We start from the raw sequence: 90,262 nt of genomic DNA, 5'->3' as shown, positions 1-90,262 counted from the left end.
AGGGTGGTCAGCCTGCCGGCCGCCCGGGTCAGGGTGGCCGTCCCGGCCAGCCCGGTCGTCCCGGTCCTGCTGGTCAGCCCGGTCCTTCCGGCCAGCCCGGTCGTCCCGGTCAGGGTGGTCAGCCCGCCGCGCGTCCCGTGCAGCCGCCTGCGCGTCCGGCCCAGGGCGGTCAGCCCGGCGGCGGACGTCCGGGCCAGGGCGGCGGCGGTGTCTACGGCGCCCCACCTTCGCCCCCGCCTCAGCCTCCGCCCCCGCCGCCGACCGGCCGGCCGCAGGGTGGGGGACCACCGCGCCCGACCGGGTTCCTCGGGCAGGGTGGCGGACAGCAGGGCGGCGGCCAGCGCCCGGCCCGCCCGGACGGCGGACGCCAGGCCAACGGCATGAACAACTACGCGAACCTGAACGGTGCCCCAGGACGAGGCGACGGTCGCTTCGACAACCCGGGCCATGGCCGCCCCACGGGCGGCCGCTGAGTCAACGCTGAGCGGGTTACCAGGCCGGTGTCGCCACCTCGGTGGCAGCACCGGCCTGCTGGTTTCCGGCCGAGCCCGTGGCCCAGCCCGGCCTGGCCCAGCCCGTGGCCCGGCCCGTGGCCCGGCCCAGCCCGTGGCCTGGCCCAGGTCAGCCAGTGGCCTGGTTCCGGCCGAGCCCGTGGCCTGGCCCAGGTCAGCTCGGGGCCTGGGTCAGACCCGGCGGAGCACCGCGACCACGCGGCCCATCACCGTGGCGTCGTCGCCCGGGATCGGGTCGAAGGCCGGGTTGGCCGGCATGAGCCACACGTGCCCGTCGCGCTGCCGGTAGCTCTTCACCGTCGCCTCGCCGTCGATCATCGCGGCCACGATGTCGCCCACGTTCGCGGTGGGTTGCTGGCGGACCACGACCCAGTCGCCGTTGCAGATCGCCGCGTCGATCATCGAGTCGCCCTTGACCTCGAGCATGAAGACGTCGCCCTCGCCGACCAGCTCGCGCGGCAGCGGGAAGAACTCCTCCACCGCCTGCTCGGCCAGGATCGGCCCACCGGCGGCGATCCGGCCCAGCAGCGGCACGTACGCCGGGGTGGGTCGGGCCGAGCGCAGGGTCTCGTCGTCGACCATCTCGCTGGGCGCCCGCACGTCGACCGCGCGCGGCCTGTTCGGGTCGCGGCGCAGGAAGCCCTTCTTTTCCAGCTCCTTGAGCTGGTAGGCCACGCTGGACGGCGACACCAGGCCGACCGCCTCGCCGATTTCGCGGACGCTCGGCGGGTAGCCGTAGCGTTCCACCCAGTCGCGGATGAACTCGAGGATCCGGCGCTGGCGCGCGGTCAGATCCTTGGTGACCAGATCGGGGAACTGGCTGACCACCGGCGTCACCGCGCGCAACTGCGGCGCGTCGCCGCTGCGGGCCCGGGTCGGCGTGCGCCTGCGCATGGCCGCCTTCGTGTTCGCGGCCTCGGGCTTCGCGCTCTTCGCGTCCTGCTGGTTCTGCCGGCTCGTCCGGTCGTCGGTCGACATGTTGGCCCTCCTGTCGGCCAGTGCCTCATCGGCACGTGGTGCGCTCGCGGAGCCGGGCCTGCGTCGTGGGGATGGACTTGTGCCCGGCTGACCCCTCTTGACCGAGAACCGTAACTGCGGCGTACGACATATTCAAACATCTGTACGACTTTCTCGCGGCGTGTCGCCCGGAAGTGCTCGACTTCCGTACGCCTGTTCTGATAGACCGTCGTACGGGCGTTCTATCGAACGCCTGTCCGAGGGACGTATGCGGAGAAAGGAATATGCCGTGGTGATCACTGGTATGCGGCGGGCCGGTCAGCCGGCCCCGTTGCGGTTGACCCGGCGGGGTCGCGTCGTCGTGCTCACCTTCTTGTTCCTTCTCGCATCCTTGGCGAGCGCCGTGTTGTGGACCACTGCCTCCCGGGCCGACGATCCCCCCGCCGGCCCGCCGCCTACGGTCGTGGTCCAGCCGGCGGACACGCTGTGGGCGATCGCCGCGCGCACGTCGCCGGGTCGCAGCCCGCACGTCGTCGTCGCGGAGATCCGCCGGCTCAACGGTCTGGGCCGCGATGACATCGCCATCCACGTCGGTGACACTCTCGTCGTCCCCCGGGGGCGTTGATCCACTGCGTTGATCATGATGTTTCGGTGCTGGCCGTGACCGGCGCGGCACCCGTCGTGTTGAGGTAGAAAATACGGCGCGCCGACGCGCCGGTGAACTTGCATCGACGTCCGCAGCGGCATAACGTCAACCCCAACATCTAGTAGTTACAAGGGTGTAAGTCATCCACAGGTTGGGGTCGGGCAGCCCCGTCATCCACAGGTTCGTCCACAGCCCCAGCGCGGGATCCTCCGCATTCGGGGCTGACTTTCGGCGTGCCTTGGCGACGGTTCGCTCCTCGCCATGGCCCGGGTGGCAGCGCCCGGCGACAGGGGGAATTTCGGTGCGGTGTCCGTACTGCCGGCATGCCGACTCGCGCGTGGTCGACTCGCGTGAGGCCGACGACGGTCAGCTGATCCGTCGTCGCCGGTCGTGCCCGGAATGCGGCAAGCGCTTCACCACGGTCGAGGAGGCCGTGCTGGCGATCGTGAAGCGCAACGGCGTCACCGAGCCCTTCAGCCGCACCAAGATCATGAGCGGCGTCCGCAAGGCATGTCAGGGCCGGCCCGTCGACGAGGACTCGATCGCGCTGCTCGCGCAGAAGGTCGAGGAGACCGTCCGGGCCAAGGGTGCGGCCGAGGTGCCCAGCCACGACGTGGGCCTCGCCATCCTGTCGCCGCTGCGGGAGCTGGATCAGGTCGCCTATCTGCGCTTCGCGAGCGTCTACAAGTCCTTCGACTCGCTCGAGGACTTCGAACGCGAGCTCGCTGAGCTGCGCGAGGCGGCGGCGGGAGCGCGACACACGGTGCCCACCCGACCCAGTGGCGGGCGCCCGGCCAAGTTCGCGGAATCCCGTACCAAATAGAGCTTTTTGACCTGGCATGGCGATAGCCGTGCCCGAATGTCGGTAACCAGATCGCGGTGGGGAAGCCGCGGTCTATCGAGGGGGAGCACGAGATGGCCGGTGACGGCATGACAGCAGGCAGGCAGCGCAGCCGCGCGAGCAACGGGGGCGCCGCGGTCGGGGGGCTGCGGATCGAGCGGGTCTGGACGACCGAGGGCGTCCACCCGTACGACGAGGTCGAGTGGGAGCGCCGCGACGTCGTCATGACGAACTGGCGGGACGGCTCGATCAACTTCGAGCAGCGCGGCGTGGAATACCCCACCGCCTGGAGCGTCAACGCGGCCAACATCGTCACCACCAAATACTTCCGGGGAGCGGTCGGCACCGACACCCGTGAGTGGTCGCTCAAGCAGCTGATCGACCGGGTCGTCAAGACCTACCGCAAGGCGGGCGAGAAGCACGGCTACTTCGCCAACCCCGGCGACGCGGAGATCTTCGACCACGAGCTGACCTGGATGCTGCTGCACCAGGTGTTCAGCTTCAACTCGCCGGTCTGGTTCAACGTCGGCACGGCCTCGCCGCAGCAGGTCAGCGCCTGCTTCATCCTGTCCGTGGACGACTCGATGGACTCGATCCTGGACTGGTACAAGGAGGAGGGGCTGATCTTCAAGGGCGGCTCCGGCTCCGGTGTCAACCTCTCCCGCATCCGCTCCTCCCGGGAGCTGCTCTCCTCCGGCGGCACGGCCAGCGGCCCGGTCAGCTTCATGCGCGGCGCGGACGCCAGCGCCGGCACGATCAAGTCCGGCGGCGCCACCCGCCGCGCGGCCAAGATGGTGATCCTCGACGTCGACCACCCCGACATCGTGGAGTTCGTCACCACCAAGGCCCGCGAGGAGGACAAGATCCGGGCGCTGCGCGACGCCGGGTTCGACATGGACCTCGGCGGCAGCGACATCGTCTCGGTGCAGTACCAGAACGCCAACAACTCGGTCCGCGTCAGCGACGAGTTCATGCGCGCGGTCGAGGAGGGCACGACCTTCGACCTGCGCGGCCGGCTGCACGGCGAGGTCATCGAGACGATCGACGCCAAGAAGCTGTTCACCGAGATCGCCAAGGCCGCCTGGGAGTGCGCCGACCCCGGTCTGCAGTACGACGACACGATCAACGACTGGCACACCAACCCGGAGACCGGCCGCATCACCGCGTCCAACCCGTGTTCGGAATACATGTCGCTGGACGACTCGTCCTGCAACCTGGCCTCGCTCAACCTGATGAAGTTCCTCAAGGCCGACGGCGGCTTCGAGGTCGAGAAGTTCGTCAAGAGCGTCGAGTTCGTCATCACCGCGATGGACATCTCGATCAGCTTCGCCGACTTCCCGACCCAGAAGATCGGCGAGACCACGCGGGCCTACCGCCAGCTCGGCATCGGGTACGCGAACCTGGGCGCCCTGCTGATGGCGACCGGCCACCCGTACGACTCCGAGTCGGGCCGCAGCGTCGCGGCGGCGATCACCTCGCTGATGACCGGCGTGGCATACCGCCGCTCGGCCGAGGTCGCCGGCGTCGTCGGCGCATACGACGGCTACGCCCGCAACGCCGACGCCCACAAGCGCGTCATGCGCAAGCACGCCGCGGCCAACGACGAGATCCGCCCGTCCGGCACGGTCGCCACCGCGATCGTCCGGGAGGCCACCAAGCAGTGGCAGCAGGGCAACAAGATCGGTGAGAAGAACGGCTGGCGCAACGCCCAGGCGTCCGTGCTCGCGCCGACCGGCACCATCGGCCTGATGATGGACTGCGACACCACCGGCGTCGAGCCCGACCTGGCCCTGGTCAAGTTCAAGAAGCTCGTCGGCGGCGGCTCGATGCAGATCGTCAACCAGACGGTCCCGCGCGCGCTGCGCAGCCTCGGTTACCCCGAGGAGCAGGTCGAGGCGATCGTCGAGCACATCGCCGACCACGGCATCGTGGTCGACGCCCCCGGCCTCAAGCCGGAGCACTACCCGGTCTTCGACTGCGCCATGGGTGAGCGATCCATCGCCCCGATGGGCCACGTGCGGATGATGGCAGCAGTGCAGCCGTTCATCTCCGGCGCGATCTCCAAGACGATCAACATGCCCGAGACGGCCACCGTCGAGGACATCGAGAACGTCCACTTCCAGGGCTGGAAGCTCGGCCTGAAGGCCCTCGCCATCTACCGCGACAACTGCAAGGTCGGCCAGCCGCTGTCGGCGGCGAAGCCGAAGGTGGCCGTCGAGACGCCCGCCGCCGTGGTGGAGCCGGTCGTGGAGAAGGTCATCGAGTACCGCCCCGTCCGCAAGCGCCTGCCGAAGAAGCGCCCGTCGGAGACGGTGTCCTTCTCGGTCGGTGGCGCCGAGGGTTACCTCACCGCGTCGTCCTACCCGGACGACGGCCTCGGCGAGGTCTTCCTGAAGATGTCGAAGCAGGGCTCGACCCTGGCCGGCGTGATGGACGCCTTCTCGGTGGCGATCTCGATAGGGCTGCAGTACGGCGTCCCGCTGGAGACGTTCGTCAGCAAGTTCACCAACATGCGCTTCGAGCCGGCCGGCATGACCGACGACCCGGACGTGCGCATGGCGGCCTCGGTGATGGACTACATCTTCCGTCGCCTGGCGCTGGACTTCCTGTCCTACGACGCCCGCGCCGAGCTGGGCATCTTCACCGCCAAGGAGCGCGCGGCCCAGATCCAGGCCGAGGCCGCCGCCGAGGCGGCCGGCGTGGACCTCGCCGGCATGGCGGCGTCCGCACCGGTCTCCGCGCCGGTCGGTGCCGCGTCGTCCCCGACGGCGACGGCCCCGGCGGCCGAAGCCGAGAAGAGCGCGCCGGCCGCGGTCGGCTCCTCGACGGAGCTGCTCGAGGTCGTGCTGGGCACCTCGGCGGACGCACCGCTCTGCTTCACCTGCGGCACGAAGATGCGCCCGGCCGGCAGCTGCTACGTCTGCGAAGGCTGCGGCTCGACCTCAGGCTGCAGCTGATTCCCGGGAATCACCCGCATCTCCGGTGAGCATACGAAGGGCGGTTCCGGCATCAACCGGAACCGCCCTTCGCTCGAATTCACGTGTGATCGCCGGCTCCGGCCGGTGAGATGGACGAGAGGGGCTCGCAGCCCGCCTGCCGGAGCCGCTCGGTACGGTGCAGCATGACGAGCACCACCCAGGACGATCGCCGGTGGCTGACCGCGGCGATCGAGCTGTCCCGCCGTTCGGCGCCGGCCCGGACCCACTACGCGGTCGGGGCGATCGTGGTCGGCCCCGACGGCACCCAGCTGGCGGCCGGTTACACGGGCGAGACCGACCCGCACCTGCACGCCGAGGAAGCCGCCCTGATGACCCAGCCGCTGCCGGGCCTCTCCCGCGCCACTCTCTACAGCTCGCTGGAGCCCTGCACGACTCGCAAGTCCCGTCCCGGCACGTGTACGGACCTGATCCTCGCCACCGGCATCAGGCGGGTGGTCATCGCGTTGCGGGAGCCGCTGATCTTCGCCGACTGCCGTGGCGTGGAGACGTTGCGCGCGGCCGGCGTCGCCGTCACCGAGATCGGCGACCTGGGTGAGCTGGTACGCCAGATCAACGCACACGTCCTGGACGGCTATCCCCGGGTGCGCTGACTCAGGACGTCCAGTGTGGGTCGCGGCCGGTCAGGCCGAGCATCCGATCCAGCGCCGGCGCGGTTCGCGGCACCGGGAATTCCGCTCCGTAGGCCCGCATCTCCCGCCCCAGCTCGGCCGTCTTCGCCACCTCGTCGTAGAGGAATTCGATCAGCGGCTCGGCCCAGGAGACCTGCTGTCCGGTGGCCCGGGCCAGGTCCCAGCCGTGCACGACGATCTCCCCGGTCGCCATCGCGCCGATCATGCGGGCCGGCAGCTCGTGCGGCCCGCCCATCGACGTCACGCCCTGCCACGCGGCGGGCACCGACCAGGCCGCGACGAGCTGGTCGATCTGCCGCTCCAGCGGATCGCCGCCCGGCTGCGCCTCGCCGTCGGAGTGCCGGCTGGCGCGGGCCAGGCTGGGCCCCCAGTGCAGCATGTGGTCGATCAGGCCCCGCACGTCGTACTCCGCGCACGGCGTCGAAGCGCCGAGCTGGTCGGCCCGGATGGCCCGGATGACCGCGAGGGTCGGGGGAGCGGCCACGGCGATGAGTTCGTGTTCCTGCATGACCGCCGACGATAGGCGGCGCTAGCGCCGCCGTCTTGAAAAAACGCGACGCTAGGCTGCGGTCATGGTCAGAGACGCGCGCGAGCTGCGCGGCGCGTGGGCCACCTTCCAAAGCCACTGGTACGGCGCCCCGAGCGCGGAACTGGCACCCTTCGTGTCCGGGTACTGGGCCGCCGAGTGGGACCTGCGCGGGCAGGAGCCGTACCGGCAGAAGATCGTCCCGTACCCGAATGTGCAGTTGACCTTCCGGGACGGCGACGCGGTCGTCCGCGGCCCGGAGCGCCGGCATGTCGTCCGGGTGCTGGCGGGCCGCGACCAGGTCTTCGGGGTGACGTTCCGGCCGGGCTGCTTCCGGCCGTTCCTGGGCGCGAGCATCTCGACGATCACCGGCCGCTCGCTGGCCGCCGCGGCCGTCTTCGGCGCCGGCCTGCCCTCGGTCACTGGCCATTCGCTGGCCGCCGCGGCCGATTTCGGCGCCGGCCTGCCCTCGGTCACTGGCCGTTCGCTGGCTGCTGCGGCCGTTTTCGGCCCTGGCCCGCCCTCGGTCACCGGCCCAAGGCCGCGACCCGAGTCGCACGCTTCGGAATCGCCGGGCCGCACGCGTGCGTGTGGTCCGAAACCGGCGGGTGCGGACGCGGACCGGCCGGTGGGCGAGGTCGGGTCGTTCGAGGACCGGGCGCAGGCGATCGCGGGGCAGGTCGAGAGCTTCCTGCGGGCCCGGCTGCCGGAGCCCGATCCGCTCGCCGAGCAGGCGGCGGCCATCGTGGCGCGGATCCAGGCCGAGCCGCAGCTCACCCGGGTCGACGCGCTCGCGCGGTCGGCCGGTCTCGGCGTGCGCCGGTTGCAGCGGCTGTTCGCCGAGTACGTCGGTCTCGGCCCGAAGTGGGTGATCCGCCGCTACCGGCTGCACGAGGTGAGCGAGCGGCTCGCCTCCGGTGCGGACATCGACTGGGTGCGGCTCGCCGGTGAGCTGGGCTACGCCGACCAGGCGCACTTCATCCGCGACTTCACCGCCATGGTGGGTGAGTCGCCGACCCACTACGCCGCGCGCTACCCGGGGCGCGGTCAAGGGGACCGTCATCACTGATCAACCGGGTTCCCGCCCGCCACTTTAACGGTTAAGTTCGAGGGTGTGATTGTTGAGGCCCCCGACCGCCCCCGCCTGGAGACCGCCAAGGTCGCCGTCGGCGTCACCTTCGGCATGAACGGCCTCGCCTTCGCCGGCTGGTTCGCCCGCATCCCCGCGGTTCGTGAGGATCTGGGCCTGAGCTCGGCCGGCCTGGGCCTGCTGCTGCTCTGCCTCTCCGGGGCGGCCCTCGCCGCGATCCCGCTCGCCGGCCCGCTGGTGCAGCGCGCCGGCCCGGGCCGGGCGGTGCTGTTCGGCAGCATGTCGGTGGCGCTGGGGCTGCTCGCCATGGCCGCGGGCACGGAGCTGGGCTCGGTGCCGCTGGCCGGCGCCGGGCTGATCCTGCTCGGCATGGGCAACAGCACCTGGGACGTGGCCATGAACGTCGAGGGGGCGGACGTCGAGCGCCGCCTCGGCCGCACCCTGATGCCCCGCTTCCACGCCGGCTTCAGCCTCGGCACCGTGGGTGGCGCGGGGGTCAGCGCGGCCGCGGCAGCAGCCGGGGTGAGCGTCTCCACGCAGCTCTTCTGCACCGCGATCGTGGGCGCGACCGTGATGCTCCTGACCGTCCGCCGGTTCCTGCCGCACACCGCCGCGACGGCGGAGCAGCGATCGAACGGCCGGGTCCGCGACGCCTGGCGCGAGCCGCGCACCCTGCTGATCGGCGTGATCATGCTGGGCTTCGGCTTCACCGAGGGCGCGGCCAACGACTGGCTGGCGATCGGCCTGGTCGACGGCTACCACGCCAGCGAGACGACCGGCGCGATCGGCTTCGGCTTCTTCGTGACGGCGATGACGCTGGCCCGGCTCTTCGGCGGCAACGCGATCGAGCGCTGGGGCCGGGTCAGGGTCCTGCGCGGTACGGCGTTGTCGGCACTGATCGGCCTGCTGCTGGTGGTCTCCGGCATCGGCGTGCCGCTGGTGCTGCTGGGCGCCCTGCTCTGGGGCGCGGGCGCGTCGCTGGGCTTCCCGGTCGGCATGAGCGCGGCGGCGGACGACCCGCTGCGCGCGGCGATCCGGGTGTCGGTGGCGGGCTCGATCGGCTACGGCGCGTTCCTGGCGGGACCGCCGCTGATCGGTTTGCTGGCCGAGCACTTCGGGGTGCTGCGCGCGCTGCTGGTGGTCGTGGCGGCCATCGGCCTGGGCCTGGCGGCCTCGGGCGCGGCTCGTCCCATCCTGCTGGGCGAAACAAAGGAACCCGAAACCGCCCCCAAGGCCTGACCCAACCCAACCCAACCCGGCCCAACCCAACCCGGCCCGGCCCGACCCAACCCGGCCCGGCCCGGCCTCCGGGCGGGCGGGTCAGTGGCCGTCGGTGAGGAAGTCGCCGATCAAGGAGGCCAGCAGCTCGGGCTGCTCGATCACCATCGCGTGCGAGGTGTCTTCGAGCTGCAGGTAGCGCATCCGCGGGTTGGCCTTGGCCGCCGCCGCGGCCTGGTTCACCAGATAGCGCCGGTGCGCCGCGTACAGCTCCGCGAACGGCTCCTGCTCCGGCAGGTCGCGGGTGGCCAGCACCGCCAGCGTGGGTGCCGGCGTCGCGGCGTACACCGGGCCCAGCTCCAGGTCGTTCATCAGCGTCCGAAGCTCGCCGGCCGTGGCGGCGGACGGCCGCATGGTCGTCTCACCGTCCTTGTGCACCAGGTTGCGCCGGAAGCCCTCGATCCACACCTTCTCGTTCGCGCCCATGTCCCGGGCCGCCATCTGCTGGCGCTCCACCAGGTCGGGCAGTTCCTCCGCGGGGATCGTGCGGCCCATCCCGGCGTGCATCTTGTCGAAGATGGACGCGAGCCGAGCCAGCTCACCCGCCGCCTTCTCCTCGTCGAGGCCGGGCAGTTGCCCGGGCCGGGTCGGCGGCGGGTTGCCGTCCAGGCTGATCACGCCGGGCGTCTCCGGGTGCCGCTGACCCCACAGCACGGCGAGCATCCCGCCGAGCGAATGCCCGGCCACCGCGGGCCGGTCCAGTTCCAGCTGAACGGTCACCGCGGCGAGGTCGCCGAGCGCCGCGTCCCAGGACCAAGGGCCGTCGCCGGAGCGCCCGTGCCCGCGCAGATCCAGGGTGATGACCCGGTGCCGGGGCCGCAGCGCCCGGGCCAGCGTGGTCAGCGTGGCGAGGTTGCCACCGGCGCCGTGCAGCAACAGCAGCGGCGGCTGCTCCCCACCAAAGTCACGGACGGCGATCGGCAGCGCCCCGGCGTCGACCAGTCGGTCGTTGATCACAACATCTCTCCCAGCACTCAGTGGTCAGCGGTCAGCAGTCAAAGCCGGCGGCGATGTCGCCGCGTCCGGTAGCGCTTTGCTCTGCTTCCCCATGGGAAACGTCTGCTTGCCGGGGGTCGGCTGAGGGGGTGTTTCCGATGGGGAAGCAGTGCAAAGCGAGGTTGGGGGTGGGGTTCTGTTTTGCCGGGGTCGGCTGAGGGTGTTTCCGATGGGGAAGCAGAGCAAAGCGACGTCGGAGGGTGCGGGGACCGGCGATCGAGGCGGCCTCGATCTGGCGTCGAGGTGTGACCCGGGACCGCGAACCGCCAGAGCAGTGTCAGTGGTCAGGGCCGGAAATCGGCCACCGAGGCCACCGAGGCCACTGCGGGCGCCGCTCATGATGCGCTGCCACGGAGGCGGTCGCGGATGGCCGCCGACGGGACCCCGCCGTCCGGGTGCCGGGGAAGCCGCCCCCGGCGGACCAGGTCGTGCACGCCCTGGCGGGTGATGCCGAGCATCGCGCCGGCAGTGGCGTACGAGACCGACTCCGCGGCTGGATGGCCGACCCGCCGCGCGACCACCCCGCCGAGCGGCGTGCGCCACCAGTCGACCGGGGGGTCGAACGCCCGGTCGTCCGGGTACAGCATGGCGATCAGCCGGATGGCGGCGCTTGCGGCGGCGATGTCGTCGCCGTCGTGCATCTGGTCGGCCCATTGCCCGGCGCGGAGTCGGAGCAGCCGGCGCAGCGCGTCCACCGCGTCGTCACCCTCCAGCAGGACCTCCAGCGGGTCCAGCAGGCGGATGTCGAGCAGCCGGACGATCTGCTCGACCAGCGCGGTCTTCGACGGCATGCGGCCCATGCTCGCGCTACTTGACGCCGAGTGTCAAGTCGCTAGGGTCGGGTGGTGGACAAGCGTGCGCTCACCGAGCCGCATCCCAGCCGGCTCGCTCCCGCTCATCCCCGCCGTGCCGAGATCCTCGCCGCCCATGCCGCTGCCCTCGCCGAGGGGCAGGCCGGGTATCTCGATCCGGAGACCGGACTGTTCGTGCTGACCGCGGGCTTCCTCGCCGGACGCGGCACCTGCTGCACCCGAGGCTGCCGGCACTGCCCATACGTCGGCAGCGCATAACCCGACCCGCGGCGGAAAGCCGATGCCCACCCGTGGCCCGAAACCCACGCCGCCCCCGGCCGAAACCCACGCCCACCCGCGGCGCGAACCCAGGCGAAGTCGTTACTTGAGCCGGCAGGCCCAGGCACAGTACGGTGTGCCCCGAATTAGTCGGGAGGACATTCGTGCGTTCGCGTCTCATCGCCCTCGGCGCCGCAGCCGCGCTGCTCGCCATGGCGGGCTGCACGGAGCAGAAGGCTGAGGCCGACGCCCTGCCTCCCGTGCCCGTCGTGCAGCTGCCCGCCGCCTCGGCCGGCGGCGCCTGCATCCTCTGGGACTACGCGTTCATCGAGCAGAAGATCGGCGTCAGCTTCACCGTCGCCGCCTCCGACCAGATCGATGACACCTCCACCTGCGTGGTGCAGACCGAGACCGCCGACTGGCCGGATCTCGCCCTCTCGGTGGTGGAGAGCACCAAGGCCGACGCCACACTGTTCACCAAGGAGCTCATGCCCAAGAAGGCCACCAAGGTCAAGGGCCTCGGCAAGGCGGGCTACCGGCTGGTGACCAAGGCCGCCGGCAAGCACGGTCCGACCGTGGAGATCGGCTGGCTCAGTGAGGCCGAGCAGCTGCAGACGTTGCGCTTCACATTTCCGAAAGATGCGAAAAGCGGCGCTGTCGACGATCTCTCGTCCAAGCTGCTCGACCTCGCGAAGGCGTTGGACACCACCGGCGGGTGACCATCGGCTCCGTCGCCGTCAGCGGGCGTCGACGAACACCCGGGAGGCCACCTCGCGCGGCAGCCGGATCTTGTCGCCGGAGCGGTCGATCGTCACGCCGTCGCGCTCCTGCGCCACGGTCACGGTCGCGCCCGGGTCGATGCCGGCCGCGTGCAGCTGACGCAGCACACCCGCGTTGGTCTGCACGCTCTCGCAGATCCGCCGCACCACCACGCTGCCGCTCAGGCCCGGGAACGCCAGGTTGCGCTCGCCCGCATTGATCACCGTCGAGCTGTCGCCCTGCAGCCCGTCGGACGGCAGGCCGAGCACCTCGAGGCCGGGGATCGGGTTGCCGTACGGCGAGCGGGTCGGCTTGTTGAGCAGCTCATAGACCTTGCGCTCGACCGAGTCGCTCATCACGTGCTCCCACCGGCAGGCCTCCTCGTGGGCCTCCTCGTAGGGCATGCCGATGACGTTGACCAGCAGGAGCTCGGCGAGCCGGTGCTTGCGCATGACCGCCACGGCGGCCACCCGGCCCTCCTCGGTCAGCAGCAGGTGCCGGTCGTTCTCAACGGTGAGCAGGCCGTCGCGCTCCATCCGGGCGACGGTCTGGCTGACGGTCGGACCGCTCTGGTGTAGGCGTTCGGCGATGCGTGCGCGGAGGGGCGGAACGCCCTCCTCCTCCAACTCGAGGATGGTGCGCAGGTACATCTCCGTGGTGTCCACGAGATCATTCAAGGTGCGGCCCTCCCAGCAGCGATATTACCTCGCAGCCGGGGCTGACTTCATGCCGACGAGGTGGGTCAGGTGGACCCTACCGGACCCGGGGATCCGCTGTTGAAGTGCAGCGTCGGCGCCCCGCCGGTTGTTCCCGCCGGCGTGGCAGCATGATGCCCATGGCGGAGCTGACGGCTGTGGTTTGGGACGAGGCGCTGCTCGCGTACGACATGGGTGACCACCCGTTGAATCCGGTGCGGGTGGAGCTCACCATGGCGCTCGCCCGCGAGCTGGGCGTGCTCGACCGCCCGGGCGTGCGGCTGATCGTGCCGAAGCCGGCCGACGACGCGGCGCTGACCCGCGTGCACCGGCCTGACTACCTGGAGGCGGTGCGGCAGGCCCCGCACGACCCGTTCTTCCGCGGTTGGGGGCTCAACACCCCGGACAACCCGGTCTTCGACGGCATGCACGAGGCCAGCGCCCGGATCTGCGGCGCCACCCTCGCCGCGGCCGAGGCCGTCTGGAGCGGCGCGGTGACCAGGGCGGTCAACGTCTCCGGCGGGCTGCACCACGCGATGGCGGCGCGGGCGTCCGGCTTCTGCGTCTACAACGACCCGGCGGTCGCCATCGCGCGGCTGCTCGACCTGGGTGCGGAGCGCGTCGCGTACGTCGATATCGACGTGCACCACGGCGACGGGGTGCAGGCGGCCTTCTACGACGATCCCCGGGTGCTCACCGTGAGCCTGCACGAGACGCCGCTGGCGCTGTTCCCGGGCACCGGCTTCCCCGACGAATCGGGTGGCCCGGGCGCCGAGGGCACGTCGGTCAACGTGGCGCTGCCACCCGGCACCGGGGACGCCGGCTGGCTGCGCGCGTTCCAGGCGGTCGTGCCGTCGGTGCTGCGGGCGTTCTCGCCGCAGATCCTCGTCACCCAGTGCGGTGCCGACGCGCACCGCCTCGACCCGCTCGCCGACCTGCGGTTGTCGGTCGACGGCCAGCGCGCCGCCTACATCGCGCTCCGGGCCCTGGCCGACGAGCTCTGCGACGGCCGCTGGGTGGCGACCGGCGGCGGCGGATACGCGCTGGTCGAGGTCGTGCCGCGGGCCTGGACGCACCTGCTCGCGGTGGCCACCGGCGCGGCGCTGGATCCCGGCACGGCCACCCCGCCGGCCTGGCGCAGGCTCGCCGCCGACCGCCGGCCCGGCTGCGACGTGCCGGCCACCCTGACCGACGGCACGCCGCCGCCGGTCGAGCGCTGGGAGCCGGGCACCACCCCGGACCCGGTCGACAAGGCGATCATGGCGACCCGGATGGCGGTCTTCCCCCTGCACGGCCTGGACCCGCACGACAGCCGGGATTGAGAGGCGATCGCGGTGACTAGAGACGCCGATGTCCTGCTATCCGATGGCAGCGCGGTGCACCTGCGCCCCATCCACCCCGAGGACGCGCCGGCCATAGTGGAGCTGCACTCCCGGATGAGCGAGCGCACCCGCTATCTCCGCTACTTCTCGCCCTATCCGCGCATCCCGGAGCGGGATCTCGCCCGCTTCGTCAACGTCGACCACCACGACCGCGAGGCCTTCGTCATCGTCAGCGGTGCGCGGATCATGGCGGTCGGCCGCTACGAGCGGCTCGGCCCGGAGTCCGAGGAGGCCGAGGTCGCCTTCGTGGTCGAGGACGCGCACCAGGGCCGGGGGATCGGCTCGGTGCTGCTCGAACACCTCGCCGACGCGGCCCGGGAGAACGGCATCACCCGCTTCGTCGCCGAGGTCCTGCCGGAGAACAGCGGCATGCTGCGGGTCTTCAGCGACTTCGGCTACCAGGTCCACCGCAAGTATGCCGACGGCGTCGTGCACCTGGGCTTCCCGATCGCACCCACCGAGAAGTCCCGCGAGGTGCAGGAAAGCCGCGAGCAGCGCACCGAGTCGCGGTCCATCGCGCGGCTGCTGCATCCGCGCGCCGTCGCGGTGTACGGCGCCAGCGCCAGTGGCCAGGGCGTTGGCGCGGCGATCCTGGGCCATCTGCGTGACGGCGGTTACACCGGCACCATCGTGCCCGTGCACCGCAGCGCGGAACGGGTGGCGGGACTGCCCGCGTACACCTCGGCGGTGGACGCCCGGGCTGAGGTCGATCTGGCGCTGATCGCCGTACCGCCGGAAGGGGTCGCGGACGCCGTGGCCGACGCGGCCGCGGCCGGCGCGGGTGGTCTCGTGGTCGTCTCCGCCGGCTTCGCCGAGGCCGGGGCGCCGGGCGCGCTCGCGCAGCGCGCGCTGATCGACGCGGCCCACGCGGCGGGCCTGCGCGTGGTCGGCCCGAACTGTCTGGGGATCGCCAACACCGACCCGACGGTACGGCTCAACGCCACGCTCGCGCCGCGACTGCCGGCCGCCGGGCGGGTGGGCTTCTTCAGCCAGTCCGGTGCGCTCGGGGTGGCGCTGCTGGCCGAGGCGGAACGGCGGGGGCTCGGGCTGTCCAGCTTCGTGTCGGCCGGCAACCGCGCGGACGTCTCGGGCAACGACCTGCTGCAGTACTGGCAGGACGATCCCGGCACCGACGCGGTCCTGCTCTACCTGGAGACGTTCGGCAACCCCCGCAAGTTCGCCCGGCTGGCCCGGCGGATGAGCCGGATCAAGCCCGTCGTCGCGGTGGCGTCCGCGACCCGGCCGGCCGGGCTCGCCGGCGACCTGCCCGGCCCGGACACCCGCGCGGTCACCGCGCTGTTCGCCCGCTCGGGTGTGATCCGGGTGGACACCGTCGCCGAGTTGTTCGACGTCGGCCTGCTGCTCGCCCACCAGCCGCTGCCGGCCGGCCGCCGGATCGCGATCGTGGGCAACTCGTCGGCGCTGTCCGGCCTGGCGGTGGCCGCCTGCCGGGCCAACGGTCTCACTGTCGCCGAGGGCTATCCCTCCGACATCAGCCCGCAGGCGGGCGCGCACGAGTTCGCCGACGCCCTGGCCGACGCCGCCGTCGACGACCGGGCCGATGCCCTGGTGGTGGTCTTCGCGCCGCCGCTGCCCGGCCAGCTCCCGGACGAGGACGCCGACTTCACGGCGGCGCTCGGCAGCGTCGCGCTGGCCGGCGAGAAGCCGACGGTGGCGACGTTCCTGCTGGGCAGGTTGCCGCCCCGGGTCCCGGCCTACCCGTCGGTGGAGGAGGCCGTCCGGGCCCTGGGCCGCGTCGCCGGGTACGCCGACTGGCTCCGCCAGCCGGCCGGCGTCCTGCCCACGCTGTCCGGAGTGGACCCGTCCGCCGCCGAGGTCGAGCGCGAGCCGGCCGACCTGCTCGCCGCGTACGGCATCACCGTCGAGCCGTCCGGCTCCGCCACCACCGTGGAGGAGGCGCTGGCCGCCGCCGGGGCGCTCGGCTACCCGGTGGCGTTGAAGGCCGCCGGTGGCGCGCTCCGGCATCGCATCGACCTGGGCGCGGTGCGGCTGGCGCTGGCCGACGAGGAGGATCTGCGCGCGGCCTACCGCGAGCTGGAGTCGGCGTTCGGCCCGCGGGTGCTGGTGCAGTCCATGGTGCCGCCGGGGGTGGCGTGCACGATCGAGGTGGTCGAGGACCCGGCGTTCGGCCCGGTGGTCGGCTTCGGCCTCGGCGGGGTGGCGAGCGAGTTGCTGGGCGACCTGGCCTGGCGGGCGGCGCCGCTGACCGACCGGGCCGCAGCCGCGCTGGTCGATGAGCCCCGGGCGGCGCCCCTGCTGCACGGCTACCGCGGCTCGGCCCCGGTCGACCGGGACGGGCTGATCGACCTGCTGCTCCGGGTGGGCCGCCTGGCGGACGAGCATCCGCGGGTCCGCGCCCTGTCGCTGAATCCGGTGCTGGCCCGCCCGGACGGCATCACGGTGCTGCACGCGTCGGTGGAGACCGGCGAGGCCGGCATCCGCCCGGACACCGGCCCCCGCCGCCTGCACAGCGCCTAGCCGACGGAAACAAGGACGCGGCCCCCGCTCAGCTGAGCGGGGGCCGCGTGTTCATTTCAGGACGTCAGCTGGCGTAGGCCTCTAGGCGCGAGGCCCGCTGCGGGTCCCGCAGCTTGGACATCGTGACCTTCTCGATCTGGCGGATCCGCTCGCGGCTCAGGCCGAACTCGCGGCCGACCTCGTCGAGCGTGCGCTGGCGGCCGTCATCCAGGCCGAAGCGCAGCCGGATCACCGCCGACTCCCGCTCGGAGAGCGTGGAGAGCACGATCTCGACCTCGCCGCGCAGTTCGCTGCGGCCCACGCTGTCGCCGGGCTCGCCGCGCGGGTCGACCGCGGCGACGAAGTCGCCCAGTGCGCTCTCGCCGTCCTCGCCGACGGCCTGGTCCAGGCTGACCGGCTCCCGGTCGTACGAGATGAGCTCGATGACCTGGAACTCCGGCACGCCCATGGCCTTGGCGATCTCGGCGACGGCGGGCTCGCGGCCCAGCGTGCTGGCGAGGTCGCGGCGGGCCCGGACCATGCGGTTGACCTGCTCGACCATGTGCACCGGGATGCGGATGGTGCGGGCCTGGTCGGCCATGGCGCGGGTGATGGCCTGGCGGATCCACCAGGTGGCGTAGGTGGAGAACTTGTAGCCCTTGGTGTAGTCGAATTTCTCGACGGCGCGGATCAGGCCGAGGTTGCCTTCCTGGATCAGGTCCAGGAACGCCATGCCGCGACCGGTGTAGCGCTTCGCGATGCTGACCACGAGCCGCAGGTTCGCCTCGAGCAGGTGGTTCTTGGCGGCACGGCCCTCGCCGATGATGATGTGCAGGAGTGGCGCCAGGTCGTCGCCCGCCGCGGGGAGCTTCTCCTCCGCGTAGAGGCCGGCCTCGATCCGCTTGGAGAGAGTCACCTCCTCGACCGCGGTGAGCAGACGCGTGCGGCCGATGCCGTTCAGGTACGCCCGGACGAGGTCGGCCGATACGCCGCGCTCGTCGATCGCGTCCAAGTCCGCCAAGGGCTCGACACCGTCAGTCATGATGTTCTCAGCAGCAACCGCCGCCGTGGACTCCGTCGCCTTCATCTGCAGGACCACCTTTCAGTCCCCTCCCCGCGTTCACCGAGTCGTGCATTCCCAGCCGCATTCGTGCCGGTGATCACTAGCTTGGCGGCAGGCGCGTTAAGCGGAGGTGAGGCAAGCGTCCAGGTGGCATGAATCGGGGAGAACCCTGAGGTCGCCAACCCGACAGCGTGCCCGGATTGGTGGGACATTTACGGAGAGTGACGCAATTTCGAATGTCCCGGAGGCGGTCGAATAAGTCGCGCGGGCGGTCGATAATCGGCGGCAGGGTCCGCAACGAGGAGGGAAAGTTCGTGGTCTTCAAGCGCATGATGCAGGCGATGGGTGTCGGGGGCCCGTCCGTGGAAACGGTGCTCGCCAACCCCAATTGCCGTCCCGGGGGCTTTCTGGAGGGACAGGTGCACGTCATGGGCGGCGACCACGCCGTCGACATCGAGTACGTCGCTGTCGGGCTGATGACCCGGGTCGAGGTGGAGAGCGGCGACAGCGAGTACAACACCGACCAGGAGTTCCACCGGCAGCGGCTGACCGGCTCGTTCAAGCTGGACGCCGGCGCCCGCCACGACATCCCGTTCCGCTTCGACGTGCCGTGGGAGACGCCGATCACCGAGGTGTACGGCCAGCACCTGCACGGCATGACCATGGGCCTGCGTACCGAACTCGAAGTGGCCCGGGCGGTCGACAAGGGCGACCTGGACGCGGTGGCCGTGCACCCGCTGCCGGCCCAGGAACGGATCCTGGACGCCTTCCTGCGGCTCGGCTTCCGCTTCAGCCGCGCCGACGTGGAACGCGGCCGGGTCTACGGCGTGCAGCAGACACTGCCGTTCTATCAGGAGATCGAGTTCTACCCGCCGCCGCAGTACGCGAGCGGCATCACCCAGCTCGAGGTCACCTTCGTCCCGACCCCGCACAACCTGCAGGTGGTCCTGGAGGTGGACAAGCGCGGCGGGCTGTTCACCGAGGGCCACGACGCGTTCGGCCGCTTCGACGTCGACTACCGCTCGGTCGACGGGGTCGACTGGGCCGCGCAGCTCAACGGCTGGCTGCAGCAGTCCGCCCAGCGCCGCGGGTTTTTCTAGACCGGCTTCTAGACCTCCAGCCAGACGGTTCGCGGGCCCACGTTCACGCTCTCCACGAGCATGTGTGCCCGGAACCGGCCGGTCTCTACCGGCGCGCCCCGCTCGCGCAGCGCCGCGACGAAGGCGCTGACCAGCGGCTCCGCCACCTCGGCCGGGGCGGCGGCGGACCAGGTCGGCCGGCGGCCCTTGCGGGCGTCGCCGTAGAGGGTGAACTGGCTGACCACCAGCAGCGGGGCCCCGGTGTCGGCGGCCGACGCGTCACCGTCGAGGATGCGCAGCTCATGCACCTTGCGGGCCAGGTTGGTGGCGATCACCGCGGTGTCGTCGTGGGTGACGCCGAGCAGGACCAGCAGCCCGTCGGAGATCTTGCCGACGACCTCGTCGTCCACTGTGACGCTGGCCCGGCTGACGGTCTGGATCAACGCGCGCATGCCCGGATCCTCCCCGCCGCCGTGCCGATCAGCCCGATCTCGGCCGCGGTCAGCGTGTCGAGCTGCCGGCTCCGGTGGAGCAGGCCGCCGAGGTATCGCATGGCGGCCGCCTCGGCGGTGACGTCGACGTTCCGCCGGTAGCGGCGCAGGACGCGCCGGTCGTCCAGCGCGTACACATCGGCCTCCCGGCCGGCGGCGAGCAGGGGTCCGGTCACCGGCCGAAGATATCCGGTCACCGGGGTCAGTAGGAGCCGGCGGCCACCGGGCTCGCCACCCGGGCCGGCTCACCGCGGTGGCGGGCGGCCAGGTCGTCCAGGATCGCCTCGGTCGCCGTGGCACCGAACCGGGTCGCGCCGGCGGCGGCCAGTTCGAGCAGGGTGTCCAGCGTGCGCACCCCGCCGGAGGCCTTGACGCTGACCTCCCCGGACACCGCCGCCCGCATCAGCCGGATGTCGGCCGGGGTCGCGCCGCTCGGTGCGAACCCGGTGCTCGTCTTGACGAACCGCGCGCCCGCCCGCTCGGCGAGCCGGCAGCCGGTGACCTTCTGCTCGTCGGTCAGGTACGCGTTCTCCAGGATGACCTTCACGCAGCGACCGTGCGCCGCCGCCACGACCTCGGCGATGTCGTCGTGCACGTAGCCCGCGTCCCCGGCGCGCAGCCGCCCGATGGCGAGCACCATGTCGATCTCGTTGGCGCCGGCCGCCACCAGCGCCCGGGTCTCGGCGACCTTGAGCGCCGTCGTGGTGCTGCCGTGTGGGAAGCCGACCACGGTGCCGACCAGCACGCCGGTGCCGGCCAGGGCCGCGGCGGCGAGCGCCACGTCGCCGGGACGGACGCAGACCGACGCGGTGCGGCGCTGGGCGGCCACCGCGCAGCCCAGCCGGACCTCGTCGGCGGTCAGCTCGGGCCGCAGCAGGGAGTGGTCGATCATCGAGGCGACCTGCTCGACGGAGGGCATCACGGGGCATCTCCTTCTCGGGGCGGCTGCACGTCGAAGGTGACGCGCAGCGAGTAACGGGAGCCGACGTACCGGCTCACGCTGTATTCCAGGGGCGCGGCGTGCTGGTCGACGATCACGCGGCTCTCCACCAGCAGCGGCTCGGCGTCACTGACCTGCAGGCGCGGGCCGTCCGGGCCGGCGGGCTGGGCGGTCAGCGTCGACGAGCCGAGCGTGGGACGCAGCCCGCGCTCGTGCAGGGCGCGGTGCAGCGAACCGGCCTCCAGGTCGGCGTCCAGCAGGGTGCTCAGGTGGGGCGGGAAGCAGGCGTACTCGACCGCCAGCGGGACGTCGTCGGCCAGCCGTACCCGGACGATCGAGACCAGGGTGGGAGCCGCGGCCGTGAGCTGCAGCGCGGCCGCCTCCTCGGCGGTCGCCGCCCGGACCTCGGCCTCGACCAGCCGGGACGACGGGGTGCGGCCCCAGCTGCGGATCTGGTCGTGGAAGCTCATCAGCGTGCCGGCGGCGCGCGGCGTCGGCCGCTGCCGGACGAACGTGCCGCGGCCCTGGATGCGCTCGACCAGCCCGTCGGCCTCGAGCGCGTTGAGGGCGGCCCGCACGGTCATCCGCGCGACGCCGAACTCCTCGGCGAGGGCGGTCTCGGCGGGCACGAGATCACCGGGCCGGGCGGCGGCGAGCCGGGCCCGTAACGCCCGCTCGATCCGCACGTACAGCGGCAGGTTCGGCACCGCGTCCTCCAGGTCGTCTAGACAACCTAGAAGTTAGCAGGCGGGGCGACGTCCCACAACCGATCGCCTAGGGTCGGTGGGGGCAAGCTTTCGTACGGCTCAGAACAGGATGAGGCCATGTCCATCGCTCTCCCGATCGCCCCGGAAGCCAACGACCTCCTCAACCGGGACCCGTTGGCGCTGACGCTCGGCATGGTGCTGGACCAGCAGATTCCGCTGGAGAAGGCGTTCAGCTCGCCGTGGGTGCTCGCGCAGCGTCTCGGTCACGCCCCCACCGTCGAGGAGCTCGCCGGGTTCGATCCCGAGGAACTCGTCGCCATCTTCGCCACGCCGCCCGCTCTGCACCGGTTTCCGAAGGCCATGGCCGGCCGGGTGCAGGAGGTCTGCCGGGTCCTCGCCGGGACCTACGACGGGGATGCCGCCGGGCTGTGGCGCGACGCCGCCGACGGCACCGAGCTGGTCAAGCGGATCGCCGCCCTGCCCGGCTTCGGCAAGCAGAAGTCGCAGATCTTCGCCGCCCTGCTGGGGAAGCAGTACGGCGTGCGGCCGCCCGGCTGGCGCGAGGCCGCCGGCGCTTACGGCGAGGAGGGCTCGCACCGCTCGGTCGCCGACATCGTCGACGCCGATTCGCTGGGCAAGGTGCGCGCCTTCAAGAAGGAGATGAAGGCTGCCGCGAAGGGCTGACCAGCAGCTCGTTCAGCTCCGCCGGGGACAGCGGCCGGGCGAACAGGTAGCCCTGGCCGATGCCGCAGCCCAGCAGTTGCAGCTCCGCCGCCTGCTCCGCCGTTTCGATGCCCTCGGCGACCGTGGTCAGGTGCAGCACCTGGCTCAGCCGCAGGATCGCCTCGGTGATGCCCGAGCCCTCCGGCGTGCCGTTCAGCTCGGCCACGAAGCTGCGGTCGATCTTCAGGATGTCGACCGGCAGCCGGGTCAGGTAGTGCAGCGACGAATAGCCCGTGCCGAAGTCGTCGATCGCCACGTGGATGCCGTGGTCGCGGAACGCGCGCAGCTTGGCGATGCCCGCGCTCTCGTCCACCAGCGCCGACTCGGTGACCTCCAGGACCAGCCGCTCCGGCGCCAGCCCGGTACGCGCCAGCACGTCGAGCACGTCCGCCACCAGCGTCTGTTCCTGCAGCTGCCGGGGTGAGAGGTTCACGCTGACGTAGCAGTTGTTCCACTCGGCGCCCTGCAGGCAGGCCGTCTCCAGCACGAACAGGCCGATCTCGGTGATCGTGCCGCTGCGCTCGGCGATCGGGATGAACTGGGCCGGCGGCACCACGCCCAGCCGCGGGTGGTGCCAGCGGACCAGGGCCTCGGCGCCGACCATCCGGGAATCCGTCAGGTCGACCAGCGGCTGGTAGAGCACGTGCAGCTCGCCGCGTTCCAGCGCGCCGGCGAGGTCCTCGCCGAGCTGGGCGTCGGCGGCCCGCCGGTCGGTCATCGACGGGTCGTGCAGCTGGACGCCGTGCGTGCCCAGGTGCTTGGCCTGGTACATGGCGATGTCGGCGCGGCGCAGCAGCTCCTTGGGAGTGTCGCCGGGCCGGCTGGTCGCCACCCCGATGCTGGCCCGGACCGGCAGCACCTCCTCGCCGACGCGGACCGGCGTCGAGGCCGCCACGGCGAGGATGCGCTGCGCCGCCGCGACCGCCTGGTCCGCGTCCGGCACGCCGGTGACCAGCACCACGAACTCGTCGCCGCCGATCCGGGCGGCCAGATCGCCGGTGCGCACCCCGGCCAGCAGGATCTGCGCGAACTCGGTCAGCACGGCGTCGCCGGCGGCGTGCCCGTGCACGTCGTTGACCAGCTTGAAGCCGTCCAGGTCGATGAGCAGCACGGCGACGTCGGCGTGCGCGCCGACCGTCTCGGTGAGCCGCGCGTCCAGGCCGGCCCGGTTGGCCAGGCCGGTCAGCGGGTCGTGCAGGGCCATCCGCTTCAGCTCGAGCTCGCGTTCGCGCAGCCGGGTCTCGACCTTCTGCCGGCGCTCGATGTCACCGCGCAGGGCGGCCGTGGCGGTGTCGACCTTGCCCATCGCGCGGTTGCGGGCGCCGGTGAGCAGGGCGACCAGCGTGGTCAGCAGCAGCGCGATCGTCATCGCCACCACGAACGTGGTCGTCACGATGCCGCGGTCGGTCTCGCGCAGCAGCCGCTCGGTGGGGTGCACCTTGAGTTCCCAGGTGCGCCGCCCGGCGACGGCGGTGGCGACCCGGTCCAGGGCGGGGGAGTAGTCGGCCGCGGGGCGCCCGGAGGTGGCGATGGTCCGCGCGCCGGGGTCGGTGGGGTCGTCCAGCTCGACGGTCACGGCACCGTGCGCCTGGGTGCGCAGCGTCGCGGTGAGCAGCTCCTGGCCGTGCACGCCCATGATGAGCCAGCCGCGGAAGGTGCCGCCGATGCGGTAGACCGGCACCGCGAACACGAACGAGAGCTGCTGCGCGGCCGCCGGCAACTCCTTGTCCTTCGGCAGCACGTACGCCCGGCTGACGGCCAGGCCGCCGGCGGCGTAGGCCTCGCGCAGGGTCTCGGCGGCCTCGGGGTCGGCGGAGAGGTCCGTGCCGGCCACCACGGGCTCCCCGTTGAAGGAGCGGGTGAACACCGCGAACGCGTGCTCCTCGCCGGTCACGGCCGCCGGCTGCAGCTTCAGGCCCGGTGAGCCGCGGGTGCGCCAGTACGACTGCAGCGCGGCGATGCCGCTCTCGGGGGTGGAGACCACGTACCGCAGCGAGGTCGCGCCGGGCAGGTGGCGGTTGCTGATCTTGTTGGTGATCCAGGTGAAGTCGCCGGCCGCCAGGTCGGACTGCGCGCCGAGGGCGAGGGAGACGTCCACCAAAGTTTCGCCGTACCGTTGGATCTGGGTGGTGATCGCCCGGCTGAGGTCGCTGGTGTAGCGGTCCATGAGCTGCGCCGCGTAGCGCTGCTCGGCGCTGCGCGCGTTGCGCGTGGCGAAGCCCGTGGTCACGCAGCCGAGCAGGGCGACCACGACGACGAGGGCGACGCCCGACCAGCGCCGCCGGTTGAGTCCGTAGGACGGCCACCGCACATCTGCATGATCGGCCGAAAGGGGAGTATCTGAAGCGTTCAGCGCGGTGCGGGCCGCGTCGACGGTGGCTAGCGGGCCGGTCGCGGTGCGAGGATGGGTTCGTCGATCGGAGTTCCAAGGTGAAGAAGCAGCCGGTGTTGATCACCAACGCCGCTCGCAGCCAGAGCGATCAGCTCCGCTCCCGCCAGATCCGCTACGTGACCATGATGAGCGCCCGCGCCGCGTGCCTGATCATCGGCGCCGTGCTGGTCAGCGTCCGCCCGCCGCTGCTCCCGCTGTGGCTCATCCTGTGCGCGGCCGGCATGATCTTGCTGCCCTGGGCCGCGGTGCTGATCGCCAACGACCGCCCGCCGAAGAGCCGGGCGCACCCGGCCGCGACCCCGGCGGTCCACCAGCAGCGGGTCCTCGAGCCGGAGGCGGCCGAGGTCATCAAGCAACGCACCATCGACGTCGAGCCCTGAGCCGCGGCCGTTGGGGCTAGCCCCGCGGCCGGGCGCCGATCGTCTGCACGGCCGCCGCGCCGAGTGCGGCGCCGGCCGCGAGCGCGGCCGCCGGGTCCGCACCGGAACACCAGGCGGTGAGCAGGCCGGCCGCGAAGGCGTCACCCGCACCGGTCGGATCAAGCGGCGGTACGCGCACACCCGCGACCGACCGCAACACCCCGTCCCGGGATGCCCAGACGGCACCGTCGGCACCGCGTTTGACGACGACGTTGCCGGCGACCGTGGTCAGCGCGGCTGCCTGCGCCTCCGGGGAGCCCGCACCCGCCAGCACGGCCGCCTCGTCGGCGTTGCACAGCAGCAGGTCGATGCCGGGCAGCAGGCCGAGGAAGGTGCGGGCGCCGAGCTGCGTCAGCGGTGCCGCGGACGCCGCGTCGACGCTGGTCGTCAGGCCGCGCTCCCGGGCCGCCGCCAGCGCCGCCAGGCCGCCGGGCCGCGACCCCGTGTGCAGCAGCGGATAGCCGGAGAGATGCAGGTGGGTGGCGCCCTGCGCGGCCTTGACGGCGGCCGTCACATCCGCCGGGTCCAGCAGCAGCGCCGCGCCGCGGTCGGTGATCATCGTGCGCTCGCCGGCCGTGCTGAGCACGACCACGCTGCCGGTCGGCACCCCGGCATGCGCGCGCACCGCGCAGCGCACGCCGGCGGCGACCAGCTCGGCGATCCGTTCCCGGCCGGCGTGGTCGTCGCCGACCGCCGCGACCAGGATCGCCCCGGCCCCGGCGTGGGCGAGCCAGGCGGCCGTGTTGGCCGCCTGCCCGCCCCCGCCGACCGAGATCCGCGCGTCGGTGTCGGAGCCCACGGCCAGCGGCCCGGCGTGCGCGACAAGCACGTCGGTCACCAGATCGCCAACGACCAGCACCGTCACGCCAGGCCCCGCTCGCAGTCGGTCATGCTGTGCCTGCCTTTGGCATGCCCTTCTGGCCCTCGCCTGCGAGGTCGCGGCGCGGTGCGGCCGGGTGCCGCTCGGTGCAGTCGGTCATGCCGGCAGCGCGAAGCCGAGCGTCGCCGGTGCCGGGGTGGCGGCCGCCGCGATCCGTGCGGCCAGGGCCGCGTTGCGCAGGATGATCTGCACGTTGACGGCCAGGCTCCGGCCCTCGGTGCTGCTGTGGAAGTGCGCCAGCAGGAACGGGGTCACGGCCTTGCCGGTGACGCCGTCGCGGGCCAGCAGCTCGAGCCCCTCGGCCAGGGTGCGGTCGTGCAGGGCCGGGTCGAGCTGCTCGTCGGCCGGCAGCGGGTTGCCCAGCACCAGCGCGCCGGCCCCGACCCCCTGGTCGGCGCGGGCGGCGATCACGTCGGCGACCTGCTTCGGCGAGTCCAGCCGCCAGTCGACGTCGAAGCCGCCGTCGGTGACGAAGAAGCCGGGGAAGCGGTGGGTGCCGTACCCGGCGACGGAGACACCGAGCGTCTCCAGGCGCTCCAGGGTCGCGCCGACGTCGAGGATCGACTTGACCCCGGCGCAGACCACGACGATCGGCGTACGCGCCAGCGTGGTCAGGTCGTTGGACTCGTCGTAGGTGCTGTTCGCCTCGCGGTGCACGCCGCCGAGCCCGCCGGTGGCGAAGACGCCGATGCCGGCCGCCGCGGCGATCGCGCTGGTGGCGGCGACCGTGGTGGCCCCGTCCGCGCCGGTGGCGGCGGCCACGGCCAGGTCGCGGACCGAGAGCTTGGCCACGCCGTCGGCGCCGGCCAGGTGCTCGATCTGGTGGTCTTCGAGGCCGACGACGAGCTCGCCACCGATCATCCCGATGGTGGCCGGGACGGCGCCGTTGTCGCGGACGGTCTGCTCGATCTCGCGGGCGACCCGCAGGTTGTCGGGCCGGGGCAGGCCGTGCGAGACGATCGTGCTCTCCAGCGCCACCACCGGGCGGCCGTCGCGGCGCGCCCGGGTCACGTGGTCGCCGTAGCGGATGGCATAGCGGCCCATCAGCCGCGTGGAATCGGTCACGATGGCAACGGTACGGTGCCCTGCTGATCCGTTGTCGTTGGACCGACCAGGCGTGAGGTGTCAGACTTGTGGGTTGGAGCTTCTTCCGCGGTGACCGGGGGGCACGCGGGCCCGGCAACAGTGTCGTTTTCTCGGCGCTGTGCCGTTGAGCACACAGTCATGAGACTCATGAAGGGCAGATGCCGTGAGCACGCAGATCCTGGAGCGTCCGGAGACCAAGGACGCCGACACCGGTCCCGAGATGTTCCACTATGTGCGCAAAGAGAAGATCGCGGAGAGTGCCGTGATGGGCAGCTTCGTGACGGCTCTCTGTGGGGAGAAGTTCCCGGTCACCAAGTCACCGAAGCCGGGCTCGCCGGTGTGCCCGCAGTGCAAGGAGATCTACGAGTCGATGAAGCTCTGACCTCCGGCCGGCCGTCGTGACCGGCAGTTACAGCCTGCTGGTCGCGGACCTGATCGGAGTGGCCGTCTTCGCGGCCTCCGGCGCCAGCGCCGCCGTCGCGAAGCGGCTGGACCTGTTCGGCGTGGGCTTCGTCGGCTTCGTGGCGGCGCTCGGCGGCGGCATCCTGCGCGATCTCGTGATCGGCGCGGTGCCGCCGCTCGCCTTCTCCGACTGGCGCTATGCCGTCACGGCCGTCTGCGCCTCCGTGGCGGTCTTCTACCTGCATCCGCAGCTCAACCGCCTGCGGCGGACCGTGCTGCTGCTCGACGGCGCCGGGCTGGGCCTGTTCACCGTCGCCGGCACGCTCAAGGCCCTGGACGCCGGCGTGCCGGCCGTCGGCGCCTGCCTGGTGGGCATGCTCACCGGCATCGGCGGCGGGCTGGCCCGCGACCTGCTGACCGGGGAGATCCCGGTGGTGCTGCAGCGCGACATCTATGCGGTGGTCGCGCTGGGCGGCGCGGGGGTGGTGACCCTGCTGGGCCGGCTCGAGCTGGCCGGGCCGATCCCGCTGGCGGCCACTGCGGCCGCGATCACCGGGGTACGGCTGCTCGCGCTGTACCGGCGCTGGTCGGCACCCGTCGCGGTGCCGTGACCACGGCGGTGCGCGCCCGCCGCTATGCTGGGTTTCGCCTCTGCGGCCGGTTGCGCAGGGGCATTTTTAATGTGGTGTGAGTCGAGAGGATCGTCGCAGCTTGAGTCCGCCCCTGCCGAACCTGGAGACCTTCCCCCCGCTGCGGGCCTGGCAGCGCAAGGCGCTGGTGGAATATCTGCGCAGGCGCAGCCCCGACTTCATGGCGGTCGCGACGCCGGGTGCGGGCAAGACCACCTTCGCCCTGCGGATCGCGGCCGAGTTGCTCGCCGACGGCACCGTCGAGGCGGTCACGGTGGTGTGCCCGACCGAGCACCTGAAGACCCAGTGGGCGTCCGCGGCGGCCCGGGTGGGCATCCAGCTGGACCCGTCGTTCCGCAACGCGGACGTGCACTCGTCCCGTGACTTCCACGGTGCCGTGCTGACGTACGCGCAGGTCGGCATGGCGCCCGCGGTGCACCGGCGGCGCACCATGACCCGCTCGACGATGGTCATCCTGGACGAGATCCACCACGCCGGCGACTCCCGCACCTGGGGCGACGGGGTGAAGTCGGCCTTCGAGGAGGCCGAGCGCCGGCTGATGCTCACCGGGACGCCGTTCCGCTCCGACGACAACCCGATCCCGTTCGTCACCTACGAGCGCGGCGAGAACGGCCTGCAGCGCTCCCGCTCCGACTCGGTCTACGGCTATTCCGACGCGCTGCGCGAGGGCGTCGTGCGGCCGGTCATCTTCCTGGCCTATTCGGGCGAGACCCGGTGGCGCACCAGCGCCGGTGACGAGCTGGCGGCCCGGCTGGGCGAGCCGATGACCAAGGACCTGGTGGCGCAGGCCTGGCGGACCGCGCTGGACCACCGCGGCGACTGGATGCCCCAGGTGCTGCGGGCGGCGGACGCGCGGCTGTCCAGGCTGCGCGAGCACGGCATGACCGACGCCGGCGGCCTGGTCATCGCGAGCGACCAGCAGACCGCCCGGGCGTACGCGAAGCTGTTGGGCGAGATCGCCGGCCAGCCGGCGGTCGTGGTCCTCTCCGACGACCAGGGCGCTTCGTCCCGGATCGCCTCGTTCGCGCTCTCCGAGGAGCGCTGGATGGTCGCGGTCCGGATGGTGTCGGAGGGCGTCGACATCCCCCGCCTGGCCGTCGGCGTGTACGCGACAAGCGCCTCGACCCCGCTCTACTTCGCCCAGGCGATCGGCCGCTTCGTCCGCGCCCGCCGCACCGGCGAGACCGCGACGGTCTTCCTGCCGAGCGTGCCGCACCTGCTGGGCCTGGCCAGCGACATGGAGGCGGAACGCGACCACATCCTGGGCGCCCCGAAGGACCCGGACGGTCTGGACGACGACCTGCTGGAACGAGCCCAGCGGGCGGAGGACGCCGAGGGCGACCTGGAGAAGCGGTTCGAGGCCCTGTCGGCGACGGCCGAGCTCGACCAGGTGATCTACGACGGCGCCTCGTTCGGCACCGGGGCCCGCACCGGCACGCCCGAGGAGGAGGAATACCTGGGCCTTCCGGGCCTCCTGACGCCCGACCAGGTCTCCGTACTGCTCAATCAGCGGCAGAGTAAGCAGATCGCCGCCCAGAAGCGGCAGAAGGCCGCTGAGCCGGTTCCGGCTCAGCGTGAGCCGGTGGTGACCCTGAGTGCTGGCGAGCGGCGCAACAGCCTTCGCCGTCAGCTGAACACTCTGGTGGCGGCGCATCATCACCGCACGAACCTGCCGCACGGCAAGATTCACGCGGAGCTGCGCCGGCTGTGCGGCGGCCCGCCGAGCGCTCAGGCGACCATCGAGCAGCTCGAGGAGCGGATCGCCACCATCCAAACCCTCTGACGGAGAGCATAAAAAGGGGCGCCCCGCCGGGGCGCCCCTTGATGCTTTCGGGGGTTAGTTGGAGTTAGACATCATGTCTGCGCCGCGCCAAGAAAACTCGGGGTCCGCCTTGTACTGGACCGTGATCTTCACCAGGTCCTCGGCATACCTGTTGGCGTGGTGTCCGCAGAACACCAGCTCGCTGCCACCAGCCAGGGTCAAACGGAGCTTTCCGGCTGCATTGCAGCGGTCGCACCGTTCATCGGCTGCTGGTCCGGCCACCGTTCCCGCCGGCGGCGTGAGAGTCGGGGTCATCGCCTTCCTCCTCTGGTCGTCACCGATGAACATGTTCCTCGGCTACTGCTCACCCATGGTGCAACACCCTTGGCCCTACCAGCCTTCCCACTGTGGCCCGGGGGGACCCAAGTCACATGTGGTCCGGCTAGTGTGCCGTGCACCAAGGGTGCCACGTCAACGATCACTTCTGCACTACGGTCCGATCACCATCGAATGATGTACGGGTGGTGACCAAACAGGCACGGATTGTTGACTGAACGGGGTCGATCCCGTCATGATCAAGCTGTCCGTGCCTGTGGAGATCGTCTTAGTCCAGGTAGTCCCGGAGGACCTGGGACCGGGACGGGTGTCGCAATTTCGACATCGTCTTCGACTCGATCTGGCGGATGCGCTCGCGGGTGACCCCGTAGACCTGGCCGATCTCGTCCAGGGTGCGCGGCTGACCGTCGGTCAGGCCGAACCGCAGCCGCACCACGCCGGCCTCGCGCTCGGACAGCGTCTGCAGGACCTGCTGCAGCTGATCCTGCAGCAGCGAGAACGACACCGCGTCGACCGCGACGACCGCCTCGGAGTCCTCGATGAAGTCGCCGAGCTGGCTGTCGCCCTCGTCGCCGATGGTCTGGTCGAGCGAGATGGGCTCCCGGGCGTACTGCTGGATCTCCAGCACCTTCTCCGGGGTGATGTCCATCTCCTTGGCAAGCTCTTCCGGAGTGGGCTCGCGGCCCAGGTCCTGGAGCAGCTCACGCTGTATGCGGCCGAGCTTGTTGATGACCTCCACCATGTGCACCGGGATGCGGATGGTGCGGGCCTGGTCGGCCATGGCGCGGGTGATGGCCTGGCGGATCCACCAGGTGGCGTAGGTGGAGAACTTGTAGCCCTTGGTGTAGTCGAATTTCTCGACGGCGCGGATCAGGCCGAGGTTGCCTTCCTGGATCAGGTCCAGGAACGCCATGCCGCGACCGGTGTAGCGCTTGGCCAGCGAGACCACGAGCCGCAGGTTTGCCTCGAGCAGGTGGTTCTTGGCCCGCTCGCCGTCGCGGCCGATCCAGCGCAGGTCCCGCTCGAAGTTGCGTTCGAGCTTCTCCTCGCCGTCGTCGCAGGCGCGCAGCCGCTCGGCGGCATACAGGCCCGCCTCGATGCGCTTGGCGAGCTCGACCTCCTGCTCCGCGTTGAGCAGGGGAACCTTGCCGATCTGCTTCAGGTAGGCGCGGACCGAGTCGGCGGACGCGGTCAGCTCGGCGTCGCGGCGCGCCTGCTTGAGCGCCTCGGACTCCTCGTCGTCCCACTCGAAGTCGCCGTCGGTCGCCGTCGCGGCCGCGTCGGTGGCGGCGGCCTGGACCAGGGCGGCCGGCTCCTCCACGACGACGTCCTCGATCTCGGCGGCGAGCGCCTCGGGATCGATCTCCTCGCCCTCGCCGGGAGCCTCGCCGGGCTTCGCGGCTTTGGCGGGGGTGGCCTTGGCGCCGGGAGCCGCCTTGCGCGGCGCGGCGGCGGCCTTCTTGGCGGGTGCGGCCTTCCTGGCGGCCGGGGACGTCGCTCCCGCGGCGTCCTCGGTGCCGGCCTGTTTGGGGGCGGGCGCGGCCTTCTTCGCCGGGGCACGGGTCGCCTTGGCGGTCGTGGCCTTGGAGGCGGGGGTCGCCGCGCGGGCGGCGGAGACCCGGCGGCGGGTGCTCGCCGAGCCGTCGACGACCACGGTGACTCCCGCGTCCACGAGGGCGCGGAGGATCTTCTTGGCCTGGGCCGGCGTGACGTCGGCGGACTCAACCGTCTGCACGACCTCGGCTGACGTGATCTGCCCGCCCGCACCCTGCGCGTGGGCGATCAGGGCCTCGGTGAGAGAGCGAACGTCGGCACCGGTCTGGTGGGCTTCTGTCACGAATGACCTTCCGGAGGGCGATGAAACACGGCCATGAACCCAGCGCAGCGCGCGGCGGAACGAGGCTGGCCGGTGTGGTGTGGGAGCCCTCGGGACGCGGACGGGCCCGCTGGCGGCTGTCCGTGAAGCGTGGGCAGGGGTGAATTGTAGCGCCGTCCGGCTAGATCCTCCCGCCGCAGCACGCCACCGGCATGCCGAGGGGTGTCCGGAGGGGGGTACCGAGGCCCCCGGAGCCGCCCGGCGGGAGAATGACAACGGCTGAAAGGACGGTCACCAGTGGCTGTTGTACCGGGGACATCGACGCCGGAGAAGTTGCTCGAGATCGCCGTACGGATCGCCCGGGAGGCCGCGGCGACCGCCCTGCGGATGCGGGCCGAGGCGATCACCGACGTGCGGACCAAGAGCACCGACACCGACGTCGTGACGGCGGCCGACCGGGCCGTCGAGCGACAGGTCGTCGCCGCGCTGGCCGCTGAGCGGCCCGGAGACGGCGTGCTGGGCGAGGAGTACGGAGACTCGGCGGCAGCGGCCACCGGGCCCGTACGGTGGATCCTGGACCCCATCGACGGCACCGTGAATTACCTCTACGGCCTGCCGCAGTACGCCGTGTCGCTCGCCGCCGAGGTGGACGGGGTCGTGGTCGCCGGAGTCGTGCACAACCCGGCGACCGGCGACGAGTGGACGGCGACGCTCGGCGGGGGCGCCTGGCGCGCCGGGCGCCGGCTGTCCGGCTCGGCCCGGACCACCCTCGACCAGACGCTGCTCGCCACCGGCTTCGGCTACGACCAGGCCCGGCGCGCGCACCAGGGCGCGGTGGTGGCCGCCCTGCTGACCCGGGTCCGCGACATCCGGCGCTTCGGTGCCGCCTCGCTGGACCTGTGCATGGCGGCCGAGGGCAGCGTGGACGCCTACTTCGAGAAGGGGCTCAACCCGTGGGACCACGCCGCCGGCGGCCTGGTGGCCACCGAGGCGGGCCTGCTGGTGTCCGGGCTGGAGGGCCTGCCGGCCGGGACGGACATGCTCGTCGCCGCCCCGCCGGCGATCTTCACCGCGCTGCACGACGCCCTCGTGGAACTGGCCGCCGCCGGTGGCCCCTAGGCGCGGGCCGTCAGGAGTCCTTCTTGGCCGGCCCCACGCAGGCGCCCGGCGGCAGCTCGGGCTCGCCCTGCGCGGCCAGCGACTGGTTGACCTCGGTGGTCGTGGCGAGCTGCGCGAAGCGGCTGCCGATGACGATGTCCACGATCTTGCCCTTGCGCTTGGGGTCGTACTGCGGGGTGGCCTCGTCCAGGAAGTACGCCCGCAGCAGCCACGCCGAGCCGACCGCCTCCGGGCCGTACCGCATGACCGCGACGCCGTCGACCTTCTTCTTGTTCTCGGCCGGCTTCTCGGTGCGGAACCGCCGGTTCTTGAACTCGTTGGAGACGGCGTCGGCCTTGCCGGCGGTATTGGTGCCGTTGTAGATCTTCACGGTCACCTGCTCGGGATCGTCCGGCAGCGTAAGGTTCGCCACCGGGGAACCGTCGGGACAGCCGCCGCCGGCGACCGCGTCGCCCTGCGTGTCGCGGACCAGGGCCACGACGACGAAGACCACCGCGGCCACGGCGAGCACGCCGACCACGACGAGTGCTCGGACGCGGGCAAAGCTCATGGAACTGGCTCCCGGGGTCAGCTCGATCGACCGCCGTCCGGTACCGGACGAGGTATGCGGTGAGGTTAGCGTCTGTGCGCCAAGCCTGCGGAAAGAGGGAATGTTCCCGGCGCGGCGACGATGATCCACGGGCTGCTACCCCTACCTTGATGTCGCCTCGGTCACATCGGGAACAATGAGCCGCCCGCGCGCGTACAAGCCACGCACGAGGGCGGTAAGGTGCCGCGTTTGCCGGGGCAGTTTCACGAGGGGGTGGGGGCGCCCCGGCGGACGGGCGATCCCTGTTTCAGATCGGGGAAAAAAGTCCGTCATACCCGGGAACCGAAACGCCGTCGCTGGCGTTACTAACGCCAAGTGACACATCGATACAGGAGAGTGAAAACCGATGGCCACCGACTACGACGCCCCGCGTCGCGACGAGGTCGACCTCGGCGAGGACAGCCTTGAGGAGCTCAAGGCCCGCCGCGCCGACTCGCAGTCGGGCGCAGTGGACGTCGACGAGGTCGAGGTGGCGGAGAGCTTCGAGCTCCCCGGTGCCGACCTGGCCGACGAGGAACTGACCGTCAAGGTGCTGCCGATGCAGACCGACGAGTTCCGCTGCGCCCGTTGCTTCCTAGTGCACCACCGCAGCCAGCTCGCGGTGGAGCGGAACGGGGAACTGATCTGCCGCGAGTGCGCCTGACCGGCGCGCCCGCGAGCAGGACACCCCCGGTCGTCGTCCGACGGCCGGGTCACGTACCGACCCCTGATGCGCCGCGCCGCCGGTTTGATCCGGCCGCTCCGGCGGGTATCAGGCTGACCGGATGACGCCAACGGCACCTTGCCGCCAGCAGACACGGGGAGGTCGACGATGAGCCGCTCAGAAGACAACTCGGCACAGTCCGCGGATCCGGGGCGTGAGCTCATCAAGGTCGACCCCGCCGAGCCTGCGGGCCACACCGACGCCGGGATCGGCGCCACCGTGGCCGCCATCACGGCCGACGACCTGGAGCCGGCCGGCCGCCGGCGCCTGCTCGGCCGGCTCGTCGGTGACGTGCGCCGGCGCGGGCTCGGCCGGCTGTTCCGGCCGCGGGCCGCCGTGCGCTGGATGGCCGACGTGGTCGCCGACGTGGCGCCGCACGTGCCGGTCCGCGACCTGGCGACCCTGCGCCGGCACTACGAAGGGCTGACCGGCGACGCGCTCGCCGAACGGCTCGTCCGCAACGCCGCCCGGGCGACCGCCGGGGTGGGCGCCGCCGGCGGTGGCGTCGCCGCCCTGGAGTGGGCGGCGACACCGTCCCTGCTCTCGGCCCCGGTCCTGCTCGCCGCCGAGACGGTCGCGGTGGTGGCCATCGAGCTCAAGCTGATCGGCGAGCTGCACGAGGTCTACGGCCAGCCGGTCGCCGGCAGCGCCGTCGAGCGCGCCTCCGCCCTGATCCAGGCCTGGGCCGGCCAGCGTGGCGTCAACCCGCTGGTGCCGGGTGTCGGCGTCGCCACCGTGCTGGGCACCGCGGCCCGCAAGGAGCTGCAGGGCACCCTCCTGCGCCGTTTCGGGCGCAACCTGACCACGCTCGGCCCGCTGCTCACCGGCGCGGCTGTGGCGAGCTACCTCAACCGCCGGGCCACCCGCAGCCTGGGCGAGAAGCTCATCAAGGACCTGCGCCGCCAGGGCCCGGCAGTGATCTCCGGCGAGCGCCGGGAGCTCAGCTCCTAGCCCTCAGCAGGGCGGTGGCCAGCTCGACCGGGTGCCGGGTGCTGACCACCCAGAACGGCGTCGGATCCGCCGGATCGTCCAGCAGCACCTGCACCGCGCCGTTGATCCACGGCCGCTGCACCACGAAGGCCAGCGGGTGTGCGCCCACGCCGAGCGCCTCGCGCTTGCCGGCGGCGTCCAGCGGCACCACGTCGGCGATCACGCTCAGCGGCAGCCGGGCGTCGTCGACCTGGAACTCCGTCGCGGTGACCGCGACCCGGATCCGGTCGGCGCGCCACAGCAGGAACACGGTCAGCGGCACCAGCACCGCGAACGGCAGCCAGGCGCGCAGGCCGGTGTTGCCCATCCAGATCTCGGCGGAGAGCAGGGCGGCCACCAGGAGCCAGCCCGGCCAGGCGAGCCACGGGACGTGCAGGCGCTCGGCGTACGCCGGACGCGGCGCTGCCGTGCGTGCGGAGGCCTCGGATGTCACCCTGGTGAGGGTACGGCGCGCCGCCGTACCCGGCGAGGGCAGGATGGCAGGGTGGGTGCCGCTCGCCCGTCGCCGAACCGTGAGGACCACTACCGTGACCGATCCCGTGGACATCCAGGTCCGCCGGCTCGACCCCGACCTGCCGCTGCCGGCCTACGCCCACCCGGGCGACGCGGGCGCCGACCTGGTCGCCGCCGAGGATGTCGAGCTCGCCCCCGGCGCCCGCGCGCTGGTGCGCACGGGCCTGGCGATCGCGCTCCCGGAGGGCTACGTCGGCCTCGTGCATCCCCGCTCCGGACTCGCCGTACGCCTCGGCGTGACCGTGCTCAACGCGCCCGGTACGGTCGACGCCGGTTACCGCGGCGAGATTCTGGTGAACCTGGTCAACCACGACCCGGCCGGCACCGCGAAGATCTCCCGGGGCGACCGGATCGCTCAGCTCGTCGTGCAGCGGGTCGAACGGGCCGTGTTCCACGTGGTCGACGAGCTTCCCGACACCCGTCGGGGCGCGGGCGGGCACGGCTCGACCGGCGGGCACGTGGCCCTGCCGGTCCCTCAGCACCAACCTTGAGAACGAAGAGTCAGAAGAAGGTGGCAACGCAGATGTTCTCCCGCAAGCGCGGCGGTCCCAAGCACGTGCGCCCGGACGACGCACCCCAGTCGGCGGCGCTCGCCAAGAGTATGGGCGACGGGCCGGCACCCGAGCACGGCCCGTACGACAGCAGGCACGCGCCCGACGGGGTGCAGCGCCTGGACCTCGGCAGCCTGCTGATCCCGGCGCTCGAGGGCGTCGAGGTGCGGGTGCAGGCGAACCCGGACGGCGGCGTCGAGCAGATCGTGCTCGTGCACGGCAACAGCGCGCTGCAGCTCGGCGTCTTCGCCGCGCCGCGCAGCGAGGGCATCTGGAACGAGGTGCGAGCCGAGATCGCCACGGCGATGACCGCCGACGGCGCCGCCCCGCAGGAGTTCGACGGGCCGTACGGCGTCGAGCTGGCCGCTCGGGTCAACACTCCCGAAGGGCCGGCGGACGTCCGGTTCGTCGGCGTGGACGGCCCGCGCTGGATGGTCCGCGCGCTGTTCCAGGGCCTGGCCGCCGCCGACCCAGGCCAGGAGGGCGTGCTCGGCGAGTGCCTGCGCGGCCTGGTCGTGGTCCGCGACGAGGAGGCCCGGCCGGTCCGCGAGGCGCTGCCGCTGCGGCTGCCGCGCGAGATGGCCGAGCACGCCGAGCGGCACGCCACCGAGGGCGAGGACCCGACGCCGCCGAACGTGGCCGCGAACGAGCAGTTCCCCGGCCCCAACGGGCGCCACGTGCATTGATCGAAAAGGCCCCCGGTGAGGTACGTCACCGGGGGCGCTTCCGGCGTACCGTGGAAGGACGGCACCTGCCCACACTGTGTGCCGTCCGCCGGCATCCATGCCGGCGTGTTTCCACGGTTCGCCGAGGAGAGGGTGGCACCGAGGTCATGTCGACCGATGAGCGCACCACCGGGCTGCGCCGGTTCTTCGAGCGGCTGACCGCCTCGGAGGCTGAGCTGGACGCGCAGGAGCTGCAGCGCGACAGCGCCAAGTGCGGCGCGATGCCGGCCGGCGAGTGCCGCCGCGGCCAGGTCGTCTCGGTGTCGGGCCGACTGCGCACGGTGGCGTACACTCCCCGCACCAACCTGCCGACCCTCGAGGCCGACCTCTACGACGGCAGCGACGTGGTCACGCTCGTCTTCCTGGGCCGCCGTTCCATCGTCGGCATCGAACCGGGCCGTCAGCTCACCGCCCGCGGCCGGATCGCCCTGCGTGACGACCGCAAGGTCATCTACAACCCGTTCTACGAGCTGGAGGCGCCCCGGTGACACCCGGCAGCGAGCCCCGTCACGCCGCGCACGAGACAGTGGAGGAGCGAGTCGCCGAGGAAGTCGTCGAGGAGCTCATCGGCGAGTTCGTCGAGGAGCTCGACCCGCCCGCCGTCAAGAAGCCGGCGGAGGCCGAGGAACCCTTCCCCTCGATGAGCGAGCAGATCTCCGAGCAGCTCGGCGGGGTCCGCGGGCTCATCGAGTCCAGCGTGCCGGTGCTCGCGTTCGTGGTGCTCAACGTGCTGCTCGGCGAGGCCGGGCTGGACCTGGGCAAGAAGACCGCGCTGTACTGGGCGATCGGCGGCAGCGTCGGCTCGGCCCTGGCAATCGGCGTCTACCGGCTGACCCGCAAGCAGCCGGTCCGGCACGCCGTCAACGGTCTCTTCGGCGTCGCGATCGGCGCCTTCCTGGCCTGGCGCACCGGCGACGCCAAGAATTTCTACCTGCCGGGCATCCTGCTGACCCTGGGCCAGGTGGTCGTGCTGATCGCGTCGGTCGCGGTCCGCCGGCCGATCATCGGGTACGTCTGGGGCGTGCTCGCCAACGGCGGCAAGCACGACTGGTTCGGCAACTCCCGCCTCTTCCGCACCTTCCAGTGGCTGACCCTGGTCTGGGCGGCGTCGCTGTTCATCCGCGCGGGCGTGCAGGGCTGGCTCTACCTGGCGGACGAGGCCAACGCGATCGGCGTGGTCCGGATCGTGATCAGCTGGCCGATCTACGCCGCGACCTTCGCCTTCACCGCCTGGGCCGTGCACCGGGTGACCGCTGCCCAGCACCTCGAAGCGGAGCGGGCCGAGGCAGAGCGGGCCGAGGCAGAGCAGGCCGAGGCGGAGCAGGGCGGCACGGCGAACTAGCGGCCCCGGGCCGCTGGACGCGTCCAGGGAACTATGCCGGACCGGAAGTGGCTACCCCTCCCGGGTGCCGAGGAGTACCGCGCGGACCGCGTCCTCGACCTCTGAGGTGCAGACGAAGATCAGCTCGTCGCCGGCCTCCAGGGAGTCGTCCGGTGTCGGCACCAGCACCCGCTTGCCGCGCAGGATGGCCACCAGGGCGGAGTCGTGCGGCATCGGCACGGAGCGCACCGGCTCGCCGACGTACGGTGCGGTGGTCGGCAGGGTGATCTCCACCAGGTTGGCCTCGCCCTGCCGGAAGGTCATGAGCCGGACCAGGTCGCCGACCGTGACCGCCTCCTCGACCAGCGCGGCCATCAGCCGCGGCTTGCTGACCGCGACGTCGACCCCCCACTGCTCGGTGAACAGCCACTCGTTCTCGGCCCGGTTGACCCGGGCCACCACCCGGCCGACCGCGAACTCCGTCTTGGCCAGCAGCGAGCAGACCAGGTTGGCCTTGTCGTCGCCGGTGGCGGCCACGACCACGTCGCAGCTCGCCACGTCGGCCTCCTCCAGGCTGCTGAGCTCGCACGCGTCGGCCAGCACCCACTCGGCCTCCGGCACCCGCTCCGGGCGCAGCTGGCGTGGCTGGCGCTCGATGAGCATCACCTGGTGGCCGTTGCCGATCAGCTCGCTGGCGATCGAGCGGCCCACGTTGCCGGCACCCGCGATGGCGATCCGCATGATCAGTGACTCCTCAGCCCGGAGCCCGCGGCGCTCGCGAGCACGTCCTCGACGATGTCGTCGGTGACCAGCATGAAGACCTGGTCACCGTCCTGCAGCACGGTGGACGGCGTGGCCAGCGAGCCGATGCCGAAGCGCATCAGGTAGGCCACCCGGGCACCGGTGGCGTCCTCCAGCGAGGTGAGCGTCTGGCCCACCCAGTCGCGGTGCAGCGGCGCCTCGACGATCGAGACCGAGCTGGTGGGGTCGCGGAACACCTCGACCGTGCCCTCCGGCACCAGGTGGCGCACCATCCGGTCGGCGGCCCAGCGGATCGTGGCCACGGTCGGGATGCCGAGCCGCTCGTAGACCTGGGCCCGCTTGGCGTCGTAGATGCGGGCGACGACCCGCGAAACGCCGAAGGTCTCCCGGGCCAGCCGGGCCGAGATGATGTTGGAGTTGTCGCCGCTGGACACCGCCGCGAACGCGTCGGCGCGCTCGATGCCGGCCGAGATCAGCACGTCCCGGTCGAAGCCGATCCCGGTCACCGTGATGCCGCCGAAGTCGGCGCCCAGCCGGCGAAAGGCGTCGGCGTTCTGGTCGATCACCGCGACCGTATGGCCGCGCGCGTCGAGCTTGTTCGCCAGCGTCGAGCCGAGCCGGCCACAGCCCATGATCACCACGTGCAAGGTTTTGCGCCTTCCCGCTGGATGCGTACCTAGGCAGAGCGTGCCATGCGGCGGCGGTCGCCGTTGGCCGGGGCGGCCGACGGCGTGGCGTGCGCAGCCGTACCCTTGGCGCTTGTGGCAAGTTCGACGTCCCTAGCGAAGCGGCTCCTGCTCGGCCGGCCCTTCCGCTCCGATCGGCTGCAGCACACCCTGCTGCCGAAGCGGATCGCACTGCCCGTCTTCGCCTCGGACGCGCTGTCCAGCGTCGCCTACGCGCCCGACGAGATCCTGCTGACGCTCTCCATCGCGGGGGCCGGCGCGTTCATCTACTCGCCGTGGATCACGCTGGCGGTCGCCGTCGTGATGGCCACGGTGGTGGCGAGCTACCGGCAGAACGTGCACGCTTACCCGTCCGGGGGCGGCGACTACGAGGTCGCGACGGTCAACCTGGGCCCGCGCTTCGGGGTGGCGGTGGCCAGCGCGCTGCTGGTCGACTACATCCTCACCGTGGCGGTGTCGATCAGCGCCGGACTGGCGAACCTGGGCTCGGTGGTGCCGTTCGTGGCCGAGCACAGGATCGGCGTCGCGCTCGCCGCCATCGCCGTGCTCACCGCGCTCAACCTGCGAGGGCTGCGCGAGTCGGGCACCGCGTTCGCCATCCCCACGTACGCGTTCATCGTGGTCATGCTCGGGATGCTCCTCACCGGCCTGGTCCGGGTCTACGTCCTCGGCCAGGACCTGCGCGCGCCCAGCGCGGACGTCGTCATCGAGGCCGAGACCCACCATCTGACCAGCTTCGCCTTCGTCTTCCTGCTGTTGCGGACCTTCTCCTCGGGCTGCGCCGCGCTGACCGGGGTCGAGGCCATCTCCAACGGCGTGCCCGCGTTCAAGCCGCCGAAGAGCAAGAACGCCGCCACCACGCTGATGCTGCTGGGCGGCATCGCGATCGCCATGCTGACCGGGATGATCATGCTGGCCCGGGCCACCCACCTGCAGTACGTCGAGGACCCGCTGGTGCAGATCGTCGGCGGCCCGGACAACTACGTGCAGAAGACGGTCGTCACCCAGCTCGGCGAGACGGTCTTCGGCAACGGCTCGATCCTGCTCTACGTGGTCGGCGTGGTCACCGCGCTGATCCTCTTCCTGGCCGCGAACACCGCGTTCAGCGGCTTCCCGGTGCTCGGCTCGATCCTGGCCCAGGACCGTTACCTGCCCCGTCAGCTGCACACCCGCGGCGACCGGCTGGCGTTCAGCAACGGCATCATCTTCCTCGCGGTCGCCGCGATGCTCCTGATCGTGGCCTTCGATGCCGAGGTCACCCGGCTCATCCAGCTCTACATCGTCGGCGTCTTCGTGTCCTTCACGCTGTCGCAGGCCGGCATGATCAGGCACTGGAACAGGCTGCTGCGCACCCAGCGGGATCCGGGCGCCCGGCGCCGGATGGTCCGCTCCCGGTCGATCAACACCTTCGGCATGGCGATGACCGGCGCGGTGCTGATCGTCGTGCTGGTCACCAAGTTCCTGCTGGGCGCCTGGATCGCGATCGTCTTCATGCTGATCCTCTACGCGCTGATGCTGGCCATCCGCAAGCACTACGTGCGGGTCGCGCAGGAGCTGGAGCCGAGCGAGGAGCGCCCGGTGCTGCCCTCCCGCAACCACGCCGTGGTGCTGGTCAGCAAGGTGCACAAGCCGACCCTGCGGGCGGTGGCCTATGCCCAGGCGACCCGGCCGGACACGCTGACGGCGGTCACGGTCAACGTCGACGACAAGGACACCCGTACCATCCAGGCCGAGTGGGAACGCCGGCAGATCCCGGTCTCGCTGACCGTGGTGGACTCGCCGTACCGGGAGATCACCCGGCCGATCATCGATTTCGTCAAGAGCGTGCGGCGCGGTTCGCCGCGCGACGTGGTCACCGTCTTCATCCCCGAGTACGTGGTCGGCCGCTGGTGGGAGAACCTGCTGCACAACCAGAGCGCGTTGCGGATCAAGACCCGGCTGCTGTTCGAGCCCGGGGTGATGGTGACCAGCGTGCCGTGGCAGCTGCAGTCCAGCCAGGACCGCGATCTCGACCGGCTGGACCGCGGCCTGAGCCGGGCGCCGGCCCGCGGTCCGCGCACCCGTCCCAGCAACGGTGTGCCGGTCGTCGTGGCCGCCGCACCTCCCACCGACCCCCCGGAAGAGCAAAAGTGAGCGACGACGAACTGTTCGAGGGCGACCGGATCGAGGTCACGGTCGGTGCTCCCGCGCACGGCGGGCACTGCGTGGCCCGGATCGGCGGCCCGCACGGGCAGGTGGTCTTCGTGCGGCACGCGCTGCCGGGGGAGCGGGTCACCGCCGAGGTGACCGAGCTGCACAAGGGCTACCTGCGGGCGGACGCCGTGGAGATCCACGAGGCCGCGCCGGAGCGGGTGACCCCGCCGTGCGCGTTCGCCCACCCCGGCGGCTGCGGCGGTTGCGACCTGCAGCACGTCTCGCCGGCCGCGCAGCTGGAGTGGAAGGCCGACGTGGTGCGGTCGCTGCTCGGCCGGATGGGCGGGCTGAGCCCCGAGCGGATCGCCGAGCTGGACGTCCGGGTCCAGCCGCTGCCGGGTGGCCCGCTGGGCTGGCGGTCGCGCGTGCGGTATGCCGTGGACGCCGTCGGCCGGCCCGGGCTGCTGAAGCACCGCTCGCACGAGGTCGTACCGGTCGACCGCTGCCTGATCGCCCACCCGGAGCTGCAGAAGCTCGACGTGACCGCCCGGCTGTGGCCGGACGCGGCCGCGGTGGAGGTGGTCGCCTCGACCGGCGGCGACGTCAGCGTCCGGGCCCGCCCGGCCGTCACCCCGCTGCTCGCGACCGCCGACGTCGCCGCGCCCGGCACCCCGGCGCCCGGCGGCGCGGGCCTGGCCGAAGGGCCGGCGGAGGTCAGCGAGCTGGCCATCGGCCGGAAGTGGCAGGTGCCGCCGGACGGCTTCTGGCAGGTGCACCCCGCCGCGGCGGACACCCTGGTGGCCGCCGTCCTGGAGCTGCTCCAGCCGGCCGAGGGGGAGACCTCCTGGGACCTGTACGGCGGTGCCGGCCTCTTCGCCGCGGCACTCGCCGAGCGCACCCGGGCCCGGACGACGGTCATCGAGTCCGCGCCGGTGGGCGTGACGGCGGCCCGCACCAACCTGGCGGACCTCAACGGCGTCGAGGTGGTGGCCGGCCGGGTGGACGTGGCCCTGGGTCGGCGCCGGGTGACCGGCCCGGTGGATCTGGTGGTGCTCGACCCGCCGCGCACGGGCGCGGGCACGAAGGTGGTCCGGGCGATCACGACGGCCCGGCCGCGCGCGGTGGCCTACGTGGCCTGCGACCCGGCCGCGCTGGCCCGGGACGTGCAGACCTTCACGGCCGAGGGCTACCGGCTGGCCGAGCTGCGGGCGTACGACTGCTTCCCGATGACCCAGCACATCGAGTGCGTCGCCCTGTTCGTGCCCGGCTACCGGCCCGCGGTTGTGTAGATATTGTGGAGGAGGTCTCTATGACCGTTTGCGCCAGATGCGCGGCAGCGTTCCGCCGATAGACTGACTCCTCATGAGCGAGCGCAGTGATCAGACGACGGCCGGCCTCCTTCCGGGCATCAAAACCCCCGGCGATCTCAAGCGCCTCGATCCTGATCAGCTCACCCTGCTCGCTGCGGAGATCCGCGACTTCCTGGTGGCGAAGGTCTCCCGCACCGGCGGCCACCTCGGTCCCAATCTCGGCGTCGTGGAGACCACCCTCGCCCTGCACCGGGTCTTCGACTCCCCGCGCGACAGGGTGCTGTTCGACACCGGCCACCAGGCATACGTGCACAAGATGGTGACCGGCCGGCAGGACGGCTTCGACCGGCTGAAGCAGCGCGGTGGCCTCTCCGGCTACCCGAGCCAGGCCGAGAGCGAGCACGACCTGATCGAAAACTCGCACGCCTCCACCGCCCTGTCATACGCGGACGGCCTGTCCAAGGCGTTCACGCTGCGCGGCGAGGAGCGGCACGTGGTGGCCGTGGTCGGCGACGGCGCGCTCACCGGCGGCATGTGCTGGGAGGCGCTCAACAACATCGCGTCGGCGAAGAACCGCCTGGTCATCATCGTCAACGACAACGGCCGCTCGTACGCGCCGACCATTGGCGGGCTCGCCGACCACCTCGCCACGCTGCGCCTCAACCCCGGCTACGAGCGGGTCCTGGATCTGGTCAAGGACGCCCTGGGCTCGACCCCGGTGGTCGGCAAGCCGGTCTACGAGGTGCTGCACGCGGTCAAGAAGGGCATCAAGGACGCGGTCAGCCCGCAGCCGATGTTCGAGGACCTCGGCATCAAATACCTCGGCCCGGTCGACGGGCACGACGTGCAGGCCATGGAGTCGGCCCTGCGCCGGGCCAAGGGCTTCAACGCCCCGGTCATCGTGCACGCGGTGACCCGCAAGGGCTACGGCTACCGCCCGGCCGAGGACGACGAGGCGGACTGCTGGCACAGCCCGGGCGCGTTCGACCCGCGGACCGGTGCGATGACCGCGAAGCCGTCGGTGAAGTGGACCCACGTCTTCGCCGAGGAGCTCGTGGCGATCGCCGACGAGCGGCCCGACGTGGTGGGCATCACCGCCGCGATGGCCGAGCCCACCGGCATCGCCACGCTGCAGAAGAAGCATCCCGAGCGGGTCTACGACGTCGGCATCGCCGAGCAGCACGCCATCACCTCGGCCGCCGGCCTCGCGATGGGCGGCCTGCACCCGGTCGTCGCCATCTACGCGACGTTCCTCAACCGCGCCTTCGACCAGGTCCTGCTGGACGTGGCGATGCACGGGCTGCCGGTGACGATCGTCCTGGACCGGGCCGGCATCACCGGCCCCGACGGCCCGAGCCACTACGGCATCTGGGATCTGAGCGTCTTCGGCGCCGTGCCGGGCCTGCGGATCGCCGCGCCGCGCGACGCCGCCACCCTGCGCGAGGAGCTGCGCGAGGCGGTCGCCGTCGACGACGGCCCGACGATCGTGCGCTTCCCGACCGGCTCGGTCGCGGCCGACCTGCCGGCGCTGCGCCGGGTCGGCCCCGTCGACGTGCTGCGCGAGGACGAGCGCAAGGACATCCTGCTGGTCGCGGTGGGCGCGTTCGGCAAGCTGGGCATGGAGGTCGCGGAGCGGGTCGCCGAGCAGGGGTACGGCGTCACGGTCGTCGACCCGCGCTGGGTCCGTCCGGTGCCGATCGAGCTCGCCGCCCTGAGCCGCGGTCACCGCCTCGTCGTGACGCTGGAGGACGGCATCCGGGCCGGCGGTGTCGGCGATGCCGTCGCCAGCACCCTGCGCGACGCCGGCGTCGACGTGCCGCTGCGTGACCTGGGGGTGCCGGCCGGCTTCCACCCGCACGGCAGCCGCGCCGAGATCCTGTCCGCGCTGGGCCTCACGGCGCAGGACATCGCCCGGGACGTGACGGAGTGGATCTCGCAGCTCGAGGAGTCGGCCGCACAGCACCAACCTCAAGGTTAGGGGCGCGAACGGGCGATTTCGTTATCTGTCCGTTACCTTTGGGGGCATGGCGGCGGAGACGTTCGGCGGCAACACGGTAATCATCGATCTCGGTCTGGCCCGGGGCGAGCCTGACGAATACGTCCGGCCGGTGCGCTCGACGATGCCGGCGTGGTTCGCCCCGGTGCTCCTCGCGGCCATCGTGCTGCTGTCGTCGGGGGCCTCGGCGGCGCCGCCACCCCCGGCGTTGTCGCCCGTGCTGAGCCTGCCGTTCGGCCCCGCCGACCCGTTCACCCTGACCGGCGACGGCGACCTGCTCGTGCAGAACTACGGGATGCTCAGCTCGTACCGCCTGGCCGACGGGCGGCTGAACTGGCAGGCCGGCTCCGCGTCGCCGACCTTCCGGCTGCGGACCGGCGGCAACCTGGTGCTGATGCGGCCGTGGAGCGGCAACCAGGGCGACCCGGGCACCACCGCCGTCTCGCTGACCAGCGGCGCCGCCCAGTGGCGGCGCTCCGGCAACGTCGTCACCATCCCGGGCTCGGAGGTCCTGCTCGCCGTCTCCGGCGTGCGCAGTTCCGGCTCCGGCCGCCGGGTGCAGCGGCACGTCGACGCGCTCGATCCGGTCGGCGGCACCACCCGCTGGCAGGTGCCGGTCCCGTCGACGGCCGTCCTGATGGGTGTGCCGGGGCCGGCCGGAAGCGGGCCGCGGATGCTGCTCATGCACGACAGTCGCACCGCCGCCGTGCACGACCTGGACACCGGTCTGCTGCTCACCCAGGCCGAACTGCCGCCCGCCGACTACGCCCCCGAGAACCCGGCCGTGGCGGGCGGGCTGCTGGTGCTGCGGCACCCGACCCCCGCCGGCCGGATGGTCAGCGCCTTCGACCCGGTGACCCTGCGGCACCGCTGGAGCCGGCCCGCCGGGTACGCGTACGAGGTCAACCCGTGCGGGCCGCTGATCTGCCTCACCGGGCCCGACGGGGTCCGCGCCCTCGACCCGGACGGCGGGGCGCAGCTCTGGTCCCGGCCCGGGTGGCGCAGCATCGAGCAGCGCGGCGCCACGTTCGTCGCGTTCGGCACCCCGGCCGGGGAGGCCGACCCCGCGGGCCTGATCGATCCGGTTACCGGCCAGGTCCTCGTCGACCTGCGTGGCTGGCGCCTGGTCTCCGGCACCGGTGGCGAGGACCACCTGCTGGTGACGCGGCTGGTCGACTCGGGGAGCCGTACCATGGTCGCCGTCGCCGCACCCGGCGGCGCGCATCCGGAGCCGCTGGCCGACCTGCCGGCCGGCACCGGCGACTGCCAATCCGTGCCCGACCGGCTCGTCTGCCGTGAGTCGACCGGCGACCTGGTGGTCTGGGCCTATCGGCGAGAGGACTGAGCGTGGCGCTGATCGAGCTGAGCCCCGAGACGCCGGCTCTGCCCGCCGCAGCCACCGCGCCGCCCGCCTATTACTACCGCCGGGCCGGAGCGGCCCTGGCAGTTCTGCTCTTGCTCGCGCTGGGCGGGGCCGCCCCGGTCACCTCGGTGCTCTGGCAGCGCGTCGGCGCCGTGCCGGTCCCCGCCGCCGCCGACTTCCAGCTGCTCGACGGCACCCTCTACCTGATGGATCTGGACGCCGAGCCGCGCGTGCTCACGGCCTGGCAGGCCCGGCCGCTCCGCCGGCTCTGGAGCTTCACGGCGGCCACGGACGGGGACCCCTTCTACGTGTACGACACCACGGCCGACTTCACGCTGGTGCGGTCCGGGCGCAGCGTCACCGTGCTCGACGCCCGCACCGGGGCGGTCCGGTGGACCTCGCCCGTGGCCGTGCAGCCGGTGAGCGACCGGGTCGCGTTCGCCGAGGAGGAGATCTTCCGGCCCGGCACCGAGTACGACACGGAGTCCGGCGACCCCGGCCAGCTCTACGGCACCAACAGCGGCGCCCTGCACACCGAGCCGGCGCAGCGCACCGAACTGCGCGGCCTCGACCTGGCCACCGGCGCGCCGCGCTGGTCGCGGTCGTTCCCGGGCTCGGTCTTCACCACCCTGTCGGACGGCCCGGAGACCGCCGTCGTGGTGCTCACCTCCGACAAACTGATGCTGCTCTCCCCGACGACCGGCGCGGTGTTGCGCGAGCGGGCCGTGCCCATGATCGACGGCGCCCGAGCCGAGGAGGGCGACGTCGTCGGTGACACGGTGCTGGTGCACTACGGCTCCTTCGGCACGGGCGGGCTGGTCACCGCCTACGGCGCGGGCACTCTCGACGAGCTCTGGCGGCAGGAGCTGCCCGATCCGGCCGGCAACTCCGCCTACTGTCCCGGGCTGACCTGTGTCAGGAGCAGTGCCGAGCTCATCGTGCTGGACCCGCGCACCGGCGCCGAGCGCTGGCGGATCGCCGACACCGACGTCTTCGCGTTCGGCGCCGACTCGGTGCTGGAGGTGCAGGGGCAGACTAGCCCGCTGCGGACCGCCGACGTCGCCACCGGACGGCCGCTGATCGACCTCGACCGGTGGGGCTTCTACTTCCCGGTCCAGGCCGGCGGCGCATACGTGTTGAGCCGCCTGGAAAGCGACCGCAGCACCGTTTTCGGCCTGCTGCGGCAGGGCGCCGCCGCGGTCCAGCCGCTCGGCCGGCTGCCGGACACGACGGTGCAGTGCCAGGCCGTGCCGGGACTGCTCGCCTGCCGGGCGACGGCCGGCGTCGAGGTGTGGGCCTACCACGCCTGACCCGCCCGATCATCGATCGACGGGCGCACAATGACGGCGTGGGCGACGTCCTGATCGACCTCGGTGAACAGCACGGCCGGTTGCCGAGCGACATCGAGGCGTCCCCCCGCCGGCCGCACTCCTTCCGGGCCACGCTGGCCGCCCTGTCCGTCGTCCTGCTGATCGGCCTGAGCGGCGCGGCGGCCGAGCTCGGCCCGGTCGGCCCGGTCATCGTGCCCGCCCGCCTCGGCGACAACATGTTCGTCGAGCAGAGCCGCCTCTACATCGTCAGCGCCGGTCCCGAACCGCGCGAGGCGGCCGTCAAAACCAAGATCGTCAGCATGTACGCGCTGCCGGGCGGCGAGCTGCTGGCACTGACCAGGGTCGCCGTCACCGGGGCGGTCGTCCAGGTCACCTCCGTGGCCGAGACGGTGCTGGTCTCGTACCAGGTCGACACCATCGGCGCCGAGGCGACGGTCGCCCTCGTGGCCGGCACCGACCGGGTGCGCTGGCGGGCCCCGGCCCGGCTGTTCGGCATCTCGCCGGCGGACGGCCTGGCCCTGCTGCGGGAGAGCAGCCCGCGGTACGGCGACCAGCACTGGTACGGCCTCGACCTGGCCACCGGGCGCACCCGCTGGTCGTTGGCGGAGCCGCTGCCGGGGTTCACCACCGAGGCCGGCTACACCGACGGCTTCCCGCATCGGCTCATCACGGCCACCACGACCGGGCACATCGAGGTCCGGGACACCGTGACCGGAACGCTGGTCCATCAGGGCGACGTGACCGCGCGGCCGGGCTGGTCCCGGCGCGGCATCACCGTCTGGCCCAGCGATGACCTGGTGCTGGTCGGCGGGCTCGGCGGGATCACCGCGTACACCCTGACCGGCCTGAGCCCGCGCTGGCACAGCACCGTGGAACTCGCCGGTCACTGGGTGCAGGAGTGCGTCGACGCCATCTGTGTCTTCGGCTACCGCGGCGGGGTGCAGGTGCTCGACCCCGGCACCGGCCGGGTGCGCTGGGCCGCGGACCGCTGGACGATGGCCGCGGAGGCCGGGCCGTATCTGCTGGTCAGCGGCGGCGAAGGGCTGGAGGGGCGGTATCCGCTCGCGGTGGTGGAGCCGCGCACCGGCGTCGTGCACGGCGACTTCGGCGCCTGGCGGATCGCCGGGCCGGCCCGCGCCGACGGCACCGTGGTGGGCCTGCGCCAGCGCATCGGCGACGACGTGGTCTTTTACGCGCTGCTCGACCCGGCCACGCTCGCCGTGCGGGTGCTCGGGACGGCCACCACAGTCTCCGGCGACTGCCGGGCGACGACCGACGTGCTGGTCTGCCGCCGGATCGACGCCACTGTTGCGATCTGGCCCCTGACCGGATAGTAACCGCCCGGTAGCCTGCACTCACGGCCTCTTTACGGGCCGGCGGCAAGGCTGTGCGGTGAGCTGACTTTTGACTGCGGAGGACCCCGGGTGCGCGTGCTGGTGGTGGAAGACGAGCGGAACCTCTGTGACGCGATCGCCCGGGGGCTGCGGCGCAAGGGCATGGCGGTCGACGTGGCATACGACGGCCTGAGCGGCCACGAGATGGCGTACGTGACGCGGTACGACGTCGTCGTGCTCGACCGGGACCTGCCCGGCATGCACGGCGACGAGATCTGCGCGGCGCTGGTCGCCTCCGGCGCGCTGACCCGGGTGCTGATGCTCACGGCCAGCGTCACCGTGGCCGACCGGGTCGAGGGGCTCCAGCTCGGCGCCGACGACTACCTGCCCAAGCCGTTCGCGTTCGAGGAACTGGTGGCCCGGGTCCAGGCCCTCGGCAGGCGAGCCACCCCGGCCGCGCCGCCGGTCCTGACCGTCGGCGACCTGATCCTCGACCAGGCCCGCCGGGTCGTGACCCGCGGCGGCGCCCCGATCGACCTGACCAACAAGGAGTTCGGCGTCCTCGAGGAGCTGCTCAAGGCCCGCGGCGGCGTGGTGTCCAGCGAGGAGCTGCTCGAACGCGTCTGGGACGCCAACACCGACCCCTTCACCACGACGGTCCGGGTCACGGTGATGACCCTGCGCAAGAAGGTGGGTGACCCGCCGCTGATCGAGACCGTGGTCGGCGCGGGCTACCGGGTGCCCGAGCCGGTCGTCGTGCTTCCCGCCGGCGGCCGGTCATGACCGACCGCACCGAGCGGCGCCGCGGTGTCGCGGGCGAGGGCCAGGAGGGCATGGCAAAGGTGGCTCAGTCATGACGGTCTATGCCGGCCGACGCGAGCGGATGGGGCTGCGGCCCACTCTGCGGCTGCGGCTCACCCTGCTCAACGGCATCCTGCTGGTCGGGGCCGGTGCCATCCTGGTGCTGCTGGCCTGGCTGCTGGTCGGCGACGCCCTGCGCCCCTCGGACAAGCTGCTGCCCGGCACCCAGGTCGTGCTCTCCGACGGGAGCCGGCTCGACGCGCTGACCTGGCAGACCGAGCTGGTCGACCGGGCCTCCCAGGAGCTGCTGGTCAAAGGCCTGATCGCGCTCTTCGCCATCGGCCTGATCGGCATCGCGGGCGCGTACGCGGTGGCCGGGCGGGCCCTGCGCCCGCTGCACTTCGTGACGGCGACCGCGCAACGACTGGGCGAGGAGACGCTGGACCAGCGCATCCGCTACTCGGGCGCCGACGACGAGGTGGCCGAGCTGGCCCGCACCTTCGACGCGATGCTGGACCGGCTGGCCGGGGCGTTCGAGTCGCAGAAACGCTTCGTCGCCAACGCGTCCCACGAGCTGCGCACCCCGCTGGCGGTCATGCGCACCGAGATCGACGTGACGCTGAGCGACGACGAGGCGGACGTGGCCGAATACCGCCGGATGGCCAAGGTGGTCCGCAACGCCTCCGAACGGGCGAACGGCCTGGTGGACGCGCTGCTGGTGCTGGCGCGCAGCGAGGCGCAATCCGGTCGGCGGCTGGTCCGCAAGGTGCCGGCCGACCTGGCGACCAGCGTCTACAACGCGCTGTCGGCGGTCCGGGCCGAGGCGGAACGGATGAAGCTCGACGTGACGACGGAGCTGGAGGCGGCGCCGGTGGTCGGCGACCCCAGCCTGCTGGACCGGCTCGCCGGAAACCTGATCGAGAACGCGATCCGCTACAACCACCTGATGGGCCGGCTCTGGCTGCGCACCGAGAACGAGGACGGATACGCCCGGCTCGTGGTGGGGAACACGGGCTACGAGGTGGAGCCGGGGGACGTGCCGGGGCTGTTCGAGCCGTTCCGCCGGGGCGGCTGGGAGCGGACCGGGTCCCGCGGGTCCGGGCTGGGGCTGTCGATCGTACGGGCCGTTTGTGACGCCCACGGCGGGACGGTTTCGGCGGTGGCTCAGCCGGGCGGGGGCCTGGAGGTCACCGTGCGGCTGCCCGCGGCCGATACGACCCCTGTCGTGGCTGCTACGGCCAGCGTGCCCCGGACCAAGGGCCTCGGCATCGCGCCTGGCTGATGTGACCTGGCTGATGTGACACAGCCGACCCCCGTCGTCGGCGGTCGGCTGCGTCACGTGGTCGGGCTCGTCAGGCGGCCAGGCGGAGGCCTTCCTGATCGGCTTCTCGGCGGATCGTGCGCCAGCGGGAGGCGCTGATGCCCAGTCGCGTCGCCAGGTCCGCCTCGGTGATGCCCGGGTGGGTGGCCTTGATCTTCGCGGCTTCCGCCAGCGTCTCGGCCGGGCTTCTGCGGGTCTTCGACGTCGGCTTGGCGGCGTTCCGCACCGGGGCGCCGGGCTGCTTGGCGGCCTTGGCGTTCGGTGACCCGCTCCGGGCCGGGGTGGTGGTCTTGGCGGGCGCGGCGTTGCCGCCGGCCGAGGCGGACACGGTGACTCTGCCCTGACGGGTCAGCGTCGGAGTGAAGGCCGAGACCTCGGCACCGCGGGTCTTGGGCAGACCGGTGCGGGGCAGGGCCGCTGCCACCTCCGCCAGCGCGGCTGCCGTCGCGGGGCTGCGCCGCGCACCGGTTGGTGCCGGCACCGGGATCAGGCCGGGCACTCTGACGTCCTCCCGGCCACCGGCCGGGGCGGGCTCCGGGCCGGCGGCAGCGGGGCGGTCGGCGACGCCGTTCGCCGTGACGCCGTCCGTGCCGGCCGCGTGGCGGGCCGCGGCGGCGACCTGGGCTGCCGACTCGGCGGCCTCGCGGGACGCCTTGGTGGTGGCTGCCGCCTCGTTCTCCAGGGTGGCGATGCGGCCGCCCAGTTCGACCAGGCAGATGCTGGCCACCACGATCAGGCCGTCCACCGACAGGGGTAGCAGGTAGGGGGAGGCGCCCGACTCACCGTAGCGGGCCGCCACGCCGGCCATGTGCCAGTAGGACACCCAGGCGGCGATGCCGGCGATCGTCGCCGTGGCGAACAGGCGGGCGAAGGCGAGGGAGCGGCGGTGTACCGGAACCCGCGAGATCAGCTCGACCGTCAGCAGCAGGGCGAGCGGCGGCCAGGCGGCGATCGCCTGGCTGATCGGGTTGTCCAGGGCGTGCAGGATGTTCGCGACCACGGAGGCTGCCACGCCCAGGACCAGGGTCGCTCGCACCGCCCAGCGGACGCGGCGAAGTTGCGGGAGTAACACCGGACGCTCCTCTGTCGGTCGAAAACGAAAAGCCGGGACCATGGCGGACCCGGCCGATCATATTGTCTTGTCGATGTTTCGGTACGGCATCGGTGTGCCCAACCGGCGAGACCGCGTCGCGTTCGTGTCGGGAGCGATACGAACGTGTGACGCGGCCGTCCGGCGTGTCAGTTTGACTTTTTCTCGACCTGGCCCCGCACCTTGATGAACTCGGCCTTGGCCTTGCTCAGCGAGGTGAAGTACCAGATCACCCAGCCGGAGCTGCCCTCGTCCGCCCACGCGCACATCGACAGGGGCGATCCGCCGCCCTTTCCCTTGGCGCATTTCGCGACGCCGCCGAGCGGGCCCGCCGGGATGCTGGTGATACCAGTCAGTTTCAGGCTGTCCACATTCGAGCCGCTGAAGGCGTTCTCCAGTTCGGTCTTCGGGTCGGCCACGAAGGACTTCGCCGCCACGACCAGGACGAGATCCTGCTTCGACGGGGTGCCGTAGACCGCTCCGACCGTCTGCGAGGCGCCGGGCAGCAGCGCCAGGCTCTTCTTGAGCTGATCGGCCGTGGCCGCGAATGTGGGGTCGGTCACCTTGGGGCGGCCACTGAGCTTTTTCGGCTCGGCGATCGTGATCGTGGGCGCGCTCGTCGCTTCCTCGGTCGGCTCGGTGCGGCCGGTCGCCCCCGGGGTCGGCGCCCCCGACGAGATGGCGTCGGCGAAGCCTTCGGCGGTGTTGCGCCCGGCCAGATAGATCGCGGTGCTGCCGCCGACGCAGACCACCAGCACCAGGGCGATCGACACCAGCGTGATCGGCAGCGCCTTGGACTTCTTCTTCGGCGCCGGCGGATAGCCCTGCATCGGCGGCCCGGCCTGGGGATAGCCCGGCTGCGGGTAACCCCCGTATTCCGGCTGCGGATATGACGGCTGCTGGACGTAGGTCGGCTGCGCGGGATAACCCGGCTGCGGCGGCACGGAGGAGGGCACGTCGGGGTTCGGCTGTCCCTGGTACGGCTGGCCGAGATATCCCGGCTGCCCCGGATAGGGCTGCCCGGGATAGCCGGGCTGACCCGGGTAGGGCTGACCTGACCCGGGCGGCACGGACCACGGCTGCTCGCCGGTCGCCGGACCGGGATAGGGCTGCCCGGACTGCTGCTGCCCCGGATAGGGCTGCCCCGGATAGGACGGGTCCGGATACGGCTGACCGGGCCACGGGTCTTCCGGGCCGGGCTGTTCGGGGTGGGGCTGGCCCGGGTAGGGCTGGTTCGGCGGCTGCGACATCAACGCTCCATCGATCGGGCTACAGCACCGGGGAGCCTAGTCGCCGCCGGTCGCGGGTGGTCAAGGGACTGCAGCGAGCCTCGCCACACCGGGCGGGCCGGGTGTGGCGAGGCTCGGGACAGGTCAGGACTTCTTCTCGACCTCGCCGCGGAGCGTGATGAACTCCTTCTCGAGGTCCGCCTTCCCCTTGAACATCATCGCCAGCATGCCGACGCTGCCGTTGTCGGACCAGATGCAGACGGCCATCGGCACGCCGGCGTTGTTGGTGTCGCCGCACTTGGCGATGCCGCCGAGCGGACCCGGGTCGGTGTCGGTGAGGTTGTCGATGTTGATGCCGCCGCTGCCCGTGCTGGTGCTCAGCTCCTTGAAGCGGTCCTCGGCCGAGCCGTTGATCGAGGAGGCCGCGGCGACCATGACGATGTCCTGGTTTTGCAGGTCGCCGTAGATCGCGCCGACGGAGCCGGTGGCGCCCGGGACGTTGGACATGATGCCGCTCAGGCCGTCGGCGCTGCTTTGCAGCGAGGGGTCGCTGGCCTTGGGGCGTCCGCCCAGCGTCGCGGGCTCGACCACGGTGATCTTGGCGGCGTCGATGACCTCGGAGACCTTGTCCTTGGCGGCGAAGAAGGCGATCGTGCTGCCGGTGACGCAGAGCAGCGCGACGACGCCGACCACGATCAGCACGATCTTCAGCGCCGACGACTTCTTCTTGGGCGCCGGGCCGGCGCCGTACTGCGGCGCGCCCTGTCCCGGGTAGCCGGCGCCGGGCGGCGGATATCCACCCTGGTCGGCGCCCGGCGGCGGGTAGGAACCCGGAGCGGCCGGCGGCGGGTAGTAACCCTGGTCGGCGGGCGGCGGCGGGTAGGAACCCTGGTCGGGAGCCGGCGGCGGATAGGAACCGGGCGGCGGCGGGTAGGCACCCTGGCCGCCGGGCGGCGGGTATGACCCCTGGCCGGGCGGTGGGTAGGAACCGGGGGCCGCCGGAGGCTGATAGCCACCCTCGGGACCGGGCTCGCCGGGGTAGGGCTGGGACGGCGGCTGTGACATGCGAACTCCAAAGCTGATGAGGTCAGCGAGCCTACCGACTCGGCGCTACCGGTGTCGTCGCCAACCTGTCACTTCTGCGACAGAGCGCCTACCCGACGGCGTCCCCGTGCCAAGGGCAGGCACGGGGACGCCGGTCGGGGACGGGGATCAGGCCGGCAGGCTGGCCACGCCCCGCGGCAGGAACCGCTTGCCGGTGACGCGCTCCGAGGTGCCGCTGCGGTCCAGGTACGGCGTCACGCCGCCCAGGTGGAAGCCCCACCCGGCGCCCAGGATCATGCACAGGTCGATGTCCTGCGCCTCGGCGACGACGCCCTCGTCCAGCATCAGCCGGATCTCCTGGGCCAGCGCGTCGAGCGCCTGCTGGCGTACCTCATCGCCGGTCAGCGGGGCGGAACCGCCCTCGACCAGCTTGACCACCTCGGGGTTGATCTCGTCGTCGGCCATCAGCGGCAGGCCGGCTTCGACGATCTTGCGCAGGTTGGGGCTGTCGCCGAAGCGGTCCGGGAACGCCCGGTGCAGGGTCTCGCCCACGTGCAGCGCGACCGCGGGGCCGACCAGCTGCAGCAGCGCGATCGGCCGCATCGGCAGGCCCAGCGGGTCCAGCGCCGTGTCGACCACCGCCAGCGGGGTGCCGGCGTCGATCGCGTTGAAGACCTCGCTGGTGAAGCGGGTCAGCAGCCGGTTGACCACGAACGCCGGGGCGTCCTTGACCAGCACCGACGACTTGCGCAGCTCCTTGCCGACGGCGAACGCCGTGGCCACCGCCACGTCGTCGGTCCGCTCGCCCTTGATGATCTCCAGCAGCGGCAGCACGGCGACCGGGTTGAAGAAGTGGAAGCCGACGACCCGCTCGGGGTGCTCGAGGTCGGCGGCCATGTCGGTCACCGACAGCGAGGACGTGTTGGTCGCCAGGATCGCCTCGGGGGCGACGATCTTCTCCAGCTCGGCCCAGATCTGCTTCTTCAGGTCGAGGTTTTCGAAGACCGCCTCGATCACGAAGTCGGCGTCGGCGAAGACGGACTTGTCGACCGAGCCGCTGACCAGGCCGCGCAGCCTGGCCGCGGTGCCCTCGTCCATCCGGCGCTTGGCGACCAGCTTGTCGATCTGGCCGCGGACGTAGTCGACGCCCTTGTCCACCCTGTTCTGGTCCAGGTCGGTCATGACGACCGGCACCTGCAGCCGGCGGGCGAACAGCAGCGCGAGCTGGGAGGCCATCAGGCCGGCGCCGACGATGCCGACCTTGGTGACCTTGCGGGCCAGCGACTTGTCCGGCACGCCCACCGGGCGCTTCGCGCGGCGCTGCACCAGGTCGAAGGCGTAGAGGCTGGCGCGGGACTCGTCGCCCATGATCAGGTCAGCGAGCGCCTGCGTCTCGGCGGCCGTACCGTCTTCGAAGGTCGCGTCCTTCGCCAGCGCGAGCAGCTCGAGGGCCTTGTTGGCCGACGGCACCGCGCCGTGCAGCCGCTCGTCAAGCTGCTGCTTGGCGAAGAAGAGCACGCCGTCCCACATGTCCTTGTCGACCTCGGGGCGCTCGACAGTCACTTCGCCCTTGACGACGCCGGCGGCCCACTCCAGCGACCGCTCCAGGAAATCGGCGGCCTCGAACAGCTCGTCGGCGACGCCCATCTCGCGGGCCTGCTTCGGCCGGAGCACCTTCTGAGTGAGCGGGTTCTGCAGGATGATCTGCGCCGCGCCGGGCACCCCGATCAGGTTGGGGAGCAGCTGGCTGCCGCCCCAGCCGGGGATCAGGCCGATCGCGACCTCGGGCAGGCCCAGCGCCGCAGCGCCGGTCGACACCGTGCGGTAGTGGCAGTGCAGGGAGACCTCGAGGCCGCCGCCGAGCGCCGCGCCGTTGATGAACGCGAACGTCGGGATGCTCGAATCCTTGAGCCGCGCGAACACCCGGTGGCCCAGCTCGCCGAGCGCGACAGCCTGCTCCCGCTGGGTGATGAACGGCATGCCGGTGATGTCGGCGCCGACGCAGAAGATGTACGGCTTGCCGGTCAGCGCGATGAACGCGGGATCGGCCTCGGTCGCGGCGGTGATCGCCTCGTCGAGCGAGCGCAGGCCGGCCGGGCCGAAGCTGTTGGGCTTCTTGTAGTCCAGGCCGTTGTCGAGGGTGATCAGCGCGGCGGGCTTGTCCAGCCCCGGCACACGGACCAGGCGGACGAGCGCCTTGGTCACGACCTCGTTCGGGTAGTCAGGCAGCACCGTCACTTCTCCGCACCTTCCCAGTTCGGGTTCTCCCAGATCACAGTGCCGCCCATGCCGATGCCGATGCACATGGCGTTGATGCCGTACCGCACCTCGGGGTGCTCGGCGAAGTGCCGGGCCAGCTGGGTCATCAGCCGGACGCCGGAGCTGGCCAGCGGGTGGCCGATGGCGATCGCGCCGCCCCACGGGTTGACCCGCGGGTCGTCGTCGGCGATGCCGTAGTGGTCGAGGAACGCCAGCACCTGCACGGCGAAGGCCTCGTTCAGCTCGAACAGGCCGATGTCGTCGATGGTCAGACCGGCCAGGCGCAGCGCCTTCTCGGTCGACGGGATGGGGCCGTACCCCATGATCTCGGGCTCGACCCCGACGAAGCCGTAGGAAACCATCCGCATCGCGACCGGCAGGCCCAGCTCGCGAGCGGTGTCCTCGCTGGCCAGGATGGCCGCGGTGGCGCCGTCGTTGAGCCCGGCCGCGTTGCCCGCGGTGACCTTGCCGTGCGGGCGGAACGGGGTCTTGAGCGTGGCGAGCTTCGCCATCGACGTCTCGCGCGGCGCCTCGTCGACCGTGGCCAGGCCCCAGCCCTGCTCGGCGTTGCGGACCGCGACGGACACCATGTCGGGCTGCAGCTTGCCGTTCGCGTAGGCCTTGGCGGTCTTCTCCTGGGACGCGAGCCCGTAGGCGTCGACGCGCTCCTTGGTGATGCCCGGCAGGCGGTCGTGCAGATTTTCCGCGGTCGCGCCCATCACCAGCGCGGACGGGTCGACCAGCTTCTCGGCCAGGATCCGCGGGTTGGGGTCGACGCCCTCGCCCATCGGGTGGTGGCCCATGTGCTCGACCCCGCCGGCGATGGCGACGTCGTAGGCGCCCATGGCGATGCCCCCGGCGACGTTGGTCACCGCGGTCATGGCGCCGGCGCACATCCGGTCGATGGCGTAGCCGGGCACGGTCTTGGGCAGCCCGGACAGCAGCGCGGCGGTCCGGCCGATGGTCAGGCCCTGGTCACCGGTCTGCGTGGTGGCGGCGATGGCGACCTCGTCCACCCGCTCGGGCGGCAGCTGCGGGTTGCGCCGCATCAACTCACGGATGCAGCGGATCACCAGGTCGTCGGCACGGGTCTCGGCATACATGCCGCCCGCCTTGCCGAACGGTGTGCGGACGCCGTCGACGAAGACGACCTCGCGGCTTACTCGGGGCACAACAAGCCTCCTTGCAGGCGAACCCAGGGAGTGAGAGTCTCATGCTACTCGTCAGTAACTTCCTTGCCTACCTTGGTGTGGTACTTCCCTCGAAGGTAGGTGGGTCGTTCTTGGTCAAGATCGAAATCAAATTCCGGTCGTGCCTGGTCGCATCGTGCTGACCGTCGCTCCCGCCGAGACCGGGCGGGGCCACCCAATCGCCTGGCGGCTCATGAACGGGTGACCCCACCTTGCCAGCTTCGTGCGTGCACAAACCCGCCAATTCGCCAGTTCGCCGATGGATGGAGACACCGGCCGCCTCCGGGGCGGTATGGCGCGGTGGCGTGATCAATCTGCCGGTGCCGCCGGGGGTGGTTCGGGGAGGACCTTGGCGATGCCGTCGGCGATCAGGCCCACCTGCCAGTTGCGGGCGCCGAAGCCGCGCAGCGTGTCCGCCACCGTCTGCGGCGACACGTCCTCCGGCGGGGACCAGGCCAGCCGGCGGATGAAGTCCGGGCTGATCAGGTTCTCCGGGGGCAGGGTGTGTGCCTCGGCCGTACCGATCACGATCTGCCGGCAGCGTTGCAGCCTGGCCGCCGCGACCGGGTCGCGTTCCGCCCAGCGGTGCGGCGGCGGTGGGCCGTCGACCGGCACGTTCACCGGCAGTTCGTCGTCGGGCAGCGCGCGGGCCGCGTCCAGCGCGTCCAGCCATACCCGGGCCAGCCGGCGCACCGAGCGGCCGCCGAAGCCCGGCAGGCTGAGCAGGGTGCGTTCGTCCTTCGGGTCGAGCTCGGCCGCGGCGATGATCGCCGAGTCGGGCAGGACCCGGCCCGGCGCCGAGTCGCGGCGGGCCGCGACGCCGTCGCGGGCATGCCAGAGGGCGCGGACCCGGGACTGGGCGCGGGCGCCGCGGACCCGGTGGATGCCCGAGGTGCGCCGCCACGGGTCGGGACGGCTGCGCGGCGGCCGGTCGGCGCTGGCCACCAGGGCCGCGAACTCCTCGGCGGCCCACGCGGACTTGCCCTGGCGCTCCAGCTCCGCGGCGAGCAGGTCGCGCAGGTCGGTCAGCAGCTCGACGTCCAGGGCCGCGTACGTCAGCCACGACTCCGGCAGCGGCCGGGTCGACCAGTCGGCGGCCGAGTGGTGCTTCTCCAATGAGTAGCCCAGCAGTTGCTCGGTGAGCGCGGCCAGCCCGACCCGCTCGAAGCCGGCCAGCCGGGCGGCCAGTTCGGTGTCGAACAGCCGGCGTGGCTTCATGCCCACCTCGGCCAGGCAGGCCAGATCCTGGCTGGCGGCGTGCAGCACCCACTCGGTCTCGGCCAGCGCCGCGTCCAGGGTGCGCAGGTCGTCCAGCGGCATCGGATCGATCAGCACCGTGCCGGCGCCGGCGCGGCGCAGCTGCACCAGATAGGCCCGCTGGGTATAGCGGTAACCGGAAGCGCGTTCGGCGTCGACGGCCACCGGACCGGAACCCGCGGCCATCCGCGCGACCACCTCGGCCAAGTCATCGGCGGACTCGACCGGCCGCGGCGTGCCGTCGCGGGGCGCGGTGAGAGGGACAGAGGTGGGGGCAGGCTCGGGCTCGGGACCGCCAGACATCGGGTCGGGCGGCACGGCGTGCGGTCCGTCCCCTGCTTGGTCCGGCGCGTCCCGACGGCGCAGGGGTGCTTCGTCGGTCACTCCGTAACCGTACGGGGGTACCGCCCCCTGCGTGCGCAGCCGGGTCCCGGCGCGTCGGCTCTCGATCCACTTGGCCCGAGCGGAGCCGTTTCAAGAAAGAGTTCAAGAGATATTTCAATTAACCTCGTGCGCGCCAGTCCGGGGGCACCCTTCCGTCCGTACTAGAGGACGGAGCGTCGATACCCGGGAGGCCCGCGCCGCATGACGACCGCCTACGACCCCTACGGGGTGCCGGGCCCGCGCCGGCTGCCACAGGACCCGCTGCTGAGCCTCCCCGACCACCCGTCGGGCGAGTGGGCCCAGGCGCCGCGGACCGCGCCCCGGTTCGGTCATCCGCGCCCGGCGAGCGAGTTCGGCGACCCGTTCCTGTCCTTGCCGACCGGCGACGCGGCGTACCCGGTGGTGGCCGATCCGGCGACCGAGCCGGCGGTGCTCAACGGCCGCGGTCGCAGCCGGCTCGCGATGATGCTGTTCGTCCTGCTCCTGCTGGTGGTCGCCGGCTGGCAGGCCTGGCGGTTGGACCGGGTCGACAACCGGCTCGGCACGAGCAACGCTCAGCTCGCCGACGCGATGCAGCGCCAGGACCAGCTCACCCAGCGGGCGGACCGGCTGGAGCAGAAGCTCGCCGCGGTCTTCGACCCCGAGGCGATCTCGTCGTCGGTGCTGCCGAGCGTCTTCCGGGTCCGGGCCGGCAACTTCACCGGTACGGCCTTCTCGGTCGGCGCCAAGGCGAAGGAGGGCGAGGCGAACCTGCTGACGAACTATCACGTGGTCGAGTCCGTCTGGGCCTCGGGCGGCCGCAAGGTCTTCCTGGAACGGGGCAAGGACGAGGTGTCGGCGACCATCGTCAAGGTCGACAAGGGCAAGGACCTCGCGCTGCTGCGCGCCACCCGCAAGATCGCCGGGCTGGACATCGCGGCCGCGACGGTCAAGCCGGGTCAGCAGGTCGTGGTGGTGGGCGCGCCGCTGGGGCTCGAGGACACCGTGACGACCGGGGTGGTCAGCGCGTACCGGCCGGACGACCCGGACGGACCGGTCATCCAGTTCGACGCCTCCATCAATCCGGGCAACTCGGGCGGACCGGTGGTGAACAGCGCGGACGAGGTCATCGGGCTGGCGACCGCCAAGGCCCGGGACGCGGACGGCATCGGTCTCGCCGTACCCATCAAGACGGCCTGCGACGAGTTCAAGGTCTGCTAGCGGCTGCGGCCCGGGCGCCGTGCTCCTAGAGTGAGTGGTGACATCGAAGCCACTCGATCTGGGGGTCAGTCCGTGAGATGGAAGATCGCCACCGCCGTTCTCCTCGCCGCCGGGCTGATCGCCACTCCGGGCGCCGCCCAGGCGGCGCACCCGGCTCCGAGCCTTACCGCGCTCACGAACACCGCGCCCATCAACACCGCGCTCACCGACACCGCGCCCACCGACCTGATCTCCGCCCGGCCCAGCCCGGCCGAGGTGGGCCGGGCCCTGGCGCGGATCGCCAAGGCCAGTGACGGGCGGGTCCGGCTCGGTGTCATCGGCCGCAGCAACGAGGGCCGGCCGCTGCGGCTGGCCACCGTGGGGCACGGCAGGACCCGCCTGCTCTACGTGACGCAGCAGCACGGCGACGAGCCGCTGGGCACCCCGGCCGCGGTGCGGGCGCTGTGGGCCCTCGGCGTGCCGAACACGCCCTGGCACCGCTGGCTGGGCAGCCAGGTGACCCTGGACGTGGTGGTGCAGGCCAACCCGGACGGCGCGGTCCGCAACCAGCGCTTCAACCATGACCCGGGCGCGTCCGGTGACTATGCGGAGCCCGGTGTCGGCTACGACATCAACCGGTTCCACAACCCGTTGACGCCGATCGAGGACAACCCCGTGCCGGAGTCCCGGGCCGTGCTGCGGCACTGGCACGCCACCCACCCCCGCGTGGTGATCGACTACCACATGCAGGGGCGTTACCTGCAGCCCGACGGGCGGGAGACGACGGCCTCGCTCCTCTGGCCGACCAGCCCGCTGGCGCCGAGTGCCGCGGTCACCGCGTCGCGGCGGCTGGCGGTGCGCGACTACGACGCGATGACGGGTTTGGCCGGGGCCAACGTCACCCGCTATCCGGGTGGTGACTACGAGGGCATCGCGCGGAACGCGTACGGCATCCTCGGCAGCGCCTCGCTCCTGGTGGAACTCTCCGACCTCCCCGCGGAGCAGGTCGAGTTCCAGATCCGCACGGCCTACCTGTCGATGATCGCGACGGCGCAGGGTGCCGCCGACGGCTCGCTGTGGCGCGCCGATCCGGCCCGCGCCGACACCGTTCCCGAGCGCGGCCCGGCGCTGCCGGGTGCCGCGTCCACACTGCTCCGGGCGGACGCCGCCTGACGTTGTGGCTAGTTCGCCCCGGCGCGCTGGCGGCTGTCCAGGGCGGTCACGCCCGGGGGCGGCAGGCCGGCCGTCGAGGCGAGCATCGTGCACCAGCCCTGCAGGTGGGCGCCCAGGTCGTCGGAGGTCGGCGTCCACGACGCGCGGATCTCCAGGTCGGCCGTCGGCACCGGCCCGGCCAGCTCGCCGAAGCGGGTCGAGGTCGTCTGGGTGATCGTGCCGCCGATCGCAGTGTAGTCCGCCGCGTGCTGCTCCAGCCCGTCGGTGAGCCAGGTCCACGCCACGGCGGGCAGCAGCGGATCGCCGGCCATGTCCGACTCCAGCTCCGCCGTGATCAGCGTGACCAGCCGCAGGTTGCCCTGCCAGGCGTCGTGCCCGGCCGGGTCGTGCAGCAGGATCAGCCGGCCGCTGGCCACCTCTTCGCCGTCGCGCAGGACGGTCGCGCTCAGCGCGAAGCCGTACGGGGCGAGCCGCTGGGGCGCGGCGATCTCCTCGAGCAGGATCTCCGCGCGCGGCGCGGCAGCCCGCAGCCCGGTGACGGCGCGGGTGAACGCCTCGGGTGCGGCGGACGTGGGACCCATGCCTCGAAGCCTATGCCGATCACCGCGAAACCGGCCCGCGCGGCGCGCCGCACGGACCCGTTCACTCACGTGGCACGATGTCGCGGGTGACCACGACTCTCCAAGATTCGGCGTTCATCCGGGCGTGCCGCGGCCTGCCGGTGCCGCACACCCCCGTCTGGTTCATGCGGCAGGCGGGGCGGTCCCTGCCCGAGTACCGCAAGATCCGCGCGGGCGTCGGGATGCTCGAGTCCTGCCGCCGGCCGGACCTGGTCACCGAGATCACCCTGCAGCCGGTACGCCGGCACGGCGTCGATGCCGCGATCCTGTTCAGCGACATCGTGGTGCCGCTCGCGGCGGCCGGCGTCGACCTGGACATCGTGGCCGGCACCGGCCCGGTGGTGGCCGAACCGATCCGGACAGCCGCGGACCTGGAGCGGTTGCGGCCGCTGGAGCCGTCCGACGTCGGCTACGTCGACGAGGCCGTGCGCATGCTGGTGCCCGAGCTCGGCCGGATCCCGCTGATCGGCTTCGCCGGGGCCCCGTTCACCCTGGCCAGCTACCTGATCGAGGGCGGACCCTCGCGGACGTACCTGAAGACCAAGGCCATGATGTACGGCGAGCCGCAGCTGTGGGACGCCCTGCTCTCCCGGCTGGCCGACATCACGCTGGCGTTCCTGCGGGTCCAGATCGGCGCGGGGGTCAGCGCGGTCCAGCTCTTCGACTCGTGGGCGGGCGCGCTGTCGGAGGCCGACTACCGCCGCCACGTCCTGCCGCACTCGGCGAAGGTGCTCGCCGGGCTGGCCGGCGCCGGCGTGCCGCGGATCCACTTCGGCGTCGGCACGGCGGTGCTGCTCAAGGCGATGGGTGAGGCCGGCGCCGACGTGGTCGGGGTGGACTGGCGCACGCCGCTGGACCGGGCCACGACGCTGATCGGCCCGGACAAGGCGGTCCAGGGCAACCTCGACCCGGCGATCCTGTTCGCGCCGTGGGAGGTCGTCGAGCGCGAGGCGACGCGGGTGCTGGCCGAGGGCAAGGCCACCCCGGGCCACGTCTTCAACCTCGGCCACGGCGTCATGCCGGAGACCGACCCCGAGGTCCTCACCCGCCTCGTAGACCTGGTCCATCGCACTTGATCGAAGTTTCGCGGTCCGGCCGTGACCCGAGTCGGATCGCGCCGTCGTTGTCGACGGCGCCGCGAACGACTAGGCGCTCTTCGCCGTGGTCGTTCTCGGTGACATCGACAACGACCTTAAGGGCGCGATCCCGCCGAGCGGAGCGAGGCCATTAGGCTCAGCGTTGTGCGGAAGCGAGTGGCAGTGATCGGCGGGGGGATCGCCGGGCTGGCCGCCGCCGTGCGGATCCGGGACCGGGCGCCCGCGGACACCGAGATCATCGTCTACGAGCAGTCCGGGCGGCTCGGCGGCAAGCTGCGCACCGGCGAGCTGGCCGGCACCACCGTCGAGCGCGGCGCCGAGTCCTTCCTGGTCGGCGGGGCGGACGGCGGGGAGTCCGCGGCCGTGCGGTTCGTGCGCCGGCTCGGGCTGGGCGACCGTCTCGTGCACCCGTCCGCGATCCCGGCCGCCCTCGCGATCGGTGGCGTGCTGCAGCCGGTGCCCAAGGGGACGCTGGTCGGCGTACCCGGGGATCTGAGCCTGCTCGGCGCGGTCGCGCAGCCGGCCGCCGGCGCCGACCCGGACGAGGGCCGCCCGCTGCTGGCGCCCGGCGCCGACGTCGCCGTCGGCGCGCTGGTCCGGGCCCGCTACGGCGACGAGGTCGCCGACCGGCTGGTCGACCCCATGCTCGGCGGCGTGTACGCCGGCCGCGCCGACCGCCTCTCGCTGGCCACCACCATGCCCGCGCTGGCCCGCGCCGCCCGCGTCGAGCACACCCTGGCCGGCGCCGTCCGGGCCGCTCAGGCCGCCGCGGTCCGGGTGCCCGGCCGGCCGGTCTTCGGCGCTGTCGACGGCGGAATGACCCAGCTCATCGGCGCCGCGGCGGGCGCCAGCGGCGCGCGGATCAGCCTCGGCCTGCCGGTCCGCGAGATCGCCCGCACCCGGCACGGCTGGCGGCTGCTGCTGGGGCCGGTCCCGGCGCCGCAGACCGACGACGTCGACGCGGTCGTGCTCGCGGTGCCCGCCCGGCCCGCCTCCCGGATGCTCGCCGGGGTCGACCTGTCCGCCGCGGCCGAGGTCGAGGCGCTCGACTACGCCAGCGTCGCCCTGATCGCGCTGGCGCTGCCGCCCGGCACCCCGCTGCCCGAGCTGTCCGGCTTCCTGGTGCCGCCGAGCGAGGGCACCCTGGTCAAGGCCGCCACCTTCGTCACGCGGAAGTGGTCGCACCTGGCCCGCGCGGACGGTCCGGTGATCATCCGGGCCTCGCTCGGCCGGGCCGGCGAGGAGGAGCGGCTGCAGCCGCCCGACCCCGTGCTCGTCCGGACCGCGCACACCGAGCTGGGCCGGCTGCTCGGCGGCGAGCTGCCGCCGGCGGCCGGGTCGTGGGTGCAACGCTGGGGCGGCGGGCTGCCGCAGTACGCGCCCGGGCACCTCGACCGGGTGGCGCTGGCCCGCGCCGCGCTCGCCGGCGCGCCCGGCCTGACCCTGGCCGGCGCCGCCTATGACGGCGTGGGCATCCCCGCCTGTGTGGCCAGCGGCGAGAGCGCCGCCGACGACGTTCTCAAATACCTGGAGGAGCAATGACCGAGCAGCAGACCAACGCCGCGCGGATCAACGAGCTGAACGCGACGATCCGCTACACGATGTGGTCGGTCTTCAAGGTCGCGTCGCCGCTGCCGGCCCTGCGCGAGGACCTGGCCGGCGAGGTCGACGCGCTGTTCGAGCAGCTGCTGGGCAAGGACGTCGTGGTGCGCGGCACGTACGACGTGGCCGGGCTGCGCGCCGACGCCGACATCATGGTGTGGTGGCACTCGGAGTCGCCGGACGCGCTGCAGGAGGCGTACGGGCTGTTCCGCCGCACCGCGCTCGGCCGCCACCTGGAACCGGTCTGGTCCCAGATGGCGTTGCACCGCCCGGCCGAATTCAACAAGAGCCACCTGCCGGCGTTCCTGGCCGGCGAGGAGGCCCGCCCCTACATCTGCGTGTACCCGTTCGTCCGGTCCTACGAGTGGTATCTGCTGCCCGACGAGGAGCGGCGGTTCATGCTGGCCGAGCACGGCAAGATGGCCCGCGGCTATCCCGACGTGCGGGCCAACACGGTCGCGTCGTTCGCGCTCGGCGACTACGAGTGGATGCTGGCGTTCGAGGCCGACGAGCTGCACCGGATCGTCGACCTGATGCGTGACCTGCGCGCCTCGACCGCCCGCCGGCACGTCCGCGAGGAAGTGCCGTTCTACACCGGCCGCCGGCGCTCGGTCACCGAGCTGGTCGCGGCGCTGCCCTAGGACTTCCTCATGGGTATGTGGGGGATGCCGTCCTCCAGATACCCGGGTCCTGCCTGTGCGTAGCCGTACCGGCTGTAGAAGCCGGTGAGGTGCGCCTGCGCCTCCAGCGTGCTCGGCCGGTTGCCGATGACCTCCAGCGCGTGCGCCATGAGCCGGCTCGCATAGCCGCCCTGCCGGGCGCTCGTCGCGGTGACCACCCGGCCGATCCGCTCGGTCTCCCCGTCGTCGAGGATCCGCAGGTAGGCGAGGATCTCGTCGCCCCGGGACAGCCACACGTGGCGGGTGCCGGGCTCGTCGTCGCGCCCGTCCAGCTCCGGGTACGGGCATTTCTGCTCCACGACGAACACGTCGACGCGCAGCTTCAGGATCGCGTACAGGGTGGTGACGTCGAGGTCGCGGAACGACGCCACCCGGATCTCTTCGCGGGGCTCCGGATGCATGAGTCGGATTTTAGGCGTCACCGAATCGCACCCTCGGGCGTTGGGGCAAGAGGAGCCGCGCACTCTGGAGGCGAAAATGATCAAGCGAAGCAAGCTCTTCGGCAACAAGACCCGGGTGACGTTCTGCCTGCCGAAGGACGCCCCCGACGGGGCGGTGAGCGTGGTCGGCACGTTCAACGACTGGGAGCCGGGGCTGCACGAGCTCAAGGACCGGCGCGACGGCACCCGGACGGTCACCGTACGGCTGGACCCGGGCCACTACCGCTTCCGCTACCTGGCCAGCGACGGCGTCTGGCTCGACGACGAGCACGCCGACGTGGTCGGGCCGCAGGGCAGCGAACTCCTGCTCTGAGCCCACCCGTACTGGTTACCTCCCTTTCGCCCCGCGCCGTCACTTGGCACACTGTGCGCGTGGTGAAAAAGTTCGAGGCTGACCTGACCAACGCCGTGTGGCGCCGCAGTGCCGGATCCACCCAGGCGGGAGCCGCCGCCGTCGAGGTAGCTCTGCTCGACGGTGGTGGCGTTGCCGTCCGCGACTCGCGTAAGCCGGACGGCGATGTGCTGTTCTTCACGCCGGCCGAATGGGACGCCTTCGTCGGCGGTGCCAAGGACGGCGAGTTCGACCTGTAGCGTGGCGAACATGGACATGGCGGTCTTTCCGGATATCAACCTGAAAAAGGTTCATTTCTGGGTAGCCTGCCGGTATGACCATTCACGAGAGTTCTGACCTGCTGAAAAAGGTGGAGCGGTACGAGGCTGCCGTGAAGGAGCTCGAGGCTGCCCACGAGGCCGTCAGGGAGGTGCTCATCGAGCCCATCCTGTTCGCCCGGTGGCAGCAGCTCGGCGCCCAGCTCGGCTTCGCGGCGGTCGACCCGGCGCGGCAGCGCGACGAGCCGAACCGTGACCTGCAGCAGCTCAACCAGCAGATCTCGGCCATGAGCGAGTCCTGGGCGCACTGACGCCGGTGTGACCACCGCCGCCCGGGGTCCTGCGGCTCCGGGCGGGCCCGAGGCGCTAGCGTGGCGCCATGGTCGACACCCAGTATGAAGAGCTGTTGCGCCGGGTTCTCGAGACCGGCACCCCGAAGGCGGACCGCACCGGCACCGGGACGGTCAGCCTCTTCGGCGAACGCCTGCGATATGACCTGTCGCAGGGCTTCCCGCTGGTCACCACCAAGCGGGTGCACTTCAAGTCGGTCGCGGTCGAGCTGCTCTGGTTCCTGCGTGGCGACAGCAACACCCAGTGGCTGCGCGAGCGCGGCGTCACGATCTGGGACGAGTGGGCCGACGAGCACGGCGACCTGGGCCCGGTCTACGGCAAGCAGTGGCGGTCCTGGCCCACGCCGGACGGCGGCCACGTCGACCAGATCACCGAGCTGCTCGCCACGCTGCGCCGCGACCCGGACTCCCGCCGCATGATCGTCTCGGCCTGGAACGTCTCCCAGCTGCCCGAGATGGCGCTCGCCCCGTGCCACGCGATGTTCCAGTTCTACGTCGCCGACGGCCGGCTCTCCTGCCAGCTCTACCAGCGCAGCGCGGACATGTTCCTCGGCGTGCCGTTCAACATCGCCAGCTACGCGCTGCTGACGCAGCTGATCGCGGCGCAGGCCGGCCTGGTGCCCGGCGACCTCATCTGGGTCGGCGGCGACTGCCACGTCTACGCCAACCACGTCGAGCAGGTGCGTGAGCAGTTGAGCAGGCCCGCGTACGACTTCCCGAGGCTGGAGATCGCCCCGGCCGAGTCGCTCTTCGACTACACCTACGAGGACCTCTCGCTGGTCGGCTACCAGCACCACCCGGCCCTGCGGGCGCCGGTCGCGGTATGACCGCCCGCACCGAGCGGCACCCGGCCGGTCAGGAGGGCACGGTATGACCATCCATCTGATCTGGGCCGAGGCGCACGACGGTGTGATCGGTGCGAAGGGCGAGATCCCCTGGCACGTGCCGGGGGAGCAGGCGACCTTCCGCGAGCGCACGATGGGCTCGACCGTGGTGATGGGGCGCGCCACCTGGGACTCGCTGCCGGAGCGGGTCCGCCCGCTGCCCGGCCGGCGCAACGTGGTGCTGACCCGGCAGCCGGGCTGGGCGGCGAACCTCGGCTCGGTCGAGGCTTTTGGCTCGGTCGAGGCGCTATTGCGGGTCCATGACGACTTCTGGGTGATGGGCGGGGCCGCGGTCTACACCGCGCTGCTGCCGCACGCCGACCACGTCGTGCGCACCCGCATCGACCTCGCGGTCCCCGGCGACACCTTCGCCCCCCGGCTCGGGCCGGAGTGGCGGCTCGCCGCCGGTGCCGAGACGCGGACGTCGGACACCGGCGTGCGATACACGGTGGAGGAGCTTATTTCGGGTCGAGCTTGATCGACAGGCTGTTCACGCAGTGCCGGGTGTTCTTCGCCGTCATCATCTCGCCCTTGAAGACGTGGCCCAGGTGGCTGTCGCACCGGGCACAGCGGATCTCCGTGCGGACCATGCCGAGGCTGCGGTCCTCGATCTCCCGGATCGCGCCGGGGATGGCGTCGTCGAAGGACGGCCAGCCGCAGTGCGAGTCGAACTTGGTGTCGCTCGGGTAGAGGGCGGCCCCGCAGGCACGGCACTCGTAGGTGCCCTCGGTCTTGGTGTCGACGTATTCGCCGCGCCAGGCCGGCTCGGTCCCGCCCTGGCGCAGCACCCGGAACTCGTCGGGGCTCAGGCGGACCCGCCACTCTTCTTCGGTGGTGGGCAGGGTGGTCTTGTCGGTTGCCATGCCTCAAAGGTACGTCGGTACGGCGGCGGCGCACCGCCAGTGCGCCGACCGGCCGGGGCGGCAGCCGTTGAGCAGTCATGGATGCAGCGCGATTCAGCCCCACCCGGCAACAGGCCCTCGCCCGTGGCACGTACCTCGGCGTGCTCGGCTCGGTGGTGGGGGTGTCGGCCGGCCTGCTCGCCATGGTGGTGGCCCTCACCGGGACGGCGGCCGCCGCACCGCCACTGTGGCTCTGGCCGGTGCTGGCGTTCGGCCCACCGCTGGCCGGCGCGCTGGCCGGGGTGCTGTTGCGGCCCCGCCTGGGCACCGAGATCGACGCGGGCGGCATCCACACCGTGACGCCGTTCGGCGTGGGCGTCGAGCCGTGGAGCCGGGTCGTGGACCTGCGGGCCGAGCGGCGCGGGGCGCGCACCGTGGTCTCGGTCTACTTCGAGTCCGGCGCGAGCGTGCAGTTGCGGGCGCCGTACACCGGGGAGCTGTTCGCCGCCGACCCGCGTTTCGAGCTCAAGGTCTTCGCCCTGTCCCACCTGTGGCGCAGCCACCGGTTCGGCGGCGTGCCGCTCTGATCCCTCTTTCGATGGGACTCCTCTCGGGCAATGCCGCCAAAACGGGCATTAGCCGCTAAGCTCCCACCGGACCAAGACGGACTTACCGCAACAGAACGGATGCCCTTCATGAGTTTGACGCGCCGGTTGGCCGCTGGACTGCCCGCGGCCGGCGTCACCGTCCTCGCCGCACTGGCCCTCACCGGGTCCCCGGCTGCCGCGACGGGCGACGAGTCCGCCGCTCGCGCCAAGCAGCCCGCCGTGATGACCACGCCGTGTTCCGAAGTGCCGCGCGGCGAGAAGTGCGACTACGGAAACGCCGGCAACCAGACGCCGGGCAGCAACGGCTCGGCACCCGCCGCCACCAGCACCGGGCCCACCCGTGGTGGCGGCGGTTACGGCGGCGAGAGCCCGACGCCGTCGCCGACCCCGTCGTCGCCGACGCCGACGGCCAGTGTCAACACCGTGCCGCCGGGTGGCGAGCTCCCGGCGACCTCGCCGGCGCCCAGCGGCAGCACCCCGGGTGGGGTCAGCGCGGGCGGCACGCTCCCGCTGACCGGCGCGCCGATGGGGCTCACCCTCGCGCTCGGCGGCCTGCTGGTCGTCGGCGGCGCGAGCGCCGTCTACTACGCGCGGCGCCGGCGCAGCGCCTGAGCAGTCGCTGCCCCGAAAGGCCGTCCCCGGGATCTTCCGGGGGCGGCCTCAGCCCTAGCGGGCTTAAGGTCTTGGCATGGCATCGTCCAAGTCACCCGCCGTCGAGGTCGAGGTCGCCGGCCGACAGGTACGGCTGAGCAGCCCGGACAAGGTCGTCTTCCCGCAACGGGGCTACACCAAGCGGGACGTGTTCGAGTACTACCTGGCGGTCGGCGACGGCATCATGCGTGCGCTCGACCACCGGCCGACGACGCTGCAACGCTTCCCCGACGGTGTCGAGGGCGAGATGTTCTTCCAGAAGCGGATCGCCACCCGGGGCGTGCCGCCGTGGGTCGAGAGCGCCACGATCACCTTCCCGAGCGGGCGTACCGCCGACGAGCTCTGCCCGGCCGACCTGGCGCACGTGGCCTGGGCGGCCCAGATGGGCACGATCGTCTTCCACCCGTGGCCGGTGCGGGGCGCGGCCCCCGACCAGCCGGACGAGCTGCGCATCGACCTCGACCCGCAGCCGGGCACCGACTTCCAGGACGTGGTCACCACGGCCGGCGTGGTGCACGAGGTCCTGGACGACCTGGGCTGGACCGGCTACCCGAAGACCTCCGGCGGCCGCGGCGTGCACGTGTACGTGCGGATCGCCCCTGCCCATTCCTTCGTGGCGGTCCGGCGGGCGGCGATCGCGCTCGCCCGTGAGGTCGAACGCCGCAGCCCCGACCGGATCACCACGTCCTGGTGGAAGGAGGAGCGCGGCGAGCGGGTCTTCCTGGACTACAACCAGACCGCCCGGGACAGGACGATCGCGTGCGCGTACTCGCTGCGGGCCAACGCCCGGGCGACCGCCTCCACGCCGGTCACCTGGGCCGAGCTGACCGAGGTCGAGCCGGACGACTTCGACCTGCGCACCGTGCCGAAGCGGTTCGCGGAGATCGGCGACCCGCACGCGGCGATCGACGACATCGCCTACGACATCGCGCCGCTGCTGGAATGGTCGGCCCGCGACGAGAAGGCGGGCCTGGGTGATCTGCCGTATCCCCCCGACCACCCGAAGATGCCGGGAGAGCCCAAGCGAGTCCAACCCTCGAAGGACCGCGACCTCAAATAGGCGATGCGCGGAAATTCGCTTTCCTCGTGTTGAGATCATTTCCTCATGAACAAGATTCCCACCCTGTTCCGCCGCGATCCGGACGACCGCAAGCGCGTCCTGCCCGAGGCCAACCCCGCCTGCCAGTGGGTCCTCGACGGCGAGGGAACGCCGACGCGCAAGTACGACGGCACCTGCGTGCTGCTCGACGAGGACGGCACCTGGTGGGCGCGGCGCGAGGTCCGGCCGGGCCGGGTGCGGCCGCCCGGCTATCGCCCGGTGGTGACGGACGAGGTCACCGGCAAGACCATGGGCTGGGAGCCGATCGGGCAGTCGGCATATGCGAAGTACCACGCCGAAGCCCTCGAGGCCGCGCCCGAGCGGCGAAACCCCGGAACCTACGAACTGATCGGCCCGAAGATCAACGGCAACCCCGAGGCGGTACGGGGCCACGAACTCGTCGCGCACGCCGACGCCGACAAGCTCGACGTGCCCCGTGACCTGGCCGGTCTCCGTGACTGGCTGCTGGCACACCCCCGCTACGAGGGCATCGTCTGGCACCATCCGGACGGCCGCAGGGCCAAGCTGAAGCACCGCGACTTCGCCTGAGCCGGCAGCCCCACCGGGTGCCCTCGCAGCGCGCCTCGGTTCGGCGTCAGAGTTTGATCTTGAAGCCTTCGTGTGAGGCCTCGAAGCCCAGCGCGGCGTAGAAGCGGTGGGCGTCCGTGCGGCGCTTGTCCGTGGTCAGCTGGGCCAGGCCGCAGCCGCGCTCCCGGGCTCGCTCCAGCGACCAGGCCATCATCGCCCGGCCGACCCCGCGCCCGCGCAGGTCGCCGCGGACCCGGACGGCCTCGATGGTCATCCGCTCCGCGCCGCGCCGGCTCAGTGACGGGGTGAACGTGAGCTGGCAGGTGCCGACCACCGCGCCGTCCTCGTCCGCCACGATCAGTTCGTTGCGCGGGTCGGCGTCGATCGCCTCGAAGGCCGCCCAGAGCGCCGCGTCCACGGATTCCGGTGTGGCGCTCCCGGGCTGCCGGGAGCGGGCGATCTCGTCGTCGGCGAGGAGTTCGAGGATCGCGGGTACGTCGGCGCGGGTCGCGCCGCGAAAGATCACGTGGGCCACGTGGTCATCCTGACACGCCCGACGGGCTGAGCCGCTGGCTGGTCACCGCGGTGCACGATGACCGAATGCGACTGCTGCTGACTCCGGCGCGGTGGGTCTATCGCGGGCTCATCTGGCTCGCCAACTCGCCGCGCACGCTGATTCTCTCCTACCTGATCCTCATCGCGACGTGCAGCGTGCTCTACCACTTCTTCGAGGAGAAGAGCTTCGGCGACGCCCTGTGGTGGGCCGTGGTCACCGCGTCGACGGTCGGCTACGGCGACATCTCACCGGTGACCTTCGAGGGCCGGCTGATGGCGGCCCTGCTCATCTCGATCATGGTGCTGATCGTCGTCCCGCTGATCACGGCGCACTTCGCCAGCAAGCTCATCGTCGATCACGACGCCTTCCAGCACGAGGAGCAGGAAGAGCTGAAGGACAACCTGCGGCACGTGCGTCAGCTGCTGGAGGAGCTGGCCGCCCGGGAGGGGATCACTGCGGCGGACAGCGCAGGCCCTCCTTCGGCACCCGCAGATCGATGAGGTAGCCGTCGACGGCGTCCACGATGCACTTGGTGCTGGGATAGGCGGTGTGCCCCTCGCCCTCCCAGGTGAGGACCTGACCGGTGCCGAGCATCTTGGCCAGCTCGGCGGTGTTCTCGTACGGCGTCGCCGGGTCGCCCGTCGTGCCGACCACCACGATCGGCGGCGCGCCGGCGGCGGCACCGGCCGGGTAGGGATCCCGCGCGCCCGGCCAGAACGTGCACGGCAGCATGCCCATCGCCAGCGCGGCGCCGAACAGCGGATATTTCTTGCGCCACTCGGCCTGCAGCTGGCGGACCTTTTCCACGGTGGGTGCGCCGGCGGTGTCCGCGCAGTTCACCGCGAGGTTGGCGTCGAACAGGTTGGAATAGCTGCCGTCCGGATCGCGGTCGGCATATTGATCGGCCAGCTTGAAGATGCCCGCCGCGTCGCCGGTCTGCAGGTCATCCACCGCCTTGGCGAGCTCCTGCCAGCCCGACTCGGTGTAGAGCGACGAGATCACCGCCACGAAGATCCACCCGGAGGTGGCGTCCCGGCCGTCGGGGCCGTCGACCGGGGAAACCGCCGCCTTGGCCAGGGCGTCGGTGACCGCGCCCCGGGCGTCCGGCGCGATCGGGCACTTGGCGGCGTTGGCCTGGCACCAGGTGCTGAAGTTGGTGAACGCGCGCTCGAAGCCCTTGGCCTGCGACTCGGAGCCGGCGACGAAGTCCTGCTTCGGGTTGATCGCGCCGTCCAGCACCAGCGCCCGGATCTTGTCCGGGAAGAGCTGGGCGTACGTGGCGCCGAGCAGGGTGCCGTAGGAGAAGCCCAGGTAGGTCGTCTTCTGGTCGCCGACCGCAGTGCGGATCGCGTCCATGTCGCGGGCCGCCTGCTCGGTGGAGAACAGCGGCAACTGGGCGCCGTATTTCTGGCCGCAGCCCTCGGCGATGCGCTTGTTGAGCGCGACGACCTCCTGGAACTCGGCGTCGGTGCGTGGATCCGGCGGCGCCGCGAACGACGCGTCCTGGTCCTTGCTGCTGATGCACTTGATCGGTGCGGAGCGCCCGACGCCGCGCGGGTCGAAGCCCACGATGTCGAACTGGTCGGTCACCTCGGTCGGCAGGCCGCCCAGCTTCTGCCCGAAGGACAGGTAGACGGCCGTGTCGATGCCGGAGGCGCCGGGGCCGCCCGGGTTGATCAGCAGCGACCCGATCCGGTCGCGTTGCGTCGCGGAGCGGATCCGGATCATCGCGACGTCGTAGGTCTCGCCGGACTGGGGGGCCGCCCAGTTGCGGGGCACGGCCACCGACGCGCAGTCGTAGGTCATGCCGGACGCGGCCTGGCCGACCAGCTTCTGCGGCACGTCGCGGCAGGGGACCCACTGCGCCTGCGTGCCGGGCACCGCGGGCGGCGCCTTGCTGCCGGTGGCGACCGGCGCGGTGCCGTCGGAGTCGTCTGGGGCGAAGACCGGCAGCGTGCAACCGGCGGTCGCGATGACCGCGACGACCAGTGCGGCCAGGACCATTCGGGGGGTACGCGGCACAGTGCGCGGCCTTTCTCGATCGGCTCTTGCTCGCACGAGGCTAGCCGAGAAGTCTGACAACCTTGCTCAGTGGCTCGTCAGCACGTCCGCGAGCTGGAACCGCACCGGCCGTTCCAGCTGCTGGTAGGTGCAGGAAGCCGGCTCGCGGTCCGGGCGCCAGCGCTCGAACTGCGCGGTGTGCCGGAAGCGCAGGCCCTCCATGTAGTCGTAGCGGACCTCGACGACCCGTTCGGGGCGCAGCGGCACGAAGGACAGGTCCTTGCCGTTGTTCCAGCGGCTGACCTCGTTCTTGCGGGGGGTGCGCTCGCCCTGCTCGTGCGCCGCCCAGTTCCACGGGTGCCCCTCGAACGTGGTGACCAGCTGCTGCATCTCGGTGAAGAGCTCCTCGCGGACCGCCATCGAGAACGAGCCGATGACGCCGACCGAGACCAGCACGTCGCGCTCGTCGTAGAGGCCGAGCAGCAGGGAGCCGATCCGGTTCTCGCCGGACTTGTGCACGCGGTAGCCGGCTACCACGCAGTCCGCCGTACGCTTGTGTTTGATCTTGGTCATGACCCGCTTGTCCGGCTCGTAGCCCAGCTCCTTGCCCTTGGCGATCAGCCCGTCCAGGCCGGCGCCCTCGAACTGGGCGAACCACCGGCGCGCCGTCGCCAGGTCGTCGGTGGCCGGGGTGACGTAGACCGGGGGCTTCGCGTCGGCCAGGCACTCGACCAGGCGGGCCCGGCGCTCGGCGAACGGCAGCGTGGTCAGGTCCTCGTCGCCCAGGGCCAGCAGGTCGAAGGCGACGAAGCCCGCCGGGGTCTGCTCGGAGAGCAGCTTGACCCGGCTCGCCGCGGGGTGGATGCGCTGCTGCAGGGCCTCGAAGTCGAGGGTGTTGCGCCCGGTGTCGGCGACGATGATCTCGCCGTCGATCACCGCGCGGGCCGGGAAGTTCGCCAGCACGGCCTCGACGACCTCGGGAAAGTAGCGGGTCATCGGCTTCTCGTTGCGGCTGCCGATCTCCACCTCCGCCCCGTCGCGGAAGATGATCGACCGGAAGCCGTCCCACTTGGGCTCGTAGAGCTGGCCGGCTGGGATGTCCGCGACGGGCTTGGCCAGCATCGGCTTCACGGGCGGGTTGATCGGCAGGTCCATCGGCCCAGTCTCCCCGTTCCCGGCCGGAAAGGAAGCCCGGACGCTCCCGGCGGGCCCGGAAGGAAGCCCGCCAGGGCCAATCCCAGCCGGCCGGAAAGGAAGAGCCGCGGGGGTCAGGCGATGGAGACGTGTGGGCGGCGCCTGAGCCGGACGGTCGCGGCGAGTGCGACCAGGGTCAGGAACACGGCCAGCGCGACGGCCGCGTGGATCGATCCGCGGACCACGTGGTCCGGGTCCGCGCCGCTCTCGACGGCGTAGACGCCGATCTCTCGGGTGAACCAGAACGGCAGGGCGTGCGCCGCCGCCTTGTCCGGATTCAGCATCATCTGCATGGCCACCACGGTGAGCAGCACCAGCATCCCCTCGAGCTCCCGGGGCAGCACCGCGGCCACGGCCAGCCCGAGCGGGGGCGCCACCGCGACGGTCAGCACCAGGATCAGGGCGATCGCGTCGTAGCGGACATCGTCCAGGTCGAAGCGGATCAGCAGGAAGTACGGCACGGCGAGGGCCAGCCCGAGCGTCCACAACGCGACCAGCCGGCCCAGGTACAGCTGATGGGTGGCGTAGCCGGACAGCCGCAGCCGGGGCTCGATGCCGCGGGCCGCGTTGCCCGCGAACAGCGCGGCGGTGCTCAGCGTCCAGCCGATGCCCAGGCTCACGAAGCGCACCGACTGCCAGTACGCCTCGCCGCGCCGGCTGTAGTAGAACGCCAGCGGCAGCAGCGCGAGCAGGACGAGCACGCCGCGGCGCCGGGAGATCTCCCGCAGCGCCATCTCGGCGACGACCAGGGTCTTCTTCATCGCGGGCCCCCGGGGGTCAGATCCAGCACGGTGTCCGCCCGCTCGAGCTCGCTGAGCCGGTGGGTGACGACGACGATCGCCTTGCCGGCGTCGCGCAGGCGCCACACCTGTTGCCAGAAGTCCAGGTAGGTGCCGTTGTCGAAGCCCTGGTACGGCTCGTCGAGCAGCAGCACGTCCGGGTCGCCGAGCTCGCCCAGGACCAGGTTGAGCTTCTGGCGGGTGCCGCCGGACAGATGCCGGGCCTCCCCGGCGCGCTCGGCGCCCGGCCAGTCGAGAGCCGCCGCGGCCGCGCGACCCTGCGCCCGGGCGGCGCCACGCGAGGCCCCGCGCCCGGCACCCACCAGCACGAAGTGCTCGTCGGCGGTGAGGAAGTCCGCGGTGCCGCCGTCCTGCGGGCAGTATCCGACCGTGCCGCTCAGCTCTACCCGGCCGGAGTCGGGGGACAGCAGCCCGGCGCAGATGCGCAGCATGGTGCTCTTGCCGCTGCCGTTGGCGCCGATCAGTGCCACCACCTCACCGGCGCGCACGCTGAGGTCGACGCCGTTGAGGACCGGGCTGCGGCCGTACCGTTTGGTGATCTTGGTGGCCCGCAGCCGGACCTCGCCGGACGGCGGCCGGCGCAGCTCCAGGGTCGCGCCCCGCAGGCTGTCCACGACGGCCGCCGCGTAGGCGACGGGTGGCCCGAAGGCCACCAGCGGCGGTCGGCCGCTGTCGCGCAGGTGCGCGGCGGCCTCGCCGACCGGGCCGGCCGGGTCGACCCGGCGGCGGCGCAACTCGGCCGCGAGTGCGGCGAGCCAGTCATCCACGGTCACGGGACCTCCAGGAAGGTGTTGACGTTGCCCACGAAGGCGGCCCAGTCGGCGCCCGCACCGCGCAGGGTCGCGGCGCCCTCGTCGCTGAGCCGGTAGTACTTGCGGGGCGGTCCGCCGGAGCCGGCCCGCCAGTCGGTCGCCAGCAGGCCGAGGCGCTCCAGCCGGAGCAGGGCCGGATAGAGCGTGCCGCCGGCGATGGTGCCGAGCCCGCCGTGCTCGAGCCGCTGGGCGATCTCGTAGCCGTAGGACTCGCCGCGGGCGAGCGCGCCCAGCACACACAGGTCGAGGACCCCGCGCAGCCATTGCGCCCGCCGTTCCATGGGCAACAAGGTAGCACCACTACCTAGTGCAGAATCGTCGGCATGCTCACGACCGGCGAGTTCGGCCGCCGATCCGGACTGTCGATCAAGGCGTTGCGGCTCTACGACCTGTCCGGCCTGCTGCCGCCGGCCGAAGTGGATCCGGTGAGCGGCTACCGCCGGTACGCCGTCGCCCAGCTCGACCGGGCCCGCCGGATCAGCCTGCTGCGCCGCCTGGACATGCCGCTCGCCGTCGTCGCCGAGGTGCTGGGCGGCTCCGACGCCGACGCGGTGGTCCGGCTCGATCGCTGGTGGGCCGCGCAGGAGCAGGCCACGGCGGCCAAGCGCGGCACCGTCGGCTGGTTGCGCGTGCAACTCGCCGCGCCGGCCCAGCCTGCCGTGCCGTATGAGGTGCGCCGGCGCGAGGTGCCGGCCGCCAAGGTCGCGTCGATCCGCCGGAACACCGACCAGTCGGGCCTCGTCGACACGATCCGCCAGCTGCAGTGGCGGCTGCGGGACCAGTTGGCCGGCGCCGCGTTCACCGCCGAGCACTGGGTGATCTACCACGGGTTCGTGACGCCGGAGAGCGAGGCGTCGATCGAGGTCTGCGTGCCGTTCGACGGCCCGGCCGAGCCCGCTGGCTCGATGGTCATCCGCCGGGAGCCCGCGCACACCGAGCTCTTCGCCACGGTCACCCGCGACGACTGCTTCTACCCCCGGATCATGCAGGCCTACGACGCCCTGGCGCGGCACGTCGACGCCGAAGGGCTGGCGCTGGCCGCGCCCGTGCGGGAGGTCTATCTCGCGCGGTGGGACGCCATCGCCGGCACCGACCCGTTCGTGCACGTCGCCCAGCCGGTGGGGGACGCCTTACCGGACGAGTAGCTCGACCAGCCGGTCCAGCTCGGCGGAGGGGTCCACGGCCAGGCCCATGTGCACCGGGCCGGCTTGCAGGATCGTGCTGCGCGGCGCGATCAGCCAGCGGAACCGCTCGCCGAGCTTCATCTCGCGGGCCGCGCCGCCGTCCGCCCCGCCGGCACAGGTGATCGCCCAGGACTGCAGCGACGCCCGGATGCCGTCCAGGTCGGCGTTCGGGTCCAGGGCGAGCAGCCGGGGCTCGTGCAGGTGCGTGCGGGCGGCCAGGAAGTCGAGCCGATGGCAGTAGAGGACCACCCCGACGTTGATCAGCTCGCCGCGCTCGACCCGGGGGACCGCGCGGATGATCGCGTACTCGTACGGGATCCTCATACTGTGCCCGCCCCCGCCCCCGGCAGCCAGGCCGACGGCTGCGCGGCGCGGGCCACCAGGTGACCGAGGTAGGCGTCGCGGGCCTGCTCGGGGCCGGCGAAGTCGAACTCCGCCAGCCACTCGTCCGGCACCAGCCCGATGACCTCTTCGAGCAGCGCGGGCGTGAGCTGGGCGGCCAGCTCGCGCCCGGCGGTCGCCAGCGCGGTCGCGTACGGCTTCAGCACGTGGTCGTCCCACCTGTACGCCCGGTGCACCACCTGCGCCGCGCGCGGCCAGTTGTGGTGGAAGTAGAGCGTCGCGCCGTGGTCGATGAGCCAGAGGCCGCCGTGCCAGATCAGCAGGTTCGGATTGCGCCAGCTCCGGTCGACGTTCTCCACGAACGCGTCGAAGGCCAGCGTGCGGGAGGCCAGCTCGGCGTCGACCGGGTGCGCCACCGGGTCGTAGCCCAGCGCGCCCGGCAGGTAGTCCATCCCGAGGTTGGCGCCGGCGCTGGCCTTGATCAGCTCCTGCACCTCCTCGTCGGGCTCGGCCCGCGCGACGACCGGATCGAGCTCGACGACGACCAGCTGCGGCACCGGCAGCCCGAGCCGCCGGGCCAGCTCCCCGGAGATCACCTCGGCGACGAGCGCCTTCGGCCCCTGCCCGGCGCCGCGGAACTTGACCACGTAGGTGCCGAGGTCAGCGGCCTCGACGATGCCGGGCAGGGAGCCGCCCTCGCGCAGCGGGGTGACATAACGGATGGCGGTGAGCTCTGACAGCACGCGCCAACCCTAGTGGTCCCCTCAGACGGTGTCGGGGCCGCGGCGGCGCAGGTCCTCGACCTTGGTCATGGCGTCGCGCAGGTCGGTCAGCCAGTCCTCGGTGTGCTCGCCGACCAGGCGCACGCACCAGGCCAGTGCCTCGGACCGGCTGCGGGCCACCCCGGCGTCGACCAGGGTGTCGAGCACCAGCCGTTCGGGCTGGCGCAGCCGGGTCATCACCGGCGCGGAGAGGTGGGTGAACAGCTCCTGGCTGTCACCGCAGCGCACGCCCCAGCTGACCTTGCGCTGGTAGCGGTGCTCCACCTGGAGGGCGACCTTGATCCGGTCGTCCCGGGTGTCCTCGCGGAACTGGTGGATCCGCCCGGCCTGCGCGGCGGACCGGTCGGCGTCGGTGGCGTCGGCGCCCAGCTCGGGCGTGGGCACCCGGCCCCAGATGATGATCTCGTCGCGGTCGACGACGACCTCGGGCGGTTCGGTGAACCAGCCGTCGGGCGCCGCCCCGGTGATCCAGGCGGCGGCGTCATCGGCGGCGGGTGGCTCGGTGCGGGCCCCTGAGGGTGGACGGAAGCGCATTTGGGAACCTCCAAGCGAAACTATGATTACATGCTTACACAGTTGCACTACTTACGCCAAGGGGGTTCGTTCAGCAGTCGTAGGTGTCCGGGTCCAGGATCCGTCGCGGCAACATGGGCCCAATGTTACGATGATAGGATGAAGCTGGTAGTGCGGGTGAAGCTCCTGCCGACGGCCGAACAGGCTGCGGCGTTGGAAGCAAGCCTGCGCGCCTGCGACACCGCTGCGTCCGTCGTGGCCGTCGTGGCCCGCGAGTCCGGCAGCCAGCGAGGAAGAGACCTGCAAACCCACCCATTGATGAGCGGGTAGTTGACCTCTCAGAGGACAAACGCGTCGGTCCAGAGCTGGCGGGTGCGGCCGGAGAGGGCGTCCATCAGGGCCACCGCCTGGCTGTCGGTCAGCGCCGCCACGAAGTCGATCACCGCGCGGCCGCGGGCCCGGTAGATCCGGTCCGGGGTGCCCTCCGGCAGCTCCGCCTCGGCGAGTTCCACCAGGTCGCGGATGCGGCGGGGGAGCCGCTCGGTCTCGTCCGGGTCGGCCAGCCAGGCCAGCAGCGACTCCACCAGCGAGCCCACCAGCCGGGCCTGGCCGCGCTGGTGCAGGGCCAGGTCCGGGCGGGCCAGCACGAACCTGTTCTGGACGAACTTGAGCACCTGCACCTCGTGCCACTGCGCCGGGGCCAGCAGCACGTGCCCCGAGCGCACCGCCGGGCTGTCGGTGACCTCGATCGAGGTCACCAGCCGCCGGGTCCAGGTCGCGGAGAAGGCCGCCACCTGGGCCTCCGCGTCCAGGGAGCCGTCGAACGCCTCGGCCAGCAGGCCGTCCACCAGCTCCGCGCGGACCTGCTCCACCGCCGCCGCGAACGCGTCGTCGTCGCTGATCCAGCTGTCCTTGCGGTGCAGTTGCCGGCGCAGCGCCTCGATCGAGCTGCCCGGGCGCCGCTGCGCGTGCGCCAGGTCCTCGTCCGGGACCGTGCGGAACGACGAGCGCTGCCACGCCGTCAGCTCCGCCGCCACCGAACCCTGCTGCAGCACCCCGACCCGGTGCACATCCTCGAGGTCGTGGATCGCGTACGCGATGTCGTCGGCCGTGTCCATCACCGAGGCCTCGGCGGTCTGCTGCCAGTCGGCGACCCGCCCGGCGAACGGCAGCCGGGCCTGCGTCATGTCCTCGACCTCGGTGGTGTACGCGCCGAACTTCAGCGAGCCGCCGTCCGGGTCGTCCGGTGGCGCCGCCGCACCGCGCGGGGGCGGGTCCATGAGCCGGGGATGCGGCGACGGGTGGGTGCGGCGGGTCCACGGGTACTTGAGGATCGCCGCGCGGGTGGCGGCCGTCAGGTTCAGCCCGATGGTGGCCTGGCCGCGGATCTCGGTGCTGGTCACAATCCGGTACGACTGGGCGTTGCCCTCGAAGCCGTCGCGCAGCCCCAGCCGCTGCCGGGCGAGCTGGTCCAGCACCCGCTCGCCGAGGTGGCCGAACGGCGGGTGGCCGAGATCGTGCGCGAGCGCGGCGGCCTCGACCACGTCCGGGTCGCAGCCGCCGAGCTTGTCCAGCACGTCGGCGTAGCGGGCGTCCGCCACGAGGCGTTCCGCGATGGCCCGGCCCACCTGGGCCACCTTCAGGCTGTGGGTGAGCCGGTTGTGCACCAGCAGCCCCACCCCGCCCGGGCTGATCACCTGGGTGACGCCGCCGAGCCGGGCGAAGAACGGAGAGCTGACGATCCGGTCCCGGTCCACTCGGTAGGGGCTGGCGGCTAGGTCACCAGGGGCGACGAGACTGTCACCGAAGAGGCGTCGGGCGCGCGGATCGTCCATGCGCCCGACGCTAATGCATCAGATCAGCGGGACTGCAGCGCGTCCAGGGCCACCGACATCGCGGCGACCAGGCGGCGGTCCAGTTGCGGGTCGTGGATCGTCACGACGTACTTGTCGCGCAGGCCCCACTTCTTGACCACCGAGAACGCCGGGCGGCCGGCCATCAGGAACTCGAAGTGGTAGGGCAGCCAGGACAGCGAGTCGACGAACCGGCGCAGGATCGCGACGGTCAGGTTGGTCTCCCGGCCGATCATCTCGCCGTAGCCGGGCTGCTCGAGGTGCCACGTCGAGCGCAGCAGCGATTCCTTGAAGTTCTTGCGGAACAGGCCGATAGGACTACCGGCGGCGTCCGTGATGTCGTAGGTGGCGCCGAGGTCGAGGACCTGACGGGCCTTGAAGCCCAGGACGGGAGTCGTCTTGGTGTCGTCGGTGTAGAGGGTCACCTGCTCCTTGAACGCCATCCGCTTCTGCTGGGCGAACGCGAGCACGCCGGCCTCGGAACCGTCGGGGGCGACGGCGTGGACCTCGTACTGGTTGACCATCAAGCGGATGCGCTGGCGCACGATGAGCTGTTGCTGGGTCTGCAGGGTGTCGACAGTCACGGCGGCAGTGTGACATACCAGCGCCTTCCTGAGGAGATCCACAGCACGACGGTGGCGCTGACCGCCCGCGGGCGGTCAGACTTGGCCGTCGGGGGACAGAGCTGACACGGAGGATGCACGGATGGCGAAACAGGCAGACGGCCGGCGGGGGCGCACCGGGGTGTGGGTTGCCCTGGCGCTGGGGGCCGCGGCGGCATGGGCAGCGCGTGACATCCCCGCGCAGATCGGCGCCCGCAAGATCGGCGCCCGGGCCGACGGGGAGCGCGGCGAGCGATACCGCCGTTCCCCGCAGTTCGCCGAGGGCAAGTTCCGCAACACCGTGCCGGCGAGCATGCTCTCGGCGGCCGCGATGCCGCGGATCCTGGCGTCGACGCTGACCGACCGCGACCGCCGGCACCCGTCCCTGCCGATCCCGCTGGTGCGGCCGGAGACCGGCGGCGACCCGGCCGGGCTCTACGTCACCTGGTACGGCCACTCGTCGGCGCTGATCGAGATCGAGGGCCGCCGGGTCCTGCTCGACCCGGTGTGGAGCGAGCGCTGCTCCCCGTCGCGGCTGAGCGGCCCGAAGCGGCTGCACGAGCCGCCGATCGCGCTGCGCGAGCTGCCGCCGATCGACGCGGTGCTGATCTCCCACGACCACTACGACCACCTGGACATGGAATCGATCCGCAACCTGGTGGACCTGCAGGCCGCGCCGTTCCTGGTGCCGCTGGGCGTCGGCGCGCACCTGGAGCGCTGGGGCGTGCCGCCGACCCGGATCATCGAGCTGGACTGGAACGAGCGCGCGACCGTGGCGGGCGTCGAGTTCATCGCGACGGCGGCCCGCCACTTCTCCGGCCGGGGCTTCTCCCGCGACGAGACGCTGTGGGCGTCCTGGGTGATCGCCGGACCGAACCGCAAGGTGTTCTACTCGGGCGACACCGGATACTTCCCGGGCTTCGCGCGGATCGGCGAGGAGCACGGGCCCTTCGACGTGACGCTGGTGCAGATCGGCGCCTACGGCGACGCCTGGCCGGACATCCACATGCTGCCCGAGGACGGCGTCGCGGCCCACGTGGACGTGCGGGGCGGGCTGATGATCCCGGTGCACTGGGCCACCTTCAACCTGGCCCTGCACGACTGGCCGGAGCCGGCGGACCGGGCGTGGCGCGAGGCGAAGGCCCGGGACGTGCGGCTGGCCGTGCCGCGCCCGGGCGAGCGGGTGGACGTCGACAACCCACCCGCGGTGGACGGCTGGTGGCAAGCGATCGCTTGATCTCGGCTCAGTCGACGTAGCAGGAGCCGGCGGCGGCCCGGGCTGTCCAGTCGCCGCCGGGCAGCGGGATCGTCAGGGAGATGTCGTCGGCGGTCGCCGCCAGGACGGGTCGGCGGGCGAGGGCCAGGCCGTCCGGGGTGACCGTGAGCGGCGCGCAGCCCTGCGGTTCGTCGAGCACGAGGATGACGATTGTGTCCCGTCCCGCGTGGCAGGCGTCCAGGTGGATGACGGTCCGGTCGGCGACGACGTCCACGAGGCGCAACCGGCCGGCGGTGAAGTCCAGCGCGTCGAGCAGCCGCCCGGCGGTGCCGACGGTGATCCGGACCGGGGTGGGCGGCACCGCGCCGGGCACCCCGGGGACGTCGAGGCGCATCTCGCGGCCGGTGCGCCGGAGGAAGGCACGGGACAGGCCGTCGTCGGTCTCCATCATCGACCGCAGCCGGCGCGCTGCGGTCCGGGACCGCAACGCTGCCGGCCGCACCCGGAAGAGCTCCGCGTTGATCCCCCGGCAGAGGGATCCCGCCGCGGCGAGTTCCCAGCGCCGCAGCTGCCCGGCGTAGCGCATCATCCGCAGCTGCCTCATGATCAGAAACTGGAGCACCTGCAGCGTGCCCGCCGGGCCGGCGGGTGATCGGTGCTCAGGAAGCTCCGGCCCGCTCTCGTAGGCGCCCGCGTCGGCGTCGCGCGCCGCCGCCGATTCGTGCCAGAGATCGTCGAGCGGATACCAGGTCACGCCCCGGGCGGCCAGCCGGAGATCCATCGGGGAAGCGGGCACACCGAGGCTGACCCCGTCCGGCGTCATCTCGACGGACGGCGGCCCGGACAACCGCACCGAGCCCCGTTCGGCATGCGGGAAGCCGAACGTGGTCGCCGTACCGAAGCGGAAGTGCAGCTCCGGCGGCGCCCCGGCGGCCGCCGGGTAGCGCCGGCCGCCCGCCGACAGCTTCAGAAATCCGCCGATCCGCGACAGGTCCGGGCCGGACAACTCCATCCGAGCGCCCTCGACGCCCCCGCCGGCCAGGTCGTAGTCGGCATTGATCAGCGCCGTGGACGCGCCGGTCAGCGGCTGCGCGGCGGGCAGGAGCCGGCCGTCCTGGCTGCGGAACGGCCGGCGATCATGCCACGCGGGACCCAGCAGCGCGCCGGGATCAAGGCCGAGGCCGTCGAGGTGATCGGCCATCCAGGCCCGATGATCGGCGCCGGCCACGAACCCGAGCCGACGCCACACCGCCCGTGCCGTGGCCCGCCGGGTGCGCAGGGAGGCGCTCCCCGCGGCCACGGCGGGCAGCAGATGGTCGTCCCAGAGATCGAACTGGCCGATCAGGAACTCCCGATCGAGCAGCCGGGGGTGCTCGGCCGCCGCGGCCGCATCGGCATAGGTCCGATCCAGCAACAACCCCAGCGCGGCGGCCTCGTCAGCCCGTCCGGTCCAAATCATGCCGGCACTCTGCCAGTTCCGTGGCCACCCGGCCACACATAGCAAACCCGACATGCGTTCGTGGTGGCCGGCGTTCTCAGTGGCTGGCGTCGTAGGCAGCGGCTGCGGCGGTGAGGAACAGGAAGAACGCTCCGAACACGAGCGGCCACGTGTGTCCCCAGGCGATCCGGCGCTTGGCCGGCAGGTCGCGCTTGGTGGAGCGGACGTCTCGCCAGGCCGCGTGGGCCCGGCCGAGGCGGTAGCCGATGACGATGACGGTGGCGGCGGTCATGACCGTTGCGACGCTCACTGCGGAACTCTGGTGGTACGGCATTGCGAACCCCCTGGAGATGCGTAGCGGTGCCCGACGCCATCAGTGTGGGGTCGCTGCACCGCTACGGACCAGGGGATTGATCGGCCTTAAGAGCTATAAACCAGAATTAGCGGTACGTAAGGTGACATGCACTTTCTGTCGCTTATCCGATTCGCTGATGGGGGACACAGACCTTGACGGCGGCCGGCGCGACCTCTACGCGGATTCTCTTGACCGCGCCCCGGGCGCCACCGTCCAACTCGTACGTCAGTGGCTTCTTCAGCTTCACGTCGATCCGCCGGGCGCGGGTCATGTGCACGAACGGCGAGTCCTCGGAACGGCCCACCGCCATCCGGCCCATCGTGCGGGCCCACTGGGTCACCCCGCGCGCGGTCGCCACCCCCACGTCCAGCCAGCCGTCGGCCGGCTTCGCGTCGTCGAAGGCCTTGATGCCGCCGGTCACCGTGCTGACGTTGCCGACCAGCACGCAGCTCGCGTGCTCGGCGAACCAGGGTGTGCCGTCCACCTTGATCGCCGCCTTCGGGGCCTCGCCGTCCAGGTGGCGCAGGCCGGTGTAGACGTACGAGAGTTTGCCCAGCCGGTCCTTCAGCTTGCCGTCCGCGTCCTGGATCATCGCGCCGTCGAAGCCGATGCCCGCCATCACCGCGAAGTGCTCGCCGTTGAGCACGCCCAGGTCGATCTTGTGCCGTTCGCCGTGGAAGGCGATCCGCACCGCCTCGGCCAGGTCGTGCGGCACGCCGAGGTTGGTGGCGAGCAGGTTCGCCGTGCCGGCCGGGATGATGCCGACCGGGACCTTCGCGCCGCCCTTGGTCCGCGCCAGGGTGTCCAGGCAGCGCTGCACCATGCCGTCGCCGCCCCAGACCAGCAGCAGGTCCGGCTCCGTCGCGAGCGCCTTGCGCACCTGCTTGGGTGCCTTGCGGCTCTTCGGCACCTCGTGCCAGGCGAGCTCGTCGACGCCTTCGTCGGTGATGAGCCGGCGCAGCTCGTCGAGCCCGCCGCCGAGCGTCTTGCGCCGGTGGGCGACCACGGCGACTTTCCGGGGAGTCCGCATGGCACCGGCGTTACCCGGTGCCAGGCATTTCTACGCCTCTCGCCTCACGACCCACGGATCATCTGGATCACGTGGTGGGCGATGGCCGCGACGGACGCCAGCAGGGAGCCGATGCCGGTGGCCAGACGAAGAACGGACCCGAATCGGGTCCGCTTCGTCGCGATCTTCTTGCTGGTGACGCCCCGCCGATGGGGGGTCAGGCGGTGCGCCTCGCGGCGGGCGAGCCTGTGCTCGACGCTGCGGGGCCGGGGCCGGTTCCGTCGTACTGACATCGGGCCGCTCCCTCCCGGATGCGCGGCACCACGATGCCCTTTTTGGCTACGTGTGACCGCTGTGTCACCCAGTTTGCGGCATCGACGGCGGTAACACAAGGCATATGGATGGTTGCTCTGTCGCTATCTGCCATATGGCACCTACAAAGAGTGAGGGACGGCCGGTGCCGGCCGCCCCTCACTTGTTGACTGGTCCGGGTCGTCCTCAGTGCACGCTTTCGCGCATGCGCTGCTCGGCGGCGGCGCTGCGGATCACCATCAGCCGCAGCTCAAGCTCGTCCGCGACCATCGACGCGAGGTGCTCCAGGGCGGTGAGCTGCCGCTTCGTCGCGTCCCGCGGGCGGTTGTCGATCACGTTGACGGTGCCCAGCCGGTAGCCGTCGTGGGTGCGGATCGGGGCCGCGGCGTAGAACCGCAGGCCGAGCTCGCCGCGGACCAGCGGGTGCTCCAGCGTCCGGGGGTCGACGGCGGCGTTGTTGATCACGTAGACGTCGTCCTGCGCGATGACCGAGGCGCACAGGCCCGGCTCCTTGCCGATCTCGCGGACGCCGGTCAGGCCCTGGCAGGCGGCGAGCCAGACGCGGTCCTGCTCCACCAGCGACACCGTCGCGATGGGAGTGTCGAAGATGGCGCCCGCCACGAAGGCGATCCGGTCGTACGCGTCCTCCACCGGCTGGTCCACGAGCCGGTAGCGGCGCACCGCCTCGAGGCGGCGCTGCTCCTCGGGGCTGACGTTGTCCAGGTATTCATAGGCCTCGCCCGACGCCGGGCTGCTGTTCGTCATGGGGGAACCACCTCACGCAATGATCGCTCGCGGTCACTGTGAGCCTAGTGAAAGTAACCAGGTCATCCGCAATGGCTACGAACGCCGAAATAGCCACGATGGTCGCGACGGGCGCGAATATCGCACAAACTGTGAGGCGGGAAAGTCAGTCCTCGTCGTCCTCGGTGGCGCGGGGGACGGCGCGCAGCCGGACCCGGGTGATCGCCCGCCCGGTCACCTCGACCACCTCGGCCGTGAACTGCGGCAGCGTCACCACCTCGCCCGGATCGGTGGGGATGTGCCCGAGCGCGGCCAGCACCATGCCCGCGATGGTCGTGTAGTCGCCCTCGTCGCCGGCCCCGTCGAACCCGATGTCGGGCAGGTCGTGGATCGGGAACGAGCCCGGCATCAGCAGCGCGCCGTCCGGCTCCTTCACCACCGACTGCACGTCCCGGTCCGTCTCGTCGTAGATCTCCCCGACGATCTCCTCGACCAGGTCCTCCATCGTGATGATGCCGTCGATGGCGCCGCGCTCGTCGACCACCAGCGCGATCTGCTGGCGCTCCAAGCGCATCTGGCGCAGCGCGTCCGAGACCCGCAGCGTCTCCGGCAGGAACAACCCCGGCCGGGCCACCGCGTCGACCGGCCCCTGCGCGCCGACCAGGTCCCGCAGGTGCACGACGCCGAAGACGTCGTCCAGCCCGGCCGGCCCGACCACCGGCGCGCGGGAGTGCCCGCCGGCGATGAGCTGGGTCAGCGCCTCCGGCGCGGCCAGCCCGGTGGCCAGGGTCAGCACGTCGCGGCGCGGCACCAGGATCTCCCGCAGGATCCGGTCCGCGATCTCGAAGGCGCCGCTGATGATGGTGCGCTGCTCGATCGAGAAGTCCTGCTGGGCCGCGACCATGTCGCGGATCTCCTCGGTGCTGACCTCCTCGCGCTGCGCCGACGGGTCACCGCCGGCCAGCCGTACGATCAGGTTGGTCGCGACGCTGAGCAGCCAGACCGCCGGGCGCGAGATCGTCGACAGGATGTCCAGCGGCCGGGCGACCAGCAGCGCCCAGCCCTCGGTGCGCTGCATGGCGATCCGCTTCGGGGCCAGCTCCCCGATCACCAGCGTGACGAAGGTCAGCACGATGGTGACGAGCACGATGGAGGCCGGTTCGGCGGCCGAGCCGAGGAAGCCCAGCGGCTCGACGAGCGGCTTGGACAGCGAGACCGCGGCGGCCGCGGAGGCCAGGAAGCCGGCCAGCGTGATGCCGATCTGGATAGTGGCCAGGAACCTGTTCGGGTCCCGGGTGAGCCGGCCCAGCACCCGGCCGCGGCGGGAATTTCGTTCCAGCTTGTGCACCTGGCTGTCACGCAACGACACCAGCGCCATCTCGCTGCCGGAGAAGACCGCGTTGACCAGCACCAGCACCAGCACGAGCAAGACCTGCCCGCCTATGCCATCCACGACAGTTTCAGCCCCTCAGGCGGTTGGGTCACAAGCCACACAGGCTATCGACACTCGGTTACGACCGCTCGGCGGCAGGCAGGAAAAACCCTGCGAACCCCCTTTCGGTGCCGAGGCGCGGGTCTCAGCTGACCTCGTCGGCCCAGACTCGCCAGTCGTCGAGGACGCCGTACAGGGCCGGGGTGAGCCAGCCGGGGGCGGAGCGCTGGAAGACGCCCGGCTCCATCGCGCCGGCGCCGTCCGGCAGCGCGCCCACCAGGTGCGGGACCAGCTCGGTGAGGTTTGCCCAGTGCACCAGCTCGGGCTCCGCGGGCCACGCGCCCAGCACCACCTTGGCCGGCACGCCGCGACGCTCCAGCGCCTCCAGCGTCAGGGCGGTGTGGTTCAGGGTGCCCAGGCCGGCGCGGGCCACCACGATCGTCTGTCCACCCAGCGTCGTGGCCAGGTCGGCCACCGTCCAGGCCGCGCCCGAGGGGCGTACGCCCATCGGCACCAGCAGGCCGCCGGCACCCTCCACGAGCACCAGATCGTGCTTGTCGGCCTCGGCCCGGACCGCGTCCACGACCTCGTAGAGCTCCAGCGGCGCCATCCCCGCCACCCGGGCCGCCGCGAGCGGGGCCAGTGGCTCCGGATACGACGCCAGGGTGCGCGTGGTGTGCGGGTGCGCCAGGCGGGTGATCAGGTCGATGTCGGTGGGGCCGCCCTCGGCGGTGCCGGTCTGGCCCGGCTTGATCACCGCGACGTGCAACCCGGCGGCCTGCGCGGCGGCGACGATCGCCGAGGTGACGATCGTCTTGCCGACGTCGGTGTCCGTGCCGGTGATCAGGACGATGCCCCGCCACTCGCCGGCCTCCGCGGGACGCGCCGTCGAGCGGGCGGCCGGCTCCGGCGCCGCCACCACAGTGGCCCGGACTGTCTCCGGGGAGTTGCCGGCTTCGGTGGCGTGGGCCGTCTCTGGGGAGTTGCCGGCTTCGGTGGCGTGGGCCGTCTCTGGGGAGTTGCCGGCTTCGGTGGCGTGGGCCGTCTCGTGGGGAGTTGCCGGCTTCGGTGGCGTGGGCCGTCGTCTGGGGAGTTGCCGGCTTCGGTGGCGTGGGCCGTCTCTGGGGAGTTGCCGGCTTCGGTGGCGTGG

General features: G+C 72.0%; 96 protein-coding genes. 49 read left to right on the top strand and 47 right to left on the bottom strand.

Annotation, left to right across the window (positions count from 1 at the left end; all coding sequences use genetic code 11):
- Both DMB66_RS09025 and lexA read right to left on the bottom strand, forming a co-directional pair.
- On the bottom strand, positions 1-449 hold a 449-nt coding region (locus DMB66_RS09025), incomplete at its 3' end, for a hypothetical protein (RefSeq protein WP_199752157.1).
- Between the two features lie 234 nt (positions 450-683).
- Entirely contained in the window at positions 684-1,490 is an 807-nt protein-coding gene (lexA, locus tag DMB66_RS09020; RefSeq protein WP_370318344.1) for a transcriptional repressor LexA, read from the bottom strand.
- 268 nt (positions 1,491-1,758) lie between these two features.
- Between lexA and DMB66_RS09015 the strand changes: the two genes are divergently transcribed.
- The 4 genes from DMB66_RS09015 to DMB66_RS09000 all read left to right on the top strand — a co-directional run bounded on the left by DMB66_RS09015 (position 1,759) and on the right by DMB66_RS09000 (position 6,545).
- On the top strand, positions 1,759-2,094 hold the full coding sequence (locus DMB66_RS09015; RefSeq protein WP_233624406.1) for a LysM peptidoglycan-binding domain-containing protein: 336 nt from the start codon (positions 1,759-1,761) through the stop codon (positions 2,092-2,094).
- Positions 2,095-2,416: 322 nt separating this feature from the next.
- A complete protein-coding gene (nrdR, locus tag DMB66_RS09010; protein ID WP_125803569.1) occupies positions 2,417-2,938 on the top strand; it encodes a transcriptional regulator NrdR in 522 nt (173 codons plus the stop codon).
- 92 nt (positions 2,939-3,030) lie between these two features.
- On the top strand, positions 3,031-5,913 hold the full coding sequence (locus tag DMB66_RS09005) for a vitamin B12-dependent ribonucleotide reductase (RefSeq protein WP_125803568.1): 2,883 nt from the start codon (positions 3,031-3,033) through the stop codon (positions 5,911-5,913).
- A gap of 164 nt (positions 5,914-6,077) precedes the next feature.
- Positions 6,078-6,545 carry a dCMP deaminase gene (locus DMB66_RS09000; protein WP_125803567.1) on the top strand — a complete coding sequence of 156 codons (468 nt, stop codon included), beginning with the start codon at positions 6,078-6,080 and terminating at the stop codon, positions 6,543-6,545.
- 1 nt (position 6,546) lies between these two features.
- Here DMB66_RS09000 and DMB66_RS08995 read toward each other — a convergent pair whose 3' ends face one another.
- Entirely contained in the window at positions 6,547-7,092 is a 546-nt protein-coding gene (locus tag DMB66_RS08995) for a TIGR03086 family metal-binding protein (protein WP_125803566.1), read from the bottom strand.
- A 64-nt stretch (positions 7,093-7,156) separates the two neighbouring features.
- Between DMB66_RS08995 and DMB66_RS08990 the strand changes: the two genes are divergently transcribed.
- Both DMB66_RS08990 and DMB66_RS08985 read left to right on the top strand, forming a co-directional pair.
- Positions 7,157-8,179, top strand: a complete 1,023-nt coding sequence (locus tag DMB66_RS08990) for a helix-turn-helix domain-containing protein (protein WP_199752155.1) — start codon at positions 7,157-7,159, stop codon at positions 8,177-8,179.
- Between the two features lie 45 nt (positions 8,180-8,224).
- Positions 8,225-9,439 carry an MFS transporter gene (locus tag DMB66_RS08985; protein ID WP_125803565.1) on the top strand — a complete coding sequence of 405 codons (1,215 nt, stop codon included), beginning with the start codon at positions 8,225-8,227 and terminating at the stop codon, positions 9,437-9,439.
- A gap of 81 nt (positions 9,440-9,520) precedes the next feature.
- Here DMB66_RS08985 and DMB66_RS08980 read toward each other — a convergent pair whose 3' ends face one another.
- Together DMB66_RS08980 and DMB66_RS08975 are read right to left on the bottom strand one after the other, a co-directional pair.
- Positions 9,521-10,435, bottom strand: a complete 915-nt coding sequence (locus DMB66_RS08980) for an alpha/beta fold hydrolase (RefSeq protein WP_125803564.1) — start codon at positions 10,433-10,435, stop codon at positions 9,521-9,523.
- Between the two features lie 374 nt (positions 10,436-10,809).
- Positions 10,810-11,265, bottom strand: coding sequence for a hypothetical protein (locus DMB66_RS08975; RefSeq protein ID WP_125803563.1), 456 nt, complete (start codon positions 11,263-11,265; stop codon positions 10,810-10,812).
- Positions 11,266-11,319: 54 nt separating this feature from the next.
- Here DMB66_RS08975 and DMB66_RS08970 point away from each other — a divergent pair, with 54 nt between their 5' ends.
- Together DMB66_RS08970 and DMB66_RS08965 are read left to right on the top strand one after the other, a co-directional pair.
- On the top strand, positions 11,320-11,544 hold the full coding sequence (locus DMB66_RS08970; protein WP_125803562.1) for a DUF5522 domain-containing protein: 225 nt from the start codon (positions 11,320-11,322) through the stop codon (positions 11,542-11,544).
- Between the two features lie 164 nt (positions 11,545-11,708).
- Positions 11,709-12,263, top strand: a complete 555-nt coding sequence (locus tag DMB66_RS08965) for a hypothetical protein (protein WP_125803561.1) — start codon at positions 11,709-11,711, stop codon at positions 12,261-12,263.
- A gap of 18 nt (positions 12,264-12,281) precedes the next feature.
- Here DMB66_RS08965 and DMB66_RS08960 read toward each other — a convergent pair whose 3' ends face one another.
- Entirely contained in the window at positions 12,282-12,980 is a 699-nt protein-coding gene (locus DMB66_RS08960) for a metal-dependent transcriptional regulator (protein ID WP_125803560.1), read from the bottom strand.
- Positions 12,981-13,138: 158 nt separating this feature from the next.
- Between DMB66_RS08960 and DMB66_RS08955 the strand changes: the two genes are divergently transcribed.
- A complete protein-coding gene (locus tag DMB66_RS08955) occupies positions 13,139-14,320 on the top strand; it encodes an acetoin utilization protein AcuC (RefSeq protein WP_125803559.1) in 1,182 nt (393 codons plus the stop codon).
- A gap of 12 nt (positions 14,321-14,332) precedes the next feature.
- A complete protein-coding gene (locus DMB66_RS08950) occupies positions 14,333-16,879 on the top strand; it encodes a bifunctional GNAT family N-acetyltransferase/acetate--CoA ligase family protein (RefSeq protein ID WP_125803558.1) in 2,547 nt (848 codons plus the stop codon).
- A gap of 64 nt (positions 16,880-16,943) precedes the next feature.
- Here the strand turns inward: DMB66_RS08950 and sigB are convergent, their stop codons facing one another.
- Positions 16,944-17,900 carry an RNA polymerase sigma factor SigB gene (sigB, locus tag DMB66_RS08945; protein WP_125803578.1) on the bottom strand — a complete coding sequence of 319 codons (957 nt, stop codon included), beginning with the start codon at positions 17,898-17,900 and terminating at the stop codon, positions 16,944-16,946.
- Positions 17,901-18,235: 335 nt separating this feature from the next.
- Between sigB and DMB66_RS08940 the strand changes: the two genes are divergently transcribed.
- Positions 18,236-19,021, top strand: a complete 786-nt coding sequence (locus DMB66_RS08940; RefSeq protein ID WP_125803557.1) for a sporulation protein — start codon at positions 18,236-18,238, stop codon at positions 19,019-19,021.
- Between the two features lie 8 nt (positions 19,022-19,029).
- Here DMB66_RS08940 and dtd read toward each other — a convergent pair whose 3' ends face one another.
- Genes dtd through DMB66_RS08920 form a run of 4 tightly spaced genes read right to left on the bottom strand, consistent with a single transcriptional unit; the run spans position 19,030 to position 21,138 of the window.
- Positions 19,030-19,452, bottom strand: a complete 423-nt coding sequence (gene dtd, locus DMB66_RS08935) for a D-aminoacyl-tRNA deacylase (protein ID WP_125803556.1) — start codon at positions 19,450-19,452, stop codon at positions 19,030-19,032.
- Positions 19,440-19,667 carry a hypothetical protein gene (locus DMB66_RS62480; protein ID WP_199752153.1) on the bottom strand — a complete coding sequence of 76 codons (228 nt, stop codon included), beginning with the start codon at positions 19,665-19,667 and terminating at the stop codon, positions 19,440-19,442. Before DMB66_RS62480 ends, dtd begins: the two co-directional genes overlap by 13 nt.
- Positions 19,668-19,693: 26 nt before the next feature.
- Positions 19,694-20,410, bottom strand: a complete 717-nt coding sequence (gene deoC / locus DMB66_RS08925) for a deoxyribose-phosphate aldolase (protein ID WP_125803577.1) — start codon at positions 20,408-20,410, stop codon at positions 19,694-19,696.
- On the bottom strand, positions 20,410-21,138 hold the full coding sequence (locus DMB66_RS08920) for a GntR family transcriptional regulator (RefSeq protein ID WP_125803555.1): 729 nt from the start codon (positions 21,136-21,138) through the stop codon (positions 20,410-20,412). Before DMB66_RS08920 ends, deoC begins: the two co-directional genes overlap by 1 nt.
- Before the next feature lie 117 nt (positions 21,139-21,255).
- Here DMB66_RS08920 and DMB66_RS08915 point away from each other — a divergent pair, with 117 nt between their 5' ends.
- On the top strand, positions 21,256-21,822 hold the full coding sequence (locus tag DMB66_RS08915; protein WP_125803554.1) for an HhH-GPD-type base excision DNA repair protein: 567 nt from the start codon (positions 21,256-21,258) through the stop codon (positions 21,820-21,822).
- Here DMB66_RS08915 and DMB66_RS08910 read toward each other — a convergent pair.
- Complete coding sequence (locus DMB66_RS08910) at positions 21,788-24,172, bottom strand: bifunctional diguanylate cyclase/phosphodiesterase (protein WP_125803553.1); 2,385 nt, start codon at positions 24,170-24,172, stop codon at positions 21,788-21,790. The genes DMB66_RS08915 and DMB66_RS08910 overlap by 35 nt on opposite strands.
- A gap of 119 nt (positions 24,173-24,291) precedes the next feature.
- Here DMB66_RS08910 and DMB66_RS08905 point away from each other — a divergent pair, with 119 nt between their 5' ends.
- Positions 24,292-24,633: a DUF3099 domain-containing protein gene (locus DMB66_RS08905; RefSeq protein WP_125803552.1), complete on the top strand. Its 342-nt coding sequence runs from the start codon at positions 24,292-24,294 to the stop codon at positions 24,631-24,633.
- 16 nt (positions 24,634-24,649) lie between these two features.
- Here DMB66_RS08905 and DMB66_RS08900 read toward each other — a convergent pair whose 3' ends face one another.
- Positions 24,650-25,531: a carbohydrate kinase family protein gene (locus tag DMB66_RS08900; protein ID WP_125803576.1), complete on the bottom strand. Its 882-nt coding sequence runs from the start codon at positions 25,529-25,531 to the stop codon at positions 24,650-24,652.
- 117 nt (positions 25,532-25,648) lie between these two features.
- Positions 25,649-26,596: a pseudouridine-5'-phosphate glycosidase gene (locus DMB66_RS08895; protein ID WP_125803575.1), complete on the bottom strand. Its 948-nt coding sequence runs from the start codon at positions 26,594-26,596 to the stop codon at positions 25,649-25,651.
- Positions 26,597-26,801: 205 nt separating this feature from the next.
- On the opposite strand from DMB66_RS08895, the gene DMB66_RS08890 reads away from it, so the two are divergent.
- From DMB66_RS08890 to DMB66_RS08880, 3 genes are all read left to right on the top strand, one after another.
- Complete coding sequence (locus tag DMB66_RS08890; protein ID WP_125803551.1) at positions 26,802-27,020, top strand: DUF3039 domain-containing protein; 219 nt, start codon at positions 26,802-26,804, stop codon at positions 27,018-27,020.
- Between the two features lie 16 nt (positions 27,021-27,036).
- Complete coding sequence (locus tag DMB66_RS08885) at positions 27,037-27,651, top strand: trimeric intracellular cation channel family protein (protein ID WP_125803550.1); 615 nt, start codon at positions 27,037-27,039, stop codon at positions 27,649-27,651.
- A gap of 100 nt (positions 27,652-27,751) precedes the next feature.
- On the top strand, positions 27,752-29,473 hold the full coding sequence (locus DMB66_RS08880; RefSeq protein ID WP_125803549.1) for a DEAD/DEAH box helicase: 1,722 nt from the start codon (positions 27,752-27,754) through the stop codon (positions 29,471-29,473).
- A 54-nt stretch (positions 29,474-29,527) separates the two neighbouring features.
- On the opposite strand, the gene DMB66_RS08875 is transcribed toward DMB66_RS08880, so the two are convergent.
- A complete protein-coding gene (locus DMB66_RS08875; protein ID WP_125803548.1) occupies positions 29,528-29,767 on the bottom strand; it encodes a hypothetical protein in 240 nt (79 codons plus the stop codon).
- A 289-nt stretch (positions 29,768-30,056) separates the two neighbouring features.
- Complete coding sequence (locus DMB66_RS08870) at positions 30,057-31,625, bottom strand: RNA polymerase sigma factor (RefSeq protein ID WP_125803547.1); 1,569 nt, start codon at positions 31,623-31,625, stop codon at positions 30,057-30,059.
- Between the two features lie 276 nt (positions 31,626-31,901).
- Between DMB66_RS08870 and DMB66_RS08865 the strand changes: the two genes are divergently transcribed.
- Positions 31,902-32,723, top strand: a complete 822-nt coding sequence (locus DMB66_RS08865; RefSeq protein WP_125803546.1) for an inositol monophosphatase family protein — start codon at positions 31,902-31,904, stop codon at positions 32,721-32,723.
- A gap of 10 nt (positions 32,724-32,733) precedes the next feature.
- Here DMB66_RS08865 and DMB66_RS08860 read toward each other — a convergent pair whose 3' ends face one another.
- A complete protein-coding gene (locus DMB66_RS08860; protein ID WP_125803545.1) occupies positions 32,734-33,273 on the bottom strand; it encodes a LytR C-terminal domain-containing protein in 540 nt (179 codons plus the stop codon).
- Positions 33,274-33,658: 385 nt separating this feature from the next.
- Here DMB66_RS08860 and DMB66_RS08855 point away from each other — a divergent pair, with 385 nt between their 5' ends.
- Together DMB66_RS08855 and DMB66_RS08850 are read left to right on the top strand one after the other, a co-directional pair.
- Positions 33,659-33,955, top strand: a complete 297-nt coding sequence (locus DMB66_RS08855) for a DUF4193 domain-containing protein (protein ID WP_023561654.1) — start codon at positions 33,659-33,661, stop codon at positions 33,953-33,955.
- 168 nt (positions 33,956-34,123) lie between these two features.
- Positions 34,124-34,966, top strand: a complete 843-nt coding sequence (locus tag DMB66_RS08850; protein ID WP_233624405.1) for a hypothetical protein — start codon at positions 34,124-34,126, stop codon at positions 34,964-34,966.
- Here DMB66_RS08850 and DMB66_RS08845 read toward each other — a convergent pair.
- Positions 34,956-35,438 carry a DUF3093 domain-containing protein gene (locus DMB66_RS08845; RefSeq protein ID WP_233624404.1) on the bottom strand — a complete coding sequence of 161 codons (483 nt, stop codon included), beginning with the start codon at positions 35,436-35,438 and terminating at the stop codon, positions 34,956-34,958. The two genes, DMB66_RS08850 and DMB66_RS08845, sit on opposite strands and share 11 nt — an antisense overlap.
- A gap of 79 nt (positions 35,439-35,517) precedes the next feature.
- On the opposite strand from DMB66_RS08845, the gene dut reads away from it, so the two are divergent.
- The 4 genes from dut (at position 35,518) to DMB66_RS08825 (ending at position 38,136) form a co-directional block, all read left to right on the top strand.
- Positions 35,518-36,009, top strand: a complete 492-nt coding sequence (gene dut, locus DMB66_RS08840) for a dUTP diphosphatase (protein ID WP_233624403.1) — start codon at positions 35,518-35,520, stop codon at positions 36,007-36,009.
- Positions 36,010-36,041: 32 nt separating this feature from the next.
- Positions 36,042-36,755, top strand: coding sequence for a DUF3710 domain-containing protein (locus DMB66_RS08835; RefSeq protein ID WP_125803542.1), 714 nt, complete (start codon positions 36,042-36,044; stop codon positions 36,753-36,755).
- Positions 36,756-36,901: 146 nt separating this feature from the next.
- Entirely contained in the window at positions 36,902-37,282 is a 381-nt protein-coding gene (locus DMB66_RS08830; protein ID WP_125803541.1) for an OB-fold nucleic acid binding domain-containing protein, read from the top strand.
- On the top strand, positions 37,279-38,136 hold the full coding sequence (locus tag DMB66_RS08825) for a DUF3159 domain-containing protein (protein WP_125803540.1): 858 nt from the start codon (positions 37,279-37,281) through the stop codon (positions 38,134-38,136). Before DMB66_RS08830 ends, DMB66_RS08825 begins: the two co-directional genes overlap by 4 nt.
- A gap of 51 nt (positions 38,137-38,187) precedes the next feature.
- On the opposite strand, the gene DMB66_RS08820 is transcribed toward DMB66_RS08825, so the two are convergent.
- Positions 38,188-38,856 carry a TrkA family potassium uptake protein gene (locus DMB66_RS08820; protein ID WP_125803539.1) on the bottom strand — a complete coding sequence of 223 codons (669 nt, stop codon included), beginning with the start codon at positions 38,854-38,856 and terminating at the stop codon, positions 38,188-38,190.
- Between the two features lie 2 nt (positions 38,857-38,858).
- Positions 38,859-39,524: a TrkA family potassium uptake protein gene (locus DMB66_RS08815; RefSeq protein WP_125803538.1), complete on the bottom strand. Its 666-nt coding sequence runs from the start codon at positions 39,522-39,524 to the stop codon at positions 38,859-38,861.
- A 114-nt stretch (positions 39,525-39,638) separates the two neighbouring features.
- On the opposite strand from DMB66_RS08815, the gene DMB66_RS08810 reads away from it, so the two are divergent.
- From DMB66_RS08810 to DMB66_RS08775, 8 genes are all read left to right on the top strand, one after another.
- Entirely contained in the window at positions 39,639-41,696 is a 2,058-nt protein-coding gene (locus tag DMB66_RS08810; protein ID WP_233624402.1) for an APC family permease, read from the top strand.
- Positions 41,693-42,985 carry a class I SAM-dependent RNA methyltransferase gene (locus DMB66_RS08805; RefSeq protein WP_125803536.1) on the top strand — a complete coding sequence of 431 codons (1,293 nt, stop codon included), beginning with the start codon at positions 41,693-41,695 and terminating at the stop codon, positions 42,983-42,985. Before DMB66_RS08810 ends, DMB66_RS08805 begins: the two co-directional genes overlap by 4 nt.
- Positions 42,986-43,058: 73 nt before the next feature.
- Entirely contained in the window at positions 43,059-44,984 is a 1,926-nt protein-coding gene (gene dxs, locus DMB66_RS08800) for a 1-deoxy-D-xylulose-5-phosphate synthase (RefSeq protein WP_125803535.1), read from the top strand.
- A gap of 46 nt (positions 44,985-45,030) precedes the next feature.
- Entirely contained in the window at positions 45,031-46,347 is a 1,317-nt protein-coding gene (locus tag DMB66_RS08795) for a PQQ-binding-like beta-propeller repeat protein (protein ID WP_125803534.1), read from the top strand.
- A gap of 2 nt (positions 46,348-46,349) precedes the next feature.
- Positions 46,350-47,675: a PQQ-binding-like beta-propeller repeat protein gene (locus tag DMB66_RS08790; RefSeq protein WP_125803533.1), complete on the top strand. Its 1,326-nt coding sequence runs from the start codon at positions 46,350-46,352 to the stop codon at positions 47,673-47,675.
- A gap of 38 nt (positions 47,676-47,713) precedes the next feature.
- Positions 47,714-49,030: a hypothetical protein gene (locus tag DMB66_RS08785; protein WP_125803532.1), complete on the top strand. Its 1,317-nt coding sequence runs from the start codon at positions 47,714-47,716 to the stop codon at positions 49,028-49,030.
- A 90-nt stretch (positions 49,031-49,120) separates the two neighbouring features.
- Entirely contained in the window at positions 49,121-49,813 is a 693-nt protein-coding gene (locus tag DMB66_RS08780) for a response regulator transcription factor (protein WP_125803531.1), read from the top strand.
- Between the two features lie 70 nt (positions 49,814-49,883).
- Complete coding sequence (locus DMB66_RS08775) at positions 49,884-51,113, top strand: cell wall metabolism sensor histidine kinase WalK (protein ID WP_125803530.1); 1,230 nt, start codon at positions 49,884-49,886, stop codon at positions 51,111-51,113.
- Positions 51,114-51,183: 70 nt separating this feature from the next.
- Here DMB66_RS08775 and DMB66_RS63550 read toward each other — a convergent pair whose 3' ends face one another.
- From DMB66_RS63550 to DMB66_RS08745, 6 genes are all read right to left on the bottom strand, one after another.
- Positions 51,184-52,224, bottom strand: coding sequence for a DUF2637 domain-containing protein (locus DMB66_RS63550; RefSeq protein WP_233624401.1), 1,041 nt, complete (start codon positions 52,222-52,224; stop codon positions 51,184-51,186).
- Positions 52,225-52,391: 167 nt separating this feature from the next.
- Positions 52,392-53,492 carry a hypothetical protein gene (locus DMB66_RS08765; RefSeq protein WP_125803529.1) on the bottom strand — a complete coding sequence of 367 codons (1,101 nt, stop codon included), beginning with the start codon at positions 53,490-53,492 and terminating at the stop codon, positions 52,392-52,394.
- Positions 53,493-53,615: 123 nt separating this feature from the next.
- On the bottom strand, positions 53,616-54,536 hold the full coding sequence (locus DMB66_RS62475; RefSeq protein WP_199752149.1) for a hypothetical protein: 921 nt from the start codon (positions 54,534-54,536) through the stop codon (positions 53,616-53,618).
- 147 nt (positions 54,537-54,683) lie between these two features.
- Positions 54,684-56,744 (bottom strand): 3-hydroxyacyl-CoA dehydrogenase NAD-binding domain-containing protein, encoded by a 2,061-nt coding sequence (locus tag DMB66_RS08755; protein WP_125803573.1) that lies wholly within the window; start codon positions 56,742-56,744, stop codon positions 54,684-54,686.
- A 5-nt stretch (positions 56,745-56,749) separates the two neighbouring features.
- Positions 56,750-57,946: a thiolase family protein gene (locus DMB66_RS08750; RefSeq protein ID WP_125803528.1), complete on the bottom strand. Its 1,197-nt coding sequence runs from the start codon at positions 57,944-57,946 to the stop codon at positions 56,750-56,752.
- Between the two features lie 327 nt (positions 57,947-58,273).
- Positions 58,274-59,605, bottom strand: a complete 1,332-nt coding sequence (locus tag DMB66_RS08745) for a ribonuclease D (protein ID WP_125803527.1) — start codon at positions 59,603-59,605, stop codon at positions 58,274-58,276.
- Positions 59,606-59,806: 201 nt separating this feature from the next.
- Between DMB66_RS08745 and DMB66_RS08740 the strand changes: the two genes are divergently transcribed.
- Both DMB66_RS08740 and DMB66_RS08735 read left to right on the top strand, forming a co-directional pair.
- Positions 59,807-60,805, top strand: coding sequence for a S1C family serine protease (locus tag DMB66_RS08740; RefSeq protein ID WP_125803526.1), 999 nt, complete (start codon positions 59,807-59,809; stop codon positions 60,803-60,805).
- Between the two features lie 72 nt (positions 60,806-60,877).
- The gene (locus tag DMB66_RS08735; RefSeq protein WP_125803525.1) at positions 60,878-61,957 is read left to right on the top strand and encodes a M14 family zinc carboxypeptidase; all 1,080 of its coding nucleotides are present in this window, start codon (positions 60,878-60,880) and stop codon (positions 61,955-61,957) included.
- 8 nt (positions 61,958-61,965) lie between these two features.
- Here the strand turns inward: DMB66_RS08735 and DMB66_RS08730 are convergent, their stop codons facing one another.
- Positions 61,966-62,538, bottom strand: coding sequence for a DUF3000 domain-containing protein (locus DMB66_RS08730; protein ID WP_125803524.1), 573 nt, complete (start codon positions 62,536-62,538; stop codon positions 61,966-61,968).
- Positions 62,539-62,624: 86 nt separating this feature from the next.
- Between DMB66_RS08730 and hemE the strand changes: the two genes are divergently transcribed.
- The 3 genes from hemE (at position 62,625) to hemQ (ending at position 65,917) form a co-directional block, all read left to right on the top strand.
- Positions 62,625-63,653 carry a uroporphyrinogen decarboxylase gene (hemE, locus tag DMB66_RS08725; RefSeq protein WP_233624400.1) on the top strand — a complete coding sequence of 343 codons (1,029 nt, stop codon included), beginning with the start codon at positions 62,625-62,627 and terminating at the stop codon, positions 63,651-63,653.
- Between the two features lie 165 nt (positions 63,654-63,818).
- A complete protein-coding gene (locus tag DMB66_RS08720; protein WP_125803522.1) occupies positions 63,819-65,216 on the top strand; it encodes an NAD(P)/FAD-dependent oxidoreductase in 1,398 nt (465 codons plus the stop codon).
- Positions 65,213-65,917 (top strand): hydrogen peroxide-dependent heme synthase, encoded by a 705-nt coding sequence (gene hemQ, locus DMB66_RS08715; RefSeq protein ID WP_125803521.1) that lies wholly within the window; start codon positions 65,213-65,215, stop codon positions 65,915-65,917. The genes DMB66_RS08720 and hemQ overlap by 4 nt, the downstream gene beginning before the upstream one ends.
- On the opposite strand, the gene DMB66_RS08710 is transcribed toward hemQ, so the two are convergent.
- Positions 65,914-66,357, bottom strand: a complete 444-nt coding sequence (locus DMB66_RS08710; protein WP_125803520.1) for a GNAT family N-acetyltransferase — start codon at positions 66,355-66,357, stop codon at positions 65,914-65,916. The genes hemQ and DMB66_RS08710 overlap by 4 nt on opposite strands.
- Positions 66,358-66,433: 76 nt before the next feature.
- Between DMB66_RS08710 and DMB66_RS08705 the strand changes: the two genes are divergently transcribed.
- The 5 genes from DMB66_RS08705 to DMB66_RS08685 all read left to right on the top strand — a co-directional run bounded on the left by DMB66_RS08705 (position 66,434) and on the right by DMB66_RS08685 (position 68,717).
- Positions 66,434-66,709, top strand: coding sequence for an isoamylase early set domain-containing protein (locus tag DMB66_RS08705; RefSeq protein WP_125803519.1), 276 nt, complete (start codon positions 66,434-66,436; stop codon positions 66,707-66,709).
- 59 nt (positions 66,710-66,768) lie between these two features.
- The gene (locus DMB66_RS08700) at positions 66,769-66,987 is read left to right on the top strand and encodes a DUF397 domain-containing protein (protein WP_125803518.1); all 219 of its coding nucleotides are present in this window, start codon (positions 66,769-66,771) and stop codon (positions 66,985-66,987) included.
- A gap of 74 nt (positions 66,988-67,061) precedes the next feature.
- The gene (locus DMB66_RS08695; RefSeq protein ID WP_125803517.1) at positions 67,062-67,316 is read left to right on the top strand and encodes a hypothetical protein; all 255 of its coding nucleotides are present in this window, start codon (positions 67,062-67,064) and stop codon (positions 67,314-67,316) included.
- Between the two features lie 68 nt (positions 67,317-67,384).
- Positions 67,385-68,182 (top strand): thymidylate synthase, encoded by a 798-nt coding sequence (locus tag DMB66_RS08690; RefSeq protein WP_125803516.1) that lies wholly within the window; start codon positions 67,385-67,387, stop codon positions 68,180-68,182.
- A gap of 43 nt (positions 68,183-68,225) precedes the next feature.
- Positions 68,226-68,717, top strand: a complete 492-nt coding sequence (locus DMB66_RS08685; protein ID WP_125803515.1) for a dihydrofolate reductase — start codon at positions 68,226-68,228, stop codon at positions 68,715-68,717.
- Here DMB66_RS08685 and msrB read toward each other — a convergent pair.
- On the bottom strand, positions 68,698-69,102 hold the full coding sequence (gene msrB, locus DMB66_RS08680) for a peptide-methionine (R)-S-oxide reductase MsrB (RefSeq protein WP_125803514.1): 405 nt from the start codon (positions 69,100-69,102) through the stop codon (positions 68,698-68,700). The genes DMB66_RS08685 and msrB overlap by 20 nt on opposite strands.
- A 77-nt stretch (positions 69,103-69,179) precedes the next feature.
- Here msrB and DMB66_RS08675 point away from each other — a divergent pair, with 77 nt between their 5' ends.
- The 4 genes from DMB66_RS08675 to DMB66_RS08660 all read left to right on the top strand — a co-directional run bounded on the left by DMB66_RS08675 (position 69,180) and on the right by DMB66_RS08660 (position 71,988).
- Positions 69,180-69,668: a hypothetical protein gene (locus DMB66_RS08675; RefSeq protein WP_125803513.1), complete on the top strand. Its 489-nt coding sequence runs from the start codon at positions 69,180-69,182 to the stop codon at positions 69,666-69,668.
- Between the two features lie 108 nt (positions 69,669-69,776).
- The gene (locus DMB66_RS08670) at positions 69,777-70,301 is read left to right on the top strand and encodes an LPXTG cell wall anchor domain-containing protein (protein ID WP_158647180.1); all 525 of its coding nucleotides are present in this window, start codon (positions 69,777-69,779) and stop codon (positions 70,299-70,301) included.
- A gap of 76 nt (positions 70,302-70,377) precedes the next feature.
- The gene (ligD, locus tag DMB66_RS08665) at positions 70,378-71,400 is read left to right on the top strand and encodes a non-homologous end-joining DNA ligase (RefSeq protein ID WP_125803511.1); all 1,023 of its coding nucleotides are present in this window, start codon (positions 70,378-70,380) and stop codon (positions 71,398-71,400) included.
- A gap of 45 nt (positions 71,401-71,445) precedes the next feature.
- Positions 71,446-71,988, top strand: coding sequence for a hypothetical protein (locus DMB66_RS08660; RefSeq protein WP_125803510.1), 543 nt, complete (start codon positions 71,446-71,448; stop codon positions 71,986-71,988).
- A 46-nt stretch (positions 71,989-72,034) separates the two neighbouring features.
- On the opposite strand, the gene DMB66_RS08655 is transcribed toward DMB66_RS08660, so the two are convergent.
- Positions 72,035-72,502, bottom strand: coding sequence for a GNAT family N-acetyltransferase (locus DMB66_RS08655; RefSeq protein ID WP_125803509.1), 468 nt, complete (start codon positions 72,500-72,502; stop codon positions 72,035-72,037).
- A gap of 65 nt (positions 72,503-72,567) precedes the next feature.
- Here DMB66_RS08655 and DMB66_RS08650 point away from each other — a divergent pair, with 65 nt between their 5' ends.
- On the top strand, positions 72,568-73,023 hold the full coding sequence (locus tag DMB66_RS08650; protein ID WP_125803508.1) for a potassium channel family protein: 456 nt from the start codon (positions 72,568-72,570) through the stop codon (positions 73,021-73,023).
- Here DMB66_RS08650 and DMB66_RS08645 read toward each other — a convergent pair.
- From DMB66_RS08645 to DMB66_RS08625, 5 genes are all read right to left on the bottom strand, one after another.
- Complete coding sequence (locus tag DMB66_RS08645) at positions 72,974-74,527, bottom strand: alpha/beta hydrolase (protein ID WP_125803572.1); 1,554 nt, start codon at positions 74,525-74,527, stop codon at positions 72,974-72,976. The two genes, DMB66_RS08650 and DMB66_RS08645, sit on opposite strands and share 50 nt — an antisense overlap.
- A gap of 84 nt (positions 74,528-74,611) precedes the next feature.
- Positions 74,612-75,679, bottom strand: coding sequence for an ATP-dependent DNA ligase (locus tag DMB66_RS08640; protein ID WP_125803507.1), 1,068 nt, complete (start codon positions 75,677-75,679; stop codon positions 74,612-74,614).
- A 113-nt stretch (positions 75,680-75,792) separates the two neighbouring features.
- Complete coding sequence (locus tag DMB66_RS08635; RefSeq protein ID WP_125803506.1) at positions 75,793-76,479, bottom strand: hypothetical protein; 687 nt, start codon at positions 76,477-76,479, stop codon at positions 75,793-75,795.
- Positions 76,476-77,291, bottom strand: a complete 816-nt coding sequence (locus tag DMB66_RS08630; protein ID WP_125803505.1) for an ATP-binding cassette domain-containing protein — start codon at positions 77,289-77,291, stop codon at positions 76,476-76,478. Before DMB66_RS08630 ends, DMB66_RS08635 begins: the two co-directional genes overlap by 4 nt.
- Positions 77,288-77,611, bottom strand: coding sequence for a PadR family transcriptional regulator (locus DMB66_RS08625; protein WP_233624399.1), 324 nt, complete (start codon positions 77,609-77,611; stop codon positions 77,288-77,290). Before DMB66_RS08625 ends, DMB66_RS08630 begins: the two co-directional genes overlap by 4 nt.
- Positions 77,612-77,653: 42 nt before the next feature.
- Between DMB66_RS08625 and DMB66_RS08620 the strand changes: the two genes are divergently transcribed.
- Positions 77,654-78,475 carry a MerR family transcriptional regulator gene (locus DMB66_RS08620; protein WP_125803504.1) on the top strand — a complete coding sequence of 274 codons (822 nt, stop codon included), beginning with the start codon at positions 77,654-77,656 and terminating at the stop codon, positions 78,473-78,475.
- Here the strand turns inward: DMB66_RS08620 and DMB66_RS08615 are convergent.
- Genes DMB66_RS08615 through DMB66_RS08605 form a run of 3 tightly spaced genes read right to left on the bottom strand, consistent with a single transcriptional unit; the run spans position 78,461 to position 80,172 of the window.
- Positions 78,461-78,838 carry a DUF3037 domain-containing protein gene (locus tag DMB66_RS08615; RefSeq protein ID WP_125803503.1) on the bottom strand — a complete coding sequence of 126 codons (378 nt, stop codon included), beginning with the start codon at positions 78,836-78,838 and terminating at the stop codon, positions 78,461-78,463. The genes DMB66_RS08620 and DMB66_RS08615 overlap by 15 nt on opposite strands.
- The gene (locus DMB66_RS08610) at positions 78,835-79,599 is read right to left on the bottom strand and encodes a HipA family kinase (protein WP_125803502.1); all 765 of its coding nucleotides are present in this window, start codon (positions 79,597-79,599) and stop codon (positions 78,835-78,837) included. The genes DMB66_RS08615 and DMB66_RS08610 overlap by 4 nt, the downstream gene beginning before the upstream one ends.
- Before the next feature lie 21 nt (positions 79,600-79,620).
- Positions 79,621-80,172: a hypothetical protein gene (locus DMB66_RS08605; protein ID WP_125803501.1), complete on the bottom strand. Its 552-nt coding sequence runs from the start codon at positions 80,170-80,172 to the stop codon at positions 79,621-79,623.
- Positions 80,173-80,310: 138 nt separating this feature from the next.
- Here DMB66_RS08605 and DMB66_RS61070 point away from each other — a divergent pair, with 138 nt between their 5' ends.
- Entirely contained in the window at positions 80,311-80,481 is a 171-nt protein-coding gene (locus tag DMB66_RS61070; protein WP_158647179.1) for a hypothetical protein, read from the top strand.
- Positions 80,482-80,489: 8 nt separating this feature from the next.
- On the opposite strand, the gene DMB66_RS08600 is transcribed toward DMB66_RS61070, so the two are convergent.
- Together DMB66_RS08600 and DMB66_RS08595 are read right to left on the bottom strand one after the other, a co-directional pair.
- Positions 80,490-81,986, bottom strand: coding sequence for a deoxyguanosinetriphosphate triphosphohydrolase family protein (locus tag DMB66_RS08600; protein WP_125803500.1), 1,497 nt, complete (start codon positions 81,984-81,986; stop codon positions 80,490-80,492).
- A 23-nt stretch (positions 81,987-82,009) separates the two neighbouring features.
- Positions 82,010-82,588: a hypothetical protein gene (locus DMB66_RS08595; RefSeq protein ID WP_125803499.1), complete on the bottom strand. Its 579-nt coding sequence runs from the start codon at positions 82,586-82,588 to the stop codon at positions 82,010-82,012.
- A 121-nt stretch (positions 82,589-82,709) separates the two neighbouring features.
- Here DMB66_RS08595 and DMB66_RS08590 point away from each other — a divergent pair, with 121 nt between their 5' ends.
- Positions 82,710-83,843 (top strand): MBL fold metallo-hydrolase, encoded by a 1,134-nt coding sequence (locus DMB66_RS08590; protein WP_125803498.1) that lies wholly within the window; start codon positions 82,710-82,712, stop codon positions 83,841-83,843.
- A 7-nt stretch (positions 83,844-83,850) separates the two neighbouring features.
- Here the strand turns inward: DMB66_RS08590 and DMB66_RS08585 are convergent, their stop codons facing one another.
- The 7 genes from DMB66_RS08585 to bioD all read right to left on the bottom strand — a co-directional run bounded on the left by DMB66_RS08585 (position 83,851) and on the right by bioD (position 90,031).
- Positions 83,851-85,281, bottom strand: coding sequence for a hypothetical protein (locus DMB66_RS08585; protein WP_125803497.1), 1,431 nt, complete (start codon positions 85,279-85,281; stop codon positions 83,851-83,853).
- A 76-nt stretch (positions 85,282-85,357) separates the two neighbouring features.
- Complete coding sequence (locus DMB66_RS08580) at positions 85,358-85,570, bottom strand: hypothetical protein (protein ID WP_125803496.1); 213 nt, start codon at positions 85,568-85,570, stop codon at positions 85,358-85,360.
- A 166-nt stretch (positions 85,571-85,736) separates the two neighbouring features.
- The gene (locus tag DMB66_RS08575; protein WP_125803495.1) at positions 85,737-86,645 is read right to left on the bottom strand and encodes a diacylglycerol kinase family protein; all 909 of its coding nucleotides are present in this window, start codon (positions 86,643-86,645) and stop codon (positions 85,737-85,739) included.
- 44 nt (positions 86,646-86,689) lie between these two features.
- Positions 86,690-86,917 carry a hypothetical protein gene (locus tag DMB66_RS08570; protein WP_125803494.1) on the bottom strand — a complete coding sequence of 76 codons (228 nt, stop codon included), beginning with the start codon at positions 86,915-86,917 and terminating at the stop codon, positions 86,690-86,692.
- A 205-nt stretch (positions 86,918-87,122) separates the two neighbouring features.
- On the bottom strand, positions 87,123-87,701 hold the full coding sequence (locus DMB66_RS08565; RefSeq protein ID WP_125803493.1) for a GAF domain-containing protein: 579 nt from the start codon (positions 87,699-87,701) through the stop codon (positions 87,123-87,125).
- A gap of 145 nt (positions 87,702-87,846) precedes the next feature.
- Complete coding sequence (locus DMB66_RS08560) at positions 87,847-89,133, bottom strand: hemolysin family protein (RefSeq protein ID WP_199752147.1); 1,287 nt, start codon at positions 89,131-89,133, stop codon at positions 87,847-87,849.
- A gap of 124 nt (positions 89,134-89,257) precedes the next feature.
- Positions 89,258-90,031: a dethiobiotin synthase gene (bioD, locus tag DMB66_RS08555; protein WP_125803492.1), complete on the bottom strand. Its 774-nt coding sequence runs from the start codon at positions 90,029-90,031 to the stop codon at positions 89,258-89,260.
- Positions 90,032-90,262: the final 231 nt, after the last annotated feature.

The organism is Actinoplanes sp. ATCC 53533 (assembly GCF_003947245.1).
Note: the sequence above shows the minus strand (reverse complement) of the source record. Positions and strands in the feature narration are given on the sequence as shown.

Excerpts from the sequence above, each read along its gene's own strand:
- lexA (WP_370318344.1), bottom strand. The coding sequence starts at position 1,490 with ATGTCGACCGACGACCGGACGAGCCGGCAGAACCAGCAGGACGCGAAG.
- DMB66_RS09005 (WP_125803568.1), top strand. The coding sequence starts at position 3,031 with ATGGCCGGTGACGGCATGACAGCAGGCAGGCAGCGCAGCCGCGCGAGC.
- DMB66_RS09000 (WP_125803567.1), top strand. The coding sequence starts at position 6,078 with ATGACGAGCACCACCCAGGACGATCGCCGGTGGCTGACCGCGGCGATC.
- DMB66_RS08995 (WP_125803566.1), bottom strand. The coding sequence starts at position 7,092 with ATGCAGGAACACGAACTCATCGCCGTGGCCGCTCCCCCGACCCTCGCG.
- DMB66_RS08990 (WP_199752155.1), top strand. The coding sequence starts at position 7,157 with ATGGTCAGAGACGCGCGCGAGCTGCGCGGCGCGTGGGCCACCTTCCAA.
- DMB66_RS08975 (WP_125803563.1), bottom strand. The coding sequence starts at position 11,265 with ATGCCGTCGAAGACCGCGCTGGTCGAGCAGATCGTCCGGCTGCTCGAC.
- DMB66_RS08955 (WP_125803559.1), top strand. The coding sequence starts at position 13,139 with ATGGCGGAGCTGACGGCTGTGGTTTGGGACGAGGCGCTGCTCGCGTAC.
- sigB (WP_125803578.1), bottom strand. The coding sequence starts at position 17,900 with ATGACTGACGGTGTCGAGCCCTTGGCGGACTTGGACGCGATCGACGAG.
- dtd (WP_125803556.1), bottom strand. The coding sequence starts at position 19,452 with ATGCGCGCGTTGATCCAGACCGTCAGCCGGGCCAGCGTCACAGTGGAC.
- deoC (WP_125803577.1), bottom strand. The coding sequence starts at position 20,410 with ATGCCCTCCGTCGAGCAGGTCGCCTCGATGATCGACCACTCCCTGCTG.
- DMB66_RS08915 (WP_125803554.1), top strand. The coding sequence starts at position 21,256 with ATGTCCATCGCTCTCCCGATCGCCCCGGAAGCCAACGACCTCCTCAAC.
- DMB66_RS08895 (WP_125803575.1), bottom strand. The coding sequence starts at position 26,596 with ATGGGCCGCTATGCCATCCGCTACGGCGACCACGTGACCCGGGCGCGC.
- DMB66_RS08875 (WP_125803548.1), bottom strand. The coding sequence starts at position 29,767 with ATGACCCCGACTCTCACGCCGCCGGCGGGAACGGTGGCCGGACCAGCA.
- DMB66_RS08860 (WP_125803545.1), bottom strand. The coding sequence starts at position 33,273 with ATGAGCTTTGCCCGCGTCCGAGCACTCGTCGTGGTCGGCGTGCTCGCC.
- DMB66_RS08855 (WP_023561654.1), top strand. The coding sequence starts at position 33,659 with ATGGCCACCGACTACGACGCCCCGCGTCGCGACGAGGTCGACCTCGGC.
- DMB66_RS08850 (WP_233624405.1), top strand. The coding sequence starts at position 34,124 with ATGAGCCGCTCAGAAGACAACTCGGCACAGTCCGCGGATCCGGGGCGT.
- DMB66_RS08835 (WP_125803542.1), top strand. The coding sequence starts at position 36,042 with ATGTTCTCCCGCAAGCGCGGCGGTCCCAAGCACGTGCGCCCGGACGAC.
- DMB66_RS08830 (WP_125803541.1), top strand. The coding sequence starts at position 36,902 with ATGTCGACCGATGAGCGCACCACCGGGCTGCGCCGGTTCTTCGAGCGG.
- DMB66_RS08820 (WP_125803539.1), bottom strand. The coding sequence starts at position 38,856 with ATGCGGATCGCCATCGCGGGTGCCGGCAACGTGGGCCGCTCGATCGCC.
- dxs (WP_125803535.1), top strand. The coding sequence starts at position 43,059 with ATGAGCGAGCGCAGTGATCAGACGACGGCCGGCCTCCTTCCGGGCATC.
- DMB66_RS08795 (WP_125803534.1), top strand. The coding sequence starts at position 45,031 with ATGGCGGCGGAGACGTTCGGCGGCAACACGGTAATCATCGATCTCGGT.
- DMB66_RS08775 (WP_125803530.1), top strand. The coding sequence starts at position 49,884 with ATGACGGTCTATGCCGGCCGACGCGAGCGGATGGGGCTGCGGCCCACT.
- DMB66_RS08765 (WP_125803529.1), bottom strand. The coding sequence starts at position 53,492 with ATGTCGCAGCCGCCGAACCAGCCCTACCCGGGCCAGCCCCACCCCGAA.
- DMB66_RS62475 (WP_199752149.1), bottom strand. The coding sequence starts at position 54,536 with ATGTCACAGCCGCCGTCCCAGCCCTACCCCGGCGAGCCCGGTCCCGAG.
- DMB66_RS08740 (WP_125803526.1), top strand. The coding sequence starts at position 59,807 with ATGACGACCGCCTACGACCCCTACGGGGTGCCGGGCCCGCGCCGGCTG.
- DMB66_RS08730 (WP_125803524.1), bottom strand. The coding sequence starts at position 62,538 with ATGGGTCCCACGTCCGCCGCACCCGAGGCGTTCACCCGCGCCGTCACC.
- hemQ (WP_125803521.1), top strand. The coding sequence starts at position 65,213 with ATGACCGAGCAGCAGACCAACGCCGCGCGGATCAACGAGCTGAACGCG.
- DMB66_RS08710 (WP_125803520.1), bottom strand. The coding sequence starts at position 66,357 with ATGCATCCGGAGCCCCGCGAAGAGATCCGGGTGGCGTCGTTCCGCGAC.
- DMB66_RS08705 (WP_125803519.1), top strand. The coding sequence starts at position 66,434 with ATGATCAAGCGAAGCAAGCTCTTCGGCAACAAGACCCGGGTGACGTTC.
- DMB66_RS08695 (WP_125803517.1), top strand. The coding sequence starts at position 67,062 with ATGACCATTCACGAGAGTTCTGACCTGCTGAAAAAGGTGGAGCGGTAC.
- DMB66_RS08690 (WP_125803516.1), top strand. The coding sequence starts at position 67,385 with ATGGTCGACACCCAGTATGAAGAGCTGTTGCGCCGGGTTCTCGAGACC.
- DMB66_RS08685 (WP_125803515.1), top strand. The coding sequence starts at position 68,226 with ATGACCATCCATCTGATCTGGGCCGAGGCGCACGACGGTGTGATCGGT.
- msrB (WP_125803514.1), bottom strand. The coding sequence starts at position 69,102 with ATGGCAACCGACAAGACCACCCTGCCCACCACCGAAGAAGAGTGGCGG.
- DMB66_RS08675 (WP_125803513.1), top strand. The coding sequence starts at position 69,180 with ATGGATGCAGCGCGATTCAGCCCCACCCGGCAACAGGCCCTCGCCCGT.
- DMB66_RS08670 (WP_158647180.1), top strand. The coding sequence starts at position 69,777 with ATGAGTTTGACGCGCCGGTTGGCCGCTGGACTGCCCGCGGCCGGCGTC.
- ligD (WP_125803511.1), top strand. The coding sequence starts at position 70,378 with ATGGCATCGTCCAAGTCACCCGCCGTCGAGGTCGAGGTCGCCGGCCGA.
- DMB66_RS08660 (WP_125803510.1), top strand. The coding sequence starts at position 71,446 with ATGAACAAGATTCCCACCCTGTTCCGCCGCGATCCGGACGACCGCAAG.
- DMB66_RS08650 (WP_125803508.1), top strand. The coding sequence starts at position 72,568 with ATGCGACTGCTGCTGACTCCGGCGCGGTGGGTCTATCGCGGGCTCATC.
- DMB66_RS08645 (WP_125803572.1), bottom strand. The coding sequence starts at position 74,527 with ATGGTCCTGGCCGCACTGGTCGTCGCGGTCATCGCGACCGCCGGTTGC.
- DMB66_RS08640 (WP_125803507.1), bottom strand. The coding sequence starts at position 75,679 with ATGGACCTGCCGATCAACCCGCCCGTGAAGCCGATGCTGGCCAAGCCC.
- DMB66_RS08635 (WP_125803506.1), bottom strand. The coding sequence starts at position 76,479 with ATGAAGAAGACCCTGGTCGTCGCCGAGATGGCGCTGCGGGAGATCTCC.
- DMB66_RS08625 (WP_233624399.1), bottom strand. The coding sequence starts at position 77,611 with ATGGAACGGCGGGCGCAATGGCTGCGCGGGGTCCTCGACCTGTGTGTG.
- DMB66_RS08620 (WP_125803504.1), top strand. The coding sequence starts at position 77,654 with ATGCTCACGACCGGCGAGTTCGGCCGCCGATCCGGACTGTCGATCAAG.
- DMB66_RS08615 (WP_125803503.1), bottom strand. The coding sequence starts at position 78,838 with ATGAGGATCCCGTACGAGTACGCGATCATCCGCGCGGTCCCCCGGGTC.
- DMB66_RS08605 (WP_125803501.1), bottom strand. The coding sequence starts at position 80,172 with ATGCGCTTCCGTCCACCCTCAGGGGCCCGCACCGAGCCACCCGCCGCC.
- DMB66_RS61070 (WP_158647179.1), top strand. The coding sequence starts at position 80,311 with ATGAAGCTGGTAGTGCGGGTGAAGCTCCTGCCGACGGCCGAACAGGCT.
- DMB66_RS08600 (WP_125803500.1), bottom strand. The coding sequence starts at position 81,986 with ATGGACGATCCGCGCGCCCGACGCCTCTTCGGTGACAGTCTCGTCGCC.
- DMB66_RS08590 (WP_125803498.1), top strand. The coding sequence starts at position 82,710 with ATGGCGAAACAGGCAGACGGCCGGCGGGGGCGCACCGGGGTGTGGGTT.
- DMB66_RS08585 (WP_125803497.1), bottom strand. The coding sequence starts at position 85,281 with ATGATTTGGACCGGACGGGCTGACGAGGCCGCCGCGCTGGGGTTGTTG.
- DMB66_RS08575 (WP_125803495.1), bottom strand. The coding sequence starts at position 86,645 with ATGCGGACTCCCCGGAAAGTCGCCGTGGTCGCCCACCGGCGCAAGACG.
- DMB66_RS08570 (WP_125803494.1), bottom strand. The coding sequence starts at position 86,917 with ATGTCAGTACGACGGAACCGGCCCCGGCCCCGCAGCGTCGAGCACAGG.
- DMB66_RS08565 (WP_125803493.1), bottom strand. The coding sequence starts at position 87,701 with ATGACGAACAGCAGCCCGGCGTCGGGCGAGGCCTATGAATACCTGGAC.